The organism is Pseudomonas sp. CLCA07 (assembly GCF_053615335.1).
This window is the reverse complement of record NZ_CM132131.1, coordinates 1434039-1549381: the sequence shown is the minus strand read 5'-3', so window position 1 is coordinate 1549381 and position 115343 is coordinate 1434039. Positions and strand designations below refer to the sequence as shown.

The window sequence follows — 115343 nt, the reverse complement described above, 5'->3', positions numbered from 1 at the left end:
GAATCGGCGCTGGACGGTTTGCAGCTGTACAGCGTGGCGCGGGAAATCATCAAGCACAGCGATAGCTTCCGCTTGAACCTTCCGGCGGACATCGAGAACTTTTCTGAGCTGGACGTGGGTTACCTGCTGGCGGAAGACATCGCCAATACCCGATGGATCATCGAAGAAGAGGGCGCCCGGATCATCTTCCCGAACCCCAAGGTGAAGAATGGCTTGCGCGCCGGCATCCTGGTCGTGCCAGCCACCGACGAAAACCTGGCCTGACACTACGCCCCCTGTAGGAGCCGGCTTGCCGGCGAAAGCGGTGAAGCAGGCACATCAATGTTGGATGTGCCATCGTCTTCGCTGGCAAGCCAGCTCCTACAGGTCTGCGTCAGACAGCGACGGCGCGCGGCTCAGTGCGACGCAGTGCACGCACTTTGTGCAGCGTATCCGCGCACGTTTTCGCCGCTTCCTGGCCTTTATGCACAAAATGCTCAAAGAAGAATTTCTGATGTTCTTCGCCGGCATGGAAGTGGTGCGGGGTCAAAACCACCGAGAACACCGGCACTTCGGTTTCCAGCTGGACCTGCATCAGGCCGCTGATCACCGACTGCGCCACGAATTCGTGACGGTAGATCCCGCCATCGACCACCAGGCCTGCGGCGACGATACCGGCGTAACGACCGGACTTGGCCAGCAGCTTGGCGTGCAACGGGATTTCAAAGGCGCCGCCGACTTCGAAGAAATCTATTTCCGATTCCTGATAACCCTGAGCAATCATTTCGGCCACGAAGCCTTTGCGGCTCTGGTCGACGATTTCTTTGTGCCAGCAGGCCTGGATGAACGCAACGCGCTCGCCCTGATGGTTTTTGCTTTTGCTATCGATTGCGGTGGGTTGCATGTTCTGACTCCTGTTTATGTATAAAACAGGGCATATGAATCGAATGGGATTTCAGGGTGCGCACGCTTGCACGAATGCTTGCGTACGGCCCTTTGGCGTCAATCCCGTTCTCTCTTCATCCGGACTATGACCGTCGGCCCCGGGATCACACCGGGTCTGCTGACCTTGTCGTCATACACAGCCATTTGCCGTGCCTGTCGCCAAGCGCTCGCGGGCTATGCGCGTTGCGCGCAATTACCGCCGGTGGGGAGTTGCACCCCGCCCTGAGAACGTTTTGCCGTCAGAATGTCTGGCAGCGCAGCGTTTTTAACACATATTTCAGAGCCGCGCATCGCTGCTATCCGATGATTGCAATCGACTTTTTCGCTGGCTTGAGAGGCCTTTTCCCGCTCAAGGGTTGATTATTCGTTGCCATGCCCGCAGTAATTCCTACCTGGAAGGGATTTGCCCTGCTTACCGAGGCCTGATTCATGAGCGTTATCGATCTTCGCAGCGACACCGTCACGCAACCCTCTGTCGGAATGCTCGACGCGATGGCCAAAGCGGCCACCGGTGACGACGTTTATGGTGAGGACCCGACGGTCAACGGTCTGGAGGCCGAACTGGCAAAACGCCTTGGTTTCGCCGCCGCGCTGTTCGTGCCGACGGGCACTATGAGCAACTTGCTGGGTTTGATGGCGCATTGCGAACGCGGTGATGAATATATTGTTGGCCAGCAAGCTCACACCTATAAGTACGAAGGCGGTGGGGCGGCGGTGCTCGGTTCGATCCAGCCGCAGCCGCTGGAAGTGCAGGCCGACGGCTCGCTGGACTTGGCTCATGTTGCCGCCGCGATTAAACCGGACGATTTCCACTTCGCCCGCACCCGTTTGCTGGCGCTGGAAAACACCATGCAAGGCAAAGTATTGCCGCTTGAGTATCTGGCGCGGGCCCGAAGCTTTACCCGTGAACATGGGTTGCAGCTGCACCTGGACGGCGCGCGACTCTACAACGCAGCCGTCAAACTGGGGGTTGATGCCAGGGAAATCACTCAGCACTTCGATTCCGTTTCGGTCTGCCTGTCCAAAGGCCTGGGTGCGCCAGTCGGTTCGGTACTGTGCGGCTCGGTCGAGTTGATCGGCAAGGCGCGCCGTTTGCGCAAAATGGTCGGGGGCGGCATGCGACAGGCCGGGCTTCTGGCCGCGGCGGGTTTGTATGCCCTGAACAACAACGTCCAGCGTCTGGCCGATGACCATGCCAATGCACAATTGCTGGCCGAAGGCTTGCGTGCGGCGGGTTACGACGTCGAGCCGGTGCAGACCAACATGGTTTACGTGCAGATGGGCGAAAAGGCTGAAGCAATCAAGATGTTCGCCGCCGAGCGCGGGATCAAGTTGAGCGCGGCAGGGCGTCTGCGTATGGTCACGCACATGGACGTCAGTCGTGAGCAAATCGAGCAGGTCGTCGCGGCATTCGTCGACTTTTCGCGCAAGTGATAGCGTTAGCGCTCCAATTGACTGTTTCTATCGTATAAACACGCTGTACCCCGCGCGCAGGGCCGATATAATGCGGCCCTTTGCCGTCGCTTCGTCTGTTGACGTTTCGAACAGGCCTTTGGCCGCAGCCTCCGTGGAAGAACCTAATGAAAAGCGCAGAAATCCGTGAAGCCTTCCTTCGCTTCTTCGAAGAGCAAGGCCACACCCGTGTAGCCTCCAGCTCTTTGATTCCGGGCAACGACCCAACCCTGCTGTTCACTAACGCGGGGATGAACCAGTTCAAGGACTGCTTCCTGGGCCAGGAAAAACGCGCGTACACCCGCGCGGTCAGCAGCCAGAAATGCGTGCGCGCTGGCGGCAAGCACAACGACCTGGAAAACGTCGGTTATACCGCCCGTCACCACACCTTCTTCGAAATGCTGGGCAACTTCAGCTTCGGTGATTATTTCAAGCGTGACGCCATCACCTACGCCTGGAACTTCCTGACGTCCGACCAGTGGCTGAACCTGCCAAAGGAAAAGCTCTGGGTCACTGTCTATGCCAGCGATGACGAGGCGTACGACATCTGGACCAAGGAAATCGGTGTGCCAGCCGAGCGTATGGTTCGTATCGGCGACAACAAAGGCGCGCCGTACGCGTCCGACAACTTCTGGACCATGGGCGATACCGGCCCGTGCGGCCCTTGCACTGAGATTTTCTACGATCACGGCGCCGACATCTGGGGCGGCCCACCGGGTTCGCCGGAAGAAGACGGTGACCGTTACATCGAAATCTGGAACAACGTGTTCATGCAGTTCAACCGCACCGCCGATGGCGTGTTGCACCCGCTGCCAGCACCGTCGGTCGACACCGGCATGGGCCTGGAACGGATCAGTGCCGTGCTGCAGCACGTTCACTCGAACTATGAAATCGACCTGTTCCAGAGCCTGCTGATCGCTTCGGCCAAGGCCATCGGTTGCACCAACGATGCTCAGGCTTCCCTGAAAGTCGTGGCGGACCACATCCGCTCCTGCGGCTTCCTGATTGCCGACGGTGTGCTGCCGTCCAACGAAGGTCGCGGCTATGTACTGCGCCGGATCATTCGTCGCGCTTGCCGTCACGGCAACAAGCTGGGGGCCAAGGGCAGCTTCTTCTACCAGATCGTTGCGGCCCTGGTCGCCGAGATGGGCGAAGCCTTCCCGGAACTGAAATCCCAGCAGGCGCATATCGAACGCGTTCTGAAAGCCGAAGAAGAGCAGTTCGCCAAAACCCTGGAGCAGGGCCTGAAAATCCTCGAGCAGGATCTGGCTGATCTCAAAGGCGACGTGGTGCCGGGCGACGTAGTGTTCAAACTCTACGACACCTACGGCTTTCCGATGGACCTGACCGGCGACATCGCTCGCGAGCGTAGCCTGACCATCGACGAAGAAGGTTTTGAACGTGAAATGGAAGCCCAGCGCGTCCGTGCCCGTTCTGCCAGCTCCTTCGGCATGGACTACAACAGCCTGGTCAAGGTTGATGTGGCCACCGAATTTACCGGTTACAAAGCGACCAGCGGTTCGGCGAAAGTGGTTGGTCTGTATAAAGATGGTCAAGCGGTCGACGTATTGAGTGAAGGTGAAGAGGGCGTGATCGTCCTGAACCAGACACCTTTCTACGCTGAGTCGGGTGGTCAGGTGGGTGACTGCGGTTACTTGCAGGCTGGCGCTTCGCGTTTCGACGTGCGTGACACCACCAAGACCGGTGGCGCGTTCCTGCACCACGGCGTGCTGGCTTCGGGCAGCTTGATGATCGGCGCTCCCGTGGAAGCTCACGTTGAAGCCGACGTGCGGCACGCCACTTCGCTGAACCACTCGGCGACTCACTTGCTGCACGCTGCATTGCGTCAGGTGCTGGGCGATCACGTTCAGCAGAAAGGCTCGTTGGTCGACAGTCAGCGCCTGCGCTTTGACTTCAGCCACTTCGAAGCCATCAAGCCTGAGCAGTTGAAGGCGCTGGAAGACATCGTCAACGCCGAGATTCGCAAGAACTCCGCCGTTGAAACCGAAGAAACCGACATCGAAACCGCCAAGGAAAAAGGCGCCATGGCGCTGTTCGGCGAGAAGTACGGCGACAGCGTGCGCGTGTTGAGCATGGGCGGTGATTTCTCGGTTGAGCTGTGTGGTGGCATCCACGTCAACCGTACCGGCGACATCGGCCTGCTGAAAATCATCAGCGAAGGCGGTGTGGCGTCGGGCGTACGTCGTATTGAGGCAGTCACCGGTGCACAAGCGCTGGCCTACTTGAACGCTGCTGAAGAACAACTCAAGGAAGCGGCCAACCTGGTGAAAGGTAGCCGCGACAACCTGATCGACAAGCTGTCGGCTGTGCTGGAGCGCAACCGTCTGCTGGAGAAGCAACTCGAGCAGTTGCAAGCCAAGGCTGCCAGTGCGGCGGGCGACGATTTGTCGGCCTCTGCGCTGGACGTCAAAGGCGTGAAAGTGCTGGCCGTGCGTCTGGACGGTCAGGATGGCAAGGCGCTGCTGGCGCTGGTCGATCAACTGAAAAACAAACTCGGCCGCGCAGTGATCCTGCTCGGCAGTGTCCATGAGGAAAAGGTCGTGCTGGTTGCTGGCGTGACCAAAGACCTGACTGGCCAACTCAAAGCCGGTGATTTGATGAAGCAAGCCGCTGCGGCAGTGGGCGGGAAGGGCGGTGGTCGTCCAGACATGGCGCAGGGCGGCGGTACAGACGCCGGCGCTCTGGATGCAGCATTGGCCCTGACCGTTCCATTTGTAGAGCAGGGTTTATAAGGCAGTGCTTCTGGCCCGCGGTCTAGTCGCGGGCCAGAACGCTGTTTGAGTGATAATTTGGGCGCCCTTCATGGGCAGAGGCGGCTTTGAAATGGCTTTGATCGTACAGAAATTTGGAGGCACCTCGGTCGGCACTGTCGAGAGAATCGAGCAGGTCGCCGACAAGGTTAAGAAATTCCGCGATGCCGGCGATGACCTGGTGGTTGTGCTGTCTGCAATGAGCGGCGAAACCAACCGTCTGATCGATCTGGCCAAGCAAATCAGTGGCGGCGACCAGCCGGTTCCTCGCGAGCTGGATGTGATCGTCTCCACCGGTGAGCAGGTGACGATTGCGCTGTTGGCCATGGCGCTGATCAAGCGCGGCGTGCCAGCGGTTTCCTACACCGGTAATCAGGTACGGATTCTGACCGACAGCGCGCACAATAAAGCGCGTATCTTGCAGATTGATGACCAGAAGATTCGTGGTGATCTGAAAGCTGGTCGCGTGGTGGTTGTCGCCGGTTTCCAGGGTGTCGACGAGCACGGCAACATTACCACCCTCGGTCGTGGCGGTTCCGATACCACCGGCGTGGCGCTGGCAGCAGCCTTGAAGGCTGATGAATGCCAGATCTACACCGACGTCGATGGTGTCTACACCACCGACCCGCGTGTGGTGGCCGTGGCCCAGCGCCTGGACAAGATTACCTTCGAAGAGATGCTGGAAATGGCCAGCCTCGGTTCCAAGGTATTGCAGATCCGTGCGGTCGAGTTCGCCGGCAAGTACAACGTTCCGCTGCGCGTACTGCACAGCTTCAAGGAGGGTCCGGGCACCCTCATTACTATTGATGAAGAGGAAACCATGGAACAGCCGATCATTTCCGGTATCGCTTTCAACCGCGATGAAGCAAAGCTGACCATCCGTGGCGTGCCAGACATCCCGGGCGTTGCCTTCAAGATTCTCGGCCCGATCAGTGCCGCGAACATCGAAGTCGACATGATCGTGCAGAACGTTGCGCACGATAACACCACCGACTTCACCTTCACCGTGCACCGCAACGACTACCAGGCGGCGCAAACCGTGCTGGAAAAAACCGCTGGCGAGCTGGGTGCCCGTGAAGTCATCGGCGACACCAAGATCGCCAAGGTATCGATTGTCGGCGTTGGCATGCGCTCCCACGCAGGCGTCGCCAGCCGCATGTTCGAAGCACTGGCCAAGGAAACCATCAACATCCAGATGATCTCGACGTCGGAAATCAAAGTCTCCGTCGTGATCGAAGAGAAGTACCTGGAACTGGCTGTGCGCGCTCTGCACACGGCTTTCGAACTGGACGCGCCGGCCCGACAGGGCGAGTGATGCGTTTGTCGAAGGGCGCGGTCTGACCGCGCCCTTCGTTTTTTTTGAATAGCGCGACCCAAGACTGTTCTTTTGCTCGCGCTGGTCAATACTCAGGCATGTAGGGCTGCGATCATTCTGGTTGTGGGTCGAGTGCCCTTTTTTTTGCAGACTGTTGTCCCTGAAATGAAATGCGTTAGGAGAAAGGTATGCTGATTCTGACCCGGCGGTGCGCTGAAAGCCTGATTATTGGTGATGGCGAAATCACCGTGACCGTGCTCGGCGTCAAAGGAAATCAAGTGCGTATCGGTGTCAACGCCCCGAAAGAGGTTGCTGTGCACCGTGAAGAAATTTACCTGCGTATAAAGAAAGAGAAGGACGAAGAACCAAGCCATTAATTTTTATCGTTTTTTATGTTTGCAAACGGGGAAAAGGTTGGTTAAGATACGCCCCGTGTTGCGGAGAGCTGGCCGAGTGGCCGAAGGCGCTCCCCTGCTAAGGGAGTACACCTCAAAAGGGTGTCGGGGGTTCGAATCCCCCGTTCTCCGCCATTATTTGCGTAGTACGTTGTAATCTGGCTTCTTCGGTAAGTTGTTGAAATTACTAGAAAAAGTGTTTGACATAGAGATTAGACGGCCTATAATGCGCGGCAACAAATGCACTCGTAGCTCAGCTGGATAGAGTACTCGGCTACGAACCGAGCGGTCACAGGTTCGAATCCTGTCGAGTGCACCATTTAAGAGTTGTTTGCAGTGATGCGAGCGACTTTGCTTCAGCCAGTTGTGGTCTGGTTTAAAAACACAAAATGCACTCGTAGCTCAGCTGGATAGAGTACTCGGCTACGAACCGAGCGGTCACAGGTTCGAATCCTGTCGAGTGCACCAAACAACAAAAAGCCCGCGTTTAACGCGGGCTTTTTGCCGTCTGGAGTTTGGCTTTTCCTTTCGTGCATCCTTTCTCATCGAACTCGACGTGTGCGCTACGACCTCGCTTGGTGTTGTAGCGGTAGGTCGTTGATGAATTCCTGATACTGATCTTGTCTGGCTTGCCGAGAGCGCTCTCGACGTCCTGCTGGCTCATGCCGGCGACGACACGTTGATTGATGATCGCTGTGCGTCGCTCCTTGGCGTTGATCAGATTCCCGCATTTGTCCTCGGCCTGACCCACGATGGTCGGCGCTCTCCTTTGGTTTTTTATACCTGATGTTTCGCCTGTGTCGGCGCTTGGCATGAGCGCCATCGTGCTGCCGGGTGTGAACGTGTGCACATCCTGCAAAGACAGGCGCTCTCCGGCCGTGCAGCTCAAGGTGGTGAAGGTGACCTGTCCGTTGGGGGCTTCACATCGGTGAACAGTCCCTGCCTGCAGTCGAGGCGGCAGGCAGAGCAGGGCGGTCAGCAAAAAACAGTACGCAGTCGGTGGCATTTGACGTCCTCCATGACGGTCGATATCAAGGGTAGCTGCTACATTTTTTGAGGGTGGTGTGTTTTCTTTTCAGAATGAGTCGTCGCAATTGGATAGATAAGGTGGCGCTCAGGTTTGTCTTGCAAGCGCTTGTTTCAGCCGCGATTTTTTAACGTTTAAAACCGTTGGGCGGTGTATCATTGCGCCCGTCAGCCCCGCCGGGGCTTGTGGAATACCTCCATGGACTTACCCAGTAGTTACTCAGTATCCCGTTTTACCAATCATGAATTGACTGATTGATCCTTCCGGCGTGCCCCGCTGCTGGGAGTGGAGTTCGCCTATGTCTGAAGTTGAAGTAAAGAAAACGCAAGAAAGCCTGCAGGATCGCCTCGCTCAAGTTGTTGAGCTGTTGCAGCGTCAGCGGGTCATCGAAGACCTGACTCATCGCCAGGAAGGTCCGCATCACGACCGGGTCGAGAACCTGGTTCACCGGCAAAATCTCGTCGAACTGCAACGCAAGCTCGATGATCTGCACTCCGCCGACGTCGCCTACATACTTGAAGCGCTGCCGCTGCACGATCGTCTGACGCTTTGGCAATTGGTCAAGGCGGATCGCGACGGCGACATCCTGCTTGAAGTATCCGATTCGGTCCGCGAAACCCTGATCGCCGACATGGACGATCACGAGCTCCTGGCTGCGGCCAAGGACATGGACGCTGACGAACTGGCTGACCTGGCTTCCGAGTTGCCGCGAGACGTCGTCCACGAGCTGATGGAAACCCTCGATGGTCAACAGCGTGAGCGCGTTCGCTCTGCGTTGTCCTATGACGAGGAGCAGGTCGGTGCGCTGATGGACTTCGAGATGGTGACCATCCGTGAGGATGTCAGTCTCGAAGTGGTTCTGCGTTACCTGCGTCGCCTCAAGGAGTTGCCGAGCCATACCGACAAATTGTTTGTGGTCGACTATGACGGCGTGCTCAAGGGCGTGCTGCCGATCAAGCGTCTGCTGGTCAACGATCCGGAAAAACAGGTTTCGGAGGTCATGGCCAGTGATCCGGTGAGTTTTCACCCGGACGAGGACGCCTATGACGCTGCTCAGGCGTTCGAACGTTACGACTTGATCTCGGCGCCCGTGGTCGACAAAAACGGCAAGCTGATCGGTCGTCTGACCATCGATGAAATGGTCGACCTGATTCGTGAAGAGAGCGAAAACGAAGTTCTCAACATGGCGGGTCTGCGCGAAGAGGAAGATATTTTTGCGTCAGTCTGGAAATCCCTGCGCAACCGTTGGGCCTGGCTGGCGGTCAACCTGATTACCGCGTTTATTGCATCCCGGGTGATCGGCCTGTTTGAAGGCTCCATCGAAAAACTGGTCGCACTGGCGGCGTTGATGCCGATCGTGGCCGGTATCGGTGGCAACTCCGGTAACCAGACCATCACCATGATCGTTCGGGCCATGGCGCTGGATCAGGTGAGTACCGGTAATACTTCGCGACTGATGCGCAAAGAGTTGGCGGTCGGTTTGATCAATGGCCTGGTCTGGGGCGGGGTGATTGGGGCGGTGGCCTACATGCTGTACGGCAGTTGGTCCCTTGGCGTGGTCATGACTGCCGCCATGACGCTCAACCTGTTGCTGGCGGCATTGATGGGTGTGTTGATTCCGATGACCCTGGCGCGGCTTGGACGCGACCCGGCGATGGGCGCGAGTGTGATGATCACCGCCATGACCGACAGCGGCGGCTTCTTCATCTTCCTCGGGCTGGCGACGATTTTCCTGCTCTGAATTGCCCGCTGTTAGAAACCCGCCATCGGCGGGTTTTTTTTCGCCAAATTTCAGGCAAAAAAAAGCCAGCGATTATGCTGGCTTGAGCTTTCGGGGTGAATCAGGAAGCGTCTGCGGTCAATTCAGCGTCATGGGCGATCAGCGAAACAAGTGCGTTTTGCTGGCGGTGGGAAAGTTGACGGAAACGTTGCAGCAATTCGCGTTCGTGCAATGACAGCTCCGGGCTGTCCAGGCGCATGCTCAGCTCTTCGCCCAGAGCACCTTCTTGAATAAGACTCTGCTCAAGGCGCGCAATGATTTCGGAGTTCATGCTGCGATGATGATTGCGAGCCACCTCGGCAATGCGTTCACGCATTCCGTCTGGCAGACGTACGACGAACTTGTCAGCCGTACGGCTGGAATAAATTGCCTGTTTCAATGGGCGCATATATTTAACCGGGTTAGTTCAGGGGAGCGGTTCTCGGGATTGGCCGCAGGATGTCTGTTAGGACAAGCGCTCTGGCCAAATGTTCAACCTGAATTGAAGAGGCGCGCATCATGCCTCAAAGCAGCCAGATCATTGGCGTCAATTCTGTGACAAATATTGAACCGGGTAGCGGCGTTATGCCAGCACCTGTATTCAGAAATGCGGACTGGTTGGAAAAGTTTGTCCATTGCCGTATCTATGACCGCGCCGTCTGCCCAGCAGGTGATGCCTCAAGTCGCCCGAAGGTGCATGCTATGCGGATTCGATCTTTGGTCCTTGTCTGATACAGGATAGTGGCAAATGGCCGATTTACTAGGGGCGGACGCGCAGTGGGGGATGATTCAAGATGGATGGCAGGCTGATTTATTTGATGGGGCCTTCCGGATCCGGTAAAGACAGCCTCATCGAAGCGGCTCGAGAACCTTTACGTTCCATGAACGGGGAAGTGGTGCGGCGAGTCATCACGCGCTCCGCAGAAAGTGTGGGCGAGGACGCCATCGGTGTATCCCGCGAAGATTTCCAGCGTCGCAAAGAAGAGGGTGAATTCGCATTGTCCTGGCATGCTAATGGTCTGGATTATGGTATTCCGATTCAAATTGATCAGTGGCTCAAGGACGGCCGACATGTATTGATCAACGGTTCTCGCGGTCATCTTGCCGAGGCCCTGCATCGCTACCCGGCGCTTTTGCCGGTACTGTTGACCGTCAAGGATGAAGTGTTGCGTGAACGCTTGGTGCGGCGGGGCCGTGAGAGTCTTGCGGAGATTGAAGCGCGACTGAGCCGCAATAGGCAATTCACCGCGGGCGATTTGCCTGGTGATAGGCAGATCCAGCGACTCGATAACTCCGGCGAGCTCGCCGTAACCGTTGCCCATCTATTCAATCTGCTGAAACTTAACGCAGAACCGGATCAAACTTGATTTTTCGCCCGGCAATCAGCGCCAACACAAACAACCCGCCAAAAACGCCGCAGGCAATCAGGGGCAGGGTGATAACTGCCTCCTGCACCAACGCCACATGAAGAATGCCGCTCAGTAAGGCAAGGATCAAAAATCCTGCGGCTGATTTGGACATGATGTGCTCCTGATAGGGGGTAATTCAAAATACCAAGCGTTCTGAAGACTGCGACACCGGTCTTGCTTCCTGGCTGACATCCGGGCGAATCAAGCCGCGCTGATCGTTCATGACCGCCCATTGCGGGGCTTTTTGCAGTTGAAGGTAATGCGGTATGCGTTGAGCGACCCGCACCGCGCTGCTCTCGGGGGCAAAATGAAAACCCGCCAGGACTGCAAGGGCGATCGCATTCGAGAGTAAAAAGGCGCGGTTCATGAGGCTCACCTCAGTTGTTCTGAGAACAGCTGAAGCAGCCCGCGTGCCAAGAGTTTAACGGCTATTAATTCCTTTAAAAACAACGAATTACCTTATATTTTGCAAAGGTCTATCTTGCAAATTGCAATGCTGGCATTTTGAGAGGATGCAATTTGCACGGTAAACAAAGCCACGGTCATACGGGGCACCTGCCTACATTTAAAAAGCCCTACGGACGACATGACAAACGCAGGGCCGCCCGTTAACATGCTCGCCGTCTACCGCATCTCGTGCGGGCGACTTGTGTCCCAGTAGCTCAATTGGATAGAGCATCCCCCTCCTAAGGGGAAGGTTGGCAGTTCGAACCTGCCCTGGGACACCATACAAATCAAGGCTTTCGCCGGTTATTCCTACCAGCTCAGGGAAGTGCTACCAGCAGCGTACCAGCGGCAGCAAAAAAAGGCCCCACACTGAACGATCAGGCGGGGCCTTTTTGTTGGCGCTGAATTAACCGGTTAACCCTTCCTCGCACATACAAGTCAGCGATTTGCGCTCGTCATTGAAGACGCTGACCGACCATCTCCACCAAGCTGTGGTGTCGTTTCTTCAAACGACACCCTCCACCATTGATCGCTCGACAAGCCGTGTTGATACCTACATAGAGTGTCGTTTTCTACACGACTATTTGGCGGGTTGCTGTATCGCCCCTCGATTTAGCCCTCCACCGTCGTACCTGGTCATGTCGGTTCGCGTTTGACCAGGTGCGCGGTCTTGCTTCGGTTTGAAACGGGGGCAAGTCGAGCTGCTGCCGAAGTCGCGCTTGAAACGCGGAAGTGAGCGCGCACCATCTTCGGTTTGAAACAGCAGATGGTCTGTTGATCCTGCACGGGTTTCGCGATTTAAAATGCCAAAACCCATAGTGCGCATTATTCCGATTTCAAATCGGAGAACGTTGGGCGATACCGTGGCAACCACGCTGGCAACAGTCATGGTCTGTCCTCCATTGGGGTTGATTCGTAGGTCGCCCGAAAACCCGCTCCCACAGCACAGCGGCGCCCTGTGGGGGCATACCAGGCCCGTCGGTGCATGAGGTGGTTGATATGTAGTGGCCCCGCGTCTGGCGCCACTCCGGGCTGGCAGCGCGGGCGTGTGGACTGGTTACGAGTTGAGTAGGGCGCTTGATGCGGTTGACGGCCATCAGGTGGGGGCGAGGGCGACTAGCCACTTTTGGCGAGTCGGTACCGGCCATGGTCGGAGGCATGTGATCGAGCAGACCAGAAAGGACTCATGGCGTCTCTCTGTCTCGATTGTCCGTCATCCAATGTGTGACTGGTTTCAAAAAACGGGGGAACGGGGGAACAGTGGGAACAGCCAATGTTTCGGGGGGCTTGAGCGGGGGAACTTGTACCCCAGTGTTTTTGGGGGGGAACAGAAGCAGCCAGATCGGCGAAAAGATCGACTGAGAAAGGAGCTGATCAGCAGACCTAAATGCCACAGTCTCCGCATTGGTGGGGTGTCGTTTTGAGGAATGACACCCCCCTATATTCCCGTTGATCTTGGTCGCGATGAATGACGGATCACCTCCGCGCTTAAAACACGGGAGCGAGCGCGAGCTATCACCGGTAAAAGCTGGCGAATAGCCGAGTTAACCAACCGAGTTAACCAGTTAACCTATGAGTTAACCGAGTAATTAAGTCGGTTAACTCTTGGTTAACCGCCCTGAAAGCCCCAGCCCATCTGCCTCTTAGCCAATTTGACCGATCAGTTCGAGTGGTTAACCAGTTAACCGAGTAATTTAGTCGGTTAACTCCTTAGTTAACCGCCCTGAAAGCCACGGCCCGCTTGGCTCTCAGGCAAATGGACGGATAGCCGAGTTAACCAGCCAAAATGCTTAGTTAACCTGGCTACAAGCCACGGACTGCACGACTTTCAGCTTAGTAAACCAACCGAGTTAACCAGTTAACTAACTTTGGCGGGGGGCGGCTAACGAATTTGCGCGAGTCTTCGCACCCGTGTTCCTCGGAAATCGCCAGGGTCCCCGGCGTGTTTTGGGAGCGCGGTTGCCATGTCCACCGCCGCCGTGGCGATCTCTTTCATCATCACAACTGCCGACGCGCCAAATCGGCCATGAACGAGGCGTAATGTTGCGTCGCATTTTTGCGGCTAGTCGTTTTGTATATGCAGCCTTCCAGGAGTGCCAAAACCAATCCTCCCAGACACAAAAAAAGCGCTGTCACGCTTCCCACATTTATGGGATATCGCTTTGCGCTCTTCGCTATAACCTTATAAGCGACCGCGAATTAGACTTGAGGGAGTGCAGTCCATGCCGTGATTGAGGATAAAAACGTGCAAGAAATATTCAGCATCAACTGGCTGCTTTGGCTGTCAACCATGGCACCGCTGACCCTGAGTGCAGGTCCTGGCAACTTGATGGTTGCGACCTCCGGCGCACAAAGCGGTGTACGTCGTTCGGTCCGGTTTATCGTCGGCCTAGACATCACTTATTTCTTGCTCGCGGTGCTGGTCGGGTTAGGGCTTTATCACACGCTGATGAACAGCCCGAGGCTGGTTTGGGTACTGCAAGTGCTAGGCAGCTTCTACATCTTGTGGCTTGGGGTGCGGCTGCTGCGTCGCCCGCTGAAAGCGCCCGACGACAAAGTCATACACTTGCAGTTTCGAGACGGCATCGTTGTGCAGTTGGGCAATGTGCAAGGAATAGTAATGTTGCTGGTGATGTTTTCCACCTTCACGCCCTCTGGCGAGACAAGCAGCAGCGTTGTGCTGATCTTGAGCGCTGCGCTGATTTCGCTGAATTTCTTCTCGCACGTCATCTGGGTATCGATGGGGTCGACCGTACAGAAACTGATCCAGGCGCGGCCCAAACTGCTGGTGTTTCAGAACGCGATGTTTGGACTGATGCTGATCGCGGTAGCGGTCTGGATTTTCCTGCGTACCGGTTCGCTGTAAGGAGTCTCCATGACCCATGCCCATGCTGTTGTCTTCGCCGTTCCTGGGAACCGGACGTCCTCGAGCTACGGGAGTACGAATTGCGTGCCGCCGGCCCCGGAGAAATCACCGTCGCTATCGAGGCGGCCGGCGTCAACTTTATTGATTTGCATCGGCGCTCTGGCGCGCTTGAGGATGGTTCTCCCTTTCCAAGGAGCTTGGGCGTGGAGGGCGCGGGGCGCGTCGTCGAATGTGGACCGCAAGTGCGAGGCTTCACCCCCGGCGACCGGGTGGCATTCATCGACAGCTCGACGGGCAGCTACGCCAGTCACGCTGTACTTCCAGCCATGCGCGCGATTCGATTGCCCGATGACGTACCGAGCGAAATCGCCGCGGCGTTGATGTTCAAGGGACTGACCGCCGAATACCTGACTTATCGCTGCGTACCGCTCGAGCCTGACGACTGGGTCGTCTGGCATGCTGCTGCCGGCGGCGTGGGGAGCATTGCCACGGGCTGGCTCGCCGCCAGGGGCGTGCGCGTCATCGGTCTTGCTTCAACCGAAGCTAAAAGACGCCAAGCGTTGGATGCTGGCTGCTTCGCTGCCCTTGACTCCGACGCTCCGGGAACATTGTCGATCATTCGTGAATTGACCGACGGCAAGGGCGCGCTACCGTGGAGCTGTCATTGGCGAGCTTGCGCCAGCGCGGTCATCTGGTGCTATTTGGCAATGCGTCGGGCGACGTAACGGGGTTCAATCTATCGCGGCTTGGACAAATGGGCTCGCTGCATGTGACGCGGCCGTCCTTGAAGCACTACATCGGTCAGAACGCCGAACTCACCACCAGCTCGGCACAGGTTCTGATGGCCTTGTCCAAAGGTGTGATTCGTAGGCCCCAGATAACGCGCTTACCGCTCGCCATGGCTGCCGAGGCGCACCGCATCGCGCAGGAAAGGCAAACCCAGGGCTCACTGATCCTGGTGCCATCACCCTCCATGCAAAGGTTGCTATTGCATCTCCGCCGTTTTGCTGTGGAATAGCTCCGTCAGATAATCCACCACTTGATCGACGCGGCCTACGCCTTGCGTAGCCTGATTGCGCAGAAGCCAGATATCGGAGCTGTGCAGGGGGCTATCGGCCAGGACCTGACGCAAGCCTGACTGGTGTGCAACATAGGTCGGTAGCGCGGCGATACCAAGATCAGCTTCTACCGCCTTGAGCTGGGCATTGAGATTGGACACGCGCATCCAGAGCTTCTGGTCGCCGCTCACCTCATTCAGCCATTGCGCGAGCGGCATATAAGACATTTCCTCAGTCCAACCAATCAAGTGATGGTGCTTCAAGTCGTCAGGCTTCGCTGGCAGTCTGTTGGCGGCGGCATATCCTTCGGAACAAAAAAGGCCCTGCATCAGTGTCCCGACCCGGCGCATGGTGAAGTTGCCGTTTTCGGGTCTGCGCAATCGGATAATGATGTCGCTATGGCTTTGCGTGAGTTTTGAAGACACCGCCGTGTTGATGAAGTCGAAGCTGATCTCGGGGTATTGATCACGGAAATCCGCCAGTCCAGGAATGATCAGGTGCGTGCCCATCAGCTCCGGGCAATCGATGCGCACCTGCCCAGCCATCCGATTGCTTGGCTGCGACATCTGCCGCTCAATGAATTTGAGGCGCTCCTCCGTCTCTAACGCCAGTGGAAGCAGCGCCCTGCCAGCTTCCGTCAGGAAATAGCCGTTGGTCTTTTTCAAGAACAACACGGTACTGAGCGAATCCTCAAGTGCGGCGATCTTGCGCGACACCGTCGATGCCGAAACCTTGAGCGAGTTTCCCGCCTCGGTCACGTTGTTCGACTTGGCGACGAAGATAAAAACTTTCAGATCATCCCAGTTCACGTTGATGAAGTACTCAAAAATGGAAAATCGATCTCCACCTATTTCTATTCGAAATAAAGAGAGGTCACGTTAAAGTTTTTTGCATGGAGCAAACCCGCAGAGGACACATGAATGATACGTAACTCGATGCGCGCCCTTCCAGGGTTCATACAGCCATTTTTGAGTGACTGGTTGCGATAAGCAGGGCCGCAAACGCCATAGAATCGGGGGCGCAGTGGTCGACCAAACAACAACCAACCGCCGAAAATGGGTCATATATAGCGAAGACGCGGGGCCCGAATTACCCCCTAGGCCCACCCCTTCGGGAGGACCCATTGATATCTTTTCCTGTGTGCAGCCAGCTCATATCGGTTGGCGCATGCAACTGGATCGTAGGCAGGTCTTGGGTATGGTCGTTGTGCCATCCTCCTATGGGATTGATACAGACAACGTCTACAAGACTTTTCGTTTCTGGTCTACGCAGGTGAAGGTGTGGACACGGAGGGCAAGGTATCCAGCGCGGGCATCTCGGTACTCTCCTCCGGTGCTCCCTGAATAGGCTCTTCCAAGTCGTAGGCGGCCATGTCCAGATAACGTTTTACACAACCCTTCTCATAGGTTGCACTGTGAATGCCGTCCAAAACCATCCAGTAAATGAGCAGCGCGAGTATGCCTAGCATCAAAAATACCCAACCCTTACCCAACGTAAAGAATGTCGTGTTTTTGATGAGCTCGGTGCAAAGGGCGATCATAAAAGCAATGAGCGAGGCAAAGCCTAGATTCTGCGACAGCGCCGGCCTTGCCGGTTTGACGGTCAGGTCCGCATATTCCGATAACTCCCGAATCTTCGCGATCGTATAGCCCTCATCGCGCAGCTGCTCCAGGAAGAAGGCATAACAAAGAATATTTTCCTTTCCCAGCGGGGATTGACGGTCGATAGAGTGTTCTGCGAACTGCCGCGGATAAACCGTGCGAAGTGCTTTGATGCGAGTGAAATAGAGAGCTAGCGCCCAAGGAAAAAGGGCTATGTAGGCGTAGGGAATCAGCGTCGGGTTCTTGATGCCCAAGCCCGCGAACACAACGAGCAGTATCGTTGAAGCCGCGGTCGTCCACATGGGCCATAACCTGCGAGCATTTTCGCGCTTGAATAATAGTTTGTTGGATTGTTTGCGACTGCGTTTGTAGAGGACCTTGAGGTCAGCCCATTCCATGAGTTTCATGACTAATCCGTATCTTCAGGGGGTCGACAGCGAAGCAATAGTTCGCCAGTCATACTAAGTGAGTCGAACCACGTTTGCAGCCGACCTCCGGCCCAACGATGCTCTGTTTAATGCTTGATACAGCTTGCTCAGCAAGGCCACGCAAGCAGTCGGGTGGTTTCCCCACCCCACGCCAATACCACAAATGCGCTGTTGGCGATTGGTCCGCCACTCAAGCCATAGGACGGTTTTCGCTTTAAATCCTCTTATAAGATTAATTTCGGTTTTTGGCTCCAGGCCTGACACGGCACTGTCTACAGTGCTTTCGCTCCTGTCGGGCATCTTGCTCCTGTCTTGCTCTGAAATGGGCGCTTTCCACGAGTTGACTCCTCGTCTATGGTTGACTCTTGATTGACCTCCCGGGCCTTATGTTCTGAGGCTTCCAGCGGATTACCCGAGTTTTCGTTTCTACCGTCTTTCTACCCGCGAATGTGAATTTCCCCTTTACGCCTGAACGGGAAGCTGTTTTGAATCCTCACCTATGGTTGTTTTCTGAAAGACCTTGCAGGTCGTGTTCTGTATCCGGATCAAAGGTACGTCAATGAGTGCAAGTTTTTCAGGCATTACGTGGGGCTTTCTCGGCATCGACCGGCGCCTGCTGAAAGTGCAGTTCAGCTTTTTGCTGTTGGTTCTGGGCGGACGGTGCAATCAACTGGCGGTGGCCTGGTGGGCTTTGCAGGAAACAGGCTCTGCGCTCTATTTTGCCAACATGATTGCCTGTTCCATTGCGGCGGAGGTGTTAGCCAAACCCCTGCTGGGATGGCTGGGGGACAAGTACAACAAAATTCTGATCATCAAGCTGGCCTCATGGATCAGCCTGCTGACAGCGCTGTTGATGGTGATGCTATCCGCCACGGGGTCGTTCAGCCCTTGGATGGTGGGCGCGCTGATGATGTTCAGCAGTGCGATCGTTGGCGTGCGCGACCCTCTCCAGGCGTCGATCATTCCTTTGTTTGCAGACGACGATAAAGTCTCCCGGGCCTTTCGGACTAAAAGTGTGATGTCGTCCTTCTCCATTCTGCTGGGGCCGGTACTGGCCAGCGGGTTGATTTACGGGTTCGGTATCACGTTCGCGTTTGCTGCCGATTTTATTGCGATTCTCATCGCCGGGGTGTTGATCGCGACCATCCCGAGCCACATCGGTGCCACTGGCCAAGGCGAAAAATCCCCGAGTGCCAGCGGCTTCAGCATGATCTATTCCGGCTTCAAAGTGGTTTACGGAGTGAAAGTCGAGTTTTACCTGGCCATCATTGCAATGCTGATTAACTTTGCCTTGTTTCCGTTCTTCACCATCCTGATCCCACTGTATGTAAAGGACGTCATCCAGTATCCGGTCACTTACATCGGTCTTCTGGATTCGTGCTTCGGGCTGGGCATTCTGGCGGGCAGTTACAAGATCATCGGCTGGTTATCCGACCGGGTCCCCCGTGACATGTGTGTGTCCGCAGGTTTTGCATTACTGGGGTGCAACTTGGTGGTGGTCGGCACCGTTTCATCGTCGTTCATCGTGCCCGCAGCCTTTTTCTGCGTCGGCGTCGGCCTGATGTTGATCAACATCCCCACCTCCGCTGTGAGGTTGCTGGCGACGCCCAAGCTCCATCGCAACCGGGTTTTTGCCACGGTTTCATTTCTGTCTGCGGCGGCCAGCCCCTTGGGCAGTTTTGCGATGATCACCCTGATCGCCTATCTGGGAGTCGCACTGACAATCACGCTGCTGGGTGTCTTGGTGCTGCTGTTGTCTCTGCTGGTCTTTCTGGTACCCGATTTCAAAACTTTCATGCGCTCCCAGGATACGCAGCTCAATGATGCCTACCTGGACAAATACCCTGAAGCATTTGCGCACTGACGTACCTCGCCGTACGCCTATGGCGACCGCAAAGCCCAGCTGTCTACATCGTGGGTGTGCCTTGCTTGGACGTTGAAAATGGTCCCAGTAGCCATTTTTAATCCTCGACTATGGTTGATTCTTGAATGGCCTTTGCAGGCCTTGAGTTCTGCGGATTGCAACGCATTAAAGCAAGTGGACGCGCGGTTTGGGTGCTGGCTCTGCGGACGGAGCGAGCTTGTCGAGAGCGCCTGTGCCACCAGCAGTTTTTCTCTGGTCATGTCGCCGCTGTGGATTGCAGCCATCTGCCGCTTCAGTTCGTCAAGCTAACGAACACTTCTGGAAGCTCGGGCCAGGCCTTTCCCAGCGAATTGCGATCAAAAAAATGCCGCGTAATGGAGCAGCTGGTACACAACTCCAACGCGGCAAAAAGCTCTGTTTGACGAGAGCGTCGATAACCCCGCAGGGGTTCGGTTTACATGGCCCAGTGCAGCATTGCCAGCACCAGTGCGCCAAGGAATACAGTCTCTCCCACCATCAATAGAATGGGTTTGATCCCCACCGAGGCCAGCTCCTTGAGCTGTGTCTTCATTCCTAGTGCGCTGATGGCAATCACCAGGCACCAGCGCGACAGGCTGTTGCCGGCGTCCTGAACCACCTGTGGAATGACCCCGGTGCTGTTGGCTGCGGCAAGGATTACGAATCCCACCGCGAACCACGGCAGCAGCGGTGGTCGCTTGCTGCCAGGTTCGGCGCCGCGGGCGCGGGTGATCATGGCTGCACAGAGGATCACCGGCAACAACATCGCCACTCGCATCAGTTTCACAACCGTGGCGCTGTCGCCAGTCTCATGGGACATGCTGTAGCCGGCGCCAACCACCTGGGCGACATCGTGAATGGTTCCGCCGAGGAAAAAGCCGGCATGGAGTGGGGTCAGGTTGAAAAACTGGGCGATCATCGGGTAAAGAATCATTGCCACGGTGGACAACGCCGAAACGCCTATAACCGTGAACAGCGTCGCCTGTTCCTTCTTCGCATGACTGGGCAGCGCTGCTGCCAAGGCAAGGGCCGCCGACGCGCCGCAAATCGCGGTGGCGCCTCCGGTAAGGAGGCCGAACAAGGTGTTGAAGCCCATGGCGCGGGCCGCGACGATGGACACCAGGATAGTCACCACGACCGACATTACTACCATCACCACCGGCTGCCAGCCGAGGGCAACGATCTGCTCCAGCGTAATGCGGATGCCGAGCAGCGCAACACCGACCCGGAGGATCTCGCGGGCCGTGAACTCGATGCCCGGCTTGCACACCCCGTCACCGGATAGAAAATTCATCGCCATGCCGAGTAGCAATGCGAAGAGCATCACGGGCGCACCGTAGTGCTCGGAGAGGAACGTGGCCGCTGCGGCGACCATGGCGCTGACGATAAAACCGGGAATCAGCAATTGGCTGCGTACCCCCAGCGAGGTAATGGTTGTTGAACTCATGCAAGACTCTCTTGGATGCAAGGCAGTGGTTGTGTCATGGGCGGCTTGATTGGGGCGTTCATGACATCCTCCCGGCTGGCGTCGCACCTGCGACTGTCGGCACCCGCTTCTGGATATCGCGTTGGTAGTGGCGTTTGCCGTAGCAGAACACGAGGGCTGCGGCGACGCTGATCAGCGGGATCAACTGGAAGGCGCGATCGAGGCCAAAGGCGTCGGCCAGCAAGCCCGTGATATAGGGGCCGGGCCCTTGGCCAAGCAGGTTATTGGCCAGAGCCAGAGTCGCAAAAGCCGTGCCGTGCACCGAGGGGTGGGTCAAGTTGGCAACCATGGCGCCGGCTGGGCCGGACGTGCCAGTGACCACCAGCATAGCCAGAGCGATGACCACCAGTTGCGCCACTCCGGGGGGCAACAGCATGGCCACTGACAGCAATATGCTAGTGATCAGACAGTAGGCGATGGCCAGGGAAATCTTGCGCTCGGGAGCTTTGCGGCACAGGCGGTCGCTGAGGATGCCGCAGAGGATCATGCCGGCGCCACCAGTTAGAATCAGAATGGCGGAGATCATGCCAGCCTGATCGGTGCCCATGTGGTAGTAACGGTTCAGGTAGCTGGGCAACCAGACTATCAACGAGCCGCCGATGAACATCTGCAGGCCGCTGCCGACATAGGCGCTGATTACCGAACGACTAGAGTACAGCGTGCGCAGCGGGCTCTTGCCGCCTGACTCGGCGGATTGGCCTGCGGCCTGATTGCAGTTGCCAAGGCGCGCCTCCTTCACTACCAGTGGATAGATGACGGCGAGCGCCAGGCCGAATGTCGCCATGACGACAAAGGCAGAACGCCAGCCCAGGTGCTCGGCGATGATGCCACCCAGTGCCATGCCCAGTACTGAGCCAAACATGCCGCCAGCCATGAAGGCGCTGATGAGGGTCGCACGCATGTGCTTAGGGAAAACCGAAAGCACCACAGCGACGCCGACGCTGCCATAGGCTGCCTCGCCGATACCAACCAACAACCTGGCGAGGAACATGTGCTGGTAATTTTGCGCAAGGCCGCAGCTCAATGTAGCCAGGCTCCAAAGCGCGGCCATCAGCACCAAGCTGCGGACCCTCCCCCAGCGGTCGGCCATTATTGACAAGGGTACGGCCAACAGACCCACCATCAGAGCGACGATTCCGCTCAGCAGGCCGAGTTGGGCGTCGCTCAGGGTCCACTCGGATTTGAGCAGCGGAAAGATTGCATTGAGCACTTGTCGCGACATGTAATCGGAAATCAGCAGGCCGAAACTCAGTGCGAAGACGACCCAGGCATACAGCCGGGGAGCGCTGACGGTCGACGTTTCGATCTTGTCTGCATGGGCGTGGTGAACAGTCATGGCGTTTCCTTGAATCTGCGCTTCTTGTTGTTATTTGCACGGTCCTGATCGAACTCGTGAACCGGGCCTTGACCTGCGTGCGGCTCGGGCAAACATGGGAATGTGTTACTACCCGCCCGAGCGTTGAGGAAGGCTGGCCCTTAGGCGGTGGGCAGTCGGTAGTCCTGGAACCTCTCACGAAGTTTGTTCTTCAGCATTTTGCCGGTCGCGCCGAGCGGGATACTGTCGACGAACACCACATCGTCCGGAGTCCACCATCTGGCGATCTTGCCTTCATAGAAGCCAAGCAATTCGTCGCGCGAGAGTTCGCTGCCAGGCTTGCGAGTCACCACCAGCAGTGGGCGTTCGTCCCATTTCGGATGGTGGGCTGCGATACACGCAGCCATCGCGACCGCCGGATGAGCCATGGCGATGTTTTCCAGATCAATGGAGCCGATCCACTCACCACCGGACTTGATGACATCCTTGCTGCGGTCGGTAATCTGCATGAAGCCATCGGCGTCGATGGTCGAAACGTCGCCTGTCGGGAACCAACCATCCACCAGCGCATCGCCGGCGTCGCCCTTGAAGTAAGAGGAGATGATCCAGGGCCCACGCACCATCAGCTCGCCCGAGGCTTTGCCGTCGCGGGGGAGCTCCATGCCGTCATCACCGACGATTTTCATGTCGACGCCGTACACGACCCGGCCCTGTTTGGCCTGCAGAACACGGCGCTCGGTACTGTCCAGAGCGAGGTGCCTGGCCTTGGGGGTGCACACGGTCCCGAGCGGGCTCAGCTCGGTCATGCCCCAGACATGCAGCACCTGTACGTCATAGCGGTCCTGGAAGGCCACCATCATGGCCGAAGGGCAGGCAGAGCCGCCGATTACTGTCCGGCGCATGGTCGAAAATGTCTTGCCGGTTGCTTCGACATGGGCGAGCAGGCCTTGCCAGACGGTGGGCACGCCGGCGGACAGGGTGACTTTCTCCGCCTCGAACAACTCGTAGAGCGATTCGCCGTCGAGCAATGGCCCGGGGAATACAAGCTTGGCGCCGACCATGCAGGCCACGTACGGCAAACCCCAGGCGTTGACATGGAACATCGGTACCACCGGCAGGATGGTGTCGCGCGCCGAGCAGTTCAAGGTGTCGGGGAGGGCGGCAGCGTAGGTGTGCAGAATCGTCGAACGGTGGCTGTAGAGCACGCCCTTGGGATTGCCAGTGGTACCGGAGGTGTAGCACAGCGACGATGCGCTGTTCTCATCGAAGGTTGGCCACACGAAGTCATCGGTGTGGGTTTCGATCAAATCTTCGTAGCACAGTAGATCGGGGATCGAAGTAACCGCAGGCATATGCGCTCGGTCCGTCATGAGCACGAAACGGGTGATGGTCGAGACTTTGCCAGCGATGGATTCGACCAGCGGCAGGAAGGTCAGGTCGAAGAAGAGGACGCGGTCCTCGGCGTGGTCGGCAATCCACTTCACCTGGTCGGCATGCAGGCGTGGGTTCAACGTGTGCAGCACGGCACCCGAGCCGGATATGGCGTAGTACAGCTCCATGTGGCGGTAGCCGTTCCAGGCGAGCGTGCCGACGCGGTCACCAAAGCTGACGCCGAGCGTGGCGAGCGCATTGGCCAGGCAGCGTGCGCGCTGCCCGAGGTCGCGGTAGGTCTGTCGATGGATATCGCCTTCGACGCGGCGGGAGACAATCTCCTGGTCGCCATGGTGGCGCTCGGCATGGGTGAGGAGCGTCGAAATAAGCAGCTGCTGTTGCTGCATCAGTCCATTCATGTTGGACACCGTCTTATTGTTGTTCATGTGAAATACCTTGGCGCATAGCCAACGAGGGAACGACTCAGTTGTCGTCCAGTTGTTCGAGGAACTCGAGTAGCAACGCGTTGATCTGCTCTGGCGTTTCTTCCGCCGCGGCGTGGCCCACACCGGGTAGCAGTACCTTCTTGCGCAGCCCGACCAGGTAAGTCTCGAGCTGGTCATACAGCCCACGAATCTGTGGCGGCTCGATCGATGGGTCGTTGGCGCCACCGATGAACATGCTGGGCTGGCTTATCACCGCGCCATCGAGAAAGGCGGAGATCTCCCAGTTGCGGTCGCGGCAGCGGTAGTAGTTCAGGGGGCCGGTGAAGCCTGCACGGGTGTACTCATCCACGTAGTGGTCAATCGCTTGCGGGCTCAACCACGCGGGGAACGCTACAGGGTCGGTGAAGGCATTGAGGATGGGTTCGTCCGGCTCGATGAACAGGCGCCAGCGCTCGGCACCCACCGCATCGCCCGAGACTGAGTAGAAGATGCTGCGCAAGGTCTTGCGCGTGTCGGCGGCCAGTTCACGGTCTGGCTTTTCCAGTTGCTGGAAGTACAGGTGGTGGTAGCCCTTGCCCTTGGCCATCGCCCGCAGTCCGTCCGTGGGCCTGATCCGGCCGCGCGGAGGTACTGGCGTGTTAAGCATGACCAGTGCGCGAAAAAGTTCGGGGCGCAGCATGGCGCAGGACTGGGCTACCCAGGCACCGAGGTCGTGGCCGACGACGATCGCGCAGGTTTCGCCCAGGGCCTCCATCAGGCAGACGATGTCACCCACCGCTTGGCTCATGTCGTAGGCTTCGACCGCAGCAGGGCTGTCGGACAGGCCAAAACCTCGCAGGTCAGGAGCGACCACCCGATAGCCAGCAGATGCCAGGACCGGGATCTGTCGGCGCCACATGTACCAGAGGTAAGGGAATCCATGCAGAAGGATGACCAGGGGCCCCTGGCCTTCCTCGACGTAGTGCATCCGGATGCCGTTGATGTCAACGAAGTGGTGGGCGAACGCGTGCGGAGCGTCAACGTCCCGTAGAGGCTGGTCTTGGATAGGTTCCAAATTCATCGCAGTACTCGTCATATTGTTGTTGTATGGGAAGAGCTTGACGAGATAGGGGTGGTTGAGTTTGGCTATTCAGGACACCAACTTATCAAAACGGGACGGGGTGACCGCATGTCCAGCCTGATTCGCAGTGCCAGTTTGACCGGCTATGCTTCCATCGCCCGCACAGTCGGGCTGGACCCGTTCCGGATGTTGCGGCTGGCCAAATTGCCACCCCGCGTGCTTGACGATCCGAATCTGCTGATCAGCAGCGATTCGATCTGCTGGCTGTTGGAAGAGTCGGCACGGCTTTCCGGCCAGGAAGCCTTTGGCCTGCTGATGGCTGAGCGCCGAGACCTGGCCGACTTTGGCATGCTTGCCCTGATGATGCGCGAGGAACCCACCCTGCGCGCTGCGATGGAATCGTCCGCGCGCTATATGCGGCTGCATAACCCCGGTGTGCAATTGCGCCTTGAAGACGCCGGAGACCTGGTGCTTCTGCATGTGGATATACAGCAGAAGCACCCGGGGCTTTTGCGCCAGGCGGTCGAAATCTCAATGGGCATTTTTGTTCGGTCCTATCGGGCGCTGGCGCACGATGCTTTCAAACCGGTGGCTATCTGTTTCAGCCATGACCGGCCAGCCAGGCTGGACGTCCATCGCCGCGTGCTCGGAACGGCAATCGACTTTGCGCAGGAGTTCAACGGCATTGTCTGCCGGGCTCGTGACGTGGACTTGCCCATTGTCGCAGCCACACCCAAGCTCAATCGAGAAGTGAAGCGCTGGCTGGACATGCAGTTGACGGACCTAGGCGATGAACCCCTGGATCGGGCGCGTCAGGTCATCAGGGTACTGCTGCCCACCGGAACCTGTTCGGTCGATCGCGTCGCCCAGCACTTGGGTCTGCATCGCCGCACACTCAATCGGCGCTTGGCGGAAGTTGGCGAGAGTGGACTTTCTGTGGTCAATGCGGTGCGCGTCGAACTCGCCGAGGAGTACCTGTTGACTAGCAAGCGCAAGCTCTACGAAATCGCGGGCTTGGTGGGTTTCTCATCGGGCGCCGACTTCTCTCGCTGGTTCCGTTGCCATTACGGCATATCCCCGTCGGAGTGGGCCATACAGCATCGTGCGTGCGCGACAACTGGGGCCTCCAAAATGACGCCGCCCCCTCCCGGGAAGCATTGACGAAGCCGGATACCCAGCCGTCCTCGTTGTCCGAAAATGCCAATATGTTGTCCTGTCTTGCAAAAGTTGCGGCGACGGCAATCCCTAGCATCTCTCCAAGTGATCGAAGCGGTGTCATTGGCTCGCTTTGATCCTGTCTGATTTGCCGGGCATGCGATTGCATGCCGGCGTACATCCAGAGACTGGAGATTTCAAATGATAAAAACAACAGCTTTTCAAGTCAGTTCTCCGCCATCCAAGTCCGTGGCACCGGCGATCATCCGCCCTTCAGTTCTTCAAAATTCGATCAAGGTCGAGCTTTGCACGCCTAACATCGGCGCCGAGCTCAGCAACATCAGCCTGGCCGACGCGGCCCAGGATCCTGACATGATCGCGGAGATCCGGGCGCTGTGGCTCAAGCACAAAGTGCTGTTCTTTCGCGACCAGGACATCACTCCGATGGAGCAACAGAACTTCGCCGCGCAGTTCGGCGAACTGGAATCCCATCCCTTTGCTCCGAGCCATCCAGAGGCGGACAAGCTGCTGATGCTGTACCGCAATCTCGACCCGAGCAAACCCAAGGGCTTCGTCGAAAAGGCCAGCCGCGAAAACGCCTGGCATACCGATCTCACCTACAAGAAGGTGCCGGCCCGCGGCGCGGTGTTGCGCTGCGAACTGGGTCCGGACACTGGCGGCGACACCATGTGGTCCAACATGGCGATGGCCTATGCAAACTTGCCTGACGCCATCAAGCAACGGATCGCTGGCCTGTACGCCAAGCACAGTGCCGAGCACAGCTTTGGCGCCCAGATGTCGATCGAAGAACGTCTCGCGATGGCTGCGAAGAGCCCCGCCGTCGAGCACCCGGTGGTGCTCACCCATCCTGAGACGGGCGAAAAGGTGTTGTTCGTCAACTCGTTGCTCACGACCCATTTCTCGAATTTCTTAAACTTCGAGGACATCCGCTACGGCCAGGACTTTATGCCGGAAGCTCATCATTTGATGAACTACCTGACCTCTCAGGCCGCGATTCCGGAATACCAGGTACGTCTGAAGTGGCGAACCAACACGGTTGCCATGTGGGACAACTTGCAAGTCCAGCACTACGCCGTAGCCGATTACGGCAACGCGCCGCGCAAAATGCTCCGCGCCACCTTGGCCGGTACCCCTCTTATCTGACCCACCCAATCCCCAGAGGTCTGCGCCTCGCGCTGGATCTGTCGTGCGCGTACATCGCCGGTCAAGCCGAGTGGTCAGCTTCTGGTAAAACAATAGAAATGGAGATAGTCATGCTTTTTCAACAAATTGAAACTGCCGTCATGCACGGCGAATCGCTGCCTTGGGTTCCCTTCACGCCTTATGCGGACAACGTCTTACTGAAGTACTTCAAGCTCGACCCGATCCGCGGCGAGATGATCGCCCTGATGAAGGCGCCCATCGACATGCAACTGCCGAAGCACCATCACTCCGGTACTGTCATCGTGTACACCCTCGAAGGTCAGTGGAAGTACAAGGAGCACGACTGGGTCGCAGGGCCGGGCAGCATTGTCTACGAGACCGCCGCATCTACCCACACGCCGGAGGTGGTAAGCACTGAAGACGCTGAATACATGCTGACGCTGGTGATCGTGAGCGGAGACCTCATCTTCGTCGATGAGAACGACAAGGTCATGGCTATCGAGAACTGGAAAACCGCGCTTCAGCGCTACCTCGACCACTGCGAAGCGAACGGGATCGAACCTCAGGATCTCACTGCCTTCCACTAAGGCGAAACGGGCCCTCGACGCCGATGACTATTCACCAGACAGGCGTCGAGGCCCCCCCCTTGAACGAGCGGTTTTAACAAGTATTTGATCGTCAGGTTTGCTGCGCCTTTTTCCCAGGCTCCGGCCGTAGGAATCAGGTTAGACGACAGCGATCTCAGGTGTCGATCTGTCCTGCCCACCGAGATCGGGAACAGGAATATTTAGATCCAGGCCCCCAAAAATAATAAGAAATGGAGCTAGTCAAATGAAACACAGTCAGTCCCTCTGTCTGCGTCGTAGTCTGCTCACCTCTGCATTCGCCGCCGGTTTGTGCGCACCTGTGGTGCAGGCGCTCGAAATCGATACCGGTAGTCCAGATTGGTCAATGCGTTTCGATAACACCATCAAGTACAACTACGGCGTGCGCACCGAAAGCGCCGACAAGCGCATGTTGGGGACGCCAAACAACAACGATGGCGACTACAACTTCCGCAAGTCCGGAACCAACATCACCAACCGTGTCGACCTGTTGACCGAGATGGACGTGGTCTACAAAAACGCCATGGGCTTTCGTGTCAGTGCTGCCAGCTGGTACGACAAGGCGTATGAAAACACCGGTTCCAACTCCAACCCGTTCGTTAACGGCAATGACTCACGGTCCGGTCTGGTCGCTAACGACCCACGTCTGGCCGGCGTCACCAACGACAACGTCGGCTTTGGCAGCCCGCACCTGAGCAACTACGCCCAGCGTTATTACACCGGTCCGTCTGGCGAAATTCTCGATGCCTTCGTGTTCTACAGCACCGAAGTGGGCGAGGAGTCGATGTTCAGCGCCAAGGCCGGTCAGCACAACGTGTTCTGGGGCGAGACCATTCTCAATCCGGTGCACTCGGTCAGCTACGGCCAGTCCGGCCTCGACCTGGCCAAGCTGGCGGCGTCGCCGGGTACTGAAGCCAAGGAGCTGTTCGTTCCGCGTAACCAGTTGTCGATGTCGTTTACCGTCAATCCCGAGCTGACCGTCGGTGCCCAGTACTTCCTCGATTGGGACGCCGCGCGTCTGCCGGAAGCGGGCACTTATTACGGTGGTTCCGATCTGATCGGCTTTGGTGCGCAGTCGTTCCTGCTCGGCAACACCAACGGCGTGGTCCCGGGTAGTCCGCTGGGCTGTGGCCTGGCGCCGTGCAACGCGTTGACCAACGTGCGTCGCGGCCATGACCTGACACCGGGCAGCAGCGGCGACTGGGGCGTCATGGCCAAGTGGTCGCCGGCCTGGCTGGATGGCACCCTCGGCGTCTACTACCGCGAGACTTCGGAAATCCTGCCGCAAGCCTGGCTGGATGCCCGGGGCATTACCTCGGCCAACCCCAACGGCACCCGGCCGGCCGGGCAAGTGCCTGCGGTGATCAACACCCTCAATTCGCTGGACACCGCCACCTATCAACTGGCCTATGCCGACAACATCAAGATCCTTGGCCTGAGCTTGTCCAAGGACGTCGGTGGAGTGAGCGTGGGTTCGGACCTGAACATTCGTCACAACATGCCGCTGGCCAGTATCCCGGCGATCGTCAGTACCCACAGCCCGCTGGGCCTGGGTCAAGGGCTGGGCCTGCTGCCTGCACGGACGGACGCCACCGGTGTGGTCTACGACACCCCGAGCCGCGGCGACAGCATGAGCGCCACCGGCGACACCTTGCACTGGACGCTCAACGGTCTGATGACCCTGCCGAAAACGCCGGTGTTCGATTCGGCAACGCTGCTGGCCGAGCTGTACTACAGCAACCTGCTCAAGCTCGATAGCAAGAACGAAGCACTCTACAAGGGCAAGGACAGCTATCGCGGCATCGACGCGCCGACCCGTGACAACTGGGGGCTGGCAGTCAACTTCACACCGACCTGGTACCAGGTATTCCCGGGTGTCGACCTCAATGCGCCGATGTCGGTCAACGTGGGTCTCGCCGGCGTGTCACCGGTCTCCGGTGGCGGTGCCAAGGACACCGGCAACTATGCCGTGGGCGTCGGGGCCGTTGTGTACAACAAATACTTCGTTGACCTGAAGTACGTGGACTCCTTCGGCCAAACCGACAAGTGCAATACCAGTGGCGTGAGCACCGGCCCGACGGGTGGCGATGGCTCTACTCCGAACGCTTTTAGCGGCAACGAAAACTACGCCTGTTTCGCCGGTGGCTACTCGTCCTTCTCCGGAGGAGGTGCCACGACTGAGGACCGTGGCGCCGTGTACCTGACGATGAAAACAACCTTCTGATTCACAACTTTGATTCACCACTGATTTGCTCAATGCAAGCAGGAGAATAACAAGATGAAATTTGCACAAACCGTGTTGGCTGCCTCGCTGGCGATGATCGTCGCCGCCCAGGCACAGGCCGCTGTTTCAACCCAGGAAGCTGCCAAACTGGGCACCAGCCTGACCCTGGTGGGCGCCGAAAAAGCCGGGAACGCTGATGGTTCCATCCCCACCTACAACGGTGGCCTGACCACGCCGCCAGCCAGCTTCAAAGCCGGTGACAGCATGCGCCCGGACCCGTTTGCCAGTGAAAAGCCGCTGCTGGTGATCGACGGCAAGAATGTCGATCAGTACAAGGGCCTGCTCACGGCGACCACGGTAGAACTGGCCAAGCGTTTCCCGACGTTCCGTGTCGACGTGTTCCTGACTCACCGTACCGTTTCGCTGCCCCAGGCCATTCTGGATAACGGCGTGAAGAACGCCAGCGGCGCCAAGTCCCTGGAAGGTGGCCTGGCCATCGACAACGTGCTGCCGGGCGTGCCGTTCCCGATTCCACAATCGGGCAACGAAGCGATGTGGAACTTCCTGCTGCGTTATCAGGGCGTGAGCATCAGCTCCAAGTACGACTCCTGGAACGTCGACTCCGCCGGTGTGCCAAGCCTGGCGACCACCGGGCAAGCGAACATCTCCTACCCGATCTATGAAAACCTCTCGCAGCCGATCAGCAGCGCCGACGTGTACTACCAGATGAAGCTGGCATACACCGGTCCAGCACGCCGGGCCGGCGAGGCGATCATGCTCAAGGACGCCGCCAACCCGTTGCAGCAACCGCGTCGCGCCTGGCAGTACTTGCCGGGGCAGCGTCGGGTAAAGCTGGCTCCGAGCCTGGCTTACGACACACCTAACCCGGGTACCGCCGGCGCAGGCACCTACGATGACGTGTTCGTGTTCAACGGTGCGCTGGATCGCTATGACTGGAAGCTGGTGGGCAAGCAGGAAATGATCGTGCCCTACAACACCTACAAGCTGACCTACGTGCAGGATCCGAAGTCGCTGACCACTGCCAATCACCTGGCACCTGACTTCGTACGCTGGGAAAAACACCGTGTATGGGTCGTGGAAGGCAACCTCAAGGCCGGTGCCCGTCACATCTACGCCAAGCGTCGCTTCTACCTTGACGAAGACAGCTGGACCGCTTTGGCCTCGGATCAATATGACGCCCGTGGTCAGCTCTATCGCGGTTCCTTCGCCTTCCTCAGCCAGAGCTACGACAAGCAGGTTCCGGACTCCACGCCGTTCATGATCTACGACCTGGTCGGTGGTTCATACAACATCAACGGTGTAGTCGGCCCGTACGGCGGCATCAAGTACATCGAGCCGCTCTCCAAGGCCCAGTGGTCTTCGGAATCCCTGGCCGGCGCCGGTATTCGCTAAGCCAACCGCAGAAAAGCCCCCGAACGGTCCGCTGCTCACAAGGTAGCGGGACCGAGCGTGCGCCCGGTTTGAACGTCTGGCACACGGATGTGTGCCCCGGCGCGGTTTTCCGAAGAGGACGCAGTATGTGTTCGTATAAAAATAATATGTTGCAGCTCGCGTTTGGCGTTGTGCTCGGCCTGTCGCAGGGCATCGCCCAGGCGGCCGACTACGTCGATGTGCTGGACCTGCCCGCCAGAGTCATTGCCTTGGCCATCAACAGCCCGTTGTCCGGCATGACCCGCGCCGGTGGGCGCGTGATTACCGTCGGCCAGCGTGGCCATATTCTGTTTTCCGATGATTCGGGAAACCACTGGCAACAGGCCGCCGTACCGGCCAGTGCCGACCTCACTGCGGTGAATTTTCCGACCACCACCCAAGGCTGGGCGGTGGGTAATGACGGCGTGGTGCTGCACAGCAGCGACGCCGGCGCGACTTGGCAAAAGCAACTCGACGGTCGTCAGATCGGCGCCTTGCTGGTCAAGCATTACACGGCGCTGGCCAGCGCCGAACCGGGCAATGAGCAATGGCCCCAGTTGGCTATGGAAGGCCAACGACTAGCTGATCAGGGCGCGGACAAACCGCTGCTCGACGTCTGGTTCGCCAACGACAAAACCGGCTATGTGGTCGGCGTGTTCAACCTGATCCTGCGCACCGACGACGGTGGCCTGACCTGGACGCCATTCCAGGACCGCACCGACAACCCCCAGGGTTTCCACCTCAACGCCATCGCCTCCACCGGCGACGGTTTATACATCGCTGGCGAGCAAGGCCTGCTGCTCAAATGGGACGACAGCGCCCAACGCTTCAATGCCGTGCCGACACCTTATCAAGGCAGCTTTTTCGGCGTGCTTGGCAAGCCTGGCGAAGTGCTGATCTACGGTCTGCGCGGCAACGTGTTGCGCAGCACCGACGGCGGCCAGAGCTGGACTGCGCTGGACACCGGCCTGCACGTCAGCATCACCGCGGGCCTGATCGATGCCCGTGGCAACTATCGCTTGTTCACCCAAGGCGGGCAGATGCTGGTCAGCCAAGGGACGGGCGCGCAGATGCATCTGGTGCGGCAACCGACACCGACGCCGGTCGCCGGTGCCACCCAGTCCGCCGATGGCGCGTTGGTGGTAGCGGGCAGCTGTGGCACCCGGACGCTGTCCGCCGATCCAGCCCTCGAACCCTAAGAGCGAGAACCCAGACATGGGCAATATCAAACAAGACGCCATGCCGGTGATCCGCGACCTGCGGGATTTCGACCAGCGCTCCGGCAACCTCCTCGAGCGGCTGGTGTTCAACTACCGCCCGCTGTTCATGCTGCTGATGGCGCTGGCCACCATGGTGCTGGGCTTCATGGCGGTGACTCGCCTGGAGTTGCGCCCCAGCTTCGAAAAAATGATTCCGCAGAGCCAGCCCTATATCCAGAACTTCCTGGAAAACCGCGCTTCGCTGCGCGGGTTGGGCAACTCGGTGCGCGTCGTGGTCGAGAACACCCAGGGCGATATTTTCGACCCCGAATACCTCGACGTGCTCAAGCAGGTCAACGACCAGCTGTTCCTCACCGAAGGCGTCGACCGCGCGTGGATGAAGTCGCTGTGGAGCCCGGCCGTGCGCTGGACCGAAGTCACCGAGGATGGTTTCCAGGGTGGCCCGGTGATGCCCGACAGTTATCAGGGCTCGCCCTCCGACATTGAACAGTTGCGCCAGAACATCTCCCGCGCCGGTCTGGTGGGTAGCCTGGTGGCCAGCGATTTCAAGTCGACCATGCTGATCGTGCCGCTGATGGACAAAGCCGCCGCCGGTGGTCAACGCATCAACTACCACGCCTTCTCGCAGATGCTCGAAGAGCAGTTGCGCGACAAGATCGAATACGCCGGCGACAGCGCGGCGCGTCAATCCGGGGTCGAAGGCACCGGCCATTACAAGGTCCGGGTGATCGGCTTCGCCAAACTCATGGGCGACCTGATCGACGGCCTGATCCAGGTGATGATGTTCTTCGGCCTGGCCGTGGTCACCTCGCTGATCATCATTTACGCCTACACCCGTTGCGTGCGCAGCACTCTGCTGGTGGTCGGCTGCTCGCTGATCGCGGTGGTCTGGCAACTGGGCATTGTCGCCTGGCTCGGCTACGCCATCGATCCGTACTCGGTGCTGGTGCCGTTCTTGATCTTCGCCATCGGCGTGTCCCACGCCGCGCAGAAGATGAACGGCATCATGCAGGACATCGCCCGTGGCACCCACAAACTGATCGCTGCGCGCTACACCTTCCGTCGTCTGTTCATCGCCGGAGTTACCGCGCTGCTGGCTGACGCCGTGGGCTTCGCCGTGCTGATGCTGATCGATATCCCGGTGATCCAGGATCTGGCGATCACCGCCAGTATTGGTGTCGCCGTGCTGATCTTCACCTCGTTGTTGTTGATGCCGGTGGCGCTGTCCTACGTCGGTGTCGGCGCCAAAGCCGCCGAGCGTGCGCTGAAAATCGACAACCGCGCAGAGAAGCACAAAGGCTTCGGCAGACTGTGGGACGCGCTCGATCGCTTCACCACCGCCAAGTGGGCCACGGGCGCAATAGTGGTCGCGGTGTTGATGGGCATCGGCGGTTACATGGTCAGCCAGAACCTGAAGATCGGCGACCTGGACAGCGGGGCGCCGGAGTTGCGTGCCGACTCGCGCTACAATCGCGACAACGCCTACATCACCCAGCATTACGCGCTGTCCAGCGACCTGTTCGCGGTGATGATCAAGACCGCGCCGGAAGGCTGCCTGAACTACAAGACCCTGGTCCTCGCCGACCGCCTGGCCTGGGAGCTGCAACAGTATCCGGGGGTGCAGGCGACCGCGTCCTTGGTCAACGCGGTACGCCAGATCACCGCTGGCACCTATGAAGGCAATCCCAAGCTCAACAGCATCCAGCGCAATCAGGACGTGCTGAACTACGCCGCGCAACAAGCCTCGGTCAACTCCCCGGAGCTGTTCAACACCGACTGCTCGCTGATGCCGGTGATCACCTTCCTCAAGGATCACAAGGCCGAGACCCTGGACTCGGTGGTTGCCATTGCCGACAAGTTCGCCAAGGAAAACAGCACCGCAGATCGCCAGTTCCTACTCGCCGCCGGTACTGCCGGTATTGAAGCCGCGACCAACATCGTAGTCCGCGAAGCCAACCGCACCATGCTGCTGTATGTGTATGCGGCGGTGACGCTGTTCTGCCTGATCACCTTCCGCAGCTGGCGCGCCACCCTGGTGGCGTTGTTGCCGCTGGTGCTGACCTCGATCCTCTGCGAAGCCTTGATGGTGGCCATGGGCATCGGCGTGAAAGTCGCGACCCTGCCGGTGATCGCCCTCGGCGTGGGCATCGGCGTGGACTACGCCTTGTACCTGCTCAGTGTGCAGTTGCACTTCCAGCGCCAGGGCCTGCCGCTGTCCCAGGCCTACCGCAATGCCGTGTCCTTCACCGGGCGCGTGGTCGGGCTGGTGGGCATCACCCTCGCTGCGGGCGTGGTGTGCTGGGTCTGGTCGCCGATCAAGTTCCAGGCCGACATGGGCATCCTGCTGACCTTCATGTTCCTGTGGAACATGCTCGGCGCGCTGATCCTGATTCCGGCTCTTTCGTATTTCCTGCTGCGCGAACGGGCTCCTGAGCCCGGTTCTGTCGCGGCAACCGAAAACACTGAATCCACTGAACGTCCTGGCATGCCGCATGCCGTGACCACTTCCGAGTAAGCCAAGATGTCTGATTACAAAGCTCCCCTGCGCGACATGCGCTTCGTACTCAACGAGGTTTTCCAGGTGTCCCGGCTCTGGGCACAATTGCCCGGTTTGGCCGAGGTTATCGACGAAGAGACGGCTGCGGCGATACTTGAAGAGGCCGGCAAGATCAGCGCAGATATCATCGCCCCGCTACTACGCAGTGGTGACGAGCAAGGCTGCACCTGGAACGACGGTGCAGTGACCACGCCCGACGGTTTCCCGGCGGCCTACTGTGCCTTTGCCGAAGGTGGCTGGGGCGGTGTCGGTGGCGATCCGGAGTTTGGCGGCATGGGGATGCCCAAGGCGATCTCCGCCCAGATTGAAGAAATGGTCAACTCGGCCAATCTGTCGTTCGGCCTGTACCCGATGCTGACGGCGGGTGCCTGCCTGGCGCTCAAGGCCCACGCCAGCCAGGAACTCAAGGAACGCTATCTGCCAAACATGTACGCCGGCACCTGGACCGGTTCGATGTGCCTGACCGAAGCCCATTCCGGTACTGACCTCGGCCTGATCCGCACCAAAGCCGAACCCCAGGCTGATGGCAGCTACAAAATCAGCGGCAGCAAAATTTTCATCAGCGGTGGTGAACACGATCTGAGCGAAAACATCATCCACCTGGTACTGGCCAAACTACCGGGTGCTCCCGCCGGGGCAAAAGGCATTTCGCTGTTTCTGGTGCCCAAGGTGATGGTCAATGCCAACGGTTCGCTGGGCGAACGTAACTCGCTGTCCTGTGGCTCCATCGAGCACAAGATGGGCATCAAGGCCTCCGCCACATGCGTCATGAACTTTGACGGCGCCACCGGCTGGATCGTCGACGCGCCGAACAAGGGCCTGGCAGCGATGTTCACCATGATGAACTACGAGCGTCTGGGTGTGGGTATCCAGGGTCTGGCGCAGGGCGAGCGTTCGTACCAGAACGCCGTCACCTACGCCCGTGACCGCCTGCAAAGCCGCGCACCGACCGGCGCTCAGCACAAGGACAAAGCCGCCGACCCGATCATCGTGCACCCGGACGTGCGCCGCATGCTGCTAACCATGAAAGCCTTGAACGAAGGCGGCCGTGCGTTCTCCAGCTACGTAGCCCTGCAACTGGACATCGCCAAGTACAGCGAAGACGCACCGACACGCCAGCGCGCGCAGGATCTGGTGTCGCTGCTGACCCCGGTGGCCAAGGCCTTCCTCACCGACATGGGCCTGGAAACCACTCTCCACGGCCAGCAGGTCTTCGGCGGCCACGGCTACATCCGCGAATGGGGTCAGGAGCAACTGGTGCGCGATGTGCGCATCACCCAGATCTACGAAGGCACCAACGGCATCCAGTCCCTGGACTTGGCCGGGCGCAAGATCGTCGGCAGCGGCGGGGCACTCTACAGGCAGTTTGCCGACGAGATTCGCCAGTTCATTCTGAGCGCCAGTACCGATCTGAGCGAGTTCATCCAGCCGTTGAGCGCTGCCTTGGATACGCTCGACGAGTTGACTGCATGGCTGCTGGATCGGGCCCAGAACAACCCGAATGAAATTGGCGCCGCGTCGGTCGAGTACCTGCAGGTGTTTGGCTACACCACTTACGCCTACATGTGGGCACTGATGGCTAAGACGGCCATAGGAAATCAGGCCGAGGATGATTTCTACGTCAGCAAGATGGGCACGGCACGTTTCTATTTCGCTCGCTTGCTACCACGTATCCACTCGCTCAGCGCCTCGGTCAAGGCCGGCAGTGACAGCCTCTATTCGCTGGATGCCGCACAGTTCTGATCATGAGTCAGTTTCAGGAAGAACCAACCGGGTGAAAACAGCTTATTTGCTTCATCCGACAGAGAGATCACATATGAATAGCTTGATCAATTATCGCTGCGAAGGTCCGCTGGCCTTGATCGGCCTCGCCAGTGCTCCTGTCAACGCTCTCGGCCAGGCCTTGCGCGAACAATTGCTGGAGGCCTGTGAACGCGCCGCCGCGGACGCCAGCGTGAAAGCGATTATTCTCCACGGTGAAGGTTCTGTGTTTAGCGCCGGCGCTGACATTTCCGAGTTTGGTAGCCCTGCGTCCTTCGCCAAGCCGGACCTGCCAAGTCTGCTGACTCGTCTTACCGAGTTAGACAAACCGCTAATCGCCGCCATCGGTGGCTTGGCATTGGGCGGTGGGCTGGAGCTCGCCATGGCCTGCGGCTACCGGGTGGCTGAAGCCAGCGCGCGCCTGGGCCTGCCGGAAATCAAGCTTGGCTTGCTGCCTGGCGCTGGTGGTACGCAGCGTTTGCCGCGTCTGATTGGCGCCGCTGCGGCACTGAAATTTATTGCGTCCGGCCAGCCGATCGGCACCCATCGAGCACTGGTGTTGGGGCTGCTCGATTGGGTGGCACCCACCGCGGATAGCTTGCTCGAAACGGCCAAGGCATTGGCCGCAGCACTGATTCCCAGACAGGCGCCGGGCCGCCCGTGCCGCCCGAACTGGCCGCACCCAACCCCGGGCACAGCCTTGCTGCCGGGCTATTTCGCCGACTATCGCGCGGAGAATCTGTCGCGCTGGATAGGCCAGAGCGCACCTCAGCGGGTGGTGGCGGCGATTGAAGCAGCCTGCAACCTGCCATTGGCCGAGGGCCTGGCCAGAGAGGGCGAACTGTTCAAAGAGGCCGAGGCCTCCAGCGAGTCCGAGGCCCTGCGCCATGTGTTCTTCGCCGAGCGTGAAGTCGGCAAGCTGCCGGGGCTGGACGCCGGCACGTCGATTCGTCCGGTCAACCGGGTCGCGGTCATTGGTGCCGGCACCATGGGCGGCGGGATTGCCATGAACTTCGCCAATGCGGGCATGGCGGTGACGCTGCTGGAGCTCAAGGCCGATGCCCTTGAGCGCGGCCTGGCACTAATCCGCAAAAACTACGAAACCAGTGTCCAGCGCGGCAAGTTGACAGCCGAGCAGATGGAGCAGCGACTGGCACTGATCCACGGTACTCTGGACTACGCCGATATTGCCGACGCTGACCTGGTGATCGAAGCCGTGTTCGAGAACCTGTCCATCAAGCAGCAGGTGTTTCGTGCCCTGGACGAGGTGTGCAAGCCAGGTGCGATTCTCGCTAGCAATACCTCCACCCTGGATGTCGACGTCATTGCCGCCGTTACGCGCCGGCCACAGGACGTCGTCGGTCTGCATTTCTTCAGTCCGGCCAATGTCATGCGTCTGCTTGAAGTAGTGCGCGGCACGGCCACGGCCGCCGATGTCCTGGCCACCACGCTGAAAGTCGCCAAACGCATCGGCAAAATCCCGGTGGTGTCCGGAGTGTGCTTCGGCTTCATTGGCAACCGCATGCTCGAACCCTATTCCCGCGAGGCGCACCGTCTGCTGCTGGAAGGCGCCACGCCTGCGCAGATTGACAATGTACTCACCAGTCTTGGCATGGCGATGGGCGTCTTTGCCATGCACGATCTGGCGGGTATCGATGTCAGCTTCCTGGTTCGTGAGTCGCGCCGCGAGGTCATTGCCCACGACCCTGGCTACTGCAAGCTCGCCGACGCGCTGTACGCCCTCGGCCGTTATGGCCAGAAAACCAACCGCGGCTATTACCTCTACGAAGGCCGCGAGCGCAAGGATGACACGCAAGTGGTGACACTGACCGAGCAGATTGCGGGCGAATTGGGCATACAGCGCCGCGTTATCAGCGATCAGGAAATCCACGACCGCTGCCTGTTGATGCTGATCAACGAAGGCATCCAGTTGCTCGACGAAGGTATCGCCCAGCGCAGCAGCGACATCGATTTGGTCTGGATCAATGGCTACGGCTTCCCGGCCTGGCGCGGCGGCCCGCTGCACTACGCCGAAGGGTTGGGGATGGCCCAAGTGCTGGAGCGTATCCAGCATTACCGCGAGACCCTTGGCGCATACGGTGCGATATGGTTCCAGCCAGCACATTTGCTGGAGCGCCTGGTCGAATCTGGCAAGACAGTCATCGAACGTATCTGATCTTTGCGGCCATTGGCGGCCATCGCAAACTGACCGCCCTTCGCTCTTCCAGGAAACTCAGATCAGAAAGTATCGGGGGGATGAGGGACGGCCGTAGTAAATACATTGGATAAATACTGATTGCTTGGTTCTAAACCGTTAGCCAAGCGATGCGGTTCTATGGCGGCTCCAACGAAGTTATGAAAGAGCTGATATCCCGCGCCCTGTAACCCGTAGAGGTTCAACCAGCCCCTACCGGTAGCGCTTGATCAAATGTAGCCCTCGGGCCTTTTCCAGCCGGCTCGCTGTCTTACCCATTTTGACCGTCTGCTTGTGGCCGATTCTGTTGAAAAAGTCGGTCTGCCCAAACTGTCTGATCATTGACTGGTGAAAGCGCCTTTTTGGCACGCTGCTACGTGAAGTCCGAGTCCGGAAGTCTCTGCCAAAAGTAAAGATTTCAATCTCGGACGCGTACTTTTCTGATCCGCAACCATGGTCGACTGTTTTCAACAGAATCGACCGATTGTTGCCTGTTGCCAACCGGCAATGGGCAGCTCTCTACGAGTAATGGTTACGAAGCATTCTGATCAATTCCTATGCAACGGGAGATCAAGTGCTGCGCATTTTTCCACTCCCGTCTCCCGGCCAAATTGCTAGGATATCCGGTGTGTATCTGGAAAAGGAGGTCATCATTTGGCGAGGCGCTTGGTAATTGCATCGCATATGATCCTCGGTTGTTGTATCGCACTTGATGTCCTCCCTACGTTGGCGGTTCGACGTATCAGATCGAACCGACGTATAGATGGGAATGCCAAGTGGGGCGCAGCTTATGGCCTTATAACTTTCTGTTCAGAGCGTCAGGACTAAACAACAACCAACCGCCGAAATAGGGTCGTATATACCGAAGACGCGGGGCCCGAATTACCCCCTAGGGGCCACCCCCACGGGAGGACCCGTTAAATTTATGGAAAGCCAACGATCTGGTGCAATGAAGGTGCCGGGCGTGTCTCGGTGACCATTCAGACATCGGATTTTTTTCCGACTCTTGCTGACTTCCTATGCGCAATCACTTCGCCAGTCGTGCCCTTTTTGTGCAGTCGTGCCCATGCCTAAGGCTGGGCACAACTGAGGGCACGAGGGCACGACTGGAGAAAAAGCGCTGAATGCTTTGGCGATAGGTAACGGCGTGCTAACGCTCGGAGCGTTACTTTTTCGATAGCTGACACTGTGGACTTTGACAGTAGATACGCTCAAAACTGAGCGCATCACGGGGTGCAGGACTTGCACCCTGTAGACGGGGAGCCGACACGCCACTTCACGCGCTTTGCCGTTTTGAATCCTCTAGTAAGATTAATTTCTGTTTTCGGCTACAGGCCAAACAGTCCGCCGTCTGTAGGCCCTTTGGGGGTCGGTCGGCATCTTGCTCCTGTCTTGCTCTGCACTGGGCTTTTCCACAGATTTAATCCTCGTCTATGGTTGATTTTTGAAAGGCCTTGAAGCCCTTACGCGACGCGGCGCCAAAGGATTACCCGAGTTTGTGCTTCTACCGTCCTTCAACCCGGGAAAGAGGAATTACGCCTCGGTGTCTGAACGAGAGGCTGTTTTTAAATCCTCTCGTATGGTTGTTTCTTGAAAGGCAGTGCAGCCTTTGCTCTGTAAGGCCTGTAGAGGATTACCGGAATCTCCGGATCTAACACCGGTCAACCTGAGCCGTGACCAAATTGAACCCGTATCTAACGGTGCCCGGAGATACCTTCGGGTTACCTTGGCGCCTCAGGAGGCGAAGCGGTCATATCCAGCGTCCGTTTTTGGCCGATTGCTGCCTGTAATGACGGGCTGCAAACGACCCAAGGCGGTCTGTAAGGCATTGCGATGTTGCGAGAAGAAAAGCGATGCCTATCGGGGTGAAACAATGACCCTCGTTAACAAACACGTCAGAAATCCCACCCAGGATCTGGAGTTTGAGGTTTGTGAGAGCTCACACCGGGTATTCACTGTGGCGTAAGCCCAGGCAGCAAAAAGCATGGATTAGACCGGAGCAACCTGAACAACGACAGGCTGCCGCTCCAGATTCAGCGCCAGCACACTCGCCAACACCACCAGCCCGCCGACTACGATCATCAGAGTCGGCCGCTCTCCAAGCGCATAGGACGCTATGACCATCGCCGTCGGCGGCGTCAAGTACAGCGTCATCGTCGCCCGGCTCAAATCGACATGCGCCAGCACATACGCCCAGGACAGGTAGGCCAGGGCGCTGGGGAAAACGCCCAGGGCGATCACCGCAAACTGCACGCGCACCGGCGCAAGGGTGACTTGCTCCACCAGGCCTGGCAGGAAAACCAGCAACAGCAGCGTCCCCGACCACACCGTGTAACACACCAGCGTCAGCCCGTCGTAACGCCCTGTGTGATGCTTTTGCAGGGCAAAGTAGAGGCTCCAGGACACCGCTGACAGCAGGATCAGCAAGCCGTGGGCGTCGAGGCTTCCCAGGCCATGATCGCCCGCCACCACAATCACCACGCCAAACAACCCGAGCAGCACACAACCCCAGCGCCACAGGCTCACCCGATCCTTGAATACGAAACGCGCAATCAATGTGCTGAACAGCGGCGTGGTCTGGGCCAATACGCTCGAAGCGCCAGCACTGACACCCTGTTGCCCGAAGTTGATCGCCACGTGGTGCAGGCTTACGGCAAAGAAACCCAGGCCGAACATCAGCGGTAAGTCTCGAAGGCTGGGCAGGCGAATGCCTTTGAAAATCGCGACGACGGCCATGAATACGGAGGCCAGCAAGAAGCGCAGGAGTGCCAGATGCACAGGGTCGTAGGCCAGCAAGCCGATATGGATGCCGGTCGGGGAATAGCCCCAGCACGCCACGACAAACGCCATGGCCAGGATGATTTTCAAAGGGGAGGGCGTGAGTGGCTTCATGTTGGGGCGCCGATGGGAGGTGCACTGAGTATCAGAACCCTGATTGCTCGCCACAACTGACTTATACTGCGCCAACCGTTCACTTTTGGTGATGTATGGAGCTGGCGCAGATTCGCATGTTTAAAACCGTGGCCGAAGTTGGCAGCATTGCCCGGGCGGCCGAGTTACTGCATTGCGTGCCGTCGAATATCACGGCACGGATCAAGTCGTTGGAAGCGGAGCTGGGAGTGGCGCTGTTCCTGCGTGAGGGTCGCGGTCTGCGTATCAGTCCGTCGGGGCAGACCTTCCTTGCCTATGCCTTGAAAATCCTTGCCCTCACCGCCGAGGCCAAACGCGCAGTCGACCCTTCGGCCGAACCCTCTGGCCCCTTGCGCATCGGGGCCATCGAGTCGTCGGCCACCGGGCGTTTGCCGCGTCTGCTGGCCAAATTCCACAAGCGTTACCCGCAGGTGGCGCTGGAGCTGACCACCGGCACCTGGCTCCAGTTGCTCGACGACACGCTCAATCACAAGCTCGACGGTGCAATTGTCGCGGTCGACGTCGAGCGTTCGCACCTCAAGCGCACGCCGATGTACCGCGAAGAGTTGCTGTTGATCGCCTCAACCTCCCTTGGGCCGTTGCGCGACGTGACGGACTTGCAGGATAAGACGATGTTCCTTTGGCCCCAGGGCTGTCCGTACCGGGCGGCGATGGAGCATTGGTTATTGCGCAATGGGTTGGCGCTGCCGATTGTCAGCCTGGCCAGCTATGGTGCGATTGTCGGTTGCGTCAGCGCCGGGGCCGGCGTGGCGCTGGTGACTAAAGGAGTTTTCGATCAATACGCCAAAGGCGCCGGGTGCGTGGCGTTTGAGTTTCCCGAACTGACGGCAATCGAGAGCCTGTTTTACTGGCACGAAAACGCCGGGGTGCACCCGGCGCGAGAGGCGTTTGTGGCGATGCTCCGCGAGGAGTTTGCGTAACGCAGTACCAGTTCCGTCCGGACACGATTGAACTTATGGGCGATGTCCGGCGTTCATAATCGGGCCTGGCCTTGGCGCCAGTTCTTATTTTTGGGAGGGCATGTGAACGCAAGAGCGTTTAATCGTTATTGATGACGATGTCCGCTTTTGGCCGATTTCTGCCTGTCGCCACCGGCGGCAGCCGACCCAAAGTGGTCTGTCGCTGATCCCAAAAGCTGCCGAATAGCGAACGTTTAATACGAGCGGCGGGACCCGGCTTGCCAGGGTACGTCGGCTCGATGAAAGGCTTAGGTCCCAGCTTCGCGAAGCCGCCGCAGTAAGTTTTCTTCTGGTTTGACTTCAATCGTTTCACCCACAGACGTGTGAATCAGCGCCCGCAGCGTTCGGAGGTTCTTCGGCGAGAGATCTTGGACGAAGCGAGTAGCGAACTCTTTGGGCCAAGACGGTAGAGCAAGAAATGAAACCATGAAGGTTACTTGCTCGCCATGCGCGAGCTGCTTTGGATACTGCGGCGTGTACTGCCCATAGAGAGGCTGAATGCTGTGGCGGGCGCTCTTTCCCCTTCCAACGCGCCACCCGACCGAATTTACAGTAACTGGCCGACCTCCAAGATTGACTATGGTGAAACCGACGTGTTCTTCCGCAGGCGTGCCATCGCCTGCGAATACGAGCCGCACCCCCACAGTAGTGCGTACGCGGATTCGCTCGACTCGAAGTGCAAGACGTAGCGAGACGATGACTGCGGCCAGCGTGGCCGCCCCGCCGGTCGGCCAAGGCTCCCCCTGCCAGCACGCCGAAGGCGCTGGCAAAGAGGAAGGCGGTCAACGCCGAGTTGGCCCAGGTCAAGGCCACGCCCTGGCCTTGCATCAGGGCGGCGACCGAGAACTTCTCAATCGCGCCGGTGCTCAGGTTCAGCAGCACGAACAACAGGGTCAGGCTTAGCACCATAGGCGAGAGCAGTGACAGGCGACGGGCGCCGAGGGGGGGCGGGTCGGCGGCGGGATGCAGGCGACTGACCTGGGCCAGTGCGGAGCCAGGGATCAACAACAGCGCCAGTGCGACAAACCCCACCAGTGCCGCCGCCGCGAAGGCCATGGCCGGGTTGCTCGCCACCGCGATACCCAGCAAAAACACAGGGGCCACGGCCGCGCCAAGGAAGCCGGCAAAGGTATGCACGGAGAACGCCTTACCGATGTGGGCGGGGTCAATGTGTCGGGACAGCAGGGCGTAGTCGGCCGGGTGATAAATGGCGTTGGCGACGCCGGCCAGCGCCATGCCGATCAACAAACAGGTGTAGCCGGGCAGGAGTGCAATCAGCAGGAAACTGCTGCTGCCCAGTGCTAGCGCGACCAACAGCAAGCGCCTGGCACCGTGGCGGTCCACGGCAAACCCCATGGGCGCCTGTACCAGCGCCGTGACGATATTGAACAGGCTCAAAGCCAGGCCCAGCTCGACATAATCCACGTTGAAAAAAGCCGGAAGCAGGGGGAACAGCGCCGCCAGCACCATGATGTGCAAATGACTGACAAAGTGCGCTGCGGCGACCTGAGGCAACAACCCGATACGAATCGTCATGGCGAAACCTGTGTGATGAGCATGGCAAAACCGGCGCAGAGCTTAATGAGGCGATGGTCTTGCGCGATAGTCCATTACCGATGAGTCCACCAGACCACTTTGAATGGCAGCGACTTCACGACGCCTGCCCCTGCGTAGACGTGTGGCAGCGGCATTGAGCGCGGTGGTCTGCAACGTCGGCACGAACTGGTATGGTTGGCCGGTCCGTGGGCGGCTAGGGTAGTGCGGCGTGTTATCGGGCGTTTAAACAGGGAGTGACCATGCCGCATTTCGCTTATCGGGAGGGCCACGCGCTGCCAGGGGTCAGTGGCGTTGCGCTGCCCCAGGTGGACGGGGAGGTGTGGCGCGCCATCGACGCCGAGCGTCAGCGCCAAGTGCAGTCAATCGAGCTGATCGCCGCCGAAAACGTGGTCAGTCGTGCAGTGCTCGAGGCCCAAGGGTCGGTGCTGACCAACAAATATGCCGAGGGCTACCCAGGGCGTCGCTATTACGCCAGTTGCTGCAATGTCGATGCAATTGAAGAACTCGCCATCGAGCGGGCCAGGCAACTGTTCAGCTGTGCCTATGCCAACCTGCAACCCCATTCGGGCAGCCAAGCCAACCAGGCTGTGTTTCTGGCTCTGCTGGCGCCGGGGGACAAGATCCTGGGCCTGGACCTCAAGTCCGGTGGGCACCTGTCCCATGGTGCTGCGTTCAACCTGTCCGGGCTCTGGTTTCAGGCCCTCAGCTATGGCGTGCACCCGGTGACCCATAGGGTCGACATGGATCAGGTCGAGCAGATCGCCCGACAAGAACGCCCACGCCTGATCATCGCAGGGGCCTCGGCGTATTCACGGGCGCTGGATTTCGCCCGGTTTCGTGCGATTGCCGACGAGGTGGGTGCGTTCCTGATGGCCGACATCGCCCACGTCGCCGGGCTGGTCGCGGGTGGTGCGTATCCGTCTCCAGTGCCGTTCGCCCACGTCACCACCCTCAGCACCCACGCCACGTTGCGCGGTCCGCGTGGCGGGATGATCCTGTGCAATGAGCAGGCCATTGCGCAGAAGATCAATGCGGCTGTGTTCCCCGGCCTGCAGGGCGCGGCACTGATGCACACCGTTGCGGCCAAGGCCGTGGCGCTGGGCGAGGCATTGCAACCGGCCTTCGGCGCTTATGCCCACGCCGTGGTCGCCAATGCCCAGGCCTTGTGCGGCCGATTAGCTGAAGGTGGGCTGTTGGTCGTGTCGGGCGGCACCGACTGTCACTTGGGGGTGATTGACCTGCGGCCCTGGGGCCTGGTGGGGAATGTCGCCGAGCGTGCGTTGGAGGCAATCGGCATTACCGTGAACAAAAATGTCGTGCCCGGCGATGAGGTCAAGCCCACCGTGACGTCCGGCATTCGTCTCGGCAGTGCGGCGTGCACTTCGCGTGGCATGGGGGTCGATGAGTTCAGGGAGATCGGCGACATGATTCTGGCCATGCTCGGTGGCGTGCGCAGCGGTGCCCTCGACGGCCGCACTGAACGCTCGATTCGTGAAGGCATAAGCGACCTGACCAAGCGTTTCAGGCTGCCGTATTAACCGCCTGCGCTTTTTTGAAAAGGAATTCCAATGCCCGGCATCATCCCCACCGGCCGCCTGGCGGCAACCCGCACGTCACGGTTCAGACTGTTCACCACCGCCAAACCTCAACCCGTCATCGCGGTTGAATGCCCCAAGCTGCCCAAGCGTGCGCGGATGGCCGCCCAGGCCCAGCAGCTGCTGATGAACTATGCGCTGGGCCATTAGATTTTCAGGGCGTTGGCCAGGCGCAACATGGCGGCTTCGATTTCATACGCGGTCAGGGAGGAGTAGCCCAGCAGCCAGCCCTGTTGCTTCGGGTCGCCCGCGTACAAGCCGCTGAGGCCGGACAGTTGCACGCCGGCAGTGGCGGCTTGGCGGATGGTTTTTTCCTCGGACCATCCGGCTTTCAGCAAGCAGGGGATTTGCAACCCGCCCGGCGGCAGTTCGGCGGTGACCACCGTGCTCAAGTATTTGCCGATGGCATCGTGCATGATCGACCGGCGTCCGGCATACAGCTTGCGCATGGCCCGGACATGCGCGTTGTAATGGCCGTCTTCCATAAAGCGCGCCAGCGTCAGTTGCAGCGTTTGCGGAGTGTGGCCGTCCATCATGCTGCGCGCATAGGTAAAGGGCTTGACCAACTCGGAGGGCAGCACCATATACCCCATGCGCAGGCCGGGGTAGAGGGTCTTGCTGAACGTGCCGATGTAGAGCGTGCGCTGATACTTGTCCAGGCCCTGCACGCACGCCGTGGGTTGCCCGTCGTAATGGAACTCGCTGTCGTAGTCATCCTCGATGATCCACTTGCCTTTTTGCGCCGCCCAATTGATCAACTCAAGACGCCGCTCCAGCGGCAACGTCGCGCCGGTGGGGTATTGGTGCGAGGGCGTGACATACACGCAATTGGCGCCGCTGCGGTCGGCGTACAGCAGGTCGGTGCGGATGCCCCGTTCATCCACATCAATGGGCAGCACCTTGGTTTCGGCGATTTCGAAGGCCTTGCGGGCGCCGTAATAGCCGGGGTTTTCCAGCAGAATCGGCTTGCCGGCGTCCACCAGCAACTGCGCGCACAGATACAACGCCTGACGAGTGCTGCTCAATACCAGCACCTGGTCGGAGGAGCATTTGGCGCCGCGTTCGAGGTTCAGGTAGGTGGCAATCGCTTTGCGCAGGGGCTCGGCCCCTTGTGGATCGCCATGCAGCAGTACGTTCGCGCGATAGTCCTTCATGACCTGGCGCTGCAAACGCTCCCAGACATCCGTCGGGAAGCTGCGGGTTTCCGGCAGGCCGGTGGCGAATGCCTTGATGACTTGCTGATCGCGCACGCCGCCGGTGTCGAAGATCATCCGCCCGCGTTGGCTGAGTTCGGCGCCCGGCGCGGCGACGCTGCTCCTGACTTCCTGAGCCTTGAGGCGTCGGCGGCCGGCACCGCGCAATTCGGCGCCCACCGTGTCGCAGACGTAACTGCCGGCGCCTTCGCGGCGCACGATGAACCCGTCCCGATGCAACTGCACATAGGCGTTCTCAACGGTGTCACGGGCGCAACCCAGTGACTTGGACAGTACCCGCGTGGCGGGCAGTTTCAAGCCGGGGCCGAGGGCACCGTCGAGAATCAGCGCACGCAGTGCACGTTGGATCCGCTGGTGCAAATCCAGTAGCTGAAACTCAGCGTCGTTGAGGCGCATCTTCAGGGTTTCCAGCTCGAAGGTCTTTGCCATGTGGTCTGCTCTCTTTCCATGAACTGGCAGGTAAAGGCAGGCCAGTTTATCCGTAGACTCCGGCCCTCGCCACCCTAGGCTTTACCTCGGTGATTACGCGCAGGGCGAGCGTTCTTGAACAGGAGTTACTCAACCATGGCTCGGTCACACAACTTCAGCGCAGGCCCCACCGCGGTGCCGTTGGACGTCCTCACTCAGGCGCACGAGGAGTTTTTCGATTTTGCCGGCACCGGCATGTCCGTGATGGAAATCAGCCATCGTTCGCAGGTGTTCATGGCGGTGGCCCGCGAGGCCGAACGGGACCTGCGCGATATCCTCGGGGTGCCGCCCGCCTACAAAGTGTTGTTTCTGCAAGGGGGCGCCTCGTTGCAGTTCGCTCAAGTGCCGATGAACCTGATAGGCGATAAAGGCACGGCGGATTACCTGCACACCGGCCTCTGGTCGGGCAAGGCGATCGAGGCTGCACAGCGCTACTGCGATGTGCGCGTGGTTGCCAGTGCCCACGCGTCCGGTTTCGACCGCGTCCCCCACGCCTCTGACTGGCGCCTTAACGCCGACGCCGCCTACTTGCACTACACCGAGAATGAGACGGTGCACGGCGTGCAGTTCATCGACACACCCGCGAGCGACGCGCCGCTGGTGTGCGATGCCTGTTCAAGCCTGCTGTCCAAGCCGATCGACATCGCCAGGCATGGGCTGGTGTATGCCGCCGCGCAGAAAAACATGGGCGTGGCCGGGTTGACGGTGGTCATCGTGGACCCGGCGTTGCTGGAGCGTTCCCATGCCTTTACCCCGGACATTCTCAACTACGCGCGCATCAGCGACGCGCAGTCGATGCCCAATACCCCGGCGACCTTCCCTTGGTACCTCACCGGCCTGACGCTCAAGTGGATCAAGCACAGTGGCGGTCTGCAGGCCCTGCATCAGCGCAACCAGGCCAAGGCGCGAATGCTGTACCGCGCCATCGATGGGAGTGACGGGTTTTACCGCAACCCTGTGCAGTTACCGTATCGCTCCATCAACAACGTGCCCTTCCGGCTGGCCGAGGCGGCGCTGGAGAAGGCCTTTTTGCGGAGCGCCGAGCAGGCCGGCCTCAATGGCCTCCAAGGCCACGCCAGCATCGGCGGCCTGCGCGCCAGCCTCTACAACGCCGTTTCAGTGCCGGCGGTCGAGGCGCTTTGCGATTTCATGAACGCGTTTGCGCGCGAGCATGGATGAGCCGACCGCGCAAAGTGGTCTGGCCTGCTGCGTTAAAGCGTAGGGGTAAAACCTGCCATTCAACGGCTATAAATGACCGCTTACCAGCGGCCGGATACATCGTCCAGCAAGGAGCCAAGACCTATGTCAGCTACTCAATCCCTCTCGTCCCTGCGTCTGCGGGACCTGCTGCACCCGGTGGTTGCCGGGCTGATTTCAGTGATCGTCAATTACGGCGGCACCTTCATCCTGGTGTTTCAGGCCGCCAAGGTCGCAGGGCTCAGCCCTGAGTTGACGGCGTCGTGGGTTTGGTCAGTGTCGATCGGGGTAGGGGTGACCGGGCTGTTCCTCAGTTGGGTGAGCCGCGAGCCGATCATCACCGCCTGGTCGACCCCGGCGGCGGCTTTTTTGATCGTCGCCTTGGCGACCACACCCTACGCTGAGGCCATCGGGGCGTACATGATTTCGGCTGCAGCGTTCGTGCTGCTGGGCGTGTCCGGCTACTTTGAAAAAGCCGTTCGCCTGATCCCGCCCGGTGTGGCAGCGGGCTTGTTGGGCGGCATCCTGCTGCAGTTCGGCATCGGTGCGTTCGCCAGCATGAGCGTCGACCCGTTATTGGTCGGGGTGTTGATCGGCGCCTACATCGTGTTCAAGCGCTTGAGTGCGCGCTATGCGGTGGTCGGCATTCTGGTGCTGGGGCTTGGCTTTCTGTTGATGCAGGGGCGCGTGGATTTCACGGGGCTGGCGCTGGAGTTTGCGACACCGGTGTTCACACGCCCTGAGTTCTCGGTCAATGCGTTGTTGAGCGTGGCGTTGCCGCTGTTTCTGATCACCCTCACGGGGCAGTACATGCCGGGCATGCTGGTGCTGCGCAATGACGGGTTCAACACCAGTGCCAACCCGATCCTCAGCGTGACCGGGCTGGGTTCTTTGCTGATGGCGCCGTTCGGTTCCCATGCCTTCAACATCGCGGCCATCACGGCCGCCATCTGCACTGGCAAGGAAGCCTCTGAAGACCCGTCCAAGCGCTGGATCGCAGGCGTGGCCGCGGGCGTCTTCTACATCCTGGTGGGGATTTTCGGCGTGACCCTGGCGGCGGTGTTCATGGCCTTCCCGGCGACCTTCATCACCACCCTGGCCGGGCTGGCCCTGTTGGGCACCCTCGGCGCGAGCCTGGCCAATGCCATGGCGGACGTGAAATCGCGGGAAGCGTCGCTGATCACCTTTCTGGCCTGTGCGGCCAATATCACCCTGCTGGGCATCGGCGGCGCGTTCTGGGGCCTGGTCATCGGCCTGGCGGCCTACGCCGTGCTCAATGGGCAGTTGCCGCGTCGTGAAAAGACGGCTGTCCCAAAGGCCGAACCGGTTGCAGTGCCCACCAAAGGAGCGGCCAACTGATGCCTGATCAAACCGAAGACCTCAACACCCTGCATGCGCGCCATGGTCGTTACCCACAGGCCGGCAGTGTCGAAGACTTTCGCCGCAACCTGGCCGCCGTGCAGCAACGCATTGTCGAGGCGTGCGGTCGAGTAGGGCGGGACCCGGCCGGTGTGCGCTTGCTGCCGGTCAGCAAAACCTTTGATGAAGCTCATCTGCGTCTGGCCTATGCCGCCGGTTGCCGCCTGCTGGGCGAGAACAAGGTGCAGGAAGCACAGCGAGTGGGAAGCCATGACCGACCTGCAAGACCTGCAATGGTCGGTGATCGGCCACTTGCAGACCAACAAGGCCAAGCAGGTCGCACGCTTCGCCAGCGAGTTCCAGGCCCTGGACAGCCTGCGGGTGGCCGAGACGCTGGACCGTCGGCTGCACATTGAAGGTCGGCAGATGGACGTGTTCGTCCAGGTCAATACCTCAGGCGAAGCCAGCAAGTACGGGCTGGCGCCCGATGACGTGGCGGCTTTCCTGGAGACTATGCCTGCGTTCCCGAGACTGCGGGTTCGCGGGTTGATGACGCTGGCGCTGTTCTCGGCCGACGTGGTGCGGGTGCGCCCGTGCTTCGTCCGGCTGCGTGAATTGCGCGATCGCTTGCGTCATTGCGCCCCTGATGGGGTGTCGCTGCAAGAGCTGTCGATGGGCATGTCGGGTGACTTTGAAATCGCCATTGAAGAGGGCGCGACCGTGGTGCGCGTCGGACAAGCGATCTTCGGTGCCCGAGCCATGCCGGATGCGTACTACTGGCCGACCGCCGATGCCCGCCCCCTCAGTGAAGACAGGTTGTTGTCGATCACTCCCAGCCGTTGATCCCCCCAACAGGAAGGCCCGCAATGTCCGCTGCACCCGCTTACCTCATGCACACCTCAGCCCGACAACCGGTTTCGTTCAGCCGAGGCCAGGGCGCCTCGTTGTGGGACACCGAGGGTCTTGAATACCTGGATGCCATCGCCGGTGTGGCGGTGACGAGCCTGGGGCATGCCAACCCCGAAATTGCCGCGGCCATCGCCGAACAGGCCACGGTGTTACTGCACACGACCAACCTGTTTCGCATCCCATGGCAGGAGCAATTGGGCGAACGACTGTGCCTGCTCTCGGGCATGCAACGGGCGTTTTTCTGCAACTCCGGAGCGGAGGCCAACGAAGCGGCGCTCAAACTGGCCCGCCTGCACGCCAACGCCCGGCAGGTGACCCAGCCACAAGTGTTGGTGATGGACAACAGTTTTCACGGGCGCACCCTGGCCACTCTCGCCGCCACCGGCAACCCCGCCGTGCATCGCGGCTTCGAGCCCCTGATGCCGGGCTTTGTGCGAGTGCCTTACGACAACATCGAGGCGATTCGCCAGGTCGCGGCGCAGTCACCCGATATCGTCGCGGTGCTCGTCGAGCCGGTGCAGGGTGAGGGGGGCGTGCACGCCGCCTCTGCCGGCTACCTGCAGGCCTTGCGCCAACTGTGTGATGAACACGACTGGCTGATGATGATCGATGAAGTGCAGACCGGGCTGGGCCGCACCGGTACCTGGTTTGGTTTTGAGCATGCGGGCATCGAGCCGGACGTCATTACCCTGGCCAAAGCGCTGGGCAACGGTTTCCCCATCGGCGCTTGCCTGGCGCGGGGCAAGGCCGCCGAGCTGTTTTCCCCCAGCCACCATGCGTCCACGTTCGGCGGTAACCCGCTGGCGTGCCGCGTGGGCTGCACAGTGCTCGACATCATGCAGCGCGATCACATCCCGCAACGCGCTGCCGCCTCGGGCCGCCGCTTGTTGGCGGCCTTGAAGCTGGCGCTGGGCAACCATCCTGAGGTGGTGTCCATTCGCGGCATCGGCTTGATGATCGGCATTGAACTCAATGGCCCGTGCGCCGAACTGGTCGGCCGGGCCCGTGAAGAACAACGTCTGCTGATCACCGTCACACGGGGCACCACCGTGCGCCTGTTGCCGCCGCTGATCTGCGATGACGCACAGATCGACGACATCGCCGCGCGCATCACGCGCCTGCTGTCACCCGCCGCTTGAATTCTTGACCAAGGACACTTTGCACATGTACGACTCGACGCTGACCCTCAACGCTTTCGACCCTGAGCTGTATGAATCGATTCACAACGAAGAGCATCGCCAGGAAGACCATATCGAGCTGATCGCCTCGGAAAACTATGCCAGCCCGCTGGTGATGAAAACCCAGAGCACGGTGCTCACCAACAAGTACGCCGAAGGCTACCCCGGCAAGCGCTATTACAGCGGCTGCGAATACGTCGATGTGGCCGAGCGGCTGGCCATCAAGCGGGTCAAGGCCCTGTTCGGCTGCGACTACGCCAACGTGCAACCCCATGCGGGCGCCCAGGCCAACGCGGCGGTCTTCTTGGCACTGATCAACCCCGGTGACACGGTGATGGGCATGAACCTGGCCCAGGGCGGTCACCTGACCCACGGCAACCCGGCCAACTTTTCGGGGCGTCACTACACCATCGTGCCTTACGGACTGGACCCGAAAACCGGCTTTCTTGACTATGACGAGATGGAGCGCATCGCACTGCAGACGCGCCCCAAAATGTTGATCGGTGGTTTTTCCGCGTATTCGCGGTACAAGGACTGGGCACGCATGCGCAGCATTGCCGATAAGGTAGGGGCTATCTTCTGGGTTGATATGGCCCACGTCGCCGGGCTGGTCGCCGCGGGCGAATACCCCGACCCGCTTCCCCATGCGCATGTGGTCACCAGCACCACGCACAAAACCCTGCGCGGGCCACGCGGCGGTTTGATTTTGTCCAAGGGACAGGATGAGGCTTTCTACAAAAAGCTCGATGCCGCTGTGTTTCCCGGCGTGCAGGGCGGGCCGCTGATGCACCAGATCGCGGCCAAGGCCGTGGCGTTCAAGGAAGCGCTTTCGCCGGCGTTCAGCGTCTACCAGACCCAAGTGGTCATCAACGCCCGGGCCATGGCCGGGGTGTTGCAAAAGCGGGGGTACAAGATCGTCTCGGGCGGCACCGACAACCACATGATGCTGATCGACCTGTCCGACAAGCCCTACACCGGCAAGGAGGCCGACGCGGCCCTGAGCAGTGCCTATATCACCGCCAACAAAAACTCGGTGCCAAATGACCCGCGCTCACCGTTTGTGACATCCGGCCTTCGTATCGGCACCCCGGCGGTAACCACCCGCGGGTTTGGTGTGGAGGCTTGTGAGCAAGTGGCCGGCTGGTTATGCGACGTACTGGACGCCCTGGAAAACGGTGACACCGACAAGGTCGGGCACCACGTGCGCGAACAGGTTGTCGCGCTGTGCCGTCGTTTTCCGGTCTATCGCTGAGTCTGGCCCGGCCATTGCCTGATCGGGTGGTGGCCGGGTGTTCAACTGTTTTATCAGGCGATCCCCTTGGCCACACCCACGCGCCATTGATCAGGTAATTGCCCACAATCCGCGACTTGTACACTCGCGGATTGTGGTTCGCCAACGTGCCAGTAAAATATGAATATTTACTCACTCGTTCAAAATGTAGGCTTTCTGGTGTTCATAACCGTTCTACCTGAGCCCGAGGGTTTTGGCCGGTTGCTGTCGGTCATAATGTAGTGTTTGGACACGCCCAGCAGAGACTAGGTCTGCCGATTAAACTCAATCCGTTGTGGCCCTAGTCTGGCTCGGGTTCCCACGCTTCGTGCTTTAAATCCTCTTATAAGATTAATTTCGGTTTGGGGCTCCAGCCCTGACACGGCGATGTCTACGGCGCTTTCGCTCCTGCCGGGCATCTTGCTCCTGTCTTGCTCTGCAATAGGTTTTTTCTACGGATTGATTCCTCGACAGTGGTTGATTCTTGAAAGGCCTTGCAGCCCTTACGCGGCGTGGCCTCCAGAGGATTACCCGAATTTTCGTTTCTACCGTCCTTCAACCCGTGAGTCTGGGCAAAACTCTTGCCGTCTGATTGGCAGTCCTTCGGTTCGTGCAGGTATATGTTTCGCGGGAGAGCGAACGTGAGGTGATACGCTCAGATTTGAGCGCATCGCCGCTAACGATCAGGTAACGGTGCGAGCGTTACCCACAGTGGGAAAATCCCACCTTTAACCCTCAGAATTTCGCTGGTCGACTACCCGGCCCATCCACCAACTGTGAGTGGGATCTACATACCCTGGATTCGAGGTATCTACTGCGCAGGCTTTCCGACCTCAAGTAGAGATGCGTCCAAATCTGGATGCATCTCTCCACCCTCAATCTGAGGTCCAACCACCAGCGGTGGATGGAGCAGATCTGCGCCATTACCCCCGGCAGCAGCTGCACCCCGCCAACGTTGTTTTCCACATTGGGGGTGAGCATTGCCAGGGCGCTAAAAACGCTCTCACTCGCAGTTTAAAACCTCGGCTTTAACAAATTGCGGTTACGCCTCGCAGGCCCCGCCGTTCGTGGCTTGCAGTCTGTTTTGTGAATCTTTAAATCTAACGCCTGTCCACCTGAACCATGACCGAATTGAAACCGTATCTAACGGGTGCAAGGAAATACCTTCGGGTCACAACCCTAGCCCCCCCGTTAACAGCCCGAACACATCGATGAGTGACAAGATTGCTCCCATGGAAAAATGAAGAGGATGAATTACCAAGGTTGGGATTACCCCATCAGCCTGTGTGTCGCGTTATCGATTTCATCGGCCCAGAGCTGGGCCGAAACCGTGGTGCCGACCAAAGGCCAAAGTTCGCAACAAACCCAGTTGGACATCAACGTATGCCATAGCGTGGCAGCCAGTCAGGCGGCTTCGACTGACACTTCTCCGGGGTAAGGGTGCGTGGGGCGGCGGTCGGCGCTGCGGCAGGGGCGGTCGCAGCCGTTGCACGCGGGCGTCAGCATGACGAATTTTACGAGGGGGCCAATGACAACGTGAAACAAGAGTATCGGCAGAATCAAGCTCAGGCGCGGCGGCGGGTGTCGTGGTCGGTGGTTCGCGTCAGCGTCAGGAGCGCCGGGCTAATGAGAAAACCAGTGCTGTCAACACCTCGACGGCCTATACCAGTTGCCTGCAAGGGAAGGGGTATCAGGTTACTCCGTGAGTCTGTGCTTTTTCGGGCCGGTCAAGCAGTCGGACCATCACGCAGGCATACAGCGTGACCGCCATAAACAGCCCCATGCGCACGGCGAAGGCGGTGTAGACGTCTTTGCCCAAAGCGCTGTCCTGCACTGACTGGCCCAGCAGGATGATCAATGTGATAAAGGTGTTGAGCCATAACCCCGGGCCAAACCGGGTCGGGCTCAGGGCGTACAGCTTGCGCGCCAGTATCAGGCCGAACAACAGCGTCCACAGAAAGAACATCCACAGGTGCACAAACAGGCTCAGTGCGCACCAGAACAGGATGGCCAACAAGCCGCCGAGCAAGGTGGCGCCGACCAGCTCGCGACCGGCATTGCGGGCGCTGGTCGTGTTGCATTGCTGACCCAGGCCGACCGCCTTCAGGATAATCGGCAGATAGCTCGCCGGGTCGATCATTGCCAGCAGGAACGTCGGCAAGACAATCAAGGTTGCACGCAACGCAATCCGACTGGCTTCTTCGCCCACCGGCGGTGGGGCAGCGGGCGGCGCCGGCGCATTGGCAGGCTCGGGGAAAAGCCAATGACTGATCGCAATCACCATCACCGCCAGTAACAGCCCTTTGACCAGCGCCCCAATGACCATTGCCGCTGCGTCGAACTCGGCGACGCCCGCCGACGAGATCATGGTCAGGCCCATCACCAGCAAGGTTACGATCAGGTTATTGCCGCCACTAAGCCCCCACCGGAAGACCATGAACAGGCTGACCGTGACCAGCAGCACGCCGGTCAACGGGTAGTAACGCAGGATCGGGATCAAGAGCAGGCCGATACCGGTGGTCAGCATCGCGACCAGCGCGAGAACGATTGCCGCCTTGAAGGGCAACGGGCGATTGACCGAGGCCAAGAGCAGCAGGCACAGCACGGGCGCGAGAAACGGTATCGGCAAAGCCAGGCCGAAACTGATGGCCAGGCACAGTGCCGTGCCACTGGCCAGCCGTAAGGCACGCTGCTCCCGAGGGGAACGTTTAGTAGGCATAAGACAGCCAGCTCATCAGGCCTAAATAGGCCCGGCCGAGCGGGTTGAGCAGATTGCCTTCCGAGGGGAAGGCCATGACTTCAGCCTGCCCGCCGGCACGAATGTTCCCGCTGCCACGCAGTGTGCTCATGGACTGCTCGGAAAACTCGATGATTACCGGGAACCGTTGGGCCGGTCGCAGCCAGTCCCGGCTGTTCTGGATACCGGGCAAAGTGCCGGGCGGGGTCGGCTGCCCGACGCTGATGCCATAACCGACACTGCGTACATGGCCGTCGAAGACTTCACCCGGCAGTGCATCGAGGACGATGGACACCGGCGTGTCGGGCCGCACCAGGCCGAGGTTGTTCTCGGTCATGTCGGCAGTGATCCAGATGTCCTGAATGGTGATCAGGGTCATGACCGGGCCGCCCGCCGAGGCGAATTGCCCGACATCGGTGCGCAGGTCGGTGATCAGGCCTGCCGAACGGGCTCGGGTTTGCGTGTTGGCCAGGTCCAGTTCGGCTTTTGACAGGGCAGTGGCGGCACTGCGCAACTTTGCGTTGACGTCTTCACCGCCACCTTCTGTTTCTTTTGCACGCTCTACTTCGGCGCGGGCGGCGGCGGTTTGACTGACTGCCGCATCGCGGGTGGTGCGTGACATTTCGAGCACGCGCACAGAGATGGTCCCTGGGTCTTCACGGTACAACCCTTCCAGGCGCTGATTCTCCTGACGTGCCTTGGTTTCATTGGCCTGGGCGACGCGCAATGTCGCTTGCGCCGAGGCAATCCCTGCGGTGCTGGCCCCTAATTGCCGGCGTGCTGTCTCAAGGTCGGCGCGGGCGCGATCGACGGCAATCTGATAGGGCGCCGGGTCCACCTCGAAGAGCACCTCGCCGGCCTTGACGGTCTGATTGTTGTGTACGTTCACCCGGATCATCTTGCCCGCGACTTCCGACGCCACCGGAATGACGAATGCGCCCACACGCGCTTGTTGCGTATACGGCGTGAACCGGTCGGCTAACAAGTACCAGACCAGGCTCAGGATGATCAGTATCAACACCCATTTGATGCCTTTTTTCACCGGGTCGGCCGCTACCGGTTCGCTGGCGTCGGGGGAGGGTTGCGAGGCTTCACTCATGGCTATTTTCCTTGGCTGGCAGCGGGTAAACGGGCAGTGCGGCGGCGGGATCGTCAAGCATGTGGCCCCAGTCGATGCGTTCTTCCATCACCTGGCGGGTGGCCGAGTCCACATACGGCTGAGGGGTGTACCAACCACCGCCCAAGGCCTTGTACAGGGCGATGACATTGCTGACTGCATTGCCGCGTGCCAGCAGGTAATTGTCCTGTTGTTCGAGCAGCGCGCGTTGAGCGTCCAGCACCCGTTGGAAGTCGGCGTAACCTTCCCGGAATTGCACGCTGGCCAGCACCAGCGAACGTTCGGCAGCCCCTCCGGCGTCGCGCAGGATGCGTTCGCTCTCCAATGACTGGATCAGGCCGTTGGCCGCATCATCGGCTTCGCGAGCGGCCTGGCGAACTTTATCGCGGTAGGCTTCGATCAACTGCTGCAACCGCGCGTCCTGGACGCGCACGTTGTTGGCGATCTGCCCGTGATCGAATACATTCCAGCGCAGACTGGGACCACCGATCAGGTCCAGGCTGCTGGAGGTGCCATTGAGAGAGTCCGCCGACCAGACAATGCTGCCGAGCAGTGTCAGCGATGGATAGAAGTCGGTTTCGGCCACGCCAACCAACGCACCTTGGGCGGCGACATTGAGTTCGGCGGCGCGGACGTCAGGCCGGCGCAGCAACAGGCTGGCGGGCACATCTTGCAGCACGGCGCGATCGACCAGTGGGACCAGGGTGTTGTTATCGATCACCTGTGGCAGGCTGCCCGGCGGTTGCCCGATCAGCACGGCCAAGGCGTTACGCGTGCGTTGCAACTGGTCCAGGAGGTTGGGAATACTGGCCAACGTGCCCAAGTATTGGGTTTTGGCCTGTTGCAAATCGAGTTCGGCATCCTGGCCGCTGTTGAACAGTTTTTCGGTGATCTCGTAATTGCGCTTTTGCTGCGCGGCGTTTTCACGGGCGACACGCAAACGGGAGTCTGTGGTGCGCAGCAAATAATAGGTATCCGCCACTTGGGCGCGCAGCAAGACCAGGACGTCTTCATAGTTGGCCTGGGCGGAAAAGTAAGTCGCATCGGCCGACTCGATGGCGCGACTGAAACGCCCCCAGAAGTCGAGCTCCCAGCCGATGTCAAACCCGCCGCTGTGTTGCCACAAATTGCTGTCTTGCGGATTGTTGCCACCATGTTGGTGACGGTCAATGTACAAACTGTCTGCGCTGACTTGCTGCAGTTGCGGGTACAGCCCTGCTTGCGTAATGCCCAGCTTGGCGCGGGACTCCATGACGCGCAAACCGGCGATTTTAAGGCTGGAGTTGTAGGCATCCGCTTGCGCAATCAGTTGATCGAGCACCGGGTCGTTGAAGACATGCCACCACTGTCGCAGATCCGGACTGGGCCCGCGTTGGCTGGATTGTTCGAGGGCCGGGGTGTCCCAATGTTTGATCCACTCTTCGCCCGGAGGCTGGAAGTCCGGTCCCAACCGAATGCAACCGCTCAGGGCCAGCGCCCCCAGCAGAATGAGATGGCCTGGCTGCAACTTTAGGGGGCGACCTGGAGGCATTGCGCTGTGTCCAGCCAAAAAAAGATCGCGGGAGCTTACACGTCCGAGGGCGTTATCGAGTGGCCAGCGTTTTTTTTTCTTGCTGCAAAATGATTCCGTGATCGATCGCGTATTTGACCAGCGTCGTCGGTTTGTCGATGTAGAGTTTGCGGCGGATGATCAAGCGATGGGTTTCGAGCGTACGCGCGCTTACTTTCCTTACTTTTCACTTCACTTGTTGAGTTCGTTTCTACTATCTCTTGAATTTGGTTAGTGATTTTAGTCGGCCATCGAAAACAGCTTCGTGCACATATCGACTAGTTCCTAAGTCTGGCGCTTGTGTCACGCTATTGGGTGTGAGTACGTCACGCATTTCTAATGCCGCTAAATCCCAGGAACCCATTGCATGCATATTTCTTATGCGAGGCACGTCCGCCGCGAGTTCTACAAAACTGTATGGTTTTACTTTCGTGTTGTCTGGCCGATTTTTTCCCTCCTCCTGTTTATGATCGTAGTGCTCGGTCTGATCATCAGTCACCTGGAAGAATGGAGCCCATTTGACGGTATCTACTTTGCCTTTGTCACTGGCTTGACCATCGGTTATGGCGACCTAGTACCCAAACTGGCCACCTCGCGTGTCCTTGCCATCGTGCTCGGCTTTCACGGCGTTCTGATGACGGCGATCTTTGCGGCGATCAGTATTCGGGCCATTGAAGTCACCGCGCAGGCGGCCAAATCCGATGAGTAAGGCCGCCGCATCGCGCAGAACGACCGATTACACAGAACTAGTTACACACTCGGTTACTTTTCTATTTCACGGCATTGTGACAGGTGGGGCGGAGGATGCCGCCGCACTGTTGAATGGCCGTCGTCTATGCAGGGCTAACGGTTCCCTACCTGTGCTGCTATCAACAAGGAGACATCTATGATGCCCGTACCTCTGTCCGCAAAATCGTTGACCCGCAGCATGCTCGATGTCCTTATTCGTGCTGGGTTGATTGTTGTTCTGGTGCTGTTTTGCTTCGAAATATTCCGTCCGTTTCGCGATCTGATGCTGTGGTCGGTCATCCTGGCGATCACGCTCTACCCGTTGCAACTGCGACTCATGGGGTCGCTTGGACGCAGCGAGGGGCGAGCTGCAACGGCGATTGTACTGATTGCTATCGCTATTCTGGTGGTGCCGGTCTATCTGTTGGGCACCTCGATTGCTTCGTCGGTCGGACAGGTCATCGACCTGGTGAAGGAGGGGGGCTTCCATATCCCGCCGCCGCCCGACACGGTCGCCACATGGCCAGTGGTGGGTAAAACTATCTCGTCAGTATGGCTGCAGGCCTCAACCGATCTTCCGGACTTGGTCGCGAAGTATCTGCCGCAAATAAAAGGCGTCAGTGTGGGCTTGTTGACCAAAATTGCCGGCGTCGGTGCGGGTTTGCTGATGTTTATTGTTGCCTTGATCATCGCCGGTATTTTCATGGCGCATGGTAAGGCTGGCAGCCGCTGTGCGGTAGATATTGCGTCGCGCATCAGCGGTACTGAAAAGGGTCCGAAAATCGCCGAGTTGTGCACCGCAACCATTCGCGCAGTTGCGCTCGGCGTGGTCGGCATTGCCTTCATCCAGATGTTGCTGGTGGGCCTGGGCTTCGTGCTCAAAGGTATCCCGGGTGCTGGTCTGCTGGCCATCGGCGTATTGCTGCTGGGCATCATGCAGTTACCGGCCACACTGATTACGCTGCCGGTGATCGCCTATGTCATGGCCACCGAGGGGCCCAACACGAGGACCATTATCTTCGCCGTCTTTGTGTTCGTTGCCGGCTTGGTGGACAACGTCCTCAAACCGCTGTTGCTGGGACGGGGTGTGGATGTGCCGATGCCGGTCGTGCTGATTGGCGCGCTGGGAGGCATGGTCACGAGCGGCATCCTGGGCTTGTTCATAGGCCCGGTGGTGCTTGCGGTGGGCTACCAATTATTCTGGCAGTGGGTGCAGGATCAACCAGCAGAAGGATAAAGTCCGCAACTCGGTGGTGGCGTACGCTGGAGCAGCTTCAGCACAGTACGCACCGCCCTCTTGACGAGTGTGAGCGGTGGCCTGCCCGCCGCTCATTGTATTTCTGACTACGTTGAAGTACAGGGGCTGCGCATGCCCGGCAAGCGACGTGCTTATCGTCGCGAGCCCTATGGTCAGGGCGATAAGGACGCGCTGCTGGTTGCAATTTACTTCAGCGACATTCGCTACAGCTGATTCATCCCCAATACACGACCCATCATCCAGCGTCCATGGCAGGAGACAAAAGTGTGATCAAAGCACTGTTGGTGTTGTTGCTAAGTCCAATGCTCCGCGCACCTCCGACAGGACCAGGCCCAGCAACACCTCCAGCCAGATTGCTGGGCAGAGGCAGGGTCGTTTATAGAAAAACAGGTGTGTGTTCCCCCTGTTCCCCAACATCTCTATAAGGGGGAACGCCCCAAAGCCCCGGAAACATTGGCTGTTCCCACTGTTCCCCACAAAACTAGGTTCCTGTGAAGTCGGCCATGGGTATTGAGTGGTCATGCATGAGTGGCCTCCAGATCCATGGCTTCGGTATCGACGACATACAGGCGCGCCGATCCTCCACCGGGCAGGCGATATTTCTTGGTCTTGCGACTGTCTCGGTCGGTGTCACGCTTGGCGAACGCCCCCACCCCGTCCAGCGCCTTGACCACACGACTGAGGCCGTAGCCATTGGCCGCTTTGACCAGTGCTGACTTGTTGAACAGGTACAGGCGTTTACCCAGGGATAACTCCCAGTACCCGGACCGGTTGAACACCTTGGTGTCAGGGGTGTGGTCATCCACATCGGAGAAGCGGCTGCTGCCGTGCTTGTCGATAAAGTCGAGGATGCCGGCGAGAATCTGCCGGTCTTCGGCATTGCCGCTGCCGACCCGCGCCAGCCACTCGCCGTACAGCAACTGGCAGTCGGTCAGGGCACTTCCCGGTGCCCAAGGCAACAGGCCATAGGCAATGGCCATTTCCCCTGCCAGGGCAATCACGGCGAAGCGATCGGCCACACGGCCGGCCTGTGCGTTGTCCTCAACGAACTTGGCGCGCACGTTGGCGAAGTGTTCCAGCAGCCCGGGACGGTCGTCGCTGGCGAGTAGTTGCTCAACGAACGCTGAACCTAAGTGACCATGGTGGGCACTTACGGCCACGGTGAGCAGTCGGTGAAAGTCGGCCCCCTCAAGGCCGTGCAATTCATCGAAGGCGCGGTGGGCGCGAGTGCCGGCGTTTACGTCGACCATGCGCAGTTCCGCACCCGCATGGGCGGCGTTGCCGGAGATGGCGGCGTGCTCGGAAAGGGAGCGTTCGCCACTCGACAGGGTGAGCAGGCGCCAGCTCAATTTGGCCCGACCTTCCCGCTCGCGGGTCATGGTGCCTTTACCCTGACCGTTGGCCAGTGAATAGGCCATCTCCTGCACGCGCTTCGGATCGGCGCGCTTGATTTCGTCCAGTGGTAACAGGGTGTCATTGCGCCCTGCCGCCTCGATCTCCAGGCCGCCTTTGGTCATGTCCCAACTGGCGGCAAACACGCCGGGGTCACCCCACACTGACGAGCCAATCAACTGCGCCAACGACTTGCCGCTGGAACTGTCGCCCACCAGGTGCACGCCGCCACCGAGCACGCCAACCAGACTCAGCAGCGGTCCGGCCAGCGCACAGCCAATTGCCAACGTCAGTACCGGATTGCCCGCGCACTTGGCGGCAACGTCGCTCTGCCAGAGCGCCAGCTCGCCACGCACGCTGAACAGGTTCTGGCCTTTGCCGCTGGCCTGATAACGCACCTTGTCGCTGCCGAGGGTGCGCCCCGGCAAGACAAACGCGCCCGACTCATGCCAGCCCGGGCGGCCGGTGGTGGCGAAGATTTCTTCCGGGCGTTGCTCCAGCAGGTACTCCATGAAGGCAGCGCGCTTTTTCAGCGCGATGATGACGCCCATGCCGAACAACTGGCGGCGGGCATCCTCGCCGCTGCCGCCGAACACCTCCATAGGGATGATCCATTCTTTAACCCCACTGTCGGTGAACAGGCGCAGCAAACGTCCCTCGCTGCCGTCATCGCTGTTGGTGGTCCGCGCTGTCACGGTCACCGGACTGGCGATCCATTCATCAATGATCGGGCGATCATGGGTGTCGCTGTCGGCGTCATCCTCATCTTGACCCGCGGCGCGTTTGAACCCGTGGCGGTACACACCCGGGCGCAGCTTGCGGCCCTTTTCATTGGTGACCCACTGCTCGTACACGCCCCAGCAGGGACGCTCAGGCGTAACGGTCGGAGCATCTGGCCGAAGGCTGATCACGTTGCTGTCAGGCAGGGACATGGGCGCGTTTCCAGTTGGCGAGGTCGTTGAAGTCGGTGAGGTCGGCGGGGGCGTCTTCTGGCCATTCTGGGAACGCCACTTGGCCACCCACGAGCGCGGCGGCGGCATTGGCGGCCGTGCGCCCCGGATTGCCATCGGTGAGCCGGTCGTCGTCGCCCGCGATGAAGATTGGCTGCTCTGGGTAGCGGGCACGCAGCGCCAGAGCTACCGGCTTGAGGTTGCCGCTGTTCATGGCGCAGGCCACGGCGTAACCGTGCTGGTGCAGCGTGGCGCCCGTGGCCCAGCCTTCGCAGATGCACAGCGGCTGGCCCGGGACGATGACGCCCAAGGGCGAATAGCTGCCCTTGATCCGGCCGCCCGCCAAAAAACGTTTGCTGCCGTCGCGGGCAATACGTTGCAGGTTGACCAGCTCGCCCGCCACGTACAGCGGCACCAGCAAGGCGTCACTACTCTGGCGCAAGCCATGCGAACGAATACCCTTGGCGATGAGGTACGGGTGGGCAGAATCAGCGCGCCGCGCATCACGCCACCAGCGCTGAGCCCGGATGGCCGCCTTGAACTGACGCTGTTGTTGCTCGGCTTCGCGCTGGCGCTTGGCCTGTTCGATGTGCTGACGCACTTGCTCGGCTTCGCGTGGATCGGCAGGTTCACGGCTGCACCAGGTGCTCGTGCTGCCCGCTTTCCAGCTGCCAAAGGCGCCCGACGCGATGCCGTCCAAATACAAAACATACCAGCCGTTTTCGCTGCCCTGTTTGTCGCCGGGAACGTGGAAGCGATGAATTAGGCCGTCAGGCTCCGGCAGCCAATCGAGTGGGCCAAAAACGGACTGAAGGGCGTCACGAAACAGGACTGGTACGGCCTTGTGATGGGTGACACCAGACGGCCCGGTGACATCCTTCAGGCAAGCCGAGGGCGTCACCGCCGATTGGCAGTGTTGAAAACTCGTCATGATTTAGCCCCTCAGTTCAGGGTGACAGCGAAACATCTGCTGGCTGGCTTCACCGCGCACACAGGCATGCCCGAACAACGCTTTGTTGGTATAGGAACAACCAGTTAACCAGCGGTCATGATCCGGCGCAGACCCGACTTCTTGCTCTTTCACCCAATGCGGCAGCTCACCACGGCAGCGCATTTCATTGAGCATCGTCCACCAGTGGGAAGCGTGGTTGCGCTCGACTTCAATGAGGTCAATCAGCGTGCGGCGTTGCTCAGTGTTCAGATCGACAATCGGTGTATCAGGCAGGCAGTTGAGGGCATTCATAGCGATGCCTCCATCACATCCAATTGACCGCGCAAACGCTTGGATTGCCCGTCCAGATAGAGATCCCAATCGCTACTCAGGTACTGGCCCAAGCCGGTCAGTTTTTCGAGGTCGCGGCCCTTGTTGTGTTTCGCGTCGGCACGAATGGCGGTCATCAGGGCACTCAGCCAGCCGATGTGATCGGTGGTGGCGTCGATCAGGTCGAGAGCTTCGTCAGTGATTTGGCGGAGGTTGTTCATTGCACACCCCCTGCTAGCATCGCTTCAAAGAAACGGGCGCGGGTAATTTCGGCGTTGTAACGCTCGTGGCGAACTTTGAGGCTGGATTTGCTCTTGAGCTGGGAAAGGGCGCGAGCACGGTGACGCTCGGCTTTGTTCTGGATTTCGGACGGAGTGAGGCTGAAGAGACGTGTGCCCCGGGCTTCCGTTGAGTGATTGTCAGCTTGCTGGGAATCTGTCACGATAAATCCTCACTTGGTGCGATCCAATGTGTTTTGCCCTGGCGGTGCTCGAACACCGCTTTGGGTTTCTTCTCTTTTCGCTTCATACGCCCCCCCGCTCTATCTCGTTGTTCCGGCAGGTCACAGCTGATCCCGTATCGGAAATATTACCGACCAGGGCACCCTGATTTTCTAGAAACCAGCCCACACTCGTTACAGCCCCTTCGTCCAATCCCGATACGCCATTTGAGGCGGTGCAGACGAGAAAATTGTCGATGCCAGAGATTCCGAATGCCAGCGTGGCAACGTACTGCCCAGTTGCGCATTCTGCGGTTTTCAGTTTTTCGGGAGTCATGGCTTGGATTGCTTCATGGTTGGGTAGGAGATCATTCCAATTAGCCGTATTCATTTCGTCAGCTCCACTCGTACCGCGCCCAAGCTCTTGAGCGCTTCCAGATCGATCAGTTTTACCGTTGCAGCTAGTGTCAGAACGCCAAGGATCAACCCTGCACGGTCGAGGATGCGGATTCATCGGGCGTTTTCCTTTGCTACGCGGTTGATGTAAGCCTCCAGAGTCTTGACTAGGATCAGACGGCGGCGACCGAGTTTGAAGCTCTCGATCTCACCGCGACCGACGATCTCGTACAGCATCGAGCGTGCTACGCCGATAACTCGGGCGGCTTCTTCTACGCCAAGAGCTAATGCCGGGGCTTGGTGGCTTTGGTTCATATGTATAAATCTCCAGTTGTGTAAGCTTGCCGCCCGGACGATACTGGACGGTGTAGACACTGTATTTGTAAGTAACATGGCCTGCAAGCAAAATGTTTGTAGACGGATGAGGGCTAATTGATGGCAAATCGCTCGAAAAAAGTCGTTTTGTCTGCGAGAGTTGATCCATATCTCAAGGCATCGTTGGAACTGGCAGCAGCTGCGAAAAATCAAAAAATTGTCAAGATGCTTGAGAGCATTCTTGAGTCGGGCCTAGATGACCTAATAATCGATAATCCGTTTGAGTCAGAGACTCCAAAGATCAGCTTCTTGTTCGCTTTTACCGCGATCTGGTCCGAGAGTGAGGCGCTTTACAAGCTTCGGGCTGGCACGCTGGGGCCAAAATTTGCTGGTGATGATCTGGCCTTTGCGGCCTTTATCATCCACTCCAGTAATCACTTTAAAGGGGACTTTGATCTGTTCGGCGACCTGAACGGGCGCATTAATAATGCGAATATCAAACTGTCCCACAAATATATGATCAATCTGGAGTTACTTGAGGCGGAGTGGGCGACGGTTGAGCGTTACATATCTTTCTTGGCGATGAATAAGCCGTTCGAGCCATCCTATGAAGACTTCAAGCGAATGCTAGAGGCTTCTGAGGCTAAATAAGCTCTACGGCAGCAGCTTTAACATCCGGGGCCAGGTGGGCATAGCGCAGCGTCATTTTGATGTCGGTGTGCCCCAGTAAATCCCGAACGGTATTGAGCGGAACCCCGGCCATTACAAGGCGTGAAGCGAAGTCGTGGCGCATATCGTGCCAGCGAAACCCGATGATGCACGCCTCTTGTAACAGCTTGAGCCAGGCGCTTTTAACATCTTCCATTCGGCCACCTTCCAGCCCTGGGAATACAAAGGCCGATGCTCCGCTCTGATCCTTCCAAGTCTTAAGTGTGCTGAATACTTCGGCGTTCATCGGTATGTGGCGAGTCTCAGAAGTCTTTGCAGTGTCGCCGCCGACTGTAATTGTTTTAGTCTCGAAATTCACCATCGGCCAAGTTAGGCTGAACAATTCGCCACGCCTCATTCCGGTGTTAAGCGACACTAGAACCATCGGCTTCAAATGGTCGGTAAATGCAAGATCTCGCAGGTCTGGATATAACTCTTTTCGTCTTTCTGATCGCCATTGGTTTGCGCTGTCACGATCTAAGCAAGCCCGATGCTCTCGAACCTCCAGTGCGTTTCTGAGGTTGCATGCTTCATCTTTCGACAAGTAACGGACTTGTCCTTTGGTATCGACTTTCAGTGGTTTGATCTTGTCCAGGGGTGAGGAGGGTAGATATTCCCAATCGACGGCGCGGGAGAACACGCCACTGATAGCCCCCATCTTCCTATTGGCCGTGGATGCCTTGTTGCCGGAGTTCAGCCAGCCCGTTCGGAGCTGCTCCAGATCGCGGGCCGTGATTGCGTCAAGGCGCTGGGGCATGATCGCTTCGAAGTTGTTATCCAGGGTGTGCAGTGTTTTTTCATACCCCCTGTGGTGCGCCTTGAACCACGGTAGGTACGTGTCATCAATGAATGCCCGTAGCGTTGGGAGTCCCGCTCCTTTGCGGCCGTGGGTCACTGCCAGCGGCTCGACGTACTCGTGGGCGTCGGCAAGGTAGCGTGCAGCATCGGTGCGCGCCTGGGTCAGCGTGAGCTTTCCAACGCGCCCTAACGAGCGTTCCCGGTTGCGCGCCTAAGAAACCATATAGGCCATATGCCCGCTGGGTTGTACCCTGATGAAAAGGCCAGGCTGCTCCGTGTCGAAGACGCGGTAGTGCTTCTCCTGAGGTGCTAGGCTGTTGATTAGTTTCTGTGTGATTTTGGCTTTCATGTCCGTACCAGCAGGATACCAGCGAAAAGCACAGTATCAGCCAGTACGACGAGACGCAACCGGACGGTTTGACCCAATGAATACGGGCTGGCGGTTGGTTTTGTTGGGCGTAATTTGACCCTCCTAAGGGGAAGGTTGGCAGTTCGAACCTGCCCTGGGACACCATCTATTTCATGGTGCCTTGCGCAACGCAGCGTTTGAAACCTGAATGGGTTTGCGCTCCGTCAAAAGAATCAGAATGCCTTTCTGTTAGTACCTGGTACCCGCTCGCACACTACCTGCTGATTCGTTTCCAGAGGCTTTGACACCCATGGATGAAGAAGAGCTGTCGAGGCCGCAAGCGATCAGTTTTCGTGAGGCGTTCTGGTTCTGGTTGAAGCTCGGCTTCATCAGCTTCGGTGGGCCGGCGGGACAGATCTCGATCATGCATCAGGAACTGGTGGAGCGGCGGCGCTGGATATCCGAGCGTAGATTCCTGCATGCCCTCAACTACTGCATGTTGCTCCCTGGGCCAGAGGCTCAGCAGTTGGCAACCTACATCGGCTGGCTGATGCATCGAACCTGGGGCGGGGTGGTTGCTGGCGTGCTGTTTGTGCTGCCCTCATTGTTCATCCTGATCGCTTTGTCGTGGATGTACATCGCCTTCGGCGAAGTGCCTGTGGTGGCTGGGCTTTTCTATGGCATCAAGCCTGCCGTAACCGCCATCGTCGTGCAGGCGGCCCATCGAATCGGCTCTCGGGCATTGAAAAACAATTGGCTATGGGCGATAGCGGCCGCTTCATTCATCGCAATCTTCGCGTTCAATCTTCCCTTCCCGTTGATCGTTCTGGGCGCCGCGCTGATCGGCTATGTCGGCGGCCGCCTGGCGCCCGAGAAATTCAGGGTCGGTGGTCATGGCGCCGCCAAAAAGTCCTTCGGCCCGGCCTTGATCGATGACGACACCCCGACCCCGGAACATGCCCGATTCAGCTGGTTGAAACTGGTATCGCTCGCACTGATTGGCGCGGCACTGTGGGCATTGCCGATGGGGGTTTTGACCGCATTGTATGGCTGGGAAGGCACCTTGACCCAGATGGGCTGGTTCTTTACCAAGGCGGCACTGCTGACATTTGGCGGTGCGTATGCCGTGCTTCCCTATGTCTATCAAGGTGCAGTCGGCCATTATGGCTGGCTGACACCGACACAAATGATCGATGGCCTGGCGCTAGGTGAAACCACACCCGGACCGTTGATCATGGTCGTGGCGTTCGTCAGCTTTGTCGGGGCGTATGTCGCACAGGTGTTCGGTAGCGATCACGTTTTTCTGGCAGGAGCTGTCGCAGCCTCCCTGGTGACCTGGTTTACCTTCTTGCCCTCGTTCCTGTTCATCCTGGCAGGCGGCCCGTTGGTGGAATCGACCCACAACGAGCTCAAGTTCACCGCACCTCTCACTGCCATTACGGCAGCAGTCGTCGGTGTGATTCTCAATCTAGCGTGTTTCTTCGGCTATCACGTGCTTTGGCCGAAGGGTTTTAGCGGCAGCCTCGATTGGCCCTCTGCACTGATCGCGATTGCAGCGGCAATTGCGTTGTTCCGCTTCAAGCGGGGTGTGATTCAGGTGCTGATGGCCTGTGCGGTCGTCGGCTTGGCCGTGCATTTGTTGCGCTAAATGAAGTGAGAGTCAGATAACAGTCTTTGGCGGGCGTCGGGCTCGCCAGATCACCCGGTAGATGAGCCCTCTCAGTCTAAAGGTAACGGTACTGTTGGCCGATAACCCGTACGGTCATGCTCTTCTTCTTAACATTGCCTGGAAATCTTCGATGCTGTCGTATCACCAAAAGAGTTTTCTGATCGTCGATGATTTCTCGGATTTCCGCAGTTCCGTCAGGTCCATGCTGCGTGAGCTGGGCGTCAAGGACGTGGATACCGCGGACACGGGCGAACAGGCGCTGCGTATGTGTTCGCAGAAGTCCTACGATTTCATCCTGCAGGATTTCCACCTCGGCGACGGTAAAAAGAACGGTCAACAGGTCCTCGAAGATTTGATGATCGAGAAGCTGATCAGCCATGAAAGTGTCTTCGTCATGGTCACCGCCGAAACCAGCCAGGCCATGGTGCTCAGTGCGCTGGAGCACGAACCTGACGCCTACCTGACCAAGCCGTTCAACCGATCTGGCCTGGCTCAACGCCTGGAGCGTCTGGAGCAGCGCAAGAATTTGCTCAAGCCGATCCTGCAAGCACTCGACCGTGGCAAGCCGCTTGAAGTGCTCAATGCCTGTATCGAGCTGTGCAAGAAAGACATCCGTTATTCGCCGCTGTGCCTGCGCTATCGAGCTGATGCGTTGCGCGACTTGAATCAGAACGAAGCGCTGGAGCGCCTCTACGACAGCATCATTGCTGATCGGCCGTTGCCGTGGGCGTTTGCCGGGTTGGGCCAGTTGCTGTTTAAGCGTGGCCAGGTCAGCCAGGCTAAGGGCATCTACGAAAAAGCCCTGAAAGTGTTTCCGATGATGCCGGCGCTGTATGACGGCATGGCCGACGTGCTGGTGGTCGAAGGCGACACCCGAGGCGCACAGAGAGTATTGGAAGAGGCCATTCGCCTGTCGCCATTGGCGGTGCGTCGGCAAGCGCTGCTGGGCAAACTGGCGATGACCAACGAAGATTTCGACACCGCTTCTCGGGCCTATCGCCAGGCAGTGTCGCAAGGCGCTCAATCGCGCTTCAAGGATGCGGAAAGCAATCTGGGTCTGGCCCACGCCTTGATCTGCAAAGGCAGCGAGAAAGGGCTGGATACCCGCACCCGCCTGGAAATCAACACGACGCTCAGCCTGGTGGCCAAGGAGAATCCGAGCGACCCGGGCTTGCAAATTCGTGCGCGTCTGATGAAAGCCACCAGCCTGTTACTCAACGATGCCGAAACTGCCGAGAAGCTCACCGAACAAGCAATGATGCGCCTCGACGGTATGGAACAATTCATGAGTGCCGAGGCGGCGCTGCTGGTAGCCAAGCAGTTGCAAATGCTTGGTCAGGCGGGGGCCGGTGCGTCGATGTTGAAAAACTGCGCGGAAATCTACGGTGACGATCCGGTGGTGATGAAGGGCATCGCCAAACTGACCGATGACCCGACGATCCTCAGTTCGAGCAGTGCGGCCGCCGACCTTAACCGTCAGGGCGTGCGGGTGTACAAGACCGGCAACCTGGTGGAGGCCCGTGCGGTATTTCGCAAAGCGCTGGCGATGCAGCCGAAAAACATCAGTATTGCCTTGAACATGGCGCAGTCGCTGCTGCACGGTACCGATACCAGTGTACCGTCGGCCGAAATCGAAGAATGTCGGGTCTGCCTGAAAATGGTCGGATTGATGCCCGATACCGACGCGCGTTATCCGCGCTATCAGAAACTGAAAATCAAGGCGTTCGGCGGATGAGCCAAGACAACCCGGCACTGGATTTCTCGACGGTGATTGCTTCCACCGTGCACGACATGAAGAACTCGTTGGCCTTGCTGATTCAGGCTCACAGCCAGTGGCTGGCCCGCTTGCCCGATCCGGCGCAGCTCAGCCCGGAGCAGGGCGTCATCGAGTATGAGTTCGCGCACCTCAATGGCATGCTGGTGCAGTTGTTGGGCCTGTACAAACTGGGCGTCAATCAGCTGCCGGTGCAACCGGCCTACCATGATCTGGATGACTTTCTCGAAGCGCAATTGGCGAGCCATCAAGAGGTGTTCGCCAGTCGCGGCATTCTCGCGACCTATGAAGTCGACCCGTTGTGCCCGCTGGGTTTCTTCGACCGCGAGCTGGTCGCCTCGGTGCTGGCCAACATCATCAACAACGCCATTCGTTACGCGCGCGAGTCACTGCTGATCAGCGTCAGTGACGAGGGCGGTCAGTTGGTGCTGGCCATCAACGACGATGGCGACGGTTATCCAGCCGAGATGATCGAGTTTCAGGCTGACTATGTGCCGGGCATCAATTACAGCAGCAGTAGCACCGGTCTGGGCCTGTACTTTGCCGGACGGATCGCCGCGCTGCATCAGCGCAATGGTGTCGGCGGAAGCACCCGGCTCAGCAATGGCGGCCCGTTGGGCGGTGGTGTGTTCAGCCTTTACCTGCCCTGACGGTTCTTTATTGTGTGGCGCTGCTTGATATTCTGAACAGGTGGAGCCTATTTTTGTACGGGTCGCCGTTCGCGGCTCGCACAACGAAGGATTGCGTCATGACTACCGATGGACATCGTTCACTCGCCCAGCGATTGGCGGGCATTGATGAGATTGAATGTGTCACGCCGGATTTGAATGGCGTGCCTCGGGGTAAAGTCATGACGGCCGAGGGCTTTCTCGAAGGACGTCGGTTGCAGTTGGCGCGTGGTGTGCTGTTGCAATGCATCATGGGCGGCTATCCGCCAGCACGTTTTTACGGCAGCGATGATGGCGACCTGGCGTTGGTGCCTGACCCTGCGCACATCTATCGCTTGCCCTGGAGCCAGCAGCCTCGGGCGTTGGCCATTTGCGATGCGGATGAATTGAGCGGTGAAAGCTCGAGTCTGTCGACCCGCGGCCAACTCAAGTCAGTGATCGCGCGCTACGCAGCTCGCGGTCTGGCGCCGGTGGTGGCGACCGAGCTGGAGTTCTTCGTGTTCGCGCCCAATCCCGATCCGACTCAACCGTTCCAGCCGCCGCTGGGCCTGGACGGTCGTCGTGAGGTCGGTCAGTCGGCGTTCAGTGTCAGCTCCAATAACGGCTTGCGGCCGTTCTTCAGGGAAGTCTACGCATGCATGGCGGCGCTGGGCTTGCCGCGCGATACCTTTATGCACGAAATGGGTGTGAGCCAGTTCGAGATCAACCTGCTGCACGGCGATCCGCTGCTGATGGCCGACCAGACGTTGTTGTTCAAGCACCTGCTCAAGGAAGTCGCGCTCAAGCACGGCTTGAACGTGGTCTGCATGGCCAAGCCGCTGGCGCACACGCCGGGTAGTTCGATGCATATTCACCAAAGCATTGTCGACATAGCCACCGGGCGTAACGTGTTCAGCGACGAGGCCGGTCAGCCGACTGCCATCTTCCGTCACTTCATCGGCGGTCTGCAGGCCAGCATGGCCGACTTCACGGCGCTGTTTGCACCGAACGTGAACTCTTATCAGCGCTTGTGCCATCCGTATGCGTCACCGAACAATGCTTGCTGGTCCCACGACAATCGTGCCGCAGGGTTGCGCATTCCGGCCAGTTCACCGGTCGCTCGTCGGGTCGAGAACCGTTTGCCGGGGGCCGACGCCAATCCGTACCTGGCCATCGCGGCCAGTCTTGCCGCCGGGTTGTACGGCATTGAAAATCAGCTGGAGCCCAGCGAGGCAGTCCAGGGTGAGTTTGAAGTGCCGGATAATCTTTCGTTGCCGTGTACCTTGCATGCGGCTCTTGAGCGTCTGAAACGTAGCCAATTGGCGAAGGAACTGTTTGGCAATGAGTTCATCGAAGGCTACGTCGCTTCGAAGTCCATGGAGCTGACCAGCTTCTTTGATGAAATTACCCCCTGGGAACGGCGTGTTTTAGCAACCCAGGCCTGACGCTTCGTCGTCTTCAGTCTATTGTTTCGGTAGTCTGATCCCCACTGCAAGGAGCCGCTCGGAACGCCGATGCGCCAAATCTGGAAATCCTTTCGAGCGCTGTATTTCGCCTCGCTGATGATGTTGATCGGCTCGGGCCTGTTAAGCACTTACCTGGCCTTGCGCCTGGCAGCCGATCACGTCGACAGCTTGTGGGTCGGTGCGTTGATGGCGGCCAACTACTTCGGCCTGGTGCTGGGCGGCAAGATCGGTCACCGACTGATTGCCAGGGTCGGGCATATTCGTGCATATGCCGCGTGCGCCGGGATCGTCGGCGCGGCGGTATTGGGCCATGGGTTGACTGATTGGCTGCCGGCCTGGCTGTTCCTGCGGGTGATTGTCGGCCTGGGCATGATGTGCCAGTACATGGTCATCGAGAGTTGGCTCAACGAACAAGCCGATGCCAACATGCGCGGCAAGGTATTTAGCGGCTACATGATCGCGTCTTATCTGGGGTTGGTACTGGGTCAGCTGATACTGGTCATGCACCCCGGCCTGGGCCTGGAACTGCTGATGCTGGTCGCCTTGTGCTTCGCCCTGTGCCTGGTGCCGGTGGCACTCACTCGACGAATTCACCCGGCGGCGTTGCACCCGGCCCCAATGGAGCCGCGCTTCTTCATCAAGCGCGTGCCGCAGTCATTGAGTACGGTGTTGGGGGCAGGGTTGATCGTGGGTTCGTTCTACGGTCTGGCGCCGTTGTATGCATCCCAGCAGGGGTTGTCCAACGAACAGGTCGGCCTGTTCATGGGTAGCTGCATTTTTGCCGGCCTTTTGGTGCAGTGGCCGTTAGGGTGGCTGTCTGACCGCTATGACCGGGCGCTGTTGATTCGCTGTTTTGCCTTCAGCCTGGCCTTGGCCGCGTTGCCGCTGGCGATCTTGCAGACCGTGCCGATTGAGGTGTTGTTCATCTCCGGGTTCCTGTGTTCGCTGGTGCAGTTCTGCCTGTATCCGTTGGCGGTAGCATTCTCCAATGACCACGTCGAAGGAGATCGCCGGGTCTCGCTGACGGCGATGCTGCTGGTGACTTACGGTGTCGGCGCCAGCATCGGGCCACTGGTCGCCGGGGTACTGATGAAGCTGTTCGGCAGCCACATGCTCTATGCATTTTTCAGTTTCTTCGCGCTGGTGCTGGTGTGGCGGATCCGCCCGAAAGCGGTCACCAATCTGCATCAGGTCGACGATGCGCCGCTGCATCACGTGGCCATGCCGGACAGCATGTCGAGTTCGCCGCTGGTGGCGTGTCTTGACCCGCGTGTCGATGAGCAGGTCGTGCAGGAGCAGATGCACAGCCCGCCCCATCCGGAGTCGGATTCAGAGCCGGAACCGGAAGCAGATCCGACGCCACCGGACGATCCGGACTCAGGACGCGAACAAAGTTTTACTGAAGCCAGACCCTGACTGTTGATGCATAAAAAAACGGGCAGTCACCGCAAGGGACTGCCCGTTTTTTTGTTGACGCGTCGTATCAGAAGTCGTCTTTGTCGAAGCGCCGTGCTTCACGCTGAAGCTGGTACACGAACCGCTCGACCTGACGCTGCACCATCCCGCTCATGTTGTGAAAGCGGATACCGGCGAAGGTGGTGGAGATCTTTTCTTCGAAGTGCAGGTAACGCAATTCCGCTGGTGTGGTCATGCTGCCGAAGGGCAGAGCGGCAACGAAGCGGTCGTAGACCTGACCCAATTGCAGTTTGCCAGTGATGTCACCGTCAAAGCGCAGCTTGCAGCCTGTGGCGGAAATATCCAGCAGCTTGCCGCTGATCGGCGATTTGAGCTTTTCACCGCCCAGTTCGACCTCGACCAGTTGCGCCAGCTTCAATGCCGCCCGGAAGGCGTTGCGGCGCTGGTGGTAAACCACTTGGTCGGGGAGTTTGCCGCGATAGCAGCGCGTATTGTCGGATTCGTCAATGCTCAGTGGACCGTTGCTTTCCCAGGCGATGCGCACGCCCTCGTGGAAGCCTTCGACCCGAAACGATTCGCCCGCCAGCAGATAGCGTTCGCCATCGCGGGGCACCATTTCGTCCAGGGCGATCATGTCGGCGTCACGATCGACATCTACCAGATAGCTCTGGAAACGCTGATTGCGTTCATGGAACGTAATAATCAGCGGGTCATGACTCTCTTGTAGTTGCCGAAGGTTGCCAGCGATCTCCATTGGTGTGGAAAGCACTTTGGGTGGCTGTGGAGCATCTTCCGCGTTTAAGGCATTGGACACGGTTCATCATTCTCCGGACAAAATATGTTTGCGCATTGCCAGTATATTGCCAGCATGTGGCGCGCCTAGATAGAGCGAACTCATCAACAGGTTCAAGCCTGACTGAGCGGGCGTGGCTTCGCTAACTTGGAGGTTGATCCGCGAGCATCGTAAAGCGCGGGTGGTTCGCCGCCGGTGAGAATCTTCAGCTGATTGGCCGTGGCGGCCTGCTGAATCAGGATCGACTGGCCATTATTGACATTGATCGTTTGGCACTGAGTCAGCAGGGCTGTCAGCGCGTCACTCTGCTCCAGCAGCTGCTCACCGACGCTTGATTGGCTGGCGAGTTGCTCCAGGCCTTGGCGATTGGTGGGCAGGTTGAGGCTGGCGAGGATTTCGCTGCGTTTGCGGCCATGCTGTTCGAGCAGAATGATCATTGCCTGTTTGCGCGCCAGAATGTCTTCGAGCAGTGGCATGTCGCGACCATGCAAGGCGAGGGACTCGGTTTGCAGTAATTCCAGCAAGTGTTGCGCTGGAGCAAAGTCGTCGATGATCAGTTGCAGTAAATTAGTGTCGTGCATGGCTGGCCTTGGGTTTTAAGCGTCCAAAAGCCTGGCGCAGGCCGTGGCCTAGCGCTGGGCTTCGAAGTTGAGCAGTTTGCTGGCTACACGGTTGCTGTCGACTTTATAGCTGCCATCGGCAATCGCTGCTTTCAACTCGGCCACGCGGGCGTTGTCGACGGCAGGCTGATCGCGCAGCTTGTCAGTGACCTTCTGCAACTGCTGAGCCTCATTGCTGAGGTGTACCGATTCCCCGCTTTTGGCGGTACTGGCCTGTTCGGCCGGGGTATTCAGCGGCGCGGATTTGCCGGCTTCGGCAGTGTCCTTGTTGGCGCTGGTACGCGTACTGCCGGTAAGTGACGAGGAACTGTTCAAACGGCTGAAATCGATGACCATGATAAAAAACCTCTGGGAATTTGGACGCTTGCCATGTTTTCGGCTCTCCCTGCAAAAACTTTAGGCCCATTTATCAATGAGCATGCATGCGCCAGCGCATTTCCTGCGTGCGGCACAGTTTAGGGAACAGCCACGGTCAGCGCCATGTTTTCACCCACAGAGATCTCTACATGGCCACTTCCACCTGGCCCGGCGCGATGACCTGCGCCTTGATGACCCGTTGGGAGTTGAGGTTTTTCACCCGAATCTGTTCACGCAAGCCTCCATTCGACAGGGCTTCGCCCGGCATGCGCACGCTGAGCGTACCACTGCGGGCGGTAATCACCACTTGGTCGCCCTTGGTGATGACTTCGGCCTGTTCGAGATGAACCTGCGTCAGGACCTGATCGGTGACCGTTGGTCGGGTCAGTTTCTGTCCGATCGCCTGATCCATAGAGGTGAAGTACCCCTGGCTGATCAGGCTGATGTCTCGTTCGCGCAGCACCACGTCACCCGGCTCGATAAAGCCGGCTCGCTTGAGCGGCCGAGTGGTGGTGACGACGTCGCGAAACAGGCGGACTTGAGCGGGTACGAAGACAGTCCAGGGGGCGGTGCTGTCGCAACGGACCTTGACCGTGACCCGGCCAATCGGGGTCGCCGGGCTCTCTAAAGTGGCTGTCAATTCCCTGTCGCACAAGGGCATGCGCAGACGCGGGTCGAGCTGATTGACCTGAATCTCATAGCGACCTTCGGTTTGGCTGGTCGCCAAATAGTCTTCGACAGTGAACTCAAGAAAGCCCTGAGTGACGCCGATAAGCATGTCAGGCAATGTAACTGCGTCAGCAAGGGCAGGGCTGCCAGCGTTGAACAGGCAAACGGCCGATATCGCGCAAAGCCATTGGCGAGCGATTGATGTCAGGCGTCGAAAAAATGTCGGTTCTGTGTTCATAAGCGTTAAAAAGCAAGCGCCGTGCCGTTTCGTGATGAAAGCGCGTCGCAACACACTCAAGCGTTGTGTAGGAGTCGGTGCATGGCTGGTGTAATGGATGCGGTAAACCAGCGCACGCAACTGGTAGGGCAGAATCGCCTTGAGCTGTTGTTGTTCCGTCTCGACGGCCAGCAGCTTTATGGGATCAATGTGTTCAAGGTTCGGGAAGTGCTGCAATGCCCCAAACTCACGCTGATGCCCAAATCCAGTCCTGTCGTGTGCGGTGTGGCAAGTATCCGGGGGGCGACCATTCCGATTCTTGATCTGGCGATGGCGACCGGCTCCGGCGCGTTGAAAGATCAAAGCAGTCCGTTCGTGATCATCACGGAGTACAACACCAAGACCCAGGGTTTCCTGGTGCGCTCGGTGGAGCGCATCGTCAACATGAACTGGGAGGAGATTCATCCGCCACCTAAGGGCACGGGACGCGATCATTACCTGACGGCAGTGACGCGGGTCGACAATCAGCTGGTCGAAATCATCGACGTCGAAAAAGTGCTGGCGGAAGTAGCGCCGACACCGGAAGCGATTTCGGTCGGTGTGGTCGATGTCGAAACCCAGCATAAGGCCTTGTCCTTGAAGGTCTTGACGGTCGATGACTCGTCGGTGGCGCGCAAACAGGTGTCTCGTTGCCTGCAAACCGTCGGCGTTGAAGTGGTGGCGTTGAACGACGGCAAGCAAGCGCTGGATTACTTGCGCAAGCTGGTCGACGAAGGGAAAAAGCCGGAAGAAGAGTTCCTGATGATGATTTCCGACATCGAGATGCCGGAGATGGACGGGTACACGCTGACGGCCGAGATCCGCAACGACCCTCGCATGCAAAAGCTTCATATCATCCTGCATACTTCGTTGTCGGGGGTTTTCAATCAGGCGATGGTCAAGAAAGTCGGTGCCGATGACTTCCTTGCCAAGTTCCGTCCTGATGACCTGGCATCCCGGGTAGTCGACCGGATCAAAGCAGCAGACAACAGCTAGGGGCCTTCTGCCCCCGGTGGTTCACACGATTTAAGAGGCGGCATCTTTGTCTACGGGTAATTTGGATTTCGAACAGTTCCGGGTCTTCCTGGAAAAAGCCTGTGGCATTTTGCTCGGTGAAAACAAGCAGTATCTGGTCTCGAGCCGTCTCAACAAACTGATGGAACAGCAGGGCATCAAGTCGCTGGGTGAGCTGGTCCAGCGTATTCAGACCCAGCCACGCAGCGGTTTGCGCGAGATGGTGGTGGATGCCATGACCACCAACGAAACCTTGTGGTTTCGTGACACCTATCCCTTTGAAGTGTTGAAGAACAAAGTGTTGCCGGAAGCCATCAAGGCTGCACCCGGACAGCGCTTGCGGATCTGGTCGGCGGCCTGTTCGTCGGGTCAGGAACCGTACTCGCTGTCGATGTCCATCGATGAGTTCGAACGCGTCAACCTGGGCCAATTGAAGATGGGCGCGCAGATTGTGGCCACCGATCTGTCCGGCACCATGCTGGCCAACTGCAAGACCGGCGAGTACGACAGCCTGGCGATTGGCCGTGGTCTGTCGCCCGAGCGCCTTCAGCGTTACTTCGACCCGAAAGGGCCGGGGCGCTGGGCGATCAAGGCGCCGATCAAGAGCCGGGTGGAGTTTCGCTCGTTCAACTTGCTGGACAGCTACGCAGCTCTGGGCAAATTCGACATCGTGTTCTGCCGCAACGTGCTGATCTACTTCTCCGCCGAGGTGAAGAAAGACATCCTGTTGCGCATTCACAGCACGCTCAAGCCAGGTGGCTATTTGTTCCTCGGCGCTTCCGAAGCGCTGAACGGTTTGCCGGATCATTACCAGATGGTCCAATGCAGCCCGGGGATTATTTACCAGGCGAAGTGATTTGTTGGCGTCACCAAAAAACGGGAATCCTCAGGGGCTAATGCCGATCAGTTAAGCCCTTTCGCTTGACCTTTGGCCGCAAGAAATCAAAATCCGATGCCTGTATCGGCATCGGATTTTTTTTCATGTGCAGTTCAAGCCCGTCATCAGATCAGGGGTCCGGACATCCTTGAACAATAGATATTGCTTGTCGCCCTCCCATGAAGATGACAGGCGCTTGGCAATATCAATCAAAAGTATATTTCCCCTCTACCATGAATATCGGTTCTCTCCAGTTAGGGCCCCTCCTAATCCCGGTTCCATCCATTTTTACAAATCCAGCGTCACGCATTTTCCAAACAAGATGCAATAATCCCATGTTGTCTCCCACATGCGCCCAACTAGCCCGATTATAAAGCCCGTCAAGCCGAGGAAGATCGATACCTAGTTCATTTTTGGTAAGAAATAGAATTACCTCTTCAGGTTTCTCGTTGAGCACGATGGTTGTTATGACACTCATTGCTTTGCCCCTCCCAACTGTTTGTATTCTCTCTCTGTCTGCTTGTTATCTGCTTCTATAGCTTCAGGCGTGTAGAGCAACTCAAACTCACCCTTTAGTTTGTAGTCTTCTAGTGTCGCGGCGTGAGTATTATTCCAAATGACACCGCCATCATTCGGCTTTACACCATCCGCCACACCTAATGCTCTGAAACGTTCAAGCTCTCTCAGTTCATGAGTATAGAAACGTTTGTCGATAGCCGTAGTTATCAATTCACCTCGCAGAATTTTTTCCAATCGGTCAGCCATGATGGCATTGGCGTCCGAAGGGTCGAAGCGGCCCGTATGCAATTTGACAAGGTCAATACCCGCTTTCGTCACGGTAGCATTGGTCCAATCCAAATCCAGAATTGGACCTCCAGCTTTGGCAGGATTGAAAAATCGACCGCTGTACTTCCCTCTCGTGGTAGCCCCTTCATAAGGACTATTGAAAACAATGTAAATCGGCGGCAAGCCGCTGTTGACCGGAAAGCAGTAAATACAATCCCTGAAGTCGGGTAACTCGAACGCAGGCAATGGTTCGGGCCGCACGAGTAGTGGCAACAGTTCAACGCCACTGTAATGCGGTACTTCCACTGGTCTAGCAGGTGAAGTTGTCGAACTGCTTTCCCAGTGGATAATTGGAAAACCGAGGGTGATGGGCGGTGTGTCGGCGGAGGTGAAACTGTAGCTGTTAGTCTTCTGGTCGAACTCCAGCGCCCGAACTGGCACCGCTGATGAAATGCTCCCTCCCGCCGGTGTTGCAACGAGGGTGTATTGGCCAAGGTCACCATAAATCCGGTAGGGAAGATCGATGGTTCCTTCGGTAGCGGCGATTTCATTCAGGTTAGACGGTGCATCTGGCAAGACGGTACTACCAGATAGTTTGAGAGCCGTTTGAGGATAACGCTCGCCGTTACCCAGAGCGGGTGAATAGAGCAAAGCCCCGATCCCAATCGCCGTCGCTCGACTGAGAAGTACGTCCCCCAGCCCTGTCAACAACAAAATGCTTTTACGGATGGCTGCCTCGAAGGTCCAACCGTCCGCGTTTTGGAGAGTAGCGGCACCCGCCACAGTGACCACCTGCGCGGATTGACTAAGGGTTAAATTGAAACTGTAGGCAGTTTCACCTCTAGCCAAGGCAGAATGGATCGCAGCATCTATAGCTGGAGAAGCGTCCTCTAAAATGGAAACAGCCTCGACAAGGATTCGTTTAATGTAGGCGGCTGTCAGAGATTTCAGAAAGTTTTCGTAATAGGCTCGGCGCTCCTCCTCGTGTTCTACTGTATCCAAATAAGCCGCGAATAACTCGGCACTTTCCATACTGTCCAATGACAATGCATCTATGCCAAAAAAGCTATCTGCTTCATACCAGCTGCTACTCATTCTAATTTGTTGCAGGAGCTTGACAATAATGGCTTTCTTTTTTAAGGCGTCCTCCAGTTTATTGAATGGGTGGGTATCAGTAGACGAGCCTATGCGCCCCTCTATTTCATTTCGCACGCCCGACGTGCCATTCGAAAAAACACTTCCTATCTGATCTTGCACCGAATGTGCTATGGCTACCAACTGTGCATATGCGTCGCGCTCTTGGTTGATGGTTTCAATTTTGTGAGCCACAGTAATCGTCGGAATAGCTCCATTCCAATTCAGAGCGCTGTCAAAATTTGATATATCGATAGATTTTTGCATGCGGCATTCCTTGCCATGATTTGAATTCCAATTAGCAGAAGCGCCTAGTTATGCTGCAACAAGGGTGCCACATCAACAGTAGAATATTTACTGGTGATGTCATGATTGAAGATTGGGTAATTACAATGTGAACGATACCTGTAGTAAAATTTCTTACATTAAAAAATCCGATTTCAGGCAGAATTCTTGATGCATTCTGTAGAGAAAATATCGGATTAAAACTTAGTTGATAGGACTATTGTCTATCAGTGAAGCCCCGAAACAACAGGTAGCGGCTGGCGAAGACTGTATTTGGCTGCGTAGCAGTCATCGCCAGCTCCTACAACGACCGGCGCACGATTCGAGAAAGCGGCAGAAAAGCGGCAGATGGCGGAGACCGGTTGCCGCTTTTCTGGCATTGCCGCCTTGCCTGTCCCCGCAAAGCCCCGGTTTATGGGCTTTTTTTATTTGGCACGCCGCTTGCTATGTCTCTGTTACGAAAAATCAGGTCACCCGAAGGTTTCCCGACATGAGCATCAGCTTCGATAAAGCGCTCGGTATCCACGAACAAGCCCTGGGCTTCCGCGCTCAGCGTGCCGAAGTCCTGGCCAACAACATCACCAACGCCGACACCCCGAATTACAAGGCTCGGGATCTGGACTTCTCGAAAGTGCTCGCCGCACAGAACGAGAAAACCAAGAGCGGTACTTTTGCCTTGAACATGACCAACAGCCGTCACATCGAAGCTGAAGGCCTGGGCAATGGCGACGAGTCGCTGCTGTATCGCACGCCGATGCAACCGTCGATCGACCAGAACACCGTGGACGCCCAGCTGGAACAGTCGAACTACGCGGAAAACGCCGTCGGCTTCCAGGCCAGCTTCACCCTGCTCAACAGCAAATTCAAAGGGCTGATGTCAGCCCTGCGCGGAGAGTAAGTCATGTCCCTATCCAGTGTTTTCAACATTGCCGGTAGCGGCATGAGTGCCCAAACCACTCGCTTGAACACCGTGGCCTCAAACATCGCCAACGCCGAAACCGTTTCGTCGAGCATCGACCAGACCTATCGCGCCCGTCACCCGGTGTTCGCCACCATGTTCCAGGGCGGTCAGAACGGCGGTAGCGATTCTCTGTTCCAGAGCCAGGACGCTGCCGGTCAAGGCGTGCAAGTACTTGGTGTGGTCGAAGACCAGAGCAACCTTGAAGCGCGCTACGAGCCGAACCATCCGGCTGCCGACGCCAAGGGCTACGTCTACTACCCGAATGTCAACGTCGTCGAAGAAATGGCCGACATGATTTCCGCGAGCCGTTCGTTCCAGACCAACGCCGAAATGATGAACACCGCCAAAACCATGATGCAGAAGGTCCTGACCCTCGGTCAGTGATAAGGGGCGACTCAGATGAGTGTTACCGATACCACCAGTGGCGTGAGCATCAAGGATGTTTTGGCCAACTCTTCGGTCAAGACCAACACGACCAGCAATGATGGTCTGGCTTCAGCGACCAGCAGTGCCGCTGGCAAAAAAGAGTTGGGCAAAGACGCGTTCCTGCAATTGCTGGTGACCCAGCTGAAGAACCAGAACCCGCTTGAACCACAGGACAACGGCGCGTTCGTGGCTCAGTTGGCGCAGTTCAGCAGTCTGGAAGGCATCACCACGCTGAATGATACGGTCAGCGGCATTGCCGGCAATTACAACTCCTCGCAAGCGTTGCAAGCCTCTTCGCTGGTAGGCCGCTCGGTTATCGCCCAGACCGACACCGCAGTGGTTGATACCTCCAAGAGTTTCAACGGTACGGCAGTCGTGCCGGCATCGACGGACCCGGTGACGGTCAAGATCACCGATGCCGATGGCAAAGTAGTTCGCACCATCGACCTGGGCAGCCAGCCAGCCGGCAACGCCAATTTTATCTGGGACGGCAAGAACGATGCGGGCGAAGTGGCCGCGGCTGGAACATACAAGTTCGCCGCCACCGCGACTTACGACAGCCAGGCGACCTCGCTGGTGACTTACCTGCCGGCAACCGTTAACAGCGTGACCATCAGCCAGACCGGCGGTGAGTTGATGCTGAACCTGGCCGGCCTGGGCAGTATTGCCCTGTCCAAAGTACAAACCATCGGTATATAGAGCCGGCTAACACGGCACAAAGGAGTGGAATATGTCTTTCAATATCGGCCTTAGCGGTCTCTATGCCGCCAACAAACAACTGGACGTAACCGGCAACAACATCGCCAACGTCGCGACCACCGGTTTCAAATCCTCCCGTGCAGAGTTCGAAGACGTGTACTCGGCCACCCGCCTGGGCACCGGCAGCAAGACCATCGGCAACGGCGTGCGCCTGGCCAACGTTTCCCAGCAGTTCAGCCAGGGCGACGTGAGCAACACCGGCAACGTGTTGGACATGGGTATTCAGGGCAACGGCTTCTTCATCCTCAGCGACAACGGTTCGATGAGCTACACCCGTGCCGGCACGTTCAAGACTGACGCCGAAAGTTATGTAGTCGATAACAACGGCAACCGCTTGCAGGGTTATGGCGTAGACGCCAACGGCAAGATCATCAACGGCGTGTTGACCGACTTGAAAATCGATACATCGAACCTGACGCCGCAGGCGACCACTCGTGTCGATCAGACGATGAACCTGAACTCCTCGGACGCACTGCCAACCGTGACGCCGTTCAACGTCAAAGACACCAACAGCTACAACAAAACCATTTCCACCCCTGTGTACGACACACAGGGTAACAAGCACTCGATGGACCAGTACTACGTAAAAAATCCGGGGAGCAACTCCTGGACTGTTTACACCTACATGGACGGCCGTAGCCCAAGCGACCCGACGGCAAACCCACCGGAGCCGATGATAGCGGACATCACCTTCAATCCGGATGGCAGCATCAATACGCTGACGACCCCTCCACCTCCAGCCACGGGATGGACGCTGACCGGTACCACGCTGACCATGACAGGCTGGAAGCCGGGCGTGGTGGTTGACGCTGACACCAACCCGCCAACCTGGGCCCTGAACGGTTCGGACGCCGCTGCTGGCGGTGTTGCGTTCGACATGACCAAAACCACTTCGTACGCTTCGCCAACCGCACGTACTGCGCAGTACCAGGACGGCTACGCCACTGGCCAGATTTCCAGTCTGACCATCGACGAAAGCGGTGTCATGACCGCCAATTTCAGCAACGGGCAAACCAAGGCCGTCGGCCAGGTAGCCGTGGCCAGCTTCGCCAACGAACAAGGCTTGCAGCCAATCGGTGGTACCCGCTGGAAAGAAACCTACTCCTCGGGCGTGGCCGGCGTCGATGCACCGAAAACCGGTACGCTGGGTTCAATCGTGTCCAACTCGCTGGAAGAGTCCAACGTCAACCTGACCAACGAACTGGTTGATTTGATCAAGGCGCAGAGCAACTACCAGGCGAACGCCAAGACTATCTCCACCGAAAGCACCATCATGCAGACCATCATTCAGATGGCTTGATGCCTGATAGCGCTACTTAAAGAACCCCTCGAAAGAGGGGTTTTTTTATGGGCGGGATTTGTCTCGGGTCCTGACATCCTGGCTGTCTGTATTGGCCTCATCGCGAGCCGGCTCTCAGCTTTGTAGTTGTTCGAGCTGACGCCATCGCGGGCAAGCCTTGCTCCTACAAGATTGGTGCCGTGTCCAACAAACGCGGCAGACATAAACTCTGCAGGAGCAAGGCTTGCCCGCGATGGCGTCATCGTCAGCACCACAAAACTACCTGGCAGCCACCTCAGCCACTTTCACCGAAGGCTTCAACACCAACCACAACGCCGCTGCAATCAATACCCCGCCATAGATATGCGCCATGGACAACGGCTCATCCAGCAACAATGCTCCCCACAATACCCCGAACGGCGGGATCAGGAAGGTCGTGGTCATCGACTTCACCGGCCCGACCGAGCTGAGCAAACGGAAGTAAATGATGTACGCAAGCGCGGTACACACCAGACCCAACCCAAGCAACGACAACCAGACATTCCAGCCACCCCAGCTCGCTGGAGGTTGGCTGATCACGCTGTACCCGAACAGCGGCAACAGAAACAGCGTCGCCCCCAGCATGCTGCCTACCGCAGACAAACGGCTGTCGAGTCCGCCGGCCTGATCCAGCCAGCGGCGGGCGAGGAAACCGGCAAAGCCATAACAGGTGGTGGCGAGCAGGCAGGCGAGGGCGCCCATCAGCAATTGCATGTCGAACGCGACCGGGCCCGCGCGAGTCAGCACGCCAACACCGAACAATCCGAGGAATACTCCGCCGAGCTTGGCGGCGGTGAGTCGTTCATGAAAGAACAACCCGCCGATCAGCACGCCCATCAGCGGTGTGGTGGCGTTGAAAATGGCCGAGTACCCGGCCGGCAGCACCTGGGCGGCCACGGAATAGAGCGTCGCCGGAATTCCGGAGTTGATTACCCCGAGTAGCATCACGGTCTTGAGTTTGCCTTTGAAATCCCAGCTGATGCGCATCAACCCGAGAATCACCAACAAGCCGGCAGCGGCAATCGACACGCGGAAAAACGCAGTGGGGATTGTGCCAATCACTGGGGCGATGATGCGCATGAACAGAAAGCTCGCACCCCAAATGGCCGCCAGTGACAGTAAACGGACGATATCGACGGGGTTCACGGTGCTCTCCTTCCTTGATGGGGACGAGAGTGTTGCTGAGCGCCAGATCGATGGCAACCGAAAAACGGGCAAATAATCCGAGCGAAAAATTACGCTTCTCCTGCACCCGGTTCACTGGCTAAGCTCAGGGCTCACGAATTCCCGCAGAGGTCTCACCCATGCCGCAGCAATGGCCAGCCGCCGATATCGCCCGAATGATCCTCGATGGCTTTGACGATTACCGCGAGCATTTCCGTCAGATCACCGACGGCGCACGGGCCCGTTTCGAGCAGGCCCAATGGCAGGAAACGCAAGTCGCGTCGGCTGCGCGGATCAATCTCTATGAAGAGAAAGTCAGCGAAACGGTGGAACGGCTGCGCATCGCGTTTGACGCCGACACGCTGGATGTCAGCTGCTGGCCGCTGGTCAAAAGCGCGTACATCACGTTGATCGACCTGCGCTTCGACGATGAACTCTCCGAGACCTGGTACAACTCGATTTTCTGCGGTTTGTTCAGCCATGACCTGATCAGCGACGGCTGCATGTTCATCCACACCACCCGCCCGAGCCTGCGCCGGGCCCGCGCTGCACAAACCCGCACCTACAAACCTCAGGGTCAATTGTCCGGCATGCTCGCGAGCATATTTGCCGACTACCGCTTCAGCGAGGATTACGCCGACCTGGCCGGTGACTTGAGCCGCCTCGAAGCGCAACTGCGCGAGAACCTGCCGGACTGGGTGTGCAAAGACCCGCAGTTGAGCGTCGAACTGTTTTCCTCGGTGCTTTATCGCAATAAAGGGGCGTATCTGGTTGGGCGCATTTACACCCACGACGAACAGTGGCCGTTGGTGATTCCGCTGCTGCACCGCGAAGGTCGCGGGATTCAGATCGATGCGCTGATTACCGATGAAGCGGACGTGTCGATTATCTTCTCGTTCACCCGTTCGTACTTCATGGTCGACGTGCCGGTGCCGGCGGAGTTCATTGGTTTCCTCAAGCGTATTCTGCCGGGCAAGCACATCGCCGAGCTGTACACCTCGATCGGTTTCTACAAACACGGCAAGTCCGAGTTCTACCGGGCGTTGATTAATCACCTGGCCAACACCGACGACCAGTTCATCATGGCCCCCGGTGTGCGCGGCATGGTCATGAGCGTGTTTACCCTGCCGGGTTTCAACACCGTGTTCAAAATCATCAAGGACCGCTTCTCGCCGTCGAAAAACGTCGACCGCGCCACAGTGATCGAGAAATACCGTTTGGTAAAAAGCGTCGACCGCGTCGGGCGCATGGCCGACACCCAGGAGTTCGCCGATTTCCGTTTCCCGTTGAGCAAATTCGACCCGGCGTGCCTGGAGGAATTGCTCGAAGTGGCCGCGTCTACCGTGTCGGTGGAAGGCGATACCGTGCTGATCCGCCACTGCTGGACCGAACGGAGGATGACGCCGTTGAACCTGTACCTGGAAAACGCCAATGAGGCGCAGGTGCATGAGGCACTGGAAGATTACGGCCTGGCGATCAAGCAATTGGCGGCGGCGAACATCTTTCCCGGCGACATGTTGCTGAAAAACTTCGGCGTCACCCGCCACGGTCGCGTGGTGTTTTATGACTATGACGAGATTTGCTTCCTGACCGAGGCCAACTTCCGGCACATCCCGCAGCCGCGCACGCCGGAAGACGAGATGGCGTCGGAGCCCTGGTATTCGATTGGGCCGCTGGATGTGTTTCCTGAAGAGTTTCCGCCGTTTCTATTTGCCGATTCGGGGCAGCGGCGGCTGTTTGATAAGTTGCATGGTGAGTTGTACAACGCCGATTACTGGAAAAGCCTTCAGGAAGCGATTCGCGCCGGCAAAGTGATCGACGTGTTCCCGTATCGGCGCAAGGGCCTCGATAACGAATAACCTCGTTTGGGCGACCACAAACCTGTAGGAGCCCGGCTTGCCGGCGATGGCGTCCGTAAGATCGCAATCGCCGGCAAGCCGGGCTCCTACAGGGAACAGTGGCCGTTCGAAAAATCGCAGCGCTCATTTGTACCTCCAAATCTGCGACAATCGCCGCCCTGCGCCACTAGACGACTGAATTGCGTACCCGATGACCGACGAATCGCCCTCCATCGACAAACTGCTGAAAAACCTCGATCACGCCATGCTTGCCGACCGCCACCGGCTGCGGCGGCAGTTGCTTGAGCTGCGCAAGAAACCTGACGAGGCCAAGCTGGCCCTGTGGGTGACGCGGATGCAGGCGTCCTGTGATCAGGTGTTGGCGCGGCGGGCCAGCCTGCCGGTGATTCGGTACGACGACAGTTTGCCGATTGCCGCCAAGCGCGACGAAATCAAGGAAGCGCTGCTCAAGCATCAGGTGCTGATCATCGCCGGCGAAACCGGCTCGGGTAAAACCACCCAGTTGCCGAAGATCTGCCTGGAAATCGGTCGCGGCCAGCATGGTCTGATCGGCCACACCCAACCACGTCGTATTGCTGCGCGCAGCGTGGCCAGCCGCGTTGCCGAAGAACTGGCGACGCCGCTGGGCGCACTGGTCGGTTATCAGGTGCGATTCGAGGATCAGAGCGATTCCAACACCCTGATCAAATTGATGACCGACGGCATCCTGCTGGCGGAAACCCAGAACGACCGCTACCTCGAACGCTATGACACGATCATCGTCGACGAAGCCCACGAACGCAGCCTGAACATCGACTTCCTGCTCGGTTACCTGAAAACCCTGCTGCCGCGTCGCCCTGACCTGAAAGTCATCATCACCTCGGCAACCATCGACCTGGAGCGCTTCTCCAAACATTTCGATGACGCGCCGATTGTCGAAGTCTCCGGCCGCACCTTCCCGGTAGAAACCTGGTATCGCCCGCTGACCCTGGAGCAGGACGAAGAGGGCAACCGCGTCGAGGATGACTTGACCGTGGACCAGGCAATCCTCGCCACCCTAGACGAAATAGCCGCATTCGAACGCAGCGAGCGCAAGAGCCCCGGTGATGTGCTGGTGTTCCTGCCCGGCGAGCGCGAGATTCGTGACGCGGCCGACATGCTGCGCAAGGCCCAACTCAAGCACACTGAAATCCTGCCGTTGTACGCACGCCTGTCGCCGGCCGAGCAGCAGCGGATTTTCCAGTCGCACCCAGGCCGTCGTGTGGTCCTGGCGACCAACGTCGCGGAAACCTCGCTGACGGTGCCGGGCATTCGTTACGTGATCGACAGCGGCACTGCGCGCATCAGCCGTTACAGCTATCGCGCCAAGGTCCAGCGCCTGCCCATCGAAGCGATTTCCCAGGCCAGCGCCAACCAGCGTAAAGGTCGTTGCGGTCGGGTCGAGCCAGGCATCTGCATCCGCCTCTACGGTGAAGACGATTTCATTGGCCGTCCGGAATTTACCGACCCGGAGATTCTGCGGACCAACCTTGCTGCCGTCATCTTGCAGATGCTGCACCTGCGCCTCGGCGAGATCACCGATTTCCCGTTTATCGAACCGCCGGACGGCAAGGCCATCAGCGACGGTTTCAACCTGTTGCAAGAGCTCTCGGCGGTGGATCGCAACAGTCAGCTGACCCCGTTGGGGCGCAATCTTGCGCGTTTGCCGGTGGACCCGCGCATGGGCCGCATGCTGCTGGAAGCGGCGAAACTCGGCAGTTTGCAGGAAGTGCTGATCGTCGCCAGCGCCATGTCGATTCAAGACCCGCGCGAACGTCCGCCGGAGCGTCAGCAAGCGGCGGATCAGGCCCACGCGCAGTGGAAAGACGTGGACTCCGACTTCGCCGGGCTGGTCAATTTGTGGCGTGGTTTTGAAGAACAGCGTCAGGCGCTGACGGCGAGCCCGTTGCGTAACTGGTGCCGCAAGAACTTCCTGAATTACCTGCGTCTGCGCGAATGGCGCGATTCGCACCGCCAGTTGAGCCTGATCTGCCGCGACATGCAGCTGAGCATCAACAAAGAGCCGGCGGATTACCCGAAACTGCACAAAGCCGTGCTTTCGGGCTTGCTCAGTCAGATTGGTCAGAAAACCGATGAAGGTGATTACCTGGGCGCCCGTCAGCGGCGTTTCTGGATTCACCCGTCATCCGGGCTGGGTAAAAAACGCCCGCAATGGCTGATGACTGCTGAACTGGTGGAAACCACCAAACTCTATGCGCGTATGGTCGCCAAGATCGACGCCGACTGGATCGAGCCGCTGGCCGGGCACTTGATCAAGAAAAACCACTTCGAACCGCATTGGGAGAAGAAGCGCGGTCAGGTCGTGGCCTTCGAGCAGATCACCTTGTTCGGGCTGATCGTGGTCGGCCGCCGGCCGGTGCATTACGGGCCGATTGACCCGGTGGTGTCCCGTGAGTTTTTCATTCGTGAAGGCCTGGTGCGTGGCGAAATTCAATCCAAGGCCAAATGCCTGACGGCCAACGCGCAACTGCTGGAACAACTCGACGAACTGGAAGCCAAGGCCCGCCGTCGCGACATTCTGGCCGACGAAGAAACCCTGTTCGCCTTCTACGATGCACGGTTGCCGGCGGAGATCCACCAGACCGCTACCTTCGACAGCTGGTATCGGGTCAACAGCCAGAAAGACCCACAGCTGCTGATCATGCGCGAAGAAGACGTGCTGGCCCGCGAGGCCAGCGAAGTCACTGCCCTGCATTACCCGGACACCTTGCACATCGGCGATCTGGAACTGGCGCTGAGTTATCACTTCGAACCCAATCATCCACGCGACGGTGTGACCTTACGCGTACCGGCACCGTTGCTGCCGATGCTGCCACCGGAACGGCTGGAATGGCTGGTGCCCGGTGTGATCGAAGCCAAGTGCATCGCGCTGGTGCGCAACCTGCCCAAGGCATTGCGCAAGAATTTTGTGCCGGTGCCGGACTTCGTCAAAGCGGCGTTGCAGCGCATGACGTTCGCCGAAGGTTCGTTGCCTCAGGCGCTGGGCCGCGAATTGCTGCGCATGACCGGCGCGCGGGTCAGCGATGAAGCGTGGGCCGAGGCGTCGCAGCAGGTCGACAGCCATTTGCGCATGAACCTGGAAATCGTCGACGGCCAGGGCAAGTTCCTTGGCGAAGGGCGTGATCTGGCCGAACTGACCGCGCGTTTTGCTGAAGCGAGTCAGGCGGCGTTGGCTGTACCGCAATCCGCGAAAAGCCAGCAGCCCGTAGAAGCGAAAGTCTTTGCCGCGGTTGCCGAGAAAACCCAGCAGAAGATCGCCGGGCTGTCGATGACGGTCTACCCGGCGCTGGTGGAAGAAGGTGGCACGGTCAAGGAAGGGCGTTTCTCGACGCCGGCTGAAGCCGAGTTCCAGCATCGCCGCGCCTTGCAACGTTTGTTGATGCAACAACTGGCTGAACCGGCGAAGTTCCTGCGCAGCAAGTTGCCGGGGCTCACGGAACTGGGCCTGATGTACCGCGATATGGGGCGTATCGACAGTCTGGTGGAAGATATTCTGCTGGCCAGTCTCGACAGTTGCATTCTCGAGGGTGAAGAACCGTTGCCGCGCGATGGCGCCGGGTTGGCGGCGTTGGCCGAGCGCAAGCGCGGTGGCTGGACTGACCACGCCGAGCGTCTGGCGAAGCTGACGCTGGAAATCCTCAAGCTCTGGCATGGTCTGCAAAAACGCTTCAAGGGCAAGATCGACCTGGCGCAAGCCGTGGCCCTGAACGACATCAAGCAGCAGCTCAGTCACCTGGTTTATCCCGGTTTTGTCCGTGAAACGCCGATGGTGTGGCTTAAGGAATTGCCGCGTTACCTGAAAGCGGTCGAGCAGCGTTTCGAGAAAATCGGTGCTCAGGTGCAACGGGATCGAGTGTGGAGCGGCGAATTGTCCGGCCTCTGGACCCAATACCAGGCCCGCGCCAGTAAACACGCCCAGGAAGGCAAGCGTGATCCGCAGCTGGAACTCTATCGCTGGTGGCTGGAGGAATACCGGGTTTCGCTGTTTGCCCAGCAATTGGGGACCAAGGTGCCGATCTCCGACAAGCGCCTGAACAAACAGTGGACCCAGGTCGAGCCGTAACACGGCCCCCTTGTAGGAGCTGGCTTGCCAGCGAAGGCGGTGTATCAGTCAGCATTGATGCTGAAGCTGACGGCCTCTTCGCGGGCAAGCCCGCTCCTACAGGTAGGGTGTTGTGTCAGGCAGGTGCTTTATCCAGCAAAAGGCGCCAAACCCCAATGTTTATGGCAAACTTCGCGCCTATAAACGCCGGTTCCGCGGTTTTGAGCCCTTCAAGGTTCGGGCGGATCGGAATAAAGCGATGCCTGGTTGGCTTCCCATGACGGGAACAGACCCCTTGTGTGTTGGTACGTCGGTGCCAATGCTTTCTGCCTGAACAGATTAGAGAAACAACCATGCATAACGTCGTCATCAGCGGCACTGGCCTGTACACCCCGGCCAATAGCATCTCCAACGAAGAGCTGGTGCAGTCTTTCAACGCCTACGTTGCTCAATTCAACGCCGACAACGCCGAGGCCATCGCCCGTGGCGAAGTCGAAGCGTTGATCGAATCCAACGCGGCGTTTATCGAGAAAGCCTCCGGTATCAAAAGCCGCTTTGTCATGGACAAGGACGGCATTCTCGACCCGCAACGCATGGCGCCACGCCTGCCGGAACGTTCGAACGACGAATGGTCGGTACTCTGCCAAATGGCTATCGGCGCCGCCGAACAAGCCTTGCAGCGCGCCGGCAAGACTGCCGCAGACATCGACGGCGTGATCGTCGCCTGCTCCAACCTGCAACGCGCCTACCCGGCCATCGCCATCGAAGTCCAGGAAGCGCTGGGCATCCAGGGTTTCGGTTTCGACATGAACGTTGCCTGCTCCTCCGCAACCTTCGGCATTCAAGCGGCCACCAACAGCGTGCAACTGGGCCAGGCCCGGGCCATCCTGATGGTCAACCCGGAAGTCTGCACCGGTCACCTGAACTTCCGCGACCGCGACAGCCACTTCATCTTCGGCGACGCTGCCACGGCCGTGATCATCGAACGTGCTGACCTGGCGACGTCCAAGTACCAGTTCGACATCGTCAGCACCAAGCTGCTGACCAAGTTCTCCAACAACATCCGCAACAACTTCGGCTTCCTCAACCGCACGGCGGAAGAGGGCATCGGTGCCAAGGACAAACTGTTCGTGCAGGAAGGCCGCAAGGTGTTCCGCGACGTATGCCCTATGGTTGCCGAACTGATCGCGACGCATCTGGAAGAGAACGCGCTGAACATCAGCGACGTGAAGCGCTTCTGGCTGCACCAGGCCAACCTCAGCATGAACCACCTGATCGTCAAGAAACTGCTGGGTCGCGAGGCCACCGAAGAAGAAGCACCGGTGATTCTCGACACCTACGCCAACACCAGCTCCGCCGGTTCGGTGATTGCGTTTCACAAGAATCAGGATGATCTGGCCGGCGGTTCGCTGGCCGTGCTCAGTTCGTTTGGCGCCGGTTATTCGATTGGTAGCGTGATTCTGCGCAAGCGTTGAGCTCACGGATGAGAGGTATACATGGCTGTCGCTGACGACACCCGATTGCTCGACCGTCTGTTGGCGGGCGAGCAGAAGGCTTATAAGGAATTGGTCAGCACTTACCAGAGTGCGATGCGTGCGGTGGCCTATGCGATTGTCGGCAACCGGCATGCCGACGAAGTGGTGCAGGACGCCTGGTTGTCGGTCGTGCGCAATCTCAAAGGATTCGAGGGGCGTTCGAGTCTCAAGACCTGGTTGCTGACCATTACCGCCAACTCGGCCAAAGGTCGCTACAAGCAAAACCGTCGCGAGGTTTTGCTTGATGACCTTCCGTCGCCCCACGGCACCATCGATGACGATCGTTTCTCGCCGGGCGATGGTCATTGGCTGGTGGCGCCGTTTGCCTGGCACCAGGACACCCCGGAAGCGCTGCTGACCGAAAACGAGCTGCGTGAATGCCTGGAACGCACGCTGCTCAGTCTGTCGGAACTGCAAAGCAGCGTGTTGTTATTGCGCGAGCGTCAGGGGCTGGAGCTGGAAGAAATCTGTAATCTTCTGGAAATCTCGCTCTCCAATGTTCGCGTGCTGCTGCACAGGGCGCGGTTGAAGGTGTTTGCGACGGTGGAGCATTTTGAGGAGACCGGGGAATGTTGACCTGCAAGGAACAAGTGGCACGCTCCAGCGATTATCTTGACGGTCAGTTGAGTTTTCGTGAGCGGCTGATGGTGCGTCATCACCTGATGTTCTGCCCTAATTGCCGGCGCTTCATTCGTCAGATGCGGCTGATGCAGGCGACATTGCGCGCCATGCCCGAAGAAGCGGTGCCGGACGCCGATGCGCTGGCCGAACGTCTCACTGCCGAACGTCGCAAGGACATTCCGTAGCAGAGGGATTCATTGCGGGGATCAAGAAACAGCCTTGCGTGGATGTATCGAACGGATGATGGGGATCAATCCATCCACGCCAGACTGTAAAAGCAACCGGGCTTCCTTGCCCGAGTCATATAGCGGGGTAAATCAGAACTTCGCTTCAGCATCCAGTTGCAGGGTGTTGATGTCCGAATCTTTCTTGTTGGTGCTGGCGTTGATTTGGTCAGAGTTAGCCAAGAAGTACGTGGCGCCGAGGGTGAAGTTCTTGTCCAGCTCGTAGCTCACTTTCAACTTGCTGCCGCGCGAACCGGTGTAACCGTAGGCGAAGTCGGAGTCGGTGAAGGCGCCGACCACCGAGTTACTCTGTACATCACGGTAGTTGTAGTCCACTGCAACGCCGTAGAACTTGGTCTTGACGCCGGCCAACCAGGCAGTGTCCTGATCATTGCTGGCTTCGGTGTTATTGACGTACTGACCGTATAGCGACAACGGCATTGGCAGACCGCCAATGTCCAGCTGACCGAAACCTTCGTACAGGTTGAATTCTTCGCCCGGGCTGTTGCCATTGACGGCCAGTGCACACGGTGCAGTGGTGGTGCCGGAGGTAGGGCAAGCGCTGTCTTCATCGTTATCGTAGGCGTAGAGACTGCCGCCCAGGGTCATTTTCAGGTTGTCAGTGATAGCGAAGCGCCCACCCAATTGGCCTGCGTACAGACGCAGATCGTTTTTGAATTGCACGCCTTCGCCGTCGACGTTGTCCTTGAGGGTGTAGTGACCGGCGCTACCGAACAGCTCGGTGCTGCCGCTCAGCGGGTACTTGTAAGTCACTGCCAGGCCTTCCGGGTTGACGTCGCTATCCCAGATGACGTCGCCCATGCTCACCCATTGCTGCGGCATCTTGCCGCCAACGAGGTGCAGGTTCTTGATGGCGTCGGGGTGGTAGTCGATGTAACCCAGGTCCAGCCAAATCTGCTTCTTGTCAAAGTAGTTGTCCAAGTCCTGATTGGTGGAACGAGCGTCGTCGTTGTTGCCGGTGGCAATACGAATACCGGTGTCGACTTGCGGGTTGATTTCGCTGTAGGCACCCAGGCGGGCACGAATGCGCTGACGGTTCTTGTCTTTGTTGTTAGGCGCGTCATCGTTCTGGATGGTTTCCTGACGGAAACGCATGTCACCCTTGAATTGGGTCTTGGCAGCCCATGCCAGTTTCTGGTCGAAGGTACTCAGTTCAGTGGTTTTCTTCGCCGTTGCTGCGATTTGCTCGTTGGTCTCTTGCTGAGCCTGTCGAGCGATTTGCTGGTCTTTCTGTTCCTTGCTCAGCTCGGCTTGCAGTTCGCTGTATTGGGCGTTAGTAATCGAGCCGTTGGCCTTGAGCATGTCGAGCAGTTTGGCGTCGACTGCGGCGCTGGCCGGAACACTCATGGCCAGCATTAGCCCGCCAAACAGGGCGGCCGCAGTTTTCGTGGAAGCAAGACGCATATCAATCTCCGAAGATGAGAGTGGATGACTGAGCCATCCAGGGCACAACCGACCATTGATGGACGGTAAATAATCGCCTTATATAACTAGGCGCTATAAAAGAAGGCGCAAGTATTGCGATGAATTATTACAAGTCGGCGGCAAAGTGATTGCGTCCAGATGACGATAAAAAGTCTGTCTGGACACGCTCTTCAGAGGCCTGATGGCAAAAACGCGGGTGTGAAATGGCTGTGGAGTGCGTGTGGATTGGGTTTCGTTAAGCGATACTCGCGAAGCTTTTACGCAAGAAGTGGAGAGGAAGTTGATGCCGCTGCAACGTTTGGAAAAACTATCGGCAATAGCACCGTATGCCTGGGATGCGCTCGTACCTGAGCGTCAGCCATTTCTGCGCCATGCCTTTCTCAGTGCCCTTGAAGACAGCGGCAGTGTCGGTCCGCATTCCGGCTGGCAACCCGAGCATCTGTTGCACGTCGAGGGTGATCGACTGATCGCCGCACTGCCCAGTTACCGCAAGTGGCATTCCTATGGCGAGTACGTGTTCGATCATGCCTGGGCGGATGCCTGTGAGCGGGCCGGCATCGACTATTACCCCAAATTATTGACCGCCGTGCCCTTCAGTCCCGTCAGCGGGCCACGCTTGCTGGCGGCCAGCGTCGAAGACGGTTTCGAGCTACTCAAAAGCCTGCCGGGCTACCTTGAGATCGAGGAGCTTTCCAGTGCTCACATCAACTTCACCGACCCGTTCACTGACGCGGCACTGGCCGAACAGCCCGGTTGGTTGCAGCGTATTGGCTGTCAGTATCACTGGCAGAATCGCGGCTATCGGGACTTTCAGGACTTCCTCGACGTCCTGAGTTCACGTAAACGCAAGCAGATGCGCAAAGAGCGTGAGCAAGTCGCGGGGCAGGGCATTGATTTCGAATGGCTTGAAGGTCGGCAGCTGGATCAGGTGCAGTGGGATTTTGTCTACGCGTGCTACGCCAATACTTACGCGGTGCGGCGGCAAAGACCTTATTTGACCCGCGAATTTTTCAGCCTGTTGGCCGAACGCATGCCGGAATCGATTCGTGTGGTGCTGGCCAAACAAGGCTCACGGCCGGTGGCCATGGCCTTCAGTCTGGTGGGGGGCGACAGTTTTTACGGCCGTTACTGGGGCTGTCTGGCAGAGTTTGATCGACTGCACTTTGAAACCTGTTTCTATCAGGGCATGGATTATGCGATTGCCAATGGCTTTCAACGTTTCGACGCCGGTGCCCAGGGCGAGCACAAATTGATTCGCGGGTTTGAACCGGTGATCACCCATTCCTGGCATTACCTTCGCCACGCGGGTCTGAAAGCGGCGGTCAAAGACTTCCTACAGCAAGAGCGCGTTGGGGTGCTGGCGTATGCAGAAGAGGCGAGGACCGCCTTGCCTTACCGGCAAGACTGATCCTCGTCCGAGGCTTTAAGTGTCTTCTTTGCCCAGCCAGCGATAGGTTATGCCACCGATCACCGCACCCAGCAGCGGTGCGACCCAGAACATCCACAGCTGTTGAATGGCCCAACCACCGACAATCAGTGCCGGGCCGGTGCTGCGCGCCGGGTTGACCGAGGTATTGGTGACCGGGATCGAGATCAGGTGGATCAGGGTCAACCCCAGGCCAATGGCGATGGGGGCAAGTCCTGCCGGGGCGCGCTTGTCGGTGGCGCCGAGGATGATCAGGATGAACATCGCCGTCATCACCAGTTCACAGACAAACCCTGCCACCATGGAATAGCCGCCGGGGGAGTGTTCGCCATAGCCGTTGGATGCCAGGCCGCCGGCCAGGTCGAAACCGGGTTTGCCGCTGGCAATGAAGTACAGCAAAGCCGCTGCAATCACCCCGCCAATCACCTGAGCAATGATGTAAGCCGGCAGCTCCTTGGCCGGGAACCGTCCGCCGACCACCAGCCCCAGCGACACTGCCGGGTTGAGGTGACAACCGGAGATATGGCCGATAGCAAACGCCATGGTCAGCACCGTCAACCCAAACGCCAGGGCCACCCCCAGTAAACCGATTCCTACATCCGGGAAAGCGGCGGCCAGCACCGCACTGCCACACCCCCCCAACACCAGCCAGAACGTACCTACCAACTCTGTCGCTGAACGTTTGAATAGAGACATAGAGTGTGCCCTTTCGAGGTTTTACTGCCTATCGCATCCAGCAGATGGACTGCAGAACCATCACCAGAACCTTGGCTGAGTACAGCAGGGTTTTTAGAGAATTCCAGTGCCCATAAAAAACCGCCAGAGCCCGTGGTTGAGAGGCTGCGGCGGTTTTCGGAATGTAAAAGATCCCTGTGGGAGCGAGCCTGCTCGCGAAGGCGATGTATCTCACACAACTATGCCGACTGACACACCGCCTTCGCGAGCAAGCTCGCTCCTACAGGGGATAGGGGTGATTTTGAATTAATCGATTCCGACAAAGCCCCCGGTCTGGTGCTGCCACAACCGTGAATACAACCCGCCATGGGCCAGCAGTTCGGCGTGGGTGCCGGTTTCGGCGATCTTGCCGTTTTCCAGCACCACCAAGCGGTCCATCCGGGCAATGGTCGAGAGACGGTGGGCGATGGCGATCACGGTTTTGCCCTGCATCAGGGTTTCCAGACTTTCCTGGATTGCCGCTTCCACTTCCGAATCGAGGGCCGATGTGGCCTCGTCCATGATCAGGATCGGCGCATCCTTGAGCAGCACGCGGGCAATCGCTATCCGCTGACGTTGACCGCCAGACAGTTTCACCCCACGCTCACCCACATGCGCATCAAAACCAGTGCGACCTTCGGCATCCGAGAGCAACGGGATGAACTCGTCGGCGCGGGCCTTGTGCACCGCTTCCCAAAGTTCGGCGTCGGTGGCGTCGGGTTTGCCGTACAGCAAATTGTCGCGGATCGAGCGGTGCAGCAGCGACGTGTCCTGAGTGATCATGCCGATACGTTCTCGCAGGCTCTCCTGGCCGACTTCAGCGATGTTCTGGCCGTCGATGAGGATTCGTCCCCCCTCTACGTCATACAGGCGCAACAGCAGGTTGACCAAGGTTGATTTACCGGCGCCGGACGGTCCAATCAAGCCGATCTTTTCACCCGCTTTGATGTTGAGATTGAGGTCGCCGATGATCCCGCTCTTCTTGCCGTAGTGGAAATCCACGTGCTCGAAACGCACTTCGCCCCGGGCGACGGCCAGTGGTTTGGCCTCGTCTCGATCCATCACGCTGACCGGTTGAGAGATGGTCTGCAAGCCGTCCTGAACCATGCCGATGTTTTCGAAGATGCCGGTCACCACCCACATGATCCAACCGGACATGTTGACGATGCGGATCACCAGGCCAGTGGCCAGGGCAATCGCACCCACGGTGATCAGCGACTGCGTCCACAGCCACAGAGCCAGGCCGGTGGTGGTGACGATCAGCAAGCCGTTCATGCTGGTGATGACCACGTCCATGCTGGTGACCACACGGCCGGCCAGTTGCGCCTTGACCGTCTGTTCTTCGATGGCTTCCTTGGCGTACTGCTGTTCGAAATTGGTGTGGGCGAACAGTTTCAGCGTGGTGATGTTGGTGTAGCCGTCGACGATCCGCCCCATCAGTTTGGAACGCGCATCGGAAGACACTACCGAACGCTCTTTGACCCGTGGCACGAAGTAATAGAGCGCACCCATGTAGGCTGCGATCCAGCTCAGCAGCGGGATCATCAGGCGCCAGTCAGCTTCGGCAAACAACACCAGCGAACTGATCGCGTAGATCAGCACGTGCCACAGCGCGTCCACTGCTTGCACTGCCGAATCGCGCAACGAGTTGCCGGTCTGCATGATGCGCTGGGCGATGCGCCCGGCGAAGTCGTTCTGGAAGAAATTGAGGCTCTGTTTGAGCACGTAACTGTGGTTCTGCCAGCGGATCATGCTGGTCATGCTGGGACTCAGGGTCTGGTGCACCAACAGGTCATGCAGGCCGACGAACACCGGGCGCAGGATCAGCGCCACCACCGCCATCCAGGCCAGTTCGATGCCGTGTTCCTTGAAGAAATTGACGTTGGGCGTGCCTTGGGCGAGGTCGATGATGCGGCTCAGGTAGCTGAACAGCGCCACTTCGATCAGCGCGCCAAACAGGCCGACGATCAGCAGGGCTGCGAAACTCGGCCACACCTGCTTCAGGTAATAGGTATAGAAAGGGAAAACCCGATCCGGAGGGGCTGCCGTCGGTGCATCGCGGAATACGTCGATCAGTTTTTCAAAACGGCGATAAAGCATCAGTTCTCCGCCCGCGCACGGGCTCTCCTTTGAACAGTGTGAGCGGCGCCGCAGGCCGGCAGCCGCTCAAGACTTCCTGTGAAGCTTAGTCGATGACTTTGGCCGACTTGATGAACACAGGATCGGCGGGCACGTCGCTCATGCCGTTGCGCTTAGTGGTTGGCGAGTTGACGATGACGTCCACCACGTCCATGCCTTTCACGACTTTACCGAACACGGCATAACCATCACCGTTGTCGAGGAAATCGTTGTCCTTGACGTTGATAAAGAACTGGCTGGTGGCCGAATCAGGCGCCGAGGTGCGTGCCATGGACAAGGTGCCACGAACGTTAACCAGGCCATTCTTGTGTTCGTTCTTGATCGCGTCCTTGGTCACCTTTTGTTCCATTTGTTGGGTGAAGCCGCCGCCCTGGACCATGAACCCAGGAATCACACGGTGGAAAATCGTGTTGTTGTAGAAGCCGCTGTTCACGTAATCAAGAAAGTTCTTGGTACTGATCGGCGCCTTGACCGGGTCCAGTTCAATCTCGATCTGGCCGTTGGTAGTTTCCAGCAGAACGTGCGGCGCTTTGGCAGGCGTCGCAGCCATCAGGTTGGCAGCAAACAGTACGGTGCCGGCGACGAGGGCGATTTTTTTCAGCATGGGTCAGTGATCCTGAGTGGGGTGGTGTCGACTGCGGTGAGAAACTCGAGCAGTGTTTGGTTGAAGCGTTCGGGTTGGTCCAACGGCGTGGCGTGGCGCGAATCGGCAATCACTACCAGCCGTGCATCGGGCAGCAGTTTTACATAGGATTCTTTCAGCGCGACCGGCGTGTAATCACGGTCGGCGCTGACGATGAGGGTTGGACAGGCGACTTTCGAAAGTCGTTCCTGAACACCCCAGCCAACGATGGCATCGAAGCTGGCGAGATAAGCATGTTTGTCGTTTTTTGCCCAGCGCTCAGCCATCTTTCGTCGCAGATCCGCCTGTTCCGGTTTCGGGAACAACTTGCCGCCGAGGGCCTTGCCGATGGTGCCGAGGCTGAGGGCGCGCATCAGGCTCCAGCGTTTGAACCACTGCCAGTAATCGTCTCGACTGCGCAGTTTGACCTCTGGCGCACTGTTGACGATGGTCAGGCTCTTGAGTAATTGCGGTTGATCCACGGCCAGTTGAAAACCGATCATGCCGCCCATCGACAGCCCCACGTAATGCACCGGACCGAGGTTCAAATGCTCGATCAGCGCGACCACATCGGCGCTGAAGCCGGCGATGCTGTAGCGCTCGCGGGGTTTATCGGAACGACCGTGGCCGCGTACATCCGGGACGATCACCCGGTAACGTGCGGACAGTGCCGGGATCTGCATTTCCCAGTCCAGTGTGCTGGACCCTAAGCCGTGGACCAGTAGCAACGGCGTGCTATGGCCGTATTCCTCGTAGTGCAGGTTGCAACCTTCGTGTTCGAAATAGGCCATGCATTCACTCCTTGTCAGGCTTGTTCAGGCGCAGCAAAAGGCGCGTCCAGCGGTGCGGTGTCGAAGGTGCGCAGCAGTTCAATGAGAATCTGCGTCGCTGGTCCCAGGGGTTTGTCCTTGTTCGAATACAGATAAAAGCTCGGGTTACGACTGCCGCCCTGATCCAACGGTAGCAGCTTGAGCGTACTTTCTTTGAGTTCCCGTTCAATCATGTGCCTGGGCAACCAGGCGAACCCCAGACCGCTGCTGACAAACGTTGCGGCGGTGGCCAGGCTGCCGACGGTCCAGCGCTGTTCGGCACCGAGCCAGCCGACATCGCGCGGCTGCTGCCGCCCGGAGTCGCGGATCACCACTTGCATCTGGCTTTCCAGGTCCTGGAAGTTCAATTCTCGGTTGAGGCGGTGCAGCGCATGTTCGGGGTGGGCCACTGCGACGAATTCGACATCGCTCAACTCCGCCCCCAGGTAACCCGGGATGCTGAAACCAGTGATCGCCAGATCGGCTACGCCTTCGAGCAGGACTTCCTCTACGCCCGACAGCACCTCTTCACGCAGGCGAACCCGGCAGCCACGGCTTTGCGGCATGAACGCGGTCAAGGCGCGGACGAGGCGAGCGCTCGGGTATGCCGCGTCGACCACCAGCCGCACTTCGGCTTCCCAACCTTGTTCCATGTGATGGGCCAGGTCTTCCAGCTGACTGGCCTGTTTCACCAATTGCCGCGAACGACGCAGCAACACGCCACCGGCTTCGGTCAATACGGCTTTGCGCCCGTCGATGCGCAATAGCGGCACGCCGAGTTGGTCCTGCATGCGTGCCACGGTGTAGCTCACCGACGATTGCGAGCGGTGCAGCGCTTCGGCGGCCTGGGCGAAACCACCGTGGTCGACCACGGCCTGCAACGTTCGCCATTGATCAAGGGTCACGCGGGGCGCTTTCATGAATGGCTCCTCTTGTCCTAAGCTGGCAGCCCTTTATGGAGACTGCTGAATGAAAAAGCTTTGTTGTGTGCTGCTGGCGATGCTGCCGCTGACGGCGTTTGCTTATCCGATTGATGTGCAGAAAAACCTCAACGGCATGAAGATCGACTACACCACCTACGACACGGATAACGACATGGGCTCCATCCGGGTGGCTAACTACGGCGACGTTGATGCGAGCTGCAAGGCGGTTTTCAGTAATGGCCCGGAAGCACCGCGTACTCGCAAGATCGATGTGCCGGCGGGAAAACACAAAGACGCCACCGCCAAGTTCACCCGTAGCATTATCAAGCTGCGCATTGAGCTGACTTGCACACCTAAATGACTTCAATCCCTTGTAGGAGCTGAGCTTGCTCGCGATAGCGGTGTGTCATTTAATTTGATGTCGGCTGACACACCGCTATCGCGAGCAAGCTCAGCTCCTACAGGGGTATGCTCAGCTTATAAACGAATTAATTGATGGGTTATAGCAGTTATTTGCGCTTTTTCATCGATATGACTCTGTTTAACCTTCACTCCATCGCCTTACAGCATTCTCAGATGGAGCCTACATCCCATGTCACGCGTTCTGATCATCGAAAGCAGCGCCCGTCAGCAAGACTCGGTTTCCCGTCAACTGACCCAGACCTTCATCAACCAGTGGAAGACGGCTCATCCGGCCGACCAGATCACCGTGCGTGACCTGGCCGTCAACCCGGTACCGCACCTGGATATCAATCTGCTGGGCGGCTGGATGAAACCTGTTGAGCAACGCAGCGACCTCGAACAGGTTTCGCTGGAACGTTCCAATCAGTTGACCGAAGAGTTGCTGGCCGCCGACGTGCTGGTCATGGCTGCCCCGATGTACAACTTCGCTATCCCCAGCACGCTTAAAGCCTGGCTCGACCATGTGCTGCGTGCGGGCGTGACCTTCAAATACACCGACACCGGTCCGCAAGGTTTGCTCAGTGGCAAGCGTGCCTACGTGTTGACCGCTCGCGGCGGGATCTACGCCGGTAGCACGGCGGATCACCAGGAACCGTACCTGCGTCAGGTCATGGCTTTCATCGGTATACACGACGTGACCTTCATTCACGCCGAAGGCATGAACCTGGGCGGCGACTTCCACGAGAAAGGCCTGAACCAGGCCAACGCCAAGCTTTCCCAAGTGGCATGAGGCTTTAATCGCCAGATAATCCCTTGATGTTCAAGTGACCTGGCGCAACCCCTTCAAGGCTTTACGCGCATCGAACCTCCCTTTGCACTTATTGCTCCTGAGTGCTGTTGCCCGATTGAACGCTTTAGCGAGATCGGGCTTTTTTTCGCCCACGATTTGATGGGCGCGCACATAACCCTGAGCTGAGCTTGCTCGCGATGAGGGTGCCACATTCAACATGGATGTCGGCTGGTACACCGCTATCGTCGGAACGCCGCCCGGAGCAAGCTCAGCTCCTACAGGGTTGTGTGTCGCCTGACGATTCGCAGTGATCGGCAAAACCCGCTATCGTCGCCGCCATTCAAAACGAGGCGAGCATGGGCTATCTACTTTTTGTCACGCTGATCCAGGCGTTTTCCTTCAGTTTGATCGGCGAATACCTGGCCGGTCACGTCGACAGTTATTTCGCGGTCCTGGTGCGCGTGGTGCTGGCGGGGCTGGTGTTCATTCCGCTGACGCGTTGGCGTTCGGTGGAGCCGGCATTCATGCGCGGCATGCTGTTGATCGGCGCGTTGCAGTTCGGTGTGACGTACGTTTGCCTGTACCTGAGCTTCCGCGTGCTGACAGTGCCGGAAGTGTTGTTGTTCACCATCCTCACGCCGTTGCATGTGACCCTGATCGAAGATGCGCTGAACCGGCGTTTCAATCCGTGGGCGCTGATAGCGGCGGTGGTGGCGGTGATGGGGGCGGCGGTGATTCGTTACGACCGGATCAACCCGGATTTCTTCATGGGTTTCCTGCTGCTGCAACTGGCCAACTTCACCTACGCCGCCGGGCAAGTGCTTTATAAACATCTGGTGGCGCGCCATCCGAGCGATCTGCCGCACTACCGCCGATTCGGTTACTTCTATCTAGGTGCATTGGCGGTGGCCTTGCCGGCGTTTCTACTGTTCGGCAAACAGAACTTCCTGCCCGAAGCGCCACTGCAATGGGGCGTGCTGGTATTCCTCGGCCTGGTCTCGACTGCATTGGGGTTGTACTGGTGGAACAAAGGCGCCTGCATGGTCAACGGCGGAACGCTGGCGGTGATGAACAACCTGCATGTGCCCGTGGGCCTGCTGATCAATCTGCTGATCTGGAATCAGCACGAGGAGTTGGGGCGGTTGTTTCTCGGTGGGTCGGTGATTTTGATGGCGGTGTGGATCAGTCGTTTGGGGATCAGGCGCGCAGCCAAATTCGTGTAGGTGCTGCCGCAGTTGCAGCGGATGGGCCAGCAGGCAGAGGTTCAGCTGGTCAGCCATGGAGAAGTGAACTAAGGGAATGCCTGCATGAAATCTGCGTACAAAAAATTAGCATTGGCTGTCTGCCTGTGTGCTGGCTTGACGGGGCCGGACGTTGAAGCCGAAGAGCCACCACCTACAAAAGATTGGAAGAATCTAACTATCAATGATCTTTCTGTCATGCGACAACTGATAGTTAGTTCTCATCCAGGCGCTATTGATAGTAATAATGAGGTTTTTACAGACTGGGTTGAACGGGGTTATTTGGAGGCAAGTCAGCTGTCCGAACGCGTCAACTCAAGGAAAGACTCTCAAGCCGTGCTGAATTTTTACATTGCGGGCTTCAAGGATGGACACGTAGGGCTGAATCAACCTGATCAAGGGGGTTCTTCATGGGCGGGTTTCATTTTGGAAATGCAGGGGCAGAATTTCGTTGTAAAACAGGTCGCTAAAAATTGGTCTGTACCGTTGCCGCCGATTGATTCCAAGGTTATATCGTGTGATAACAAATCAGTTCGCGAGATACTCCAGAGTGAAATATCTCCTTATGTTGATCGTCGACTTGCTCTGAAATCGACTTGGTTGCATTTGGCTAAGCAGCTAACTGTCGATGACGCCAACTATCCCGTGCTGGTGAGGGTCTTATCCAAAAGCTGTTTGGTTGTTCTGCCTAATGGAGTAAGACAAAACTTTAATTTATTGTGGCAAGAAGATCGCGGGCAATTGGAGGCCTTCCTGCGCCAGCCTCAACCGCCCCAATCTCTCCAGAATCTAGGGGGTGGGCGATATTGGATACATGTATCAAACTTCATGCCGTCAGCAGCCGAGAACGCTTCCCTCGATAAAATGCTCGACGTCATCAAGAGTATTGATGATGCCAAACTGGTTGTGCTTGATACACGAGGCAATCGCGGCGGTAACAGTTTAGTTGGTGCTGAAATACTTTCTGCATTGCTAGGCTCGCAAATGGTAAAAAGCCTGGATGAGTCATCTGCGTATGCGATGTGGAGAGTTTCTCCTTTTGCGCTCACAACGCTAAATAATGCTCTAGCTACGATGGGGCGTGACTACGGAGGCAATAGTGAAGCTTATAGTTTTGTTTTTAATTTGACCAGGTCGATGGAACTAGCGTTTCACGAGAAAAAAGACTGGTTGCGACAACCGAGCACTTCCTCTGTCGAACAAGAGGGTTCGAGAGGATTCAATGCCCGAGGTTTTAAAGGCAGGCTTGCGCTGGTGACTGACTCATTTTGCGCGAGTGCCTGTCTAGACTTTGTGGGCGTCGTACTTGCCATTCCGGGGGTTGTCCATTTAGGGGCGTCAACGAGCGGCGATACAGTTTATATTGATATAGGCTCTCAAACACTGCCGAGTGGTGCACAATTCTGGATACCGTTAAAAGTATGGCGGGGGCGAGCGCGGGGGAGTAATCAAAGTTATGATCCGTCATTTGTTTTTGATGGCGATATAAATGACACAGTGGCAGTCCAAAAGTGGGTTCTTAATAACTTATGATCCGATCAGCGCCATTCCTCAAGCACAACGATAACCTTCCACACGAACTGGTTGCCGCCATCGAGCAGGTGTACAACCCAGCAGGCCTGACATTGACGCAGGAGGCTCGATGCGAGCCGGAGAGTGCCGAGTACGAAGCCTGCCGTCTTGGCCTCGATGACCAGGTGGTGGTCTTCCGTGTGGCGAAAACCACGCCGACCAAGATTGGCCAGTTCGTTACGCTATGGAAGCGGCCGACATCGGTCAGCGAGATTGCCCCGTTCGACACCGGCGATGGCGTCGCCTTTGTGGTGGTGAGCGTTGCTGATGACACGCACCGCGGACAGTTTGTGTTTGATCAAAAAATACTGGCCGCCAAAGGGGTCATGTCGATTGACGGTGACGGTGGCAAGCGCGCAATTCGCGTCTATCCGCCCTGGGCCAGACCTGTCGCAAAACAGGCGATCAAGACGCAGCAATGGCAGCTGGAGTATTTCCTCGCGTTTGAACAGGACGGCAGCGCCAACGCGCATCAGGTGCGTCGACTCTTCGGGAAATAGGTGCCTGACCCTGTGGGAGCGAGCCTGCTCCCACAGGAGATGTGCGTTATTTCTCTGCCAACTGCGCCACCAAAAACTCAATAAACGTGCGGGTCTTCTGCGGGACCCGCCGTGCCGAAGGGTACACCGCGTTAATGGTGATCGCGGGCGCCTGCCATTCGCTCATTACTGGCACCAGGCGGCCTGCCGCCAGCGCATCCTCGACAATGAAGTCAGGCAGCAGGGCGATGCCCATCCCGGCTTCGGCGGCCTGAGCGAGCAAGTCGCCATTGTTGGCGTGCAAGGGGCCGGTCACGTTGACCCGCTGGGTTTCCTGGCCGTTGCACAACTGCAGGCTGACGCCGCTTTGCAGGTACCCGTAATTGAGGCACTGGTGAGCGCGCAAGTCTTGCGGGGTCTGCGGTATGCCGGCGCGCGCCAGATACGCCGGGGACGCCACCATGATTCGCGGGGCCGGCGCCAGTTGCCGGGCAATCATCGTCGAGTCCAGCAGGCTGGCGATGCGGATGGTCACGTCGAAACCACCGCGCACCGGGTCTACCTGCTGGTCGCTGAGCACCAGTTGCATCTCGATGTTCGGGTGCTGCTCATGAAACAGCGGGATCAGTGGCCCCAGTCGGCGCAAGCCAAAGGACATCGGCGCATTGACCCGCAACACCCCGCGCAATTCGCCGATGCCGTTACGCGCTCGCTGTTCGGCCTCGTCCAGCGAGGCCAAAACTTCGCGCGCCGCGTCGAAGTATTCGGCGCCTGCCTCGGTCAGGTGCAGGCTGCGGGTGGTGCGCTGCAGCAATTGCACGCCGATCGCGTCCTCCAGCGCCTGAATCTGTTTGCTGACTTTTGATCGCGGTACATCCATTGCCCGTGCAGCGGCGGCGAAGCCGTTCTCGCCGACCGTGACGACAAAGGCGCGCATGCATTCAATGCGATCCATGATTGTCCCTGTTTTAGAATCAATGATTCTCGATTTTAGGGAATTGTCCCTTTCTATGCCAGTCCCTAAAGTGACATCCAAGCCGACGACAATACTGCTGAAGGCAACGTCGACTCACCCATGACTCACTTTGAAAATCGACATCAAAAGGAACGCGCCATGTCTATCCGTGAACTGCTCAACCCAACCAATTGCGCCCTGATCCTGATCGACCACCAGCCACAAATGGCGTTCGGCGTGCAGTCGATCGACCGTCAAACGCTGAAGAACAACACGGTAGGCTTGGCCAAGGCCGCGAAGATCTTCAACGTGCCGACCATCTACACCTCGGTGGAAACCGAAAGCTTCAGCGGTTACATCTGGCCCGAGCTGCTGGCGGTTCACCCGGAGCAAAAGCCGATCGAGCGCACTTCGATGAACTCGTGGGAAGACAAGGCGCTGGTTGACGCGGTGAAAGCCACCGGCCGCAAAAAACTGATCATTGCCGCGCTGTGGACCGAGGTCTGCCTGACCTTCCCGGCACTGGAAGCGTTGGCTGAAGGTTACGAGGTGTACATCGTCACAGATGCCTCAGGCGGCACCACCAAGGAAGCGCACGACATGTCGGTGCAGCGGATGATTCAGGCCGGTGCGGTGCCGGTGACCTGGCAACAGGTGCTGCTTGAGTACCAACGTGACTGGGCACACAAGGACACCTACGAAGCTGTGATGGAATTGGTGCTGGAACACAGCGGCGCGTATGGCATGGGCGTGGATTACGCTTACACCATGGTGCACAAGGCGCCTCAGCGTCAGGCCAAGTAACGCGCAAATCCCGGAAACGATGCAAACCCATGTAGGAGCGGGTGTTACATGATGTGTTTTTCGGCGTCGGGGATGATGTGGCTTGCGCCCAGCATCGCCGGCAACAACCCGGCCCGCAAATCACCACCACTCGGCTGCTGGTAAAGATTCAACCCAAACTCCGGCAGCACGGCCAGCAAGTAATCGAAAATATCCCCCTGAATCCGCTCGTAATCCGCCCACGCCGTGGTGCTGGTGAAGCAGTAGATTTCCAATGGAATGCCCTGCGCGGTGGTCTGCATCTGGCGGACCATGCAGGTCATGCCGGGTTGAATCTCAGGGTGACTTTTCAGATACGCCAGCGCATAAGCGCGGAAGGTTCCGATGTTGGTCATCCGCCGACGGTTGGCCGACATGGCCGCCACATTGCCCTGGGCTTCGTTCCAGGCTTTGAGTTCAGCCTGTTTGCGACCGATGTAATCAGTCAGCAGATGCACCTGCGACAACTTCTGCTCTTCGTCATCACGGATGAAACGCACCCCGCTGGCGTCGATGAACAGGCTGCGCTTGATCCGTCGACCTCCGGATTGCTGCATGCCACGCCAGTTCTTGAACGACTCGGACATCAAGCGCCAGGTCGGGATCGAGACGATGGTTTTATCGAAATTCTGCACTTTCACCGTATGCAACGTGATGTCGACCACATCACCGTCAGCGCCGACTTGCGGCACTTCGATCCAGTCGCCCACCCGCAGCATGTCGTTGCTGGTCAGTTGCACACTGGCCACGAACGACAGCAGGGTGTCTTTGTAGACCAATATGATCACCGCCGACATGGCGCCCAGACCCGACAGCAGCAACAGCGGCGAGCGGTCGATCAGGGTGGCGACGATGATGATCGCCCCCAGCACATACAAGACCAATTTCGTCAGTTGCACGTAGCCTTTGATCGAGCGGGTGCGGGCGTGTTCTGTACGTGCATAGATGTCCAGCAAGGCGCTGAGCAGGGCGCTGAACGCCAGCAGCAGAAACAGCATGGTGAACGCCAGCGCCACATTACCAAGGAAATTCAGGCTGGTCTTGCTCAGCTCCGGCACGAGTTGCAAGCCAAACTGAATCACCAATGACGGCGTCATCTGCGCCAGGCGATGGAATACCTTGTTATGCCGAAAGTCGTTGATCCAGTGCAGGGCCGGTTGGCGGCCGAGCATTTTGGTCGCGTGAAGAATGAGGTAACGCGCCACTCGTCCGAGGGCCAGCGCAATGACTAACAACAGTATCAGCGCCAGGCTTGAATGCAGGAGCGGGTGCTGATCGAGGGTGCCCCAAAGGTCTTGGACGTTGAGCCAGAGCTGTTTGATATCCATGGGCTAAAACGATTCTTCTGTAGGACGCGATCGGTCGATTAGAGCATTTAAGTGGGTTTGGATGACGTTTGAAGACAAATCAGGCAACAAAAAGCCACTGTTTATCGTCGTTTTCACAAAGAAACTCGGCCTGAGCGCTCGAAACCGTTACCCTATGCAGCTGTTTTTTTGTATTTCTTCGAGGTAGCACCCGTGTTTTCCCAATTCGCCCTGCACGAACGCCTGCTCAAAGCCGTGGCCGAGCTTAAATTTGTCGAGCCAACGCCAGTGCAAGCAGCGGCTATTCCGCTGGCGCTCCAAGGGCGTGACCTGCGGGTGACAGCGCAAACCGGTAGCGGTAAAACCGCTGCTTTCGTTTTGCCGATCCTCCACCGTCTGATCGGCCCGGCGAAAGTCCGCGTCAGCATCAAGACCCTGATCCTACTGCCGACTCGCGAGCTGGCTCAGCAGACCATCAAGGAAGTCGAGCGCTTTGCGCAGTTCACCTTCATCAAGTCCGGTCTGATCACTGGCGGTGAAGACTTCAAGGTCCAGGCTGCGATGCTGCGCAAGGTGCCGGACATCCTGATCGGTACGCCGGGCCGGATGATCGAGCAACTGAACGCCGGCAACCTCGACCTCAAAGAAGTTGAAGTGTTGGTACTCGACGAAGCCGACCGCATGCTCGACATGGGCTTTGCCGAAGACGTGCAGCGCCTGGTAGCCGAGTGCACCAACCGCCAGCAGACCATGCTGTTCTCCGCCACCACCGGCGGTTCGGGCCTGCGCGACATGGTCGCCAAGGTGCTGAACAACCCTGAGCACCTGCAGGTCAACAACGTCAGCGACCTGAACGCGACCACCCGTCAGCAGATCATCACCGCTGACCACAACGTGCACAAAGAGCAGATCCTCAACTGGTTGCTGGCTAACGAGACCTATCAGAAGGCCATCGTGTTCACCAACACCCGGGCCATGGCCGACCGCATCTACGGTCGCTTGGTGGCGCAGGAATACAAAGCGTTCGTGCTGCACGGCGACAAAGACCAGAAAGACCGCAAGTTGGCTATCGACCGCCTGAAGCAGGGCGGCGTGAAAATCCTCGTCGCCACCGACGTCGCCGCACGCGGCCTGGACGTGGATGGCCTGGACCTGGTGATCAACTTCGACATGCCGCGCAGCGGCGACGAATACGTTCACCGTATCGGTCGCACCGGCCGCGCCGGTAACGAAGGCCTGGCCATCTCGCTGATCTGCCACGGCGACTGGAACCTGATGTCGAGCATCGAGCGCTACCTCAAGCAGAGCTTCGAGCGCCGCACCATCAAGGAAGTCAAAGGCACCTACGGCGGACCGAAAAAGGTCAAGGCCTCAGGCAAAGCCGTTGGCGTGAAGAAGAAAAAGGTCGACGCCAAAGGCGACAAGAAGAAAACCGGCGCCAAGGCACCGACCAAGCGCAAAATTGCCAACCGCCCGAAGACCGACGCCCTGTCGCTGGTCAGCAAAGACGGCATGGCGCCGCTCAAGCGCCGCAAGCCGGAAGCGCCGGCGGCTGAATAAGCTGTTTTCGTGACCCCAAAAAAACCGGACTGATGTCCGGTTTTTTTATGCGCGGGATTCCTGAGTCGATCAGCTCTCGGCCTTCTTATCTGCCGTCTCCAACTCTTTCAACCGCTGATCAATCAACTGGCACTTGTCCGGTAAGTCCTTGCTGGCCGTGACCAGATCCATCTTTTGCAACTCGGCGTTGATCTCTTTGGCTTTGGCCGCGACTCGGTTTCTGAAGGCTAGCCCCCATGGCAGCAGCTGGCCGCGGCTTTCTCTTCATATCGATCGTGATGCCGCACCCACTCCATGATTTCCTCTTCATTACGACCCTTGGGTGTGAGGTCGAGGTAGTTGTAGGCGCCGACCAACAGGTCCAGGCCTCGGGCGTAAGTGGAGTAGGTGTGGAAGATGTCGCCAGCTTCGTTGCGATAAAACACGCTTAGGCCGGGGAGTTCTTCTTCGGCGCCGTCGGATTTTTCGTAGTTGTAAGTGGCTTTGCCGGCGGCGACGTCTTCGGCTCGGGCAGTGACACCGAAGTCGTAGTTGAAGTCGCAGCCTTCTGACGAAAACCAATCGAACTTCCAGCCCATGCGTCGCTTGAAGGCCTGGAATTCGGCGAATGGTGCGTGGGAAACCGCCACGACGGCAATGTCATGGTGCGCCAGGTGTTGATTGGCTCCGTCGATGTGGTCGGACAGGAACGAGCAGCCAGGGCAACCTTCGTCCCATCCGGCGGCGAACATGAAGTGGTAGATGACCAATTGACTGCGGCCGCCAAACAGATCGGCCAGTTTCAGTTCGCCGTGGGGCCCCTGAAAGTGGTAGTCCTTGTCTATTTTCACCCAGGGCAGGGCGCGGCGTTCGGCGCTCAGTTTATCTCGTTCCTTGGTGAAGGCTTTTTCGTGGGCCAGATGTTGTTTGCGCGCGGCGAGCCATTCTTCGCGGGACACCACGGGATGATTCTGAATGTTCATTGGCATTGCTCCTGCGGGAGGCTGGGAGGTGACTACACAGCCTAGTCGTTTGGCCTGCGCCAGATTCGACATACCGCCGGTCGGTGCTGCCCAAAACCTCGGCTGAACGGCTGCACCCGGTGTCGGTCACAACCTGAGAGGGCCCTCACAATCACGCGGTCTGGAGGCTGAATCAGGATGACGACTTATAACTGGGATTTGATTGAACGCTTGCTGCACGAGGTGCAAAACGGTGCCAGCAGCTTCACGCCACGGCCCTATGCCGAGCAGTACGTGGCAGAGAAAACGGCGGAAGGTGAGCAGACGGAAAACCTGGATCACTTGAAAGCAGTGGCCGGCGAGTACGAAAAATTATTGCTGGGACGTGGCTACATCGAGCCTCGGCCAGAGGAGCAGGGCGGTACCGGCTCGAATTACATTTTGACGATGCGCGGCTCCAGTTTATTGAGCCTGATCGACAGCAGCATTCCGGGCAACGACCACCCGCGGCAGGTGTTGGATGAGCAGGAGGATGCACTGGATGAAGTGACGTTTGATGACGTGGCGTCGAGAGCGCAGATTGCCTGAACGTCGCGCATAACAGTGTGGGAGCGAGACCGGCTTGCCGGCGAAGGCGGCGTGTCAGTTAACGATTATGTCGACTGATACACCGTCTTCGCGAGCAGGCTCGCTCCCACAGGGGAGTTGTGTCGGGACTAAGATTGTTTGGCTGCCTTCAGGCACTTTAGATCGTTGAAATCCTTGCGCACTCCTTCGATTTTCTTCAACAACCGCTGACGCTGGGTTGGCGTGCTCTCGGCCATCAAATCCACGATCAACCCCCGGGCCTGAGCTTCGGTATTGGCGTAGGCCTGGCGATAGGCCGGCGTCCACAAACTCTCGCGATTGACCAGAAGCGTCTCGATTCGCTGTGGGAAGTCCGGACTATGACGCTGGGCAACGGCTGCGCTGAATTGCTTCTGCCAGTGTGCGCGGTTGGCGATCCATTGCGAGTTCTGGTCACCCAAGGCCTTTGACCAGGTGAGCACCCGTTGTTGCTGGGTGGGGCTCAGCGGGCCAAGCCAGTCATCCAGACGTTTCTCCATGCGTTCGGCACGCTGTTTGATCTGCTGATCGAGGGACGGTTTGAGGTATTCCTCCTGCCGTTTGCGCAGGTCCTTGGCGAAAGCGTCGTTCATTTCCGCGACCTGCTTGTCATCCAGCCCCTGTAACAACTCGACCGCCGACGGGGTGATTTCCCGGGCGGTCTGGGCGATGGCGGCTTTGGCTTCCCGCGTGCGGGCTTGCAGCGCGGCGTCGGTGACCTGGTTGGTTTCGACCATGGATTGTAAGCGGTCGAGCCAATCCAGGTAGCCCGGCAGTTGCGTGGTGCAATGCCAGCTCAGGTGTTCCTTGAGACGTTCGTTGAACCAGTCTTTCTGCTCGCCGCTCATGTCCAGATAGTCGTTGAGCGTCCACGGAATGATCACGTCGAGATTGCGGTAGGCCAGGCCCACTCGACTGCACGCGCCGAGGGCGAGGCTCAGGATGAGTAGAGCGGCGAAACGAATGAGCCAGCGCGACATGGGCAGATCCTACGCAGGATGACTCCGGCAATTCAGCTGTTCAATAAAACGCGTGTTCAGCCTTGAGAGTGACCAGTCCGTCGCATTGACTGTTGTGCCCGGAATAGGCCGAGCAGTTGCTGCCACTGAGACTTGAATCACTGTAGATCAGGTCCAGATCGATGCCCATGAACGGCCGGGAAAGTTGCACCGACCAATCGGTAAAACTGCCGATATACCCACTGTCGACCGACGCCGGTGTGTAGAGCTGGTGGGTGGTGTACTTCATGCTGATCCCGATGCCGAATGGTTGATTGCCGCCGAGGTCTGCAAACAGTGTCCGGTTCAGTTTGTCCGGGTCATTGCTGAAGGCGGCGCCAAAGCGGCTGCCGAGCAGGGTCAGGCCGCCGAAGAGCTCCTGGCTGTCGAGGGTGTCCACTTTCGGATAGCTGTAGTGGATCATGCCTACTTCGTACCTGAGGGTTTGATCGAAGGGTTGTTTAAACCCCACGTAGGAATCCACTTCAAGGTTCTTGCCTGGACTCAACCCCATGCTCGGGGCCCATTGGCCGGCGTAGAAGCCGCTGTCGTGGGTCAGGTCGAGGCCACCATGGAATGAACCGGTACTGGAAGGCTTGACCAACCCTTGGGCCATGCTGCGGCTGGGCGTCGTGCCGAGCTTGAGGTCGAAGTCGCCCAGTTCGCGCTGGAAAACTTGCGCGTTGGCGACCGGACATGCCAGCAACGTACAGAGCACTATGGAAGAGGGCTTGAGCATGCGTCACTCCATTGACAGCGAGGAGCAGGAATCGAAAACCTGCCGAAACGCTTGTTCTAGACGTGTGCAAGCATACCGGCGAATGCTCGGTATCGAGGGCCGTTCGTCGATTTTTGAAAAATTGAGGGGTATCGGGGTGTTGCGGGAGGGTTCCAGTCCAAGCGCTTCGAAGCTCAAAGCGCT

The 115343-nt window shown here is 58.4% G+C and carries 96 protein-coding genes, 4 tRNA genes, 5 pseudogenes and 1 riboswitch (1 of these 106 only partly in view); of the genes and pseudogenes, 61 read left to right on the top strand and 44 right to left on the bottom strand.

What is annotated here, in order from left to right; genetic code table 11:
• On the top strand, positions 1 to 264 hold the end of the coding sequence (gene astE, locus ACWGZX_RS07090; protein ID WP_223516151.1) for a succinylglutamate desuccinylase. It extends 747 nt beyond the left edge of the window; the window shows 264 of its 1011 coding nt (coding positions 748–1011); its start codon lies off the left edge, out of view; the stop codon is at positions 262 to 264.
• A gap of 109 nt (positions 265 to 373) precedes the next feature.
• Here the strand turns inward: astE and ACWGZX_RS07085 are convergent, their stop codons facing one another.
• The gene (locus tag ACWGZX_RS07085) at positions 374 to 883 is read right to left on the bottom strand and encodes a 6,7-dimethyl-8-ribityllumazine synthase (protein WP_452627814.1); all 510 of its coding nucleotides are present in this window, start codon (positions 881 to 883) and stop codon (positions 374 to 376) included.
• A 102-nt stretch (positions 884 to 985) separates the two neighbouring features.
• Positions 986 to 1158: riboswitch (FMN riboswitch) on the bottom strand.
• A 195-nt stretch (positions 1159 to 1353) separates the two neighbouring features.
• On the opposite strand from ACWGZX_RS07085, the gene ltaE reads away from it, so the two are divergent.
• The 7 genes from ltaE (at position 1354) to ACWGZX_RS07050 (ending at position 7325) form a co-directional block, all read left to right on the top strand.
• Entirely contained in the window at positions 1354 to 2358 is a 1005-nt protein-coding gene (gene ltaE / locus ACWGZX_RS07080; protein ID WP_452627813.1) for a low-specificity L-threonine aldolase, read from the top strand.
• 146 nt (positions 2359 to 2504) lie between these two features.
• Positions 2505 to 5129, top strand: coding sequence for an alanine--tRNA ligase (gene alaS / locus ACWGZX_RS07075; RefSeq protein WP_452627812.1), 2625 nt, complete (start codon positions 2505 to 2507; stop codon positions 5127 to 5129).
• 91 nt (positions 5130 to 5220) lie between these two features.
• Positions 5221 to 6462 (top strand): aspartate kinase, encoded by a 1242-nt coding sequence (locus tag ACWGZX_RS07070; protein WP_452627811.1) that lies wholly within the window; start codon positions 5221 to 5223, stop codon positions 6460 to 6462.
• A 188-nt stretch (positions 6463 to 6650) separates the two neighbouring features.
• The gene (gene csrA / locus ACWGZX_RS07065; protein WP_002554426.1) at positions 6651 to 6839 is read left to right on the top strand and encodes a carbon storage regulator CsrA; all 189 of its coding nucleotides are present in this window, start codon (positions 6651 to 6653) and stop codon (positions 6837 to 6839) included.
• A gap of 62 nt (positions 6840 to 6901) precedes the next feature.
• A tRNA-Ser gene (locus ACWGZX_RS07060) sits at positions 6902 to 6992 on the top strand.
• A 107-nt stretch (positions 6993 to 7099) separates the two neighbouring features.
• Positions 7100 to 7176, top strand: a tRNA-Arg gene (locus ACWGZX_RS07055).
• 72 nt (positions 7177 to 7248) lie between these two features.
• Positions 7249 to 7325 (top strand) — tRNA-Arg (locus ACWGZX_RS07050).
• A gap of 19 nt (positions 7326 to 7344) precedes the next feature.
• Here the strand turns inward: ACWGZX_RS07050 and ACWGZX_RS07045 are convergent.
• Positions 7345 to 7863 carry a cell envelope protein SmpA gene (locus tag ACWGZX_RS07045; RefSeq protein ID WP_452627810.1) on the bottom strand — a complete coding sequence of 173 codons (519 nt, stop codon included), beginning with the start codon at positions 7861 to 7863 and terminating at the stop codon, positions 7345 to 7347.
• A 319-nt stretch (positions 7864 to 8182) separates the two neighbouring features.
• On the opposite strand from ACWGZX_RS07045, the gene mgtE reads away from it, so the two are divergent.
• Positions 8183 to 9625, top strand: a complete 1443-nt coding sequence (mgtE, locus tag ACWGZX_RS07040; RefSeq protein ID WP_223516159.1) for a magnesium transporter — start codon at positions 8183 to 8185, stop codon at positions 9623 to 9625.
• Positions 9626 to 9725: 100 nt separating this feature from the next.
• Here the strand turns inward: mgtE and ACWGZX_RS07035 are convergent, their stop codons facing one another.
• Complete coding sequence (locus tag ACWGZX_RS07035) at positions 9726 to 10052, bottom strand: Arc family DNA-binding protein (protein WP_007943904.1); 327 nt, start codon at positions 10050 to 10052, stop codon at positions 9726 to 9728.
• Between the two features lie 385 nt (positions 10053 to 10437).
• Between ACWGZX_RS07035 and phnN the strand changes: the two genes are divergently transcribed.
• Positions 10438 to 11010 (top strand): phosphonate metabolism protein/1,5-bisphosphokinase (PRPP-forming) PhnN, encoded by a 573-nt coding sequence (gene phnN, locus ACWGZX_RS07030; RefSeq protein WP_452627809.1) that lies wholly within the window; start codon positions 10438 to 10440, stop codon positions 11008 to 11010.
• Here phnN and ACWGZX_RS07025 read toward each other — a convergent pair.
• Positions 10985 to 11164 carry a PA3371 family protein gene (locus ACWGZX_RS07025; RefSeq protein WP_452627808.1) on the bottom strand — a complete coding sequence of 60 codons (180 nt, stop codon included), beginning with the start codon at positions 11162 to 11164 and terminating at the stop codon, positions 10985 to 10987. The two genes, phnN and ACWGZX_RS07025, sit on opposite strands and share 26 nt — an antisense overlap.
• A 24-nt stretch (positions 11165 to 11188) precedes the next feature.
• Positions 11189 to 11419: a hypothetical protein gene (locus tag ACWGZX_RS07020; RefSeq protein ID WP_452627807.1), complete on the bottom strand. Its 231-nt coding sequence runs from the start codon at positions 11417 to 11419 to the stop codon at positions 11189 to 11191.
• A gap of 284 nt (positions 11420 to 11703) precedes the next feature.
• Between ACWGZX_RS07020 and ACWGZX_RS07015 the strand changes: the two genes are divergently transcribed.
• Positions 11704 to 11780 (top strand) — tRNA-Arg (locus ACWGZX_RS07015).
• 299 nt (positions 11781 to 12079) lie between these two features.
• Here ACWGZX_RS07015 and ACWGZX_RS07010 read toward each other — a convergent pair.
• Entirely contained in the window at positions 12080 to 12388 is a 309-nt protein-coding gene (locus tag ACWGZX_RS07010; RefSeq protein WP_452627806.1) for a hypothetical protein, read from the bottom strand.
• A 1356-nt stretch (positions 12389 to 13744) separates the two neighbouring features.
• Between ACWGZX_RS07010 and ACWGZX_RS07005 the strand changes: the two genes are divergently transcribed.
• The gene (locus tag ACWGZX_RS07005) at positions 13745 to 14365 is read left to right on the top strand and encodes a LysE family translocator (RefSeq protein ID WP_452627805.1); all 621 of its coding nucleotides are present in this window, start codon (positions 13745 to 13747) and stop codon (positions 14363 to 14365) included.
• 80 nt (positions 14366 to 14445) lie between these two features.
• Positions 14446 to 15090, top strand: a complete 645-nt coding sequence (locus ACWGZX_RS07000) for an alcohol dehydrogenase catalytic domain-containing protein (RefSeq protein ID WP_452627804.1) — start codon at positions 14446 to 14448, stop codon at positions 15088 to 15090.
• A gap of 260 nt (positions 15091 to 15350) precedes the next feature.
• On the opposite strand, the gene ACWGZX_RS06995 is transcribed toward ACWGZX_RS07000, so the two are convergent.
• Positions 15351 to 16232 (bottom strand): LysR family transcriptional regulator, encoded by an 882-nt coding sequence (locus ACWGZX_RS06995; protein WP_452627803.1) that lies wholly within the window; start codon positions 16230 to 16232, stop codon positions 15351 to 15353.
• 455 nt (positions 16233 to 16687) lie between these two features.
• On the bottom strand, positions 16688 to 17431 hold the full coding sequence (locus tag ACWGZX_RS06990; RefSeq protein WP_452627802.1) for a hypothetical protein: 744 nt from the start codon (positions 17429 to 17431) through the stop codon (positions 16688 to 16690).
• A gap of 550 nt (positions 17432 to 17981) precedes the next feature.
• Between ACWGZX_RS06990 and ACWGZX_RS06985 the strand changes: the two genes are divergently transcribed.
• Entirely contained in the window at positions 17982 to 19316 is a 1335-nt protein-coding gene (locus ACWGZX_RS06985; RefSeq protein ID WP_452628974.1) for an MFS transporter, read from the top strand.
• A 454-nt stretch (positions 19317 to 19770) separates the two neighbouring features.
• Here the strand turns inward: ACWGZX_RS06985 and ACWGZX_RS06980 are convergent, their stop codons facing one another.
• The 4 genes from ACWGZX_RS06980 to ACWGZX_RS06965 all read right to left on the bottom strand — a co-directional run bounded on the left by ACWGZX_RS06980 (position 19771) and on the right by ACWGZX_RS06965 (position 25012).
• Positions 19771 to 20781 (bottom strand): YeiH family protein, encoded by a 1011-nt coding sequence (locus tag ACWGZX_RS06980; RefSeq protein ID WP_452627801.1) that lies wholly within the window; start codon positions 20779 to 20781, stop codon positions 19771 to 19773.
• 58 nt (positions 20782 to 20839) lie between these two features.
• On the bottom strand, positions 20840 to 22156 hold the full coding sequence (locus tag ACWGZX_RS06975; protein WP_452627800.1) for an MFS transporter: 1317 nt from the start codon (positions 22154 to 22156) through the stop codon (positions 20840 to 20842).
• Between the two features lie 140 nt (positions 22157 to 22296).
• The gene (locus ACWGZX_RS06970) at positions 22297 to 23952 is read right to left on the bottom strand and encodes a 3-(methylthio)propionyl-CoA ligase (protein WP_452627799.1); all 1656 of its coding nucleotides are present in this window, start codon (positions 23950 to 23952) and stop codon (positions 22297 to 22299) included.
• A gap of 37 nt (positions 23953 to 23989) precedes the next feature.
• Complete coding sequence (locus ACWGZX_RS06965; RefSeq protein WP_452627798.1) at positions 23990 to 25012, bottom strand: alpha/beta fold hydrolase; 1023 nt, start codon at positions 25010 to 25012, stop codon at positions 23990 to 23992.
• 108 nt (positions 25013 to 25120) lie between these two features.
• On the opposite strand from ACWGZX_RS06965, the gene ACWGZX_RS06960 reads away from it, so the two are divergent.
• From ACWGZX_RS06960 to ACWGZX_RS06915, 10 genes and pseudogenes are all read left to right on the top strand, one after another.
• Positions 25121 to 26173, top strand: a complete 1053-nt coding sequence (locus tag ACWGZX_RS06960) for an AraC family transcriptional regulator (protein ID WP_452627797.1) — start codon at positions 25121 to 25123, stop codon at positions 26171 to 26173.
• A 285-nt stretch (positions 26174 to 26458) separates the two neighbouring features.
• On the top strand, positions 26459 to 27331 hold the full coding sequence (locus ACWGZX_RS06955; RefSeq protein WP_452628973.1) for a TauD/TfdA dioxygenase family protein: 873 nt from the start codon (positions 26459 to 26461) through the stop codon (positions 27329 to 27331).
• Between the two features lie 110 nt (positions 27332 to 27441).
• Positions 27442 to 27918: a 2,4'-dihydroxyacetophenone dioxygenase family protein gene (locus ACWGZX_RS06950; protein ID WP_452627796.1), complete on the top strand. Its 477-nt coding sequence runs from the start codon at positions 27442 to 27444 to the stop codon at positions 27916 to 27918.
• A 244-nt stretch (positions 27919 to 28162) separates the two neighbouring features.
• On the top strand, positions 28163 to 30160 hold the full coding sequence (locus ACWGZX_RS06945) for a DUF1302 domain-containing protein (protein WP_452627795.1): 1998 nt from the start codon (positions 28163 to 28165) through the stop codon (positions 30158 to 30160).
• Between the two features lie 54 nt (positions 30161 to 30214).
• Positions 30215 to 31573, top strand: coding sequence for a DUF1329 domain-containing protein (locus ACWGZX_RS06940; protein WP_452627794.1), 1359 nt, complete (start codon positions 30215 to 30217; stop codon positions 31571 to 31573).
• Positions 31574 to 31698: 125 nt separating this feature from the next.
• On the top strand, positions 31699 to 32790 hold the full coding sequence (locus ACWGZX_RS06935) for a WD40/YVTN/BNR-like repeat-containing protein (RefSeq protein ID WP_452627793.1): 1092 nt from the start codon (positions 31699 to 31701) through the stop codon (positions 32788 to 32790).
• A 16-nt stretch (positions 32791 to 32806) separates the two neighbouring features.
• Entirely contained in the window at positions 32807 to 35326 is a 2520-nt protein-coding gene (locus tag ACWGZX_RS06930) for an efflux RND transporter permease subunit (protein ID WP_452627792.1), read from the top strand.
• Between the two features lie 6 nt (positions 35327 to 35332).
• Positions 35333 to 37111, top strand: a complete 1779-nt coding sequence (locus tag ACWGZX_RS06925; protein ID WP_452627791.1) for an acyl-CoA dehydrogenase C-terminal domain-containing protein — start codon at positions 35333 to 35335, stop codon at positions 37109 to 37111.
• A gap of 73 nt (positions 37112 to 37184) precedes the next feature.
• Positions 37185 to 39305, top strand: coding sequence for a 3-hydroxyacyl-CoA dehydrogenase NAD-binding domain-containing protein (locus ACWGZX_RS06920; RefSeq protein ID WP_452627790.1), 2121 nt, complete (start codon positions 37185 to 37187; stop codon positions 39303 to 39305).
• Between the two features lie 1840 nt (positions 39306 to 41145).
• Positions 41146 to 41259: pseudogene (locus ACWGZX_RS06915) on the top strand (thymidylate kinase); the annotation flags it as partial.
• Positions 41260 to 41312: 53 nt separating this feature from the next.
• Here ACWGZX_RS06915 and ACWGZX_RS06910 read toward each other — a convergent pair.
• On the bottom strand, positions 41313 to 42215 hold the full coding sequence (locus tag ACWGZX_RS06910) for a DMT family transporter (protein ID WP_452627789.1): 903 nt from the start codon (positions 42213 to 42215) through the stop codon (positions 41313 to 41315).
• 95 nt (positions 42216 to 42310) lie between these two features.
• On the opposite strand from ACWGZX_RS06910, the gene ACWGZX_RS06905 reads away from it, so the two are divergent.
• On the top strand, positions 42311 to 43174 hold the full coding sequence (locus tag ACWGZX_RS06905) for a LysR family transcriptional regulator (protein WP_452627788.1): 864 nt from the start codon (positions 42311 to 42313) through the stop codon (positions 43172 to 43174).
• A 348-nt stretch (positions 43175 to 43522) separates the two neighbouring features.
• Here ACWGZX_RS06905 and ACWGZX_RS06900 read toward each other — a convergent pair whose 3' ends face one another.
• The gene (locus ACWGZX_RS06900) at positions 43523 to 44749 is read right to left on the bottom strand and encodes an MFS transporter (RefSeq protein WP_452627787.1); all 1227 of its coding nucleotides are present in this window, start codon (positions 44747 to 44749) and stop codon (positions 43523 to 43525) included.
• Between the two features lie 260 nt (positions 44750 to 45009).
• Here ACWGZX_RS06900 and ACWGZX_RS06895 point away from each other — a divergent pair, with 260 nt between their 5' ends.
• Together ACWGZX_RS06895 and ACWGZX_RS06890 are read left to right on the top strand one after the other, a co-directional pair.
• Positions 45010 to 46308 (top strand): serine hydroxymethyltransferase, encoded by a 1299-nt coding sequence (locus ACWGZX_RS06895; RefSeq protein ID WP_452627786.1) that lies wholly within the window; start codon positions 45010 to 45012, stop codon positions 46306 to 46308.
• Between the two features lie 30 nt (positions 46309 to 46338).
• Entirely contained in the window at positions 46339 to 46515 is a 177-nt protein-coding gene (locus ACWGZX_RS06890; RefSeq protein WP_452627785.1) for a hypothetical protein, read from the top strand.
• Here the strand turns inward: ACWGZX_RS06890 and pdxR are convergent.
• On the bottom strand, positions 46512 to 48008 hold the full coding sequence (gene pdxR, locus ACWGZX_RS06885) for a MocR-like pyridoxine biosynthesis transcription factor PdxR (protein WP_452627784.1): 1497 nt from the start codon (positions 48006 to 48008) through the stop codon (positions 46512 to 46514). The genes ACWGZX_RS06890 and pdxR overlap by 4 nt on opposite strands.
• 135 nt (positions 48009 to 48143) lie before the next feature.
• On the opposite strand from pdxR, the gene serC reads away from it, so the two are divergent.
• From serC to ACWGZX_RS06855, 6 genes and pseudogenes are all read left to right on the top strand, one after another.
• Positions 48144 to 49226 carry a 3-phosphoserine/phosphohydroxythreonine transaminase gene (gene serC, locus ACWGZX_RS06880; protein WP_452627783.1) on the top strand — a complete coding sequence of 361 codons (1083 nt, stop codon included), beginning with the start codon at positions 48144 to 48146 and terminating at the stop codon, positions 49224 to 49226.
• Positions 49227 to 49349: 123 nt separating this feature from the next.
• Entirely contained in the window at positions 49350 to 50603 is a 1254-nt protein-coding gene (locus tag ACWGZX_RS06875; protein WP_452627782.1) for a benzoate/H(+) symporter BenE family transporter, read from the top strand.
• Positions 50603 to 51446: pseudogene (locus tag ACWGZX_RS06870) on the top strand (YggS family pyridoxal phosphate-dependent enzyme). Before ACWGZX_RS06875 ends, ACWGZX_RS06870 begins: the two are co-directional and overlap by 1 nt.
• A 23-nt stretch (positions 51447 to 51469) precedes the next feature.
• Entirely contained in the window at positions 51470 to 52651 is a 1182-nt protein-coding gene (locus tag ACWGZX_RS06865; protein ID WP_452627781.1) for an acetylornithine/succinylornithine family transaminase, read from the top strand.
• 25 nt (positions 52652 to 52676) lie between these two features.
• Positions 52677 to 53942 (top strand): serine hydroxymethyltransferase, encoded by a 1266-nt coding sequence (gene glyA, locus ACWGZX_RS06860; protein WP_452627780.1) that lies wholly within the window; start codon positions 52677 to 52679, stop codon positions 53940 to 53942.
• Positions 53943 to 55200: 1258 nt separating this feature from the next.
• Positions 55201 to 55666 (top strand): annotated as a pseudogene (locus ACWGZX_RS06855) (hypothetical protein).
• On the opposite strand, the gene ACWGZX_RS06850 reads toward ACWGZX_RS06855, so the two are convergent.
• The 3 genes from ACWGZX_RS06850 to ACWGZX_RS06840 are packed head-to-tail and all read right to left on the bottom strand — an operon-like array spanning position 55651 to position 59345.
• Positions 55651 to 56679: a DUF2955 domain-containing protein gene (locus ACWGZX_RS06850; protein WP_452627779.1), complete on the bottom strand. Its 1029-nt coding sequence runs from the start codon at positions 56677 to 56679 to the stop codon at positions 55651 to 55653. The pseudogene ACWGZX_RS06855 and the gene ACWGZX_RS06850 sit on opposite strands and share 16 nt — an antisense overlap.
• The gene (locus ACWGZX_RS06845; protein ID WP_452627778.1) at positions 56669 to 57796 is read right to left on the bottom strand and encodes an HlyD family secretion protein; all 1128 of its coding nucleotides are present in this window, start codon (positions 57794 to 57796) and stop codon (positions 56669 to 56671) included. The genes ACWGZX_RS06850 and ACWGZX_RS06845 overlap by 11 nt, the downstream gene beginning before the upstream one ends.
• Positions 57789 to 59345: an efflux transporter outer membrane subunit gene (locus ACWGZX_RS06840; RefSeq protein WP_452627777.1), complete on the bottom strand. Its 1557-nt coding sequence runs from the start codon at positions 59343 to 59345 to the stop codon at positions 57789 to 57791. The genes ACWGZX_RS06845 and ACWGZX_RS06840 overlap by 8 nt, the downstream gene beginning before the upstream one ends.
• 385 nt (positions 59346 to 59730) lie before the next feature.
• Here ACWGZX_RS06840 and ACWGZX_RS06835 point away from each other — a divergent pair, with 385 nt between their 5' ends.
• Entirely contained in the window at positions 59731 to 60072 is a 342-nt protein-coding gene (locus tag ACWGZX_RS06835; protein WP_452627776.1) for a potassium channel family protein, read from the top strand.
• 177 nt (positions 60073 to 60249) lie between these two features.
• Positions 60250 to 61329, top strand: coding sequence for an AI-2E family transporter (locus ACWGZX_RS06830; RefSeq protein WP_452627775.1), 1080 nt, complete (start codon positions 60250 to 60252; stop codon positions 61327 to 61329).
• 539 nt (positions 61330 to 61868) lie between these two features.
• Here the strand turns inward: ACWGZX_RS06830 and ACWGZX_RS06825 are convergent.
• The 7 genes from ACWGZX_RS06825 to ACWGZX_RS06795 form a co-directional block, all read right to left on the bottom strand.
• Complete coding sequence (locus ACWGZX_RS06825; RefSeq protein ID WP_452627774.1) at positions 61869 to 63674, bottom strand: DUF927 domain-containing protein; 1806 nt, start codon at positions 63672 to 63674, stop codon at positions 61869 to 61871.
• A complete protein-coding gene (locus ACWGZX_RS06820) occupies positions 63661 to 64623 on the bottom strand; it encodes a toprim domain-containing protein (RefSeq protein WP_452627773.1) in 963 nt (320 codons plus the stop codon). Before ACWGZX_RS06820 ends, ACWGZX_RS06825 begins: the two co-directional genes overlap by 14 nt.
• Before the next feature lie 3 nt (positions 64624 to 64626).
• Entirely contained in the window at positions 64627 to 64935 is a 309-nt protein-coding gene (locus tag ACWGZX_RS06815; RefSeq protein ID WP_452627772.1) for a hypothetical protein, read from the bottom strand.
• A complete protein-coding gene (locus ACWGZX_RS06810; RefSeq protein ID WP_452627771.1) occupies positions 64932 to 65174 on the bottom strand; it encodes a hypothetical protein in 243 nt (80 codons plus the stop codon). Before ACWGZX_RS06810 ends, ACWGZX_RS06815 begins: the two co-directional genes overlap by 4 nt.
• A complete protein-coding gene (locus tag ACWGZX_RS06805; protein WP_452627770.1) occupies positions 65171 to 65395 on the bottom strand; it encodes a hypothetical protein in 225 nt (74 codons plus the stop codon). Before ACWGZX_RS06805 ends, ACWGZX_RS06810 begins: the two co-directional genes overlap by 4 nt.
• Positions 65396 to 65477: 82 nt before the next feature.
• Positions 65478 to 65783: a hypothetical protein gene (locus ACWGZX_RS06800; protein ID WP_452627769.1), complete on the bottom strand. Its 306-nt coding sequence runs from the start codon at positions 65781 to 65783 to the stop codon at positions 65478 to 65480.
• 119 nt (positions 65784 to 65902) lie between these two features.
• A complete protein-coding gene (locus ACWGZX_RS06795; protein ID WP_452627768.1) occupies positions 65903 to 66103 on the bottom strand; it encodes a helix-turn-helix domain-containing protein in 201 nt (66 codons plus the stop codon).
• Positions 66104 to 66223: 120 nt separating this feature from the next.
• Between ACWGZX_RS06795 and ACWGZX_RS06790 the strand changes: the two genes are divergently transcribed.
• Complete coding sequence (locus ACWGZX_RS06790; protein WP_452627767.1) at positions 66224 to 66754, top strand: hypothetical protein; 531 nt, start codon at positions 66224 to 66226, stop codon at positions 66752 to 66754.
• Here ACWGZX_RS06790 and ACWGZX_RS06785 read toward each other — a convergent pair.
• A pseudogene (locus ACWGZX_RS06785) lies at positions 66747 to 67958 on the bottom strand (tyrosine-type recombinase/integrase). The gene ACWGZX_RS06790 and the pseudogene ACWGZX_RS06785 overlap by 8 nt on opposite strands.
• A 310-nt stretch (positions 67959 to 68268) precedes the next feature.
• Between ACWGZX_RS06785 and chrA the strand changes: the two are divergent.
• The 5 genes from chrA to ACWGZX_RS06760 all read left to right on the top strand — a co-directional run bounded on the left by chrA (position 68269) and on the right by ACWGZX_RS06760 (position 74930).
• Complete coding sequence (gene chrA / locus ACWGZX_RS06780; protein WP_223516167.1) at positions 68269 to 69606, top strand: chromate efflux transporter; 1338 nt, start codon at positions 68269 to 68271, stop codon at positions 69604 to 69606.
• A 151-nt stretch (positions 69607 to 69757) separates the two neighbouring features.
• Positions 69758 to 71362 carry a tetratricopeptide repeat-containing response regulator gene (locus tag ACWGZX_RS06775; protein ID WP_223516169.1) on the top strand — a complete coding sequence of 535 codons (1605 nt, stop codon included), beginning with the start codon at positions 69758 to 69760 and terminating at the stop codon, positions 71360 to 71362.
• Positions 71359 to 72051, top strand: coding sequence for a sensor histidine kinase (locus ACWGZX_RS06770; RefSeq protein WP_452627766.1), 693 nt, complete (start codon positions 71359 to 71361; stop codon positions 72049 to 72051). The genes ACWGZX_RS06775 and ACWGZX_RS06770 overlap by 4 nt, the downstream gene beginning before the upstream one ends.
• A 200-nt stretch (positions 72052 to 72251) precedes the next feature.
• Positions 72252 to 73493 (top strand): glutamine synthetase family protein, encoded by a 1242-nt coding sequence (locus ACWGZX_RS06765; RefSeq protein WP_452628972.1) that lies wholly within the window; start codon positions 72252 to 72254, stop codon positions 73491 to 73493.
• 69 nt (positions 73494 to 73562) lie between these two features.
• On the top strand, positions 73563 to 74930 hold the full coding sequence (locus ACWGZX_RS06760; RefSeq protein ID WP_452627765.1) for an MFS transporter: 1368 nt from the start codon (positions 73563 to 73565) through the stop codon (positions 74928 to 74930).
• 67 nt (positions 74931 to 74997) lie between these two features.
• Here ACWGZX_RS06760 and ACWGZX_RS06755 read toward each other — a convergent pair whose 3' ends face one another.
• From ACWGZX_RS06755 to flgA, 4 genes are all read right to left on the bottom strand, one after another.
• On the bottom strand, positions 74998 to 75744 hold the full coding sequence (locus ACWGZX_RS06755; protein ID WP_223516174.1) for a flagellar brake protein: 747 nt from the start codon (positions 75742 to 75744) through the stop codon (positions 74998 to 75000).
• Between the two features lie 92 nt (positions 75745 to 75836).
• Positions 75837 to 76304 carry a flagella synthesis protein FlgN gene (locus ACWGZX_RS06750; protein ID WP_223516176.1) on the bottom strand — a complete coding sequence of 156 codons (468 nt, stop codon included), beginning with the start codon at positions 76302 to 76304 and terminating at the stop codon, positions 75837 to 75839.
• Between the two features lie 48 nt (positions 76305 to 76352).
• Positions 76353 to 76679: a flagellar biosynthesis anti-sigma factor FlgM gene (flgM, locus tag ACWGZX_RS06745; protein ID WP_027923951.1), complete on the bottom strand. Its 327-nt coding sequence runs from the start codon at positions 76677 to 76679 to the stop codon at positions 76353 to 76355.
• Positions 76680 to 76845: 166 nt separating this feature from the next.
• The gene (gene flgA / locus ACWGZX_RS06740; RefSeq protein WP_452627764.1) at positions 76846 to 77607 is read right to left on the bottom strand and encodes a flagellar basal body P-ring formation chaperone FlgA; all 762 of its coding nucleotides are present in this window, start codon (positions 77605 to 77607) and stop codon (positions 76846 to 76848) included.
• Between the two features lie 81 nt (positions 77608 to 77688).
• Between flgA and ACWGZX_RS06735 the strand changes: the two genes are divergently transcribed.
• Together ACWGZX_RS06735 and cheR are read left to right on the top strand one after the other, a co-directional pair.
• On the top strand, positions 77689 to 78621 hold the full coding sequence (locus tag ACWGZX_RS06735; protein ID WP_452627763.1) for a chemotaxis protein CheV: 933 nt from the start codon (positions 77689 to 77691) through the stop codon (positions 78619 to 78621).
• A 46-nt stretch (positions 78622 to 78667) separates the two neighbouring features.
• A complete protein-coding gene (cheR, locus tag ACWGZX_RS06730; protein WP_223516182.1) occupies positions 78668 to 79495 on the top strand; it encodes a protein-glutamate O-methyltransferase CheR in 828 nt (275 codons plus the stop codon).
• Between the two features lie 226 nt (positions 79496 to 79721).
• Here the strand turns inward: cheR and ACWGZX_RS06725 are convergent, their stop codons facing one another.
• Complete coding sequence (locus ACWGZX_RS06725; protein ID WP_223516184.1) at positions 79722 to 79994, bottom strand: hypothetical protein; 273 nt, start codon at positions 79992 to 79994, stop codon at positions 79722 to 79724.
• Positions 79991 to 81703 (bottom strand): S-type pyocin domain-containing protein, encoded by a 1713-nt coding sequence (locus ACWGZX_RS06720; protein WP_452627762.1) that lies wholly within the window; start codon positions 81701 to 81703, stop codon positions 79991 to 79993. The genes ACWGZX_RS06725 and ACWGZX_RS06720 overlap by 4 nt, the downstream gene beginning before the upstream one ends.
• Before the next feature lie 508 nt (positions 81704 to 82211).
• Between ACWGZX_RS06720 and flgB the strand changes: the two genes are divergently transcribed.
• The 4 genes from flgB to flgE are packed head-to-tail and all read left to right on the top strand — an operon-like array spanning position 82212 to position 85167.
• Positions 82212 to 82619: a flagellar basal body rod protein FlgB gene (gene flgB / locus ACWGZX_RS06715; RefSeq protein WP_452627761.1), complete on the top strand. Its 408-nt coding sequence runs from the start codon at positions 82212 to 82214 to the stop codon at positions 82617 to 82619.
• A gap of 3 nt (positions 82620 to 82622) precedes the next feature.
• The gene (gene flgC / locus ACWGZX_RS06710) at positions 82623 to 83066 is read left to right on the top strand and encodes a flagellar basal body rod protein FlgC (RefSeq protein ID WP_123432836.1); all 444 of its coding nucleotides are present in this window, start codon (positions 82623 to 82625) and stop codon (positions 83064 to 83066) included.
• Between the two features lie 15 nt (positions 83067 to 83081).
• Entirely contained in the window at positions 83082 to 83807 is a 726-nt protein-coding gene (gene flgD / locus ACWGZX_RS06705; protein WP_452627760.1) for a flagellar hook assembly protein FlgD, read from the top strand.
• A gap of 31 nt (positions 83808 to 83838) precedes the next feature.
• The gene (gene flgE, locus ACWGZX_RS06700; protein ID WP_452627759.1) at positions 83839 to 85167 is read left to right on the top strand and encodes a flagellar hook protein FlgE; all 1329 of its coding nucleotides are present in this window, start codon (positions 83839 to 83841) and stop codon (positions 85165 to 85167) included.
• 258 nt (positions 85168 to 85425) lie between these two features.
• On the opposite strand, the gene ACWGZX_RS06695 is transcribed toward flgE, so the two are convergent.
• On the bottom strand, positions 85426 to 86331 hold the full coding sequence (locus tag ACWGZX_RS06695) for a DMT family transporter (RefSeq protein WP_452627758.1): 906 nt from the start codon (positions 86329 to 86331) through the stop codon (positions 85426 to 85428).
• Between the two features lie 158 nt (positions 86332 to 86489).
• On the opposite strand from ACWGZX_RS06695, the gene aceK reads away from it, so the two are divergent.
• The 5 genes from aceK to ACWGZX_RS06670 all read left to right on the top strand — a co-directional run bounded on the left by aceK (position 86490) and on the right by ACWGZX_RS06670 (position 94630).
• Positions 86490 to 88208 carry a bifunctional isocitrate dehydrogenase kinase/phosphatase gene (aceK, locus tag ACWGZX_RS06690; protein WP_452627757.1) on the top strand — a complete coding sequence of 573 codons (1719 nt, stop codon included), beginning with the start codon at positions 86490 to 86492 and terminating at the stop codon, positions 88206 to 88208.
• Between the two features lie 190 nt (positions 88209 to 88398).
• Positions 88399 to 92310, top strand: coding sequence for an ATP-dependent RNA helicase HrpA (gene hrpA / locus ACWGZX_RS06685; RefSeq protein ID WP_452627756.1), 3912 nt, complete (start codon positions 88399 to 88401; stop codon positions 92308 to 92310).
• A 332-nt stretch (positions 92311 to 92642) separates the two neighbouring features.
• Positions 92643 to 93764 carry a beta-ketoacyl-ACP synthase III gene (locus ACWGZX_RS06680; RefSeq protein ID WP_452627755.1) on the top strand — a complete coding sequence of 374 codons (1122 nt, stop codon included), beginning with the start codon at positions 92643 to 92645 and terminating at the stop codon, positions 93762 to 93764.
• A gap of 21 nt (positions 93765 to 93785) precedes the next feature.
• A complete protein-coding gene (locus ACWGZX_RS06675; RefSeq protein ID WP_452627754.1) occupies positions 93786 to 94400 on the top strand; it encodes an RNA polymerase sigma factor in 615 nt (204 codons plus the stop codon).
• Positions 94394 to 94630 (top strand): anti-sigma factor family protein, encoded by a 237-nt coding sequence (locus tag ACWGZX_RS06670; RefSeq protein ID WP_452627753.1) that lies wholly within the window; start codon positions 94394 to 94396, stop codon positions 94628 to 94630. The genes ACWGZX_RS06675 and ACWGZX_RS06670 overlap by 7 nt, the downstream gene beginning before the upstream one ends.
• Positions 94631 to 94762: 132 nt before the next feature.
• On the opposite strand, the gene ACWGZX_RS06665 is transcribed toward ACWGZX_RS06670, so the two are convergent.
• Complete coding sequence (locus tag ACWGZX_RS06665; RefSeq protein ID WP_452627752.1) at positions 94763 to 96094, bottom strand: putative porin; 1332 nt, start codon at positions 96092 to 96094, stop codon at positions 94763 to 94765.
• 304 nt (positions 96095 to 96398) lie between these two features.
• Between ACWGZX_RS06665 and ACWGZX_RS06660 the strand changes: the two genes are divergently transcribed.
• Positions 96399 to 97523, top strand: coding sequence for a GNAT family N-acetyltransferase (locus ACWGZX_RS06660; RefSeq protein ID WP_452627751.1), 1125 nt, complete (start codon positions 96399 to 96401; stop codon positions 97521 to 97523).
• Positions 97524 to 97538: 15 nt separating this feature from the next.
• Here ACWGZX_RS06660 and aqpZ read toward each other — a convergent pair whose 3' ends face one another.
• The 5 genes and pseudogenes from aqpZ to ACWGZX_RS06635 all read right to left on the bottom strand — a co-directional run bounded on the left by aqpZ (position 97539) and on the right by ACWGZX_RS06635 (position 102745).
• Positions 97539 to 98237, bottom strand: coding sequence for an aquaporin Z (gene aqpZ / locus ACWGZX_RS06655; protein ID WP_452627750.1), 699 nt, complete (start codon positions 98235 to 98237; stop codon positions 97539 to 97541).
• Positions 98238 to 98522: 285 nt separating this feature from the next.
• Complete coding sequence (locus tag ACWGZX_RS06650) at positions 98523 to 100355, bottom strand: ABC transporter ATP-binding protein (protein WP_223516226.1); 1833 nt, start codon at positions 100353 to 100355, stop codon at positions 98523 to 98525.
• An 85-nt stretch (positions 100356 to 100440) separates the two neighbouring features.
• On the bottom strand, positions 100441 to 100998 hold the full coding sequence (locus tag ACWGZX_RS06645) for a peptidylprolyl isomerase (RefSeq protein ID WP_452627749.1): 558 nt from the start codon (positions 100996 to 100998) through the stop codon (positions 100441 to 100443).
• A gap of 3 nt (positions 100999 to 101001) precedes the next feature.
• Positions 101002 to 101807 (bottom strand): annotated as a pseudogene (locus ACWGZX_RS06640) (alpha/beta fold hydrolase).
• 14 nt (positions 101808 to 101821) lie between these two features.
• On the bottom strand, positions 101822 to 102745 hold the full coding sequence (locus ACWGZX_RS06635; protein ID WP_452627748.1) for a LysR family transcriptional regulator: 924 nt from the start codon (positions 102743 to 102745) through the stop codon (positions 101822 to 101824).
• A gap of 49 nt (positions 102746 to 102794) precedes the next feature.
• Here ACWGZX_RS06635 and ACWGZX_RS06630 point away from each other — a divergent pair, with 49 nt between their 5' ends.
• From ACWGZX_RS06630 to ACWGZX_RS06610, 5 genes are all read left to right on the top strand, one after another.
• Complete coding sequence (locus ACWGZX_RS06630; RefSeq protein ID WP_223516232.1) at positions 102795 to 103109, top strand: 3-phosphoglycerate kinase; 315 nt, start codon at positions 102795 to 102797, stop codon at positions 103107 to 103109.
• Between the two features lie 231 nt (positions 103110 to 103340).
• Positions 103341 to 103940 (top strand): FMN-dependent NADH-azoreductase, encoded by a 600-nt coding sequence (locus tag ACWGZX_RS06625; RefSeq protein ID WP_452627747.1) that lies wholly within the window; start codon positions 103341 to 103343, stop codon positions 103938 to 103940.
• A gap of 356 nt (positions 103941 to 104296) precedes the next feature.
• On the top strand, positions 104297 to 105163 hold the full coding sequence (locus ACWGZX_RS06620; protein WP_452627746.1) for a carboxylate/amino acid/amine transporter: 867 nt from the start codon (positions 104297 to 104299) through the stop codon (positions 105161 to 105163).
• 84 nt (positions 105164 to 105247) lie between these two features.
• Positions 105248 to 106714 (top strand): S41 family peptidase, encoded by a 1467-nt coding sequence (locus ACWGZX_RS06615; protein ID WP_452627745.1) that lies wholly within the window; start codon positions 105248 to 105250, stop codon positions 106712 to 106714.
• The gene (locus tag ACWGZX_RS06610) at positions 106711 to 107253 is read left to right on the top strand and encodes a MepB family protein (RefSeq protein WP_452627744.1); all 543 of its coding nucleotides are present in this window, start codon (positions 106711 to 106713) and stop codon (positions 107251 to 107253) included. Before ACWGZX_RS06615 ends, ACWGZX_RS06610 begins: the two co-directional genes overlap by 4 nt.
• Positions 107254 to 107299: 46 nt before the next feature.
• Here the strand turns inward: ACWGZX_RS06610 and ACWGZX_RS06605 are convergent, their stop codons facing one another.
• Entirely contained in the window at positions 107300 to 108187 is an 888-nt protein-coding gene (locus ACWGZX_RS06605; RefSeq protein ID WP_452627743.1) for a LysR substrate-binding domain-containing protein, read from the bottom strand.
• 159 nt (positions 108188 to 108346) lie between these two features.
• On the opposite strand from ACWGZX_RS06605, the gene ACWGZX_RS06600 reads away from it, so the two are divergent.
• On the top strand, positions 108347 to 108991 hold the full coding sequence (locus ACWGZX_RS06600) for a hydrolase (protein ID WP_452627742.1): 645 nt from the start codon (positions 108347 to 108349) through the stop codon (positions 108989 to 108991).
• A gap of 44 nt (positions 108992 to 109035) precedes the next feature.
• Here the strand turns inward: ACWGZX_RS06600 and ACWGZX_RS06595 are convergent, their stop codons facing one another.
• Positions 109036 to 110337, bottom strand: a complete 1302-nt coding sequence (locus ACWGZX_RS06595; protein ID WP_452627741.1) for a mechanosensitive ion channel family protein — start codon at positions 110335 to 110337, stop codon at positions 109036 to 109038.
• A 192-nt stretch (positions 110338 to 110529) separates the two neighbouring features.
• Between ACWGZX_RS06595 and ACWGZX_RS06590 the strand changes: the two genes are divergently transcribed.
• Positions 110530 to 111876 carry a DEAD/DEAH box helicase gene (locus ACWGZX_RS06590; protein ID WP_150778992.1) on the top strand — a complete coding sequence of 449 codons (1347 nt, stop codon included), beginning with the start codon at positions 110530 to 110532 and terminating at the stop codon, positions 111874 to 111876.
• Positions 111877 to 112103: 227 nt separating this feature from the next.
• Here the strand turns inward: ACWGZX_RS06590 and ACWGZX_RS06585 are convergent, their stop codons facing one another.
• Complete coding sequence (locus ACWGZX_RS06585) at positions 112104 to 112838, bottom strand: DUF899 domain-containing protein (RefSeq protein WP_452627740.1); 735 nt, start codon at positions 112836 to 112838, stop codon at positions 112104 to 112106.
• Between the two features lie 177 nt (positions 112839 to 113015).
• Here ACWGZX_RS06585 and ACWGZX_RS06580 point away from each other — a divergent pair, with 177 nt between their 5' ends.
• Positions 113016 to 113405 carry a transcriptional regulator gene (locus ACWGZX_RS06580; RefSeq protein WP_452627739.1) on the top strand — a complete coding sequence of 130 codons (390 nt, stop codon included), beginning with the start codon at positions 113016 to 113018 and terminating at the stop codon, positions 113403 to 113405.
• A 128-nt stretch (positions 113406 to 113533) separates the two neighbouring features.
• Here the strand turns inward: ACWGZX_RS06580 and ACWGZX_RS06575 are convergent, their stop codons facing one another.
• Positions 113534 to 114403: a DUF6279 family lipoprotein gene (locus ACWGZX_RS06575; RefSeq protein WP_452627738.1), complete on the bottom strand. Its 870-nt coding sequence runs from the start codon at positions 114401 to 114403 to the stop codon at positions 113534 to 113536.
• 40 nt (positions 114404 to 114443) lie between these two features.
• Positions 114444 to 115160: a TorF family putative porin gene (locus ACWGZX_RS06570; protein WP_452627737.1), complete on the bottom strand. Its 717-nt coding sequence runs from the start codon at positions 115158 to 115160 to the stop codon at positions 114444 to 114446.
• Between the last annotated feature and the right edge of the window lie 183 nt (positions 115161 to 115343).

Excerpts from the sequence above, each read along its gene's own strand:
- ACWGZX_RS06845 (WP_452627778.1), bottom strand. The coding sequence starts at position 57,796 with ATGAGTGAAGCCTCGCAACCCTCCCCCGACGCCAGCGAACCGGTAGCG.
- ACWGZX_RS06595 (WP_452627741.1), bottom strand. The coding sequence starts at position 110,337 with ATGGATATCAAACAGCTCTGGCTCAACGTCCAAGACCTTTGGGGCACC.
- ACWGZX_RS06980 (WP_452627801.1), bottom strand. The coding sequence starts at position 20,781 with ATGAGTTCAACAACCATTACCTCGCTGGGGGTACGCAGCCAATTGCTG.
- ACWGZX_RS06975 (WP_452627800.1), bottom strand. The coding sequence starts at position 22,156 with ATGACTGTTCACCACGCCCATGCAGACAAGATCGAAACGTCGACCGTC.
- ACWGZX_RS06650 (WP_223516226.1), bottom strand. The coding sequence starts at position 100,355 with ATGCTTTATCGCCGTTTTGAAAAACTGATCGACGTATTCCGCGATGCA.
- ACWGZX_RS07045 (WP_452627810.1), bottom strand. The coding sequence starts at position 7,863 with ATGCCACCGACTGCGTACTGTTTTTTGCTGACCGCCCTGCTCTGCCTG.
- ACWGZX_RS06865 (WP_452627781.1), top strand. The coding sequence starts at position 51,470 with ATGTCCGCTGCACCCGCTTACCTCATGCACACCTCAGCCCGACAACCG.
- ACWGZX_RS06810 (WP_452627771.1), bottom strand. The coding sequence starts at position 65,174 with ATGAACAACCTCCGCCAAATCACTGACGAAGCTCTCGACCTGATCGAC.
- ACWGZX_RS06965 (WP_452627798.1), bottom strand. The coding sequence starts at position 25,012 with ATGAATTTGGAACCTATCCAAGACCAGCCTCTACGGGACGTTGACGCT.
- ACWGZX_RS06615 (WP_452627745.1), top strand. The coding sequence starts at position 105,248 with ATGAAATCTGCGTACAAAAAATTAGCATTGGCTGTCTGCCTGTGTGCT.
- ACWGZX_RS06800 (WP_452627769.1), bottom strand. The coding sequence starts at position 65,783 with ATGAATACGGCTAATTGGAATGATCTCCTACCCAACCATGAAGCAATC.
- serC (WP_452627783.1), top strand. The coding sequence starts at position 48,144 with ATGGCTCGGTCACACAACTTCAGCGCAGGCCCCACCGCGGTGCCGTTG.
- ACWGZX_RS06850 (WP_452627779.1), bottom strand. The coding sequence starts at position 56,679 with ATGCCTACTAAACGTTCCCCTCGGGAGCAGCGTGCCTTACGGCTGGCC.
- flgB (WP_452627761.1), top strand. The coding sequence starts at position 82,212 with ATGAGCATCAGCTTCGATAAAGCGCTCGGTATCCACGAACAAGCCCTG.
- ACWGZX_RS06920 (WP_452627790.1), top strand. The coding sequence starts at position 37,185 with ATGAATAGCTTGATCAATTATCGCTGCGAAGGTCCGCTGGCCTTGATC.
- ACWGZX_RS06940 (WP_452627794.1), top strand. The coding sequence starts at position 30,215 with ATGAAATTTGCACAAACCGTGTTGGCTGCCTCGCTGGCGATGATCGTC.
- ACWGZX_RS06950 (WP_452627796.1), top strand. The coding sequence starts at position 27,442 with ATGCTTTTTCAACAAATTGAAACTGCCGTCATGCACGGCGAATCGCTG.
- ACWGZX_RS06580 (WP_452627739.1), top strand. The coding sequence starts at position 113,016 with ATGACGACTTATAACTGGGATTTGATTGAACGCTTGCTGCACGAGGTG.
- ACWGZX_RS06770 (WP_452627766.1), top strand. The coding sequence starts at position 71,359 with ATGAGCCAAGACAACCCGGCACTGGATTTCTCGACGGTGATTGCTTCC.
- ACWGZX_RS06765 (WP_452628972.1), top strand. The coding sequence starts at position 72,252 with ATGACGGCCGAGGGCTTTCTCGAAGGACGTCGGTTGCAGTTGGCGCGT.
- ACWGZX_RS06905 (WP_452627788.1), top strand. The coding sequence starts at position 42,311 with ATGGAGCTGGCGCAGATTCGCATGTTTAAAACCGTGGCCGAAGTTGGC.
- ACWGZX_RS06910 (WP_452627789.1), bottom strand. The coding sequence starts at position 42,215 with ATGAAGCCACTCACGCCCTCCCCTTTGAAAATCATCCTGGCCATGGCG.
- hrpA (WP_452627756.1), top strand. The coding sequence starts at position 88,399 with ATGACCGACGAATCGCCCTCCATCGACAAACTGCTGAAAAACCTCGAT.
- ACWGZX_RS06575 (WP_452627738.1), bottom strand. The coding sequence starts at position 114,403 with ATGTCGCGCTGGCTCATTCGTTTCGCCGCTCTACTCATCCTGAGCCTC.
- ACWGZX_RS06585 (WP_452627740.1), bottom strand. The coding sequence starts at position 112,838 with ATGAACATTCAGAATCATCCCGTGGTGTCCCGCGAAGAATGGCTCGCC.
- mgtE (WP_223516159.1), top strand. The coding sequence starts at position 8,183 with ATGTCTGAAGTTGAAGTAAAGAAAACGCAAGAAAGCCTGCAGGATCGC.
- flgE (WP_452627759.1), top strand. The coding sequence starts at position 83,839 with ATGTCTTTCAATATCGGCCTTAGCGGTCTCTATGCCGCCAACAAACAA.
- ACWGZX_RS06990 (WP_452627802.1), bottom strand. The coding sequence starts at position 17,431 with ATGAAACTCATGGAATGGGCTGACCTCAAGGTCCTCTACAAACGCAGT.
- phnN (WP_452627809.1), top strand. The coding sequence starts at position 10,438 with ATGGATGGCAGGCTGATTTATTTGATGGGGCCTTCCGGATCCGGTAAA.
- ACWGZX_RS07035 (WP_007943904.1), bottom strand. The coding sequence starts at position 10,052 with ATGCGCCCATTGAAACAGGCAATTTATTCCAGCCGTACGGCTGACAAG.
- ACWGZX_RS06750 (WP_223516176.1), bottom strand. The coding sequence starts at position 76,304 with ATGCACGACACTAATTTACTGCAACTGATCATCGACGACTTTGCTCCA.
- ACWGZX_RS06895 (WP_452627786.1), top strand. The coding sequence starts at position 45,010 with ATGCCGCATTTCGCTTATCGGGAGGGCCACGCGCTGCCAGGGGTCAGT.
- ACWGZX_RS06645 (WP_452627749.1), bottom strand. The coding sequence starts at position 100,998 with ATGCTGAAAAAAATCGCCCTCGTCGCCGGCACCGTACTGTTTGCTGCC.
- ACWGZX_RS06875 (WP_452627782.1), top strand. The coding sequence starts at position 49,350 with ATGTCAGCTACTCAATCCCTCTCGTCCCTGCGTCTGCGGGACCTGCTG.
- aceK (WP_452627757.1), top strand. The coding sequence starts at position 86,490 with ATGCCGCAGCAATGGCCAGCCGCCGATATCGCCCGAATGATCCTCGAT.
- flgM (WP_027923951.1), bottom strand. The coding sequence starts at position 76,679 with ATGGTCATCGATTTCAGCCGTTTGAACAGTTCCTCGTCACTTACCGGC.
- ACWGZX_RS06600 (WP_452627742.1), top strand. The coding sequence starts at position 108,347 with ATGTCTATCCGTGAACTGCTCAACCCAACCAATTGCGCCCTGATCCTG.
- ACWGZX_RS06795 (WP_452627768.1), bottom strand. The coding sequence starts at position 66,103 with ATGAACCAAAGCCACCAAGCCCCGGCATTAGCTCTTGGCGTAGAAGAA.
- glyA (WP_452627780.1), top strand. The coding sequence starts at position 52,677 with ATGTACGACTCGACGCTGACCCTCAACGCTTTCGACCCTGAGCTGTAT.
- ACWGZX_RS06970 (WP_452627799.1), bottom strand. The coding sequence starts at position 23,952 with ATGAACAACAATAAGACGGTGTCCAACATGAATGGACTGATGCAGCAA.
- ACWGZX_RS06835 (WP_452627776.1), top strand. The coding sequence starts at position 59,731 with ATGCATATTTCTTATGCGAGGCACGTCCGCCGCGAGTTCTACAAAACT.
- ACWGZX_RS07010 (WP_452627806.1), bottom strand. The coding sequence starts at position 12,388 with ATGACTGTTGCCAGCGTGGTTGCCACGGTATCGCCCAACGTTCTCCGA.
- ACWGZX_RS06930 (WP_452627792.1), top strand. The coding sequence starts at position 32,807 with ATGGGCAATATCAAACAAGACGCCATGCCGGTGATCCGCGACCTGCGG.
- ACWGZX_RS07020 (WP_452627807.1), bottom strand. The coding sequence starts at position 11,419 with ATGAACCGCGCCTTTTTACTCTCGAATGCGATCGCCCTTGCAGTCCTG.
- ACWGZX_RS06660 (WP_452627751.1), top strand. The coding sequence starts at position 96,399 with ATGCCGCTGCAACGTTTGGAAAAACTATCGGCAATAGCACCGTATGCC.
- ACWGZX_RS06815 (WP_452627772.1), bottom strand. The coding sequence starts at position 64,935 with ATGAATGCCCTCAACTGCCTGCCTGATACACCGATTGTCGATCTGAAC.
- ACWGZX_RS06625 (WP_452627747.1), top strand. The coding sequence starts at position 103,341 with ATGTCACGCGTTCTGATCATCGAAAGCAGCGCCCGTCAGCAAGACTCG.
- ACWGZX_RS07070 (WP_452627811.1), top strand. The coding sequence starts at position 5,221 with ATGGCTTTGATCGTACAGAAATTTGGAGGCACCTCGGTCGGCACTGTC.
- ACWGZX_RS06680 (WP_452627755.1), top strand. The coding sequence starts at position 92,643 with ATGCATAACGTCGTCATCAGCGGCACTGGCCTGTACACCCCGGCCAAT.
- ACWGZX_RS07085 (WP_452627814.1), bottom strand. The coding sequence starts at position 883 with ATGCAACCCACCGCAATCGATAGCAAAAGCAAAAACCATCAGGGCGAG.
- ACWGZX_RS06735 (WP_452627763.1), top strand. The coding sequence starts at position 77,689 with ATGGCTGGTGTAATGGATGCGGTAAACCAGCGCACGCAACTGGTAGGG.
- ACWGZX_RS06610 (WP_452627744.1), top strand. The coding sequence starts at position 106,711 with ATGATCCGATCAGCGCCATTCCTCAAGCACAACGATAACCTTCCACAC.
- ACWGZX_RS06945 (WP_452627795.1), top strand. The coding sequence starts at position 28,163 with ATGAAACACAGTCAGTCCCTCTGTCTGCGTCGTAGTCTGCTCACCTCT.
- ACWGZX_RS06605 (WP_452627743.1), bottom strand. The coding sequence starts at position 108,187 with ATGGATCGCATTGAATGCATGCGCGCCTTTGTCGTCACGGTCGGCGAG.
- ACWGZX_RS06670 (WP_452627753.1), top strand. The coding sequence starts at position 94,394 with ATGTTGACCTGCAAGGAACAAGTGGCACGCTCCAGCGATTATCTTGAC.
- ACWGZX_RS06665 (WP_452627752.1), bottom strand. The coding sequence starts at position 96,094 with ATGCGTCTTGCTTCCACGAAAACTGCGGCCGCCCTGTTTGGCGGGCTA.
- ACWGZX_RS06620 (WP_452627746.1), top strand. The coding sequence starts at position 104,297 with ATGGGCTATCTACTTTTTGTCACGCTGATCCAGGCGTTTTCCTTCAGT.
- ACWGZX_RS06570 (WP_452627737.1), bottom strand. The coding sequence starts at position 115,160 with ATGCTCAAGCCCTCTTCCATAGTGCTCTGTACGTTGCTGGCATGTCCG.
- aqpZ (WP_452627750.1), bottom strand. The coding sequence starts at position 98,237 with ATGTCTCTATTCAAACGTTCAGCGACAGAGTTGGTAGGTACGTTCTGG.
- ltaE (WP_452627813.1), top strand. The coding sequence starts at position 1,354 with ATGAGCGTTATCGATCTTCGCAGCGACACCGTCACGCAACCCTCTGTC.
- ACWGZX_RS06900 (WP_452627787.1), bottom strand. The coding sequence starts at position 44,749 with ATGACGATTCGTATCGGGTTGTTGCCTCAGGTCGCCGCAGCGCACTTT.
- ACWGZX_RS06630 (WP_223516232.1), top strand. The coding sequence starts at position 102,795 with ATGAAAAAGCTTTGTTGTGTGCTGCTGGCGATGCTGCCGCTGACGGCG.
- ACWGZX_RS06775 (WP_223516169.1), top strand. The coding sequence starts at position 69,758 with ATGCTGTCGTATCACCAAAAGAGTTTTCTGATCGTCGATGATTTCTCG.
- ACWGZX_RS06830 (WP_452627775.1), top strand. The coding sequence starts at position 60,250 with ATGATGCCCGTACCTCTGTCCGCAAAATCGTTGACCCGCAGCATGCTC.
- ACWGZX_RS07025 (WP_452627808.1), bottom strand. The coding sequence starts at position 11,164 with ATGTCCAAATCAGCCGCAGGATTTTTGATCCTTGCCTTACTGAGCGGC.
- flgC (WP_123432836.1), top strand. The coding sequence starts at position 82,623 with ATGTCCCTATCCAGTGTTTTCAACATTGCCGGTAGCGGCATGAGTGCC.
- ACWGZX_RS06960 (WP_452627797.1), top strand. The coding sequence starts at position 25,121 with ATGTCCAGCCTGATTCGCAGTGCCAGTTTGACCGGCTATGCTTCCATC.
- ACWGZX_RS06720 (WP_452627762.1), bottom strand. The coding sequence starts at position 81,703 with ATGCAAAAATCTATCGATATATCAAATTTTGACAGCGCTCTGAATTGG.
- ACWGZX_RS06825 (WP_452627774.1), bottom strand. The coding sequence starts at position 63,674 with ATGTCCCTGCCTGACAGCAACGTGATCAGCCTTCGGCCAGATGCTCCG.
- flgA (WP_452627764.1), bottom strand. The coding sequence starts at position 77,607 with ATGAACACAGAACCGACATTTTTTCGACGCCTGACATCAATCGCTCGC.
- ACWGZX_RS06935 (WP_452627793.1), top strand. The coding sequence starts at position 31,699 with ATGTGTTCGTATAAAAATAATATGTTGCAGCTCGCGTTTGGCGTTGTG.
- ACWGZX_RS06925 (WP_452627791.1), top strand. The coding sequence starts at position 35,333 with ATGTCTGATTACAAAGCTCCCCTGCGCGACATGCGCTTCGTACTCAAC.
- pdxR (WP_452627784.1), bottom strand. The coding sequence starts at position 48,008 with ATGGCAAAGACCTTCGAGCTGGAAACCCTGAAGATGCGCCTCAACGAC.
- ACWGZX_RS06760 (WP_452627765.1), top strand. The coding sequence starts at position 73,563 with ATGCGCCAAATCTGGAAATCCTTTCGAGCGCTGTATTTCGCCTCGCTG.
- ACWGZX_RS06790 (WP_452627767.1), top strand. The coding sequence starts at position 66,224 with ATGGCAAATCGCTCGAAAAAAGTCGTTTTGTCTGCGAGAGTTGATCCA.
- ACWGZX_RS06725 (WP_223516184.1), bottom strand. The coding sequence starts at position 79,994 with ATGAGTGTCATAACAACCATCGTGCTCAACGAGAAACCTGAAGAGGTA.
- alaS (WP_452627812.1), top strand. The coding sequence starts at position 2,505 with ATGAAAAGCGCAGAAATCCGTGAAGCCTTCCTTCGCTTCTTCGAAGAG.
- ACWGZX_RS06820 (WP_452627773.1), bottom strand. The coding sequence starts at position 64,623 with ATGACGAGTTTTCAACACTGCCAATCGGCGGTGACGCCCTCGGCTTGC.
- flgD (WP_452627760.1), top strand. The coding sequence starts at position 83,082 with ATGAGTGTTACCGATACCACCAGTGGCGTGAGCATCAAGGATGTTTTG.
- ACWGZX_RS06675 (WP_452627754.1), top strand. The coding sequence starts at position 93,786 with ATGGCTGTCGCTGACGACACCCGATTGCTCGACCGTCTGTTGGCGGGC.
- ACWGZX_RS06635 (WP_452627748.1), bottom strand. The coding sequence starts at position 102,745 with ATGAAAGCGCCCCGCGTGACCCTTGATCAATGGCGAACGTTGCAGGCC.
- chrA (WP_223516167.1), top strand. The coding sequence starts at position 68,269 with ATGGATGAAGAAGAGCTGTCGAGGCCGCAAGCGATCAGTTTTCGTGAG.
- csrA (WP_002554426.1), top strand. The coding sequence starts at position 6,651 with ATGCTGATTCTGACCCGGCGGTGCGCTGAAAGCCTGATTATTGGTGAT.
- ACWGZX_RS06840 (WP_452627777.1), bottom strand. The coding sequence starts at position 59,345 with ATGCCTCCAGGTCGCCCCCTAAAGTTGCAGCCAGGCCATCTCATTCTG.
- ACWGZX_RS06890 (WP_452627785.1), top strand. The coding sequence starts at position 46,339 with ATGCCCGGCATCATCCCCACCGGCCGCCTGGCGGCAACCCGCACGTCA.